Origin of the sequence: Delftia sp. RIT313 (assembly GCF_000632165.1) — a bacterium.
GTDB classification, from domain to species: Bacteria; Pseudomonadota; Gammaproteobacteria; order Burkholderiales; family Burkholderiaceae_C; genus Comamonas; species Comamonas acidovorans.
Window position 1 is genome coordinate 1 of record NZ_JFYT01000039.1, and the last position, 85,172, is coordinate 85,172.

At 67.9% G+C, this 85,172-nt stretch carries 76 protein-coding genes and 1 pseudogene; 36 read left to right on the forward strand and 41 right to left on the reverse strand.

What is annotated here, in order from left to right:
- Positions 1 to 33 precede the first annotated feature (33 nt).
- The gene (locus BW39_RS10125; protein WP_043821507.1) at positions 34 to 1,221 is read right to left on the reverse strand and encodes an IS481 family transposase; all 1,188 of its coding nucleotides are present in this window, start codon (positions 1,219 to 1,221) and stop codon (positions 34 to 36) included.
- A gap of 325 nt (positions 1,222 to 1,546) precedes the next feature.
- Here BW39_RS10125 and BW39_RS10130 point away from each other — a divergent pair, with 325 nt between their 5' ends.
- Genes BW39_RS10130 through BW39_RS10140 form a run of 3 tightly spaced genes read left to right on the forward strand, consistent with a single transcriptional unit; the run spans position 1,547 to position 3,719 of the window.
- Entirely contained in the window at positions 1,547 to 2,503 is a 957-nt protein-coding gene (locus BW39_RS10130; RefSeq protein WP_235264191.1) for a TlpA family protein disulfide reductase, read from the forward strand.
- Positions 2,500 to 3,306 (forward strand): thiol:disulfide interchange protein DsbG, encoded by an 807-nt coding sequence (dsbG, locus tag BW39_RS10135; protein WP_043821511.1) that lies wholly within the window; start codon positions 2,500 to 2,502, stop codon positions 3,304 to 3,306. The genes BW39_RS10130 and dsbG overlap by 4 nt, the downstream gene beginning before the upstream one ends.
- Positions 3,307 to 3,317: 11 nt before the next feature.
- The gene (locus BW39_RS10140) at positions 3,318 to 3,719 is read left to right on the forward strand and encodes a DsrE family protein (RefSeq protein WP_043821512.1); all 402 of its coding nucleotides are present in this window, start codon (positions 3,318 to 3,320) and stop codon (positions 3,717 to 3,719) included.
- Here BW39_RS10140 and BW39_RS10145 read toward each other — a convergent pair.
- Positions 3,704 to 4,168 (reverse strand): hypothetical protein, encoded by a 465-nt coding sequence (locus tag BW39_RS10145; protein ID WP_012206046.1) that lies wholly within the window; start codon positions 4,166 to 4,168, stop codon positions 3,704 to 3,706. The two genes, BW39_RS10140 and BW39_RS10145, sit on opposite strands and share 16 nt — an antisense overlap.
- Before the next feature lie 333 nt (positions 4,169 to 4,501).
- Between BW39_RS10145 and dsrO the strand changes: the two genes are divergently transcribed.
- The 3 genes from dsrO (at position 4,502) to BW39_RS10160 (ending at position 9,686) form a co-directional block, all read left to right on the forward strand.
- Entirely contained in the window at positions 4,502 to 5,347 is an 846-nt protein-coding gene (gene dsrO / locus BW39_RS10150) for a sulfate reduction electron transfer complex DsrMKJOP subunit DsrO (RefSeq protein ID WP_043821589.1), read from the forward strand.
- A gap of 16 nt (positions 5,348 to 5,363) precedes the next feature.
- Complete coding sequence (nrfD, locus tag BW39_RS10155; protein WP_043821514.1) at positions 5,364 to 6,407, forward strand: NrfD/PsrC family molybdoenzyme membrane anchor subunit; 1,044 nt, start codon at positions 5,364 to 5,366, stop codon at positions 6,405 to 6,407.
- A 78-nt stretch (positions 6,408 to 6,485) separates the two neighbouring features.
- Positions 6,486 to 9,686, forward strand: a complete 3,201-nt coding sequence (locus BW39_RS10160) for a tetrathionate reductase subunit A (protein WP_043821516.1) — start codon at positions 6,486 to 6,488, stop codon at positions 9,684 to 9,686.
- On the opposite strand, the gene BW39_RS10165 is transcribed toward BW39_RS10160, so the two are convergent.
- The 8 genes from BW39_RS10165 to BW39_RS10200 all read right to left on the reverse strand — a co-directional run bounded on the left by BW39_RS10165 (position 9,687) and on the right by BW39_RS10200 (position 17,188).
- The gene (locus BW39_RS10165) at positions 9,687 to 11,117 is read right to left on the reverse strand and encodes an efflux transporter outer membrane subunit (protein WP_043821518.1); all 1,431 of its coding nucleotides are present in this window, start codon (positions 11,115 to 11,117) and stop codon (positions 9,687 to 9,689) included. It abuts the gene before it with no gap.
- Positions 11,114 to 12,337 carry an HlyD family secretion protein gene (locus BW39_RS10170; protein ID WP_043821520.1) on the reverse strand — a complete coding sequence of 408 codons (1,224 nt, stop codon included), beginning with the start codon at positions 12,335 to 12,337 and terminating at the stop codon, positions 11,114 to 11,116. Before BW39_RS10170 ends, BW39_RS10165 begins: the two co-directional genes overlap by 4 nt.
- Before the next feature lie 29 nt (positions 12,338 to 12,366).
- Positions 12,367 to 14,142, reverse strand: a complete 1,776-nt coding sequence (locus tag BW39_RS10175) for an MFS transporter (protein WP_012206052.1) — start codon at positions 14,140 to 14,142, stop codon at positions 12,367 to 12,369.
- A 1-nt stretch (position 14,143) separates the two neighbouring features.
- Entirely contained in the window at positions 14,144 to 14,692 is a 549-nt protein-coding gene (locus BW39_RS10180; RefSeq protein ID WP_034394679.1) for a TetR/AcrR family transcriptional regulator, read from the reverse strand.
- A gap of 105 nt (positions 14,693 to 14,797) precedes the next feature.
- The gene (locus tag BW39_RS10185) at positions 14,798 to 15,715 is read right to left on the reverse strand and encodes a pseudouridine synthase (RefSeq protein ID WP_043821523.1); all 918 of its coding nucleotides are present in this window, start codon (positions 15,713 to 15,715) and stop codon (positions 14,798 to 14,800) included.
- Between the two features lie 12 nt (positions 15,716 to 15,727).
- Entirely contained in the window at positions 15,728 to 16,144 is a 417-nt protein-coding gene (locus BW39_RS10190) for a putative toxin-antitoxin system toxin component, PIN family (RefSeq protein ID WP_043821525.1), read from the reverse strand.
- Entirely contained in the window at positions 16,141 to 16,368 is a 228-nt protein-coding gene (locus BW39_RS10195; protein ID WP_012206056.1) for an AbrB/MazE/SpoVT family DNA-binding domain-containing protein, read from the reverse strand. Before BW39_RS10195 ends, BW39_RS10190 begins: the two co-directional genes overlap by 4 nt.
- Positions 16,369 to 16,432: 64 nt before the next feature.
- Positions 16,433 to 17,188, reverse strand: a complete 756-nt coding sequence (locus BW39_RS10200) for a GntR family transcriptional regulator (RefSeq protein ID WP_013802024.1) — start codon at positions 17,186 to 17,188, stop codon at positions 16,433 to 16,435.
- 138 nt (positions 17,189 to 17,326) lie between these two features.
- On the opposite strand from BW39_RS10200, the gene BW39_RS10205 reads away from it, so the two are divergent.
- From BW39_RS10205 to tsaA, 8 genes are all read left to right on the forward strand, one after another.
- Positions 17,327 to 18,121 carry an SDR family oxidoreductase gene (locus tag BW39_RS10205; protein ID WP_043821527.1) on the forward strand — a complete coding sequence of 265 codons (795 nt, stop codon included), beginning with the start codon at positions 17,327 to 17,329 and terminating at the stop codon, positions 18,119 to 18,121.
- A gap of 55 nt (positions 18,122 to 18,176) precedes the next feature.
- Positions 18,177 to 19,109: a 3-keto-5-aminohexanoate cleavage protein gene (locus BW39_RS10210; RefSeq protein WP_043821529.1), complete on the forward strand. Its 933-nt coding sequence runs from the start codon at positions 18,177 to 18,179 to the stop codon at positions 19,107 to 19,109.
- A 46-nt stretch (positions 19,110 to 19,155) separates the two neighbouring features.
- The gene (locus BW39_RS10215; RefSeq protein WP_013802021.1) at positions 19,156 to 20,034 is read left to right on the forward strand and encodes an SMP-30/gluconolactonase/LRE family protein; all 879 of its coding nucleotides are present in this window, start codon (positions 19,156 to 19,158) and stop codon (positions 20,032 to 20,034) included.
- 121 nt (positions 20,035 to 20,155) lie between these two features.
- Positions 20,156 to 21,475 (forward strand): MFS transporter, encoded by a 1,320-nt coding sequence (locus BW39_RS10220; protein WP_043821531.1) that lies wholly within the window; start codon positions 20,156 to 20,158, stop codon positions 21,473 to 21,475.
- 37 nt (positions 21,476 to 21,512) lie between these two features.
- Complete coding sequence (locus BW39_RS10225; RefSeq protein ID WP_043821532.1) at positions 21,513 to 22,859, forward strand: MFS transporter; 1,347 nt, start codon at positions 21,513 to 21,515, stop codon at positions 22,857 to 22,859.
- A 147-nt stretch (positions 22,860 to 23,006) separates the two neighbouring features.
- Positions 23,007 to 25,280: an AsmA family protein gene (locus BW39_RS10230; RefSeq protein WP_043821534.1), complete on the forward strand. Its 2,274-nt coding sequence runs from the start codon at positions 23,007 to 23,009 to the stop codon at positions 25,278 to 25,280.
- Between the two features lie 352 nt (positions 25,281 to 25,632).
- Positions 25,633 to 25,995 (forward strand): winged helix-turn-helix domain-containing protein, encoded by a 363-nt coding sequence (locus BW39_RS10235; protein WP_013802017.1) that lies wholly within the window; start codon positions 25,633 to 25,635, stop codon positions 25,993 to 25,995.
- Positions 25,992 to 26,492: a tRNA (N6-threonylcarbamoyladenosine(37)-N6)-methyltransferase TrmO gene (gene tsaA / locus BW39_RS10240; RefSeq protein WP_043821536.1), complete on the forward strand. Its 501-nt coding sequence runs from the start codon at positions 25,992 to 25,994 to the stop codon at positions 26,490 to 26,492. The genes BW39_RS10235 and tsaA overlap by 4 nt, the downstream gene beginning before the upstream one ends.
- Positions 26,493 to 26,521: 29 nt before the next feature.
- On the opposite strand, the gene BW39_RS10245 is transcribed toward tsaA, so the two are convergent.
- The 6 genes from BW39_RS10245 to BW39_RS10270 all read right to left on the reverse strand — a co-directional run bounded on the left by BW39_RS10245 (position 26,522) and on the right by BW39_RS10270 (position 35,197).
- A complete protein-coding gene (locus tag BW39_RS10245) occupies positions 26,522 to 29,908 on the reverse strand; it encodes an error-prone DNA polymerase (protein WP_043821537.1) in 3,387 nt (1,128 codons plus the stop codon).
- Positions 29,901 to 31,400, reverse strand: coding sequence for a Y-family DNA polymerase (locus tag BW39_RS10250; protein WP_043821539.1), 1,500 nt, complete (start codon positions 31,398 to 31,400; stop codon positions 29,901 to 29,903). The genes BW39_RS10245 and BW39_RS10250 overlap by 8 nt, the downstream gene beginning before the upstream one ends.
- A 6-nt stretch (positions 31,401 to 31,406) precedes the next feature.
- On the reverse strand, positions 31,407 to 32,291 hold the full coding sequence (gene imuA / locus BW39_RS10255; RefSeq protein ID WP_043821540.1) for a translesion DNA synthesis-associated protein ImuA: 885 nt from the start codon (positions 32,289 to 32,291) through the stop codon (positions 31,407 to 31,409).
- Positions 32,292 to 32,381: 90 nt separating this feature from the next.
- Entirely contained in the window at positions 32,382 to 33,746 is a 1,365-nt protein-coding gene (locus BW39_RS10260) for an HD-GYP domain-containing protein (protein ID WP_043821542.1), read from the reverse strand.
- A 102-nt stretch (positions 33,747 to 33,848) separates the two neighbouring features.
- On the reverse strand, positions 33,849 to 34,487 hold the full coding sequence (locus tag BW39_RS10265; protein ID WP_012206068.1) for a 3-oxoacid CoA-transferase subunit B: 639 nt from the start codon (positions 34,485 to 34,487) through the stop codon (positions 33,849 to 33,851).
- A 2-nt stretch (positions 34,488 to 34,489) separates the two neighbouring features.
- Entirely contained in the window at positions 34,490 to 35,197 is a 708-nt protein-coding gene (locus tag BW39_RS10270; RefSeq protein ID WP_013802011.1) for a CoA transferase subunit A, read from the reverse strand.
- Positions 35,198 to 35,270: 73 nt separating this feature from the next.
- Between BW39_RS10270 and BW39_RS10275 the strand changes: the two genes are divergently transcribed.
- Together BW39_RS10275 and BW39_RS10280 are read left to right on the forward strand one after the other, a co-directional pair.
- Positions 35,271 to 35,813 carry a PAS and helix-turn-helix domain-containing protein gene (locus tag BW39_RS10275; protein ID WP_012206070.1) on the forward strand — a complete coding sequence of 181 codons (543 nt, stop codon included), beginning with the start codon at positions 35,271 to 35,273 and terminating at the stop codon, positions 35,811 to 35,813.
- Positions 35,814 to 36,077: 264 nt separating this feature from the next.
- Positions 36,078 to 37,529, forward strand: coding sequence for a catalase (locus BW39_RS10280; RefSeq protein ID WP_043821544.1), 1,452 nt, complete (start codon positions 36,078 to 36,080; stop codon positions 37,527 to 37,529).
- A 66-nt stretch (positions 37,530 to 37,595) separates the two neighbouring features.
- On the opposite strand, the gene BW39_RS10285 is transcribed toward BW39_RS10280, so the two are convergent.
- Both BW39_RS10285 and BW39_RS10290 read right to left on the reverse strand, forming a co-directional pair.
- A complete protein-coding gene (locus BW39_RS10285; RefSeq protein ID WP_043821546.1) occupies positions 37,596 to 38,036 on the reverse strand; it encodes a nuclear transport factor 2 family protein in 441 nt (146 codons plus the stop codon).
- A gap of 47 nt (positions 38,037 to 38,083) precedes the next feature.
- A complete protein-coding gene (locus tag BW39_RS10290; RefSeq protein WP_043821547.1) occupies positions 38,084 to 40,105 on the reverse strand; it encodes an NADPH-dependent 2,4-dienoyl-CoA reductase in 2,022 nt (673 codons plus the stop codon).
- 161 nt (positions 40,106 to 40,266) lie between these two features.
- On the opposite strand from BW39_RS10290, the gene BW39_RS10295 reads away from it, so the two are divergent.
- Positions 40,267 to 40,806 carry a PadR family transcriptional regulator gene (locus tag BW39_RS10295; protein ID WP_016446262.1) on the forward strand — a complete coding sequence of 180 codons (540 nt, stop codon included), beginning with the start codon at positions 40,267 to 40,269 and terminating at the stop codon, positions 40,804 to 40,806.
- 57 nt (positions 40,807 to 40,863) lie between these two features.
- Here BW39_RS10295 and BW39_RS10300 read toward each other — a convergent pair whose 3' ends face one another.
- The 7 genes and pseudogenes from BW39_RS10300 to BW39_RS10330 form a co-directional block, all read right to left on the reverse strand.
- The gene (locus tag BW39_RS10300; RefSeq protein WP_013802006.1) at positions 40,864 to 41,787 is read right to left on the reverse strand and encodes an SMP-30/gluconolactonase/LRE family protein; all 924 of its coding nucleotides are present in this window, start codon (positions 41,785 to 41,787) and stop codon (positions 40,864 to 40,866) included.
- Between the two features lie 22 nt (positions 41,788 to 41,809).
- On the reverse strand, positions 41,810 to 42,709 hold the full coding sequence (locus BW39_RS10305) for an amidohydrolase family protein (RefSeq protein WP_043821548.1): 900 nt from the start codon (positions 42,707 to 42,709) through the stop codon (positions 41,810 to 41,812).
- A 4-nt stretch (positions 42,710 to 42,713) separates the two neighbouring features.
- Positions 42,714 to 43,670 (reverse strand): tripartite tricarboxylate transporter substrate binding protein, encoded by a 957-nt coding sequence (locus BW39_RS10310; protein WP_043821550.1) that lies wholly within the window; start codon positions 43,668 to 43,670, stop codon positions 42,714 to 42,716.
- Positions 43,671 to 43,768: 98 nt separating this feature from the next.
- Entirely contained in the window at positions 43,769 to 44,701 is a 933-nt protein-coding gene (locus tag BW39_RS10315) for an NAD(P)-dependent oxidoreductase (RefSeq protein WP_043821552.1), read from the reverse strand.
- Entirely contained in the window at positions 44,698 to 45,384 is a 687-nt protein-coding gene (locus BW39_RS10320) for a diguanylate cyclase (protein WP_013802002.1), read from the reverse strand. The genes BW39_RS10315 and BW39_RS10320 overlap by 4 nt, the downstream gene beginning before the upstream one ends.
- A gap of 55 nt (positions 45,385 to 45,439) precedes the next feature.
- Positions 45,440 to 45,640 (reverse strand): annotated as a pseudogene (locus tag BW39_RS10325) (tripartite tricarboxylate transporter substrate-binding protein); the annotation flags it as partial.
- Positions 45,641 to 45,736: 96 nt separating this feature from the next.
- On the reverse strand, positions 45,737 to 46,738 hold the full coding sequence (locus BW39_RS10330; protein ID WP_043821555.1) for a Bug family tripartite tricarboxylate transporter substrate binding protein: 1,002 nt from the start codon (positions 46,736 to 46,738) through the stop codon (positions 45,737 to 45,739).
- Between the two features lie 127 nt (positions 46,739 to 46,865).
- Here BW39_RS10330 and BW39_RS10335 point away from each other — a divergent pair, with 127 nt between their 5' ends.
- Positions 46,866 to 47,654, forward strand: coding sequence for an IclR family transcriptional regulator (locus BW39_RS10335; RefSeq protein ID WP_043821557.1), 789 nt, complete (start codon positions 46,866 to 46,868; stop codon positions 47,652 to 47,654).
- Between the two features lie 40 nt (positions 47,655 to 47,694).
- Here BW39_RS10335 and BW39_RS10340 read toward each other — a convergent pair whose 3' ends face one another.
- Positions 47,695 to 49,248 carry a YdgA family protein gene (locus tag BW39_RS10340; RefSeq protein ID WP_043821558.1) on the reverse strand — a complete coding sequence of 518 codons (1,554 nt, stop codon included), beginning with the start codon at positions 49,246 to 49,248 and terminating at the stop codon, positions 47,695 to 47,697.
- A gap of 15 nt (positions 49,249 to 49,263) precedes the next feature.
- On the opposite strand from BW39_RS10340, the gene BW39_RS30995 reads away from it, so the two are divergent.
- A complete protein-coding gene (locus BW39_RS30995) occupies positions 49,264 to 49,635 on the forward strand; it encodes a hypothetical protein (protein WP_152547224.1) in 372 nt (123 codons plus the stop codon).
- A gap of 6 nt (positions 49,636 to 49,641) precedes the next feature.
- Here the strand turns inward: BW39_RS30995 and BW39_RS10345 are convergent, their stop codons facing one another.
- Entirely contained in the window at positions 49,642 to 50,544 is a 903-nt protein-coding gene (locus BW39_RS10345; RefSeq protein WP_043821559.1) for an alpha/beta fold hydrolase, read from the reverse strand.
- Positions 50,545 to 50,677: 133 nt separating this feature from the next.
- Between BW39_RS10345 and BW39_RS10350 the strand changes: the two genes are divergently transcribed.
- Positions 50,678 to 51,604 carry a LysR family transcriptional regulator gene (locus tag BW39_RS10350; RefSeq protein ID WP_043821560.1) on the forward strand — a complete coding sequence of 309 codons (927 nt, stop codon included), beginning with the start codon at positions 50,678 to 50,680 and terminating at the stop codon, positions 51,602 to 51,604.
- A 120-nt stretch (positions 51,605 to 51,724) separates the two neighbouring features.
- Entirely contained in the window at positions 51,725 to 52,306 is a 582-nt protein-coding gene (locus BW39_RS10355; protein WP_013801997.1) for a peroxidase-related enzyme, read from the forward strand.
- Here BW39_RS10355 and BW39_RS10360 read toward each other — a convergent pair.
- On the reverse strand, positions 52,275 to 53,768 hold the full coding sequence (locus BW39_RS10360) for an aminotransferase-like domain-containing protein (protein WP_043821562.1): 1,494 nt from the start codon (positions 53,766 to 53,768) through the stop codon (positions 52,275 to 52,277). The genes BW39_RS10355 and BW39_RS10360 overlap by 32 nt on opposite strands.
- Positions 53,769 to 53,864: 96 nt before the next feature.
- Between BW39_RS10360 and BW39_RS10365 the strand changes: the two genes are divergently transcribed.
- The gene (locus BW39_RS10365; protein ID WP_043821564.1) at positions 53,865 to 54,659 is read left to right on the forward strand and encodes an arylamine N-acetyltransferase family protein; all 795 of its coding nucleotides are present in this window, start codon (positions 53,865 to 53,867) and stop codon (positions 54,657 to 54,659) included.
- Between the two features lie 4 nt (positions 54,660 to 54,663).
- Here BW39_RS10365 and BW39_RS10370 read toward each other — a convergent pair whose 3' ends face one another.
- Positions 54,664 to 55,668 carry a LacI family DNA-binding transcriptional regulator gene (locus tag BW39_RS10370; protein WP_043821566.1) on the reverse strand — a complete coding sequence of 335 codons (1,005 nt, stop codon included), beginning with the start codon at positions 55,666 to 55,668 and terminating at the stop codon, positions 54,664 to 54,666.
- Positions 55,669 to 55,897: 229 nt separating this feature from the next.
- On the opposite strand from BW39_RS10370, the gene BW39_RS10375 reads away from it, so the two are divergent.
- On the forward strand, positions 55,898 to 56,866 hold the full coding sequence (locus tag BW39_RS10375) for a Bug family tripartite tricarboxylate transporter substrate binding protein (RefSeq protein WP_013801994.1): 969 nt from the start codon (positions 55,898 to 55,900) through the stop codon (positions 56,864 to 56,866).
- Positions 56,867 to 56,909: 43 nt separating this feature from the next.
- Positions 56,910 to 58,067, forward strand: a complete 1,158-nt coding sequence (locus tag BW39_RS10380) for an L-talarate/galactarate dehydratase (RefSeq protein WP_034394774.1) — start codon at positions 56,910 to 56,912, stop codon at positions 58,065 to 58,067.
- 6 nt (positions 58,068 to 58,073) lie between these two features.
- Here the strand turns inward: BW39_RS10380 and BW39_RS10385 are convergent, their stop codons facing one another.
- The 3 genes from BW39_RS10385 to BW39_RS10395 are packed head-to-tail and all read right to left on the reverse strand — an operon-like array spanning position 58,074 to position 62,651.
- The gene (locus BW39_RS10385) at positions 58,074 to 59,420 is read right to left on the reverse strand and encodes a sigma-54-dependent transcriptional regulator (RefSeq protein ID WP_043821568.1); all 1,347 of its coding nucleotides are present in this window, start codon (positions 59,418 to 59,420) and stop codon (positions 58,074 to 58,076) included.
- Complete coding sequence (locus tag BW39_RS10390; protein WP_043821570.1) at positions 59,417 to 61,297, reverse strand: sensor histidine kinase; 1,881 nt, start codon at positions 61,295 to 61,297, stop codon at positions 59,417 to 59,419. Before BW39_RS10390 ends, BW39_RS10385 begins: the two co-directional genes overlap by 4 nt.
- A 46-nt stretch (positions 61,298 to 61,343) precedes the next feature.
- A complete protein-coding gene (locus BW39_RS10395; RefSeq protein WP_043821572.1) occupies positions 61,344 to 62,651 on the reverse strand; it encodes a dicarboxylate/amino acid:cation symporter in 1,308 nt (435 codons plus the stop codon).
- 888 nt (positions 62,652 to 63,539) lie between these two features.
- Here BW39_RS10395 and BW39_RS10400 point away from each other — a divergent pair.
- On the forward strand, positions 63,540 to 67,046 hold the full coding sequence (locus BW39_RS10400; protein ID WP_043821574.1) for a Dyp-type peroxidase: 3,507 nt from the start codon (positions 63,540 to 63,542) through the stop codon (positions 67,044 to 67,046).
- An 86-nt stretch (positions 67,047 to 67,132) separates the two neighbouring features.
- Positions 67,133 to 68,380 (forward strand): hypothetical protein, encoded by a 1,248-nt coding sequence (locus tag BW39_RS10405; RefSeq protein WP_152547225.1) that lies wholly within the window; start codon positions 67,133 to 67,135, stop codon positions 68,378 to 68,380.
- Positions 68,381 to 68,419: 39 nt separating this feature from the next.
- On the opposite strand, the gene BW39_RS10410 is transcribed toward BW39_RS10405, so the two are convergent.
- Complete coding sequence (locus BW39_RS10410; protein ID WP_013801987.1) at positions 68,420 to 69,994, reverse strand: methyl-accepting chemotaxis protein; 1,575 nt, start codon at positions 69,992 to 69,994, stop codon at positions 68,420 to 68,422.
- A gap of 259 nt (positions 69,995 to 70,253) precedes the next feature.
- Between BW39_RS10410 and BW39_RS10415 the strand changes: the two genes are divergently transcribed.
- The 5 genes from BW39_RS10415 (at position 70,254) to BW39_RS10430 (ending at position 73,794) form a co-directional block, all read left to right on the forward strand.
- Positions 70,254 to 71,237 (forward strand): MerR family transcriptional regulator, encoded by a 984-nt coding sequence (locus BW39_RS10415; RefSeq protein ID WP_052155311.1) that lies wholly within the window; start codon positions 70,254 to 70,256, stop codon positions 71,235 to 71,237.
- Positions 71,198 to 71,830, forward strand: coding sequence for a lipocalin family protein (locus BW39_RS10420; RefSeq protein ID WP_043821577.1), 633 nt, complete (start codon positions 71,198 to 71,200; stop codon positions 71,828 to 71,830). Before BW39_RS10415 ends, BW39_RS10420 begins: the two co-directional genes overlap by 40 nt.
- Positions 71,827 to 72,885 (forward strand): NAD(P)/FAD-dependent oxidoreductase, encoded by a 1,059-nt coding sequence (locus BW39_RS10425; RefSeq protein ID WP_043821578.1) that lies wholly within the window; start codon positions 71,827 to 71,829, stop codon positions 72,883 to 72,885. The genes BW39_RS10420 and BW39_RS10425 overlap by 4 nt, the downstream gene beginning before the upstream one ends.
- 20 nt (positions 72,886 to 72,905) lie before the next feature.
- A complete protein-coding gene (locus BW39_RS30265; RefSeq protein WP_081816178.1) occupies positions 72,906 to 73,085 on the forward strand; it encodes a DUF2256 domain-containing protein in 180 nt (59 codons plus the stop codon).
- Positions 73,086 to 73,185: 100 nt separating this feature from the next.
- Positions 73,186 to 73,794 carry a DUF4337 domain-containing protein gene (locus BW39_RS10430; RefSeq protein WP_012206105.1) on the forward strand — a complete coding sequence of 203 codons (609 nt, stop codon included), beginning with the start codon at positions 73,186 to 73,188 and terminating at the stop codon, positions 73,792 to 73,794.
- An 86-nt stretch (positions 73,795 to 73,880) separates the two neighbouring features.
- On the opposite strand, the gene BW39_RS10435 is transcribed toward BW39_RS10430, so the two are convergent.
- The gene (locus BW39_RS10435; protein WP_043821579.1) at positions 73,881 to 74,372 is read right to left on the reverse strand and encodes a hypothetical protein; all 492 of its coding nucleotides are present in this window, start codon (positions 74,370 to 74,372) and stop codon (positions 73,881 to 73,883) included.
- A gap of 136 nt (positions 74,373 to 74,508) precedes the next feature.
- Between BW39_RS10435 and BW39_RS10440 the strand changes: the two genes are divergently transcribed.
- From BW39_RS10440 to BW39_RS10455, 4 genes are all read left to right on the forward strand, one after another.
- Complete coding sequence (locus tag BW39_RS10440; protein WP_043821580.1) at positions 74,509 to 75,000, forward strand: helix-turn-helix domain-containing protein; 492 nt, start codon at positions 74,509 to 74,511, stop codon at positions 74,998 to 75,000.
- Positions 74,997 to 75,404 (forward strand): VOC family protein, encoded by a 408-nt coding sequence (locus BW39_RS10445; RefSeq protein ID WP_013801980.1) that lies wholly within the window; start codon positions 74,997 to 74,999, stop codon positions 75,402 to 75,404. Before BW39_RS10440 ends, BW39_RS10445 begins: the two co-directional genes overlap by 4 nt.
- A gap of 11 nt (positions 75,405 to 75,415) precedes the next feature.
- Positions 75,416 to 75,646 (forward strand): hypothetical protein, encoded by a 231-nt coding sequence (locus BW39_RS10450; RefSeq protein ID WP_043821581.1) that lies wholly within the window; start codon positions 75,416 to 75,418, stop codon positions 75,644 to 75,646.
- 149 nt (positions 75,647 to 75,795) lie between these two features.
- Positions 75,796 to 76,290 carry a MerR family transcriptional regulator gene (locus BW39_RS10455; protein ID WP_043821582.1) on the forward strand — a complete coding sequence of 165 codons (495 nt, stop codon included), beginning with the start codon at positions 75,796 to 75,798 and terminating at the stop codon, positions 76,288 to 76,290.
- Between the two features lie 25 nt (positions 76,291 to 76,315).
- Here BW39_RS10455 and BW39_RS10460 read toward each other — a convergent pair whose 3' ends face one another.
- The 7 genes from BW39_RS10460 to BW39_RS10490 all read right to left on the reverse strand — a co-directional run bounded on the left by BW39_RS10460 (position 76,316) and on the right by BW39_RS10490 (position 84,036).
- On the reverse strand, positions 76,316 to 77,011 hold the full coding sequence (locus BW39_RS10460; protein ID WP_043821583.1) for a type 1 glutamine amidotransferase domain-containing protein: 696 nt from the start codon (positions 77,009 to 77,011) through the stop codon (positions 76,316 to 76,318).
- A complete protein-coding gene (locus BW39_RS10465) occupies positions 77,008 to 77,934 on the reverse strand; it encodes an NAD-dependent epimerase/dehydratase family protein (protein ID WP_043821584.1) in 927 nt (308 codons plus the stop codon). The genes BW39_RS10460 and BW39_RS10465 overlap by 4 nt, the downstream gene beginning before the upstream one ends.
- A 352-nt stretch (positions 77,935 to 78,286) precedes the next feature.
- Positions 78,287 to 79,387, reverse strand: a complete 1,101-nt coding sequence (locus BW39_RS10470) for an alpha/beta hydrolase (RefSeq protein ID WP_081816179.1) — start codon at positions 79,385 to 79,387, stop codon at positions 78,287 to 78,289.
- 55 nt (positions 79,388 to 79,442) lie between these two features.
- The gene (locus BW39_RS10475) at positions 79,443 to 80,522 is read right to left on the reverse strand and encodes an alpha/beta hydrolase (protein WP_442854782.1); all 1,080 of its coding nucleotides are present in this window, start codon (positions 80,520 to 80,522) and stop codon (positions 79,443 to 79,445) included.
- The gene (locus tag BW39_RS10480) at positions 80,522 to 81,748 is read right to left on the reverse strand and encodes a (R)-mandelonitrile lyase (RefSeq protein WP_043821586.1); all 1,227 of its coding nucleotides are present in this window, start codon (positions 81,746 to 81,748) and stop codon (positions 80,522 to 80,524) included. The genes BW39_RS10475 and BW39_RS10480 overlap by 1 nt, the downstream gene beginning before the upstream one ends.
- Positions 81,745 to 83,175 (reverse strand): MFS transporter, encoded by a 1,431-nt coding sequence (locus tag BW39_RS10485; RefSeq protein ID WP_043821587.1) that lies wholly within the window; start codon positions 83,173 to 83,175, stop codon positions 81,745 to 81,747. The genes BW39_RS10480 and BW39_RS10485 overlap by 4 nt, the downstream gene beginning before the upstream one ends.
- A 9-nt stretch (positions 83,176 to 83,184) precedes the next feature.
- On the reverse strand, positions 83,185 to 84,036 hold the full coding sequence (locus BW39_RS10490) for an aldo/keto reductase (protein WP_043821588.1): 852 nt from the start codon (positions 84,034 to 84,036) through the stop codon (positions 83,185 to 83,187).
- A 125-nt stretch (positions 84,037 to 84,161) separates the two neighbouring features.
- Between BW39_RS10490 and BW39_RS10495 the strand changes: the two genes are divergently transcribed.
- Entirely contained in the window at positions 84,162 to 85,121 is a 960-nt protein-coding gene (locus tag BW39_RS10495; RefSeq protein WP_043821592.1) for a LysR family transcriptional regulator, read from the forward strand.
- The last annotated feature ends 51 nt before the right edge of the window (positions 85,122 to 85,172 follow it).

The following is an 85,172-nucleotide window of genomic DNA, read 5'->3' on the forward strand; positions in this document are numbered from 1 at the left end:
TGTACGTGTCAAGGACATGGGTAACAACTCAGCTCACAGACATGGGTAACACCTCAAGCTCACATAGTCCTTCTGGGGTCCTCGCACATCCTCTTCGTTGAAGCAGCCCAGTCGCACCGGCCCCAGATACACATCCCACTGGCCAGCGGCCACCTCCTGCATCCCGATCCACTGCCCCGCCAGCAGGTAGCCGATGTAGACCCGCAGCGCTCGCCAGTAAATCAGGCCGTTGTGGCTGACTCGAACTCGTTCCCAATGCTTCGGGTACTGCAGCTCGGGTAGCTTTGAGGGGTATGGCCTGGCCGAGTCGCTGTAGTGCTGGGCCGGCATGCTTTGCTGCAAGGCCTCATGCGGGCGCTGCTGGTTGTAGTGCTCCACAAAGGCATCGAGCTGCATCTGCAATGCCGCTTTGTCCGCCGCAGGCTCTTTGCCCAGGGCATGCTTGAGCGTGCGGTGCATCCGCTCGTGGCGACCGTTTTGCTGTGGCTTGCCCCTCTCGATGCGCTCCGGCCTGATGCCCAGCCTTATCCACCATATCGCCAGGCGTGACAGGCCCGCCACGCCAGTAGTCGCGAACGGCGGACCGTTGTCACTGCGTATGCGCTCGGGCAGTCCGTATTGCCGAAACACCTGTTCAAAGCTGCGTTTGGCATCCTCGTAGTTGGGGCTGTCGTAGACATGCACGGCCAGCAAATAGCGGCTGGCGTGGTCCATGATGGTCAATGGATAGCACCAGTGACCATCGGCTGTCTTGAACTGGCCTTTGTAGTCTGCACTCCACACCCCATTGGGCTGCTTGCTCGTTCGCAAGGGCTGGGCCGTAGGCACCGAGCGTCTGCGTACACGCCTGCTGCAAACAAGCCCCTCAGCCTTCAGCACGTTGTAGATGGTGGTTTTGCTGGGTGTCTCCTGTGGGCCCCAACGCTGCAGGAGCAAAGCGTGCAGCTTCTTGGGCCCCATCTGTGACCTTTGCTGCGTGCGCAGCTCAATGATGGCCCGGCGCTGTGCATAGCTGATCGCCTGATTGTTCCCGTGGGGCCTGCGACTGCGTTCTTGCAATCCATCCATGCCCAGTTGGCGGTAACGCTCAACCCACTTGTAGGCCGTCTTGCGGCTGATGCCGTAGCGCCTGCACAGCTCGCTCAGCGGCACGCCACTGCGCAGATGGTCGGCTATGAAGAGCAGTTTCTCGTCCATGGGTGCGCACTCCTTCCAGGGCATGGTGATCGCTCCTTGGCTGCTGTTGGCTACAGCTGCCAAGCTTGGATCTGTTACCCATGTCCTTGTACTGATGTGTCACCTATGAGTGTGAGTCGTACCCCCTCGATCGATGAGATGGATTTTCTTGCGATTGCAGAAAATCCTTTTCCTGCGAGCGCAAGAGGTGGCGCTGCCGCCCGGCAAGCCAGGTGAGGCCGTGACGCCATGAGGCCGTTAACCCCCCGTTAATTCCCCGCTGCCAGCATCCACGACCTGTCAGCCTGCATGGCTGAAACTCCCTTCCATGCATCTCCGGTCATCCCCTCTTCCTTCGTCCTTCCTGCCCTTGCTTGCTGGCCTGCTGCTGGCGCCTTCGCCTGTTCTTGCCGGACCGGCCGAGCCTGGCGGGTCGTCAGCGCTATCGGCGCTGGGCGCCTGGCTGCACCTGCCCGCCAGCCTGGCGCTGGGCCCGCTGGTCCTGCCGATGGGCGTGGTGGTGGCCATGCTGGCCTGGCTGCTGGCGCAGTGGCTGGCGCGCAGGAATGAAAGGCGCACCGGCCAGGCCGTGGATGCGCTGCTGTGGCAAAGCACCCTGGCCGGCCTGCTGGCGGCGCGCCTGGCCTATGTCGCGCAGTGGTGGACAGAGTACGCGCCGGCCCCCTGGGATTGGAGCGGGATGCCGGCCTTCGCAGGCCGTGTCGTCGATATCCGCGACGGGGGATGGAACCTCTGGGCCGGCCTGCTGGCCGCGCTGCTGTACATGCTGTGGCGCAGCCGCCGCTCCCCGGTGCTGCGCCGCGCCACAGGGCTGGCGCTGGGCGCGGGGGCGGCCCTGCTGGTGCTGGGCAGCCTGCTGCAGGCGCTGCCGTCCGCAGATGCACCGGCCCTGCCGGCCTTCACCCTGGTCAACGGGCAGGCGCAGCCGGTCTCGCTGCAGCAGCTGCAGCAATCCGACGGCAAACCCATGGTGATCAACCTCTGGGCCACCTGGTGCCCGCCCTGCCGGCGCGAGATGCCGGTGCTGGCCCAGGCCCAGCAGCAACGGCCCGATGTGCGCTTCATCTGGATCAACCAGGGCGAGTCAGCCGAGGCCGTGATGGGCTACCTGCGGCGCGAGCAGGCGACGGCCCCGCTGCCGCTGGCCCAGGTGCTGTTCGACCCGCAGCAGCAGGCCGGCCGGCACTGGCGCCAGCGGGGCCTGCCTTCCACCTATTTCTATGGCGCCGACGGCCGGCTGTGCGGCATGCGCATGGGCGAGCTGTCGCGCGCCAGCCTGGCCCAGCATCTGAAGGAATGTTCATGAGCGCTTCCCCCCTGTTTCCCCTGCCTGCAGTGGCAGGAGCCCTGGCCCTGTCGGCAGCCTTGGCCCTGCCGGCCGCGGCGTCCGAGCTGCCATCGGAGGAGTTTCTGGCCCAGCAGGGACTGACCCTGGTGGGACCGCTGCCGGCCGTGGGCGGACTCAAGGCCTGGGCCGCCTACCGCGACCGCCAGCCCGTGCCCATCTACCGCATGCCTGACGGCAAGCACTGGGTGCTGGGCACGGTGATCGACGCCCAGGGCCGCGACGTGAACGCCCAGGCCCTGCAGGCTGCCGTGCAAAAGCCCATGGGCGAGCAGCTGTGGAGCGATGTGCAGCGTGCCCAGTCCATACCGGATGGCCGCGCCGACGCGCCGCGTACGGTCTATGTGTTCACCGACCCCAACTGCCCCTATTGCAACCAGCTGTGGAACGATGCCCGGCCCTGGGTGGAGAGCGGCCAGGTGCAGTTGCGCCACATTCTGGTGGGCATCCTCAAGCCCAGCAGCGAGGGCAAGGCCGCCGCCTTGCTGACCGCGCGCCAGCCCGAGCAGGCCCTGGCCGAGCACGCACGCGCCTATGCCAAGGCCGGCCGCGCCAGCGCAGAGGGCGCGGGCGCCACGCCGCTGGCCCCGGTGCCGCAGGCCACGCGGCAGGTGCTGGCCAACCATGCCTCGCTGATGTCCACCTGGGGCCTGCGTGCCACGCCGGCCCTGGTCTGGAAGGATGACAAGGGAGTGGTGCAGGTACGCACCGGCCTGCCGCCGGGCCTGCTGGAAGAGGTCATGGGGCCGCGTGGCAGGAAATGACGAGGACGACCATGAGCACAAGCCGTTCTCCCGCCGCTTCCACCTCCTCCAGCGACTGGAGCGACCTGTTCCCCGCCCGGCCGGATGCGCCGCCGCTGCGCATCGTGCTGCATGCGCCCACGCCCGGCGCCCTGGCCCGTGCACGCAGCAATCTGGCCAACCTGCGCCAGGACCGGCCCGGTGCCGAGGTCCGCATCGTCATCAACGGCCCGGCCGTCGAGGCGCTGCTGGACGCCGCGCCGGGCACGCCGCAGCATCTGGATGCGGCCGCCCTGGCCCATGCGCTGGTCTGCCCGAACACGCTCAAGAAGCTCGGCCGCGAGGCGCCTGCCGGCATGCGCGTGCTGCCGCAGGGCGGCATCGAGTCACTGGCCCTGCTGCAGCAGTCGGCCTGGTGCTACGTGCGCTGCTGAGCGGCCTGCGCCAGCGAGGCCAGGCAGCGCGCCTGCCATTGGTACTCGGGCTCGAAGGACTCGCGGTCCGTGACGGCGCCGTGGCCGCCCTCGCCATAGACCATGGCGTAGGCCGCATAGTCGGCCGCCTGCAGCGCCCGGCCCGCCAGCCCATGGGCCGTGGCATAGGTGGCGGACACGGCGGCATGGCCGCAGCCGTCGAGGGAGCGTGATCCCTGGTGGTGGTTGGCCAGGCTGGCGGCCTCGCGGGCCAGGCGGTCCAGCTCCTGCCTGTCGATCTGGCCGTCCAGGTAGCGGCGAAGGCCTTGTGCGCAGCGGATGACGTCCGGGTCTTCCAGCAGGTGCGCGATGCGGTCCACGCAGGCCTGTGTGAATTGCAGCCTCAGGTGCTCGCCGGCTTCGGCGGCAAGGTCCAGTTCCGAAGCAAGGCTGTTCAGGGCATGGTTCATGGAGAACTCCTTGGCAGTGGCGACACAAGCAGCGTAGACCGGGGCCGCGCACGGAAACAAGAGGGTGATTTCCGATACGCGCCCCGCATTCCCGAGGAATGCAGTCACCCTGTTAACCCCGTCTTAATCCCTGCGCCACACGCTATGGACTGCCTTGGGCGCCTGTCCATGGCAGGCAGTCGGTGGCACTTTGCAAGCCCATTACTTGACTCACATCAAGCCGCCAAGGCCCTGAATTTCATATATTAAATTCAATATAAAAAGCATATTTTTAATGCTTTATTGAGTTTGAGCGACCACGATCCGTGGCCGCAGGACGATGAAAGACAGGCCATGCCAAAAACATCCCGCGCCGGCAGCGGCTGCAACGACTGCAGCTGCAAGCCCTCCTCCCAGGACATCCCCGCCCGCACCGTCCCCCATGCGCAGCCCGCCGCCGGCAAGCGCGGCTTCCTGCAGGATCTGCTGGCCGCCGCCATGGCGGCCGTGGCCCTGCCCGTGGCGGCGGCCACGCCCGGCACCCCAGGTTTTCAACCACCGCGCCGTCCCGGCGAGGCCGGCAGGCGCTACGGCATGCTGGTGGACCTGCGCCGCTGCATAGGCTGCCAAGCCTGCACGGTGAGCTGCTCCATGGAGAACCTGCCACCGCTGGGCCAGTTCCGCACCACGGTGCTGCAGTACGAGGTGCAGCACGCGGGCAACGAGGACCTGCCGCCGGCCATGCTCAACCTGCCGCGCCTGTGCAACCACTGCGACAACCCGCCCTGCGTGCCGGTCTGCCCGGTGCAGGCCACCTTCCAGCGCAGCGACGGCATCGTGCTGGTGGACAACGAGCGCTGCGTGGGCTGCGGCTACTGCGTGCAGGCCTGCCCCTATGACGCACGCTTCATCAACCACGAGACGCAGACCGCCGACAAGTGCACCTTCTGCGAGCACCGCCTGGAAGCCGGACTGCTGCCGGCCTGCGTGGAAAGCTGCGTGGGCGGCGCCCGCGTGATCGGCGACCTCAACGACGAGGGCAGCGAGATCCGCCAGCGCATGCGCGAGCACGCCAAGGACCTCAAGGTGCTCAAGCCCGCCATGGGCACGGACCCGCATGTGTACTACCTGGGATTGCCCGACGCCTTCGTCGACGGCGTGGACGGGCAGGCCAGCGTGCGGCTGGTCACTTCCCACTGAACGCAAGGAGCACCCCATGCACATCGTCGAACTCCTGACCCCCGCCTACGAATCGGCCTGGCTGCCCTGGGCCGTGCAGTACTTCTTCCTGGCCGGCATTGCCACGGGCGCCGCCCTGCTGGCCGCCGCCTGCGCCTGGGCGCCGCGCGCCAGCGCCATGGCGCGCCTGCTGCCGGCCGCCGTGCTGGTGCTGGCCGTCAGCGCCATCGCGGCGCCCGTGTCGCTGCTGGCCGACCTGCACCAGCCTGCGCGCTTCTGGCATTTCTATGCGCACTTCACGCCGTGGTCGTGGATGTCGGTGGGCGCCCTGCTGCTGCCGGTCTTCGTGGGACTGGCGCTGGCCTTCGTGCTGGCCTGGTGGCTGGGCCGGCCGCAGTGGCTGCGCTGGCTGGCGCCGCTGCTGGCCGTGTCTGCGCTGACCATCACCGCCTATACCGGCGCCGAGCTGATGGCCGTGCGCTCGCGCCCGCTGTGGAACACGCTGTGGGTGCCGCTGAACCTGGCACTCACGGGCTGGCTGGCCACGGTGGGCTGCATGCTGGTGACGGCGCGCTTTCTGCCCGCCCGCCACCGCCCCGATGCCGGCGCCCTGCAAGCCCTGCGCGTGCTGGGCCTGGCGCTGGCGCTGTGCCTGCTGGCCATGGTGGCGGTCTGGGCCGTTGCCGGCTGGCTGGGCCAGGGCCGCTCCTTCCAGGCGGCGCTGCAGCTGTGGCAGCAGTTTCCGGTCTGGCGCCTGAGCATGCTGGGCTCGGCCGTGGCCGGTGCCGCCCTGCTGTGGGCGCTGGTGCGGGGTGGGCAGCGCATGGCCTGCCCGCGCTACACGCTGGCCCTGGGGCTGGGCCTGGCCGCCGCGGCCTGGGCCTTCCGCTGGGCGCTGTTCATGGGCGTGCAGGGCGTGCCCAAGTACGGCGCGGGCCTGTACATCTACCACATGCCGCTGGGCGGCGACGGCCTGCTGGGCATGCTGGGCGTGGCCGGCCTGTGCATCGCGCTGGTGACGCTGGCCACCTGGGCGCTGGAGCTGTTTCCCGCGCGTTCGGCCACGGCCCGCGCCCTCTGACAACGCCGCCCTGACGACCCCTCACCCATTCACGGAGCGCGGCCCGCCACCGGCCGGCTGCGCCACAGAAAGCCTTTCATGACCGACAAGAAGAAACTCCCCCAAGCTCCCGAAGATTCCCTGGATGCCGAGGCCACACGCCGCCGCCTGCTGCTGCGCGGCGGACTCACCGCCGGTGGGCTGGCCGCCTTCGCGGCCGGCTACGGTGAAACACTGGCGCGCGGTGCCAAGGGCCTGGTCGCAGGCACCTCGGGCACGCCCACGGCCAGCGCCACGCGCGGCAATTCGCTGACGCCGGAGTTCCGCATCGACCCGGCCACGGGCGCGCTCGCCACCCAGCCCGGCCAGGTGGTCAGCCCGTCCAGCTGCCTGGGCTGCTGGACGCAGTGCGGCGTGCGCGTGCGTGTCGATACCGCCAGCAACCGCATCCTGCGCGTGGCAGGCAACCCCTACCACCCGCTGGCCACCACGCGCCCGGCCGCCATGGAAGAACCCGTGCGCGAGGTCTACGCCAAACTGGGCAAGGAGCTGGGCCTGGAAGGCCGGGCCACGGCCTGCGCGCGCGGCTCGTCCATGCTGGAGCACCAGAACGCGCCGCACCGCGTGCTCACCCCACTCAAGCGCGTGGGCCCGCGCGGCAGCGGCCGCTGGCAGAGCATTTCCTTCGAGCAGCTGGTGCAGGAAGTCTGCGAGGGCGGCGATCTGTTCGGCGAAGGCCAGGTCGAGGGCCTGCGCGCCATCTGGGACACCAGGACGCCGCTGGACGCCGACAACCCCGAGTTCGGCCCGCGCTCCAACCAGTTGCTGGTGACCGACGCCTCCAACGAAGGCCGCGCCCAGCTGCTGCGCCGCTTTGCGGGGCCGTCCTTCGGCACCGTGAACGTCAGCAACCACGGCGCCTACTGCGGCCAGAGCTTTCGCGTGGGCGCGGCAGCGGCCCTGGGCGACCTGCCCGGCATGCCGCACGGCAAGCCGGACTGGAGCCATGCCAGCTTCGGCCTGTTCATCGGCGCGGCGCCCGCGCAGTCCGGCAACCCCTTCCAGCGCCAGGGCCGCGAACTGGCCGAGGCCCGCTCGCGCGAGGACAACCGTTTCCGCTACGTGGTGGTCTCGCCCGTGCTGCCGACCTCGTCCAGCCTGGCTGCAGGCAGCGGCAACCGCTGGCTGGCCGTCAAGCCGGCCAGCGACCTGGCCCTGGCCATGGCGCTGATCCGCGTCATCCTGGACGAGGCACGCCATGACACGGGCTTTCTCGCCCAGCCCGGCCCGGCCGCCATGCAGGCGGCGGGCGAGGCGTCCTGGAGCAATGCCACGCACCTGCTGGTCAACGAGCCCGGCCACCCGCGCCATGGCAGCTTTCTGCGCGGCGCCGACCTGGGCTGGGCCCTGCCTGCGCCAGCCGAAGACGGCAAGCCGGCCCAGGATGTGTTCGTGGTGCAGCGTGCCGATGGCAGCCTGGCGCCGCACACCCAGGCCGAGCCTGCACAGCTGATGGTGCGCACCCGCGTGGCCGTGCCCGGCCTGAAGGCCGAAGGCGCAGACCAGGCCCCCGAGCTGTCGGTCTGCTCCTCGCTGGCCAAGCTGCATGAGCAGGCCAGCCTCAAGACACTGGACGAGTACGCGGCGCTGTGCGGCGTGGCGCGCGGCGAGATCGAGGCGCTGGCGCGCGAGTTCACCAGCCATGGCAAGCGCGCCGTGGCCGATGCGCATGGCGGCACCATGAGCGGCGCGGGCTTCTACACCGCCTACGCCATCAGCATGCTCAACACCCTGGTGGGCAACCTCAACGTGCAAGGCGGGCTGGTGCTGGATGCCGGCCCGTTCGGCCCCTTCGGCCCCGGCCCGCGCTACGACTTCGCCAACTTCGACGGCAAGGTCAAGCCGCGCGGCCTGGCGCTGTCACGCCACCGCCAGCCCTACGAGAAAAGCGCGGAATTCCAGCGCAAGCGCGGGGGCCAGCCCGAGGGCGCGAAGGACTACCCCGCCGCCCAGGCCCCGTGGTATCCGGCCGTGGGCGGCCTGTCCAGCGAGATGCTGGCCAGCGCGCTGGCCGGCTACCCCTACCGCGCCAAGGCCTGGATCAACCACATGAGCAACCCCGTCTACGGCATTGCGGGCTTTCGCAATGCGCTGGTGGACGATCTCAAGGACCCGAAGAAGCTGCCGCTGATCGTCTCCATCGACCCCTTCATCAACGAGACCAGCGCGCTGGCCGATTTCATCGTGCCCGATACCGTGACCTACGAGAGCTGGGGCATCTCGGCGCCCTGGGCCGACGTGGTGGCCAAAAGCTCCACCGTGCGCTGGCCCGTGGTGCAGCCCGCCGTGGCGCGCACGGCCGGCGGCCAGCCCGTGAACGTGGAGAGCTTCCTCTTCGCCGTGGCAGAACGGCTGGGCCTGCCGGGCTTTGGCGAGGCCGCCATCAAGGACGCCCAGGGCCAGCCCCATGCGCTGCGCTCGGCCGAGGACTTCTTCATCCACGCCCTGGCCAACGTGGCCTGGGCAGGCGGCAAGCCCGTGCCGGCGGCCAGCGATGACGACATCGCCATCACCGGCGTGGACAGGCTGGTGCCCGCGCTGCGCCAGCGCCTGAAGGACGATGAATGGCGTCAGGTGGCCATGCTGCTGACGCGCGGCGGGCGCTTCGACCGCATCGAGGACGCCTGGAAGGACGGCCACACCCGCAAGGCCCACGCGCCTGCCCTGCAAGTGTGGAGCGAGGAGCTGGCCCGCATGCGCCACGCCATGACGGGCGAGCGCTACAGCGGCTGCCCCACCTGGTATCCGGCGCGGCTGGCCGACGGCAGCGCCATGCGCACGCATTTCGGCGAGCAGCAATGGCCGCTGCTGCTGACCTCGTACAAGTCCAACCTGATGAGTTCCATGTCGATTGCCGTCTCGCGGCTGCGCCAGGTGCATCCGCACAACCCGGTGTCCCTGCACCGCGATGACGCCGAGCGGCTGGGCATCGCCAACGGCGACACGGTGCGCATCCGCACGCCGGGCGGCGCGGTGACGGCCGTGGCCATGGTGCGCGACGGCGTGATGCCGGGCACCGTGGCCATCGAGCACGGCTACGGCCACCGCGAGCTGGGCGCGGGCCGCCACAGCATCGACGGCCAGCCCATGCCGGTGAACGCCGAGCATGCCAATGGCGTGAACCTCAATGACCTGGGCTTTGCCGATCCCACGCGGCCCGGCTGCAAAAACGTGTGGGTGGACTGGGTGTCCGGCGCCACGGTGCGCCAGGGCCTGCCTGCGCGCATCGAGAAGGTCTGATCAGCGGGCGGAGCTGGCGACAGGTGCAGCGTCGGCCTGCCAGCCGCCCCCCAGCGCCTGGTACAGCGCAATGGCGTTTTCCAGCTGGCTCTGGCGCAGGCGTATGACTTCCTGCTGGGCCTGGAAGAGATTGCGCTGGGCGTCCAGCTCTTCCAGGTAGCTGGCGTAGCCGGCCTCGTAGCGGTCCTTGGCAAAGCCCAGGGAACGCTGCAGCACCGCCTCGCGCTCGCTGGCGTGCTGCCACTGCGACTGCAGGCGCTGGGTGCCGACCAGGGCGTTTTCCACATCGGCCAGGGCCTTGATCACCACGCCACGGTAGGCATAGGCGGCCTGGTCGCGCTGGGCGGTCACGGCGTCGAACTGCCCTTGCAGCCGGCCGCCCGTGAACAGCGGCGCCAGCACGCTGCCGCCCAGGGCCCAGACCGTGGCCGGGTGGTATTGCAGGGCGTTGACCAGCAGGCTGCCGGCACTGGCCGTCAGCGAGACCTGGGGCAGGAAGGCGGTGCGCTGCACGGCCAGGCTTTCGTCGGCGGCCGCCAGCTGCAGCTGCGCCCGTGCAATGTCGGGGCGGCGCTGCAGCAAGGCCGAAGGCAGGCCGGCCGCCGGCGCAGGCGGCGGTGCGCCCAGCGCAGCGGACTGGCCGTCGGTTGTTGCCATGAGCGCGGCTGCCTGCTCGTCACCCTCGCCGCCGGCCAGCAGCAGGAGCGCCGTGCGCTGGCGCGCCAGCGACAGCTCCAGCTGCTCCACGGCCTGCTGCACGGATTGCAGCTCGGCCTGGGCCTGGGTGAGCTGTAGCTGCGAGGTGTAGCCCACGCGCGCCTGATCGTCAGCCAGGCGCAGGGCCTGTTCGCGCGAGCGGGCCGTGGCCTGGGCCACTTGCAGCTGCGATTGCAGCGAGCGCAGGCCCACATAGGCCTGGGCCGTGGTGGCGGCCACGGCCAGGGCCACGGCGTCGCGGTCGGCCTCGCTGGCCTGCAGGCGCAGGGCAGCGGCCTTTTCCAGGTGGGCGATGCGGCCCCACAGATCAGGCTCCCAGCTGGCCTGCAGGCCGGGCTGAACCGAGCGCGTGTGCGCCAGGCCCCGCGCGCCCAGGCTGCGGCCTGTGGAGGCGCCGGCCGTGGCCGAGAGCTGGGGCAGGCCCGCAGCGCCTGCCACAACCAGGTTGGCCCGCGCCTCATCCACGCGCGACAGGGCCAGCAGCACATCGTTGTTGCGGGACTGGGCCAGTTCCACCCAGCGCGTGAGCAGCGGATCGCCAAAGGCCTGCCACCACGATGCCTGGACGGCGGCGGCCGGCTCCTGCCCTGCCCCGCTCCACTGGGCGGGCATGGGGGGCCGGGCCGCTTCAGGCGCGATGCTCAGCGGCGGCACGCTGCAGCCGGCCAGCGCGGCGGCGCAGGCGATGGCCATGGCCAGTGCGCGGGCGGTCATGGGCGGGCCTCCGGTTGGGGTGCGGGCTGCTGTGCGGGTTGCTGTGCGGGTTGGGGCTCAGGCTGCGCCGTATCCAGCCGCACCACCACCGACATGCCCGCGCGCAGCCGCGCGGCCAGCTCCTGGTCGGGATCGATTGCAATCTTGACCGGCAGGCGCTGCACGACCTTGGTGAAGTTGCCCGTGGCGTTGTCGGCCTTGAGCACGCTGAATTCCGAGCCAGTGGCAGGCGCGATCTCCAGCACGCGGCCCGTGAGGTGGGCGCCGCCCAGCGCATCGACGCTGAAGCGCACTGCCTGGCCTATGCGCACCTGGGCGGTCTGGGTTTCCTTGAAGTTGGCCACCACCCACAGCGTGTGCGGCACCACGTACATGAGCTGGGAGCCGGCCGTGACGTACTGGCCCCGGCGCACGCCCACCTCGCTGACCTGGCCATCGCCGGGCGCGTGCACCACGGTGTTGTCCAGGTTGATCTGGGCCTGGCGCAGCTGGGCCTCGGCCATCTGGACCTGGGCTTCGAGCGAGGCGCGGTTCACCGTCGTCGCCTTGATCTTCTGGGCGTTGATCTCGATGTCGGCCTGGGCCTTGGCCACGTTGGTGGACGCCAGGCGCGCGGTGGCACGCACCTTGTCACGCTCGTTGAGCGAGACGGAGCCGCGCTCGGACAGCGCCTGCACGCGCTGCAGCTCGGCTGCCGCGCGGTCGGATTCGGCCTGCGCCGCCGCCAGGCCGGCGCGGCTGGCGCCCAGCGTGGCGCGGTTCTGGGCCTGGGTCTGGTCGGCATTGGCCAGCTGTGCGCGGGCATTGGCCAGCTGGGCCTGGGCCTGGGCCTGGGCGGCTTCGTAGGTGCGTGCGTCGATGCGCACCAGGGGCTGGCCGGCCTTGACGTTCTCGTAGTCCTGCACCAGCACCTCGGTCACATAGCCGCTGACCTGGGGCGCGAGCACGGTGACGGCGCCGCGCACATAGGCGTTGTCGGTGCTGACCACGGTGCCCGCGAAGGGGAACAGGTTCCAGGCACGCAGCACCAGCAGCACGCCGGCCAGTGCGACCACCAGCATCACCAGCACGCTGCGCAGCGAGGGCTTGATGAGCTTGGGCGATGGCGATGGCGATGGCGATGGCGATGGCGAAGGCGAAGGCGAAGGCGCCGCAGCGGGAGCCGGCGCAGGCGAGGCAGAGGCGGCCGTGCCGCCATTGGAATTTTCGGAGTCACTCATGTTGTTGTCTTTTCTCTGGGCGAACGGTTTCAGGCGCGGGCGACGGGTTGGGTGGGCGGCTGGCCCGGCGCGTCCTGCGGCGCGGCGGCATCGGTGCCGCGCATGGCCGAGGCATCGGCAGCAGCGGCGCGCATGCGCTCCACGAAGGCGCGCTGGCGTGCGCGGCCGGCCAGGGCCAGCATCCACAGCAGGTAGAGCACGGCCACGCCGGCCGTGAGGGCGAACACGTCGTTGTAGGCGCGCACATTGGCCTCGCGGCGTGCGGCCTGCGCCAGCTGGGCCGTGCCCTGGGCCGCACGCAGGGCCGGGTCGGCAATGACGCGGGCCAGGCTTTGCTGCTGCAGGCGCAGGCGGTCGGCCACGATGGGGTCGGTGGGATCGACATCGGCCACGATGGCGGCCGAATACACCTGCTCGCGGTGCATCTGGTAGGTGCTCAGCAGGGCCGAGCCCATGAGCGCGCCCATGGCCTGCGTCATGGAGATGGTGACGATGGCCGTCAGCATGTAGTGCGCGCCGAACTTCAGGCCCTGCACCACGCCGATCAGCATCAGCGGCCCCATGAACAGGCCCGCGCCCACGGCCATGAGGAACTGGCTGCCGAAGAAGTCCTCGGGCCGGGCCAGGCTGGTGCGGCTGTGGTCCAGCCAGGCCGCCAGCGCGAACAGCACGATGGAGCCCACGATCTGCTTGCCCATGTTCTCCAGCCCGAAGGTCAGCGCCGACACGGCAATGCCTGCGATGGTGCCCAGCAGGATGACGATGAACAGCGGCTGCATCTGGTCCACCGTCATGCCCAGCATGCGCTGCATGCCGATCACGCCATAGGTCTGCTCGGTGGTCAGAAAGCGGAGCAGCAGCGCACCGATCACGAAGCGCACCGTGGGCGCCAGCACGAACCAGCGCGTCTGCAGCATGGGATTGCGGCGGTGGTGCTCGATGTACAGCGCCACGCTCAGCAGGACGATGGAGCCGATCAGCATCCAGGCCAGCCAGGGCGTGTCCAGCCACCAGTGGTTGTAGCCCTGCACCAGTACGGCGATCAGCAGGCCCACGCCGGGCACCATGAGGAAGAAGGTCAGGAAGTCCAGCCGCTCGAAGCTGCGGATGTGCACGCCCGGCGGCAGCTTGAGCACCACCACGCCCGCGAACGAAATCAGGGCCAGGCCGGCCTCGAACAGGTAGAGGTTGTGCCACTCGCTGTTGAACAGCAGGCCCGGCGACAGGATCCAGGCCAGCGGCGTGGCGATCTGCCCCAGGCCCACGCCGATCACCAGCATCTTGAGCACATGCTTGCGCGGCGCGGCCTGCAGCATGTAGAGCGTGCCCAGCGTGCTGCAGGTGGCGCCCGCCAGGCCGCTGGCCGCGCGCAGCATGAGCAGGCTGGTGTAGCTGCCCAGCACCAGGTGCAGCAGCGTCAGCAGCGCATACAGGCCCAGGCCGATCTCGGCGAACAGCCGCATGCCGAACTGCTGGCGGAATTTGTAGACCAGCAGGTTGGCCGTCATGTTGAGCATGACGTAGGCGCCGGTCAGCCAGGCGGCCTCGGAAGACGTCAGCCCCATCTGCCCCTGGATGGTGGGCAGGTTGGCCGTGAACAGTGCATTGCCCAGGCCGCCCGTCAGCGCCACCAGCACGGCGATCAGGCCATAGGCGGCGCGCACGGCCGGCTGGTGCAGCGGCATGGACGGCGAGCCCGGCAGGCTGGGCTTCTCATGCTCTTCCCAGTCCGGCGGGGGCTTGAGGTAGACGACGGGGGGCGACGGGGGCAGCACGGGCCCCGGTGGAGTGGGTGTGGTGGCCATGTCAGGCCTTCAGGCCTTGCCAGACGATCTGCAGCGCCTTGCGCGCCAGGGTGCGCCGCTGCTGCGGCGTCTCGCCGCGCAGCGAGGCGCCCAGCATGCCGAAGACCAGGGACAGCTCGGCCTGCGTCAGCGGCTGGCGGCAATGGCCACAGGCCACGGCCCGGTCCATGGCCGGCCGAAAGATCTGCCACATGGCAACGCGGGCCTGGGCGATGACCTCGTCGCCGCGCTCCACGGTGCGCCAGTAATCGGTGATGGGGGCCGAGACCGCAATGCGCTCGGCCAGGCGCGACAGCAGCTTGTAGAAGGCATCGTCATCCTCGGCCATGGCTTCGGCCGCGCTGCGCATGTTGTCCAGCGAACGCTCCAGCAGCGCCAGCATCAGCGCGCGCCGGTCAGGAAACTGGCGGTACAGCGTGGCGCGGCCGACCTCGGCGCGCTCGACCACCAGGTCCAGCGGCGCGGTCACGCCATGCTCGGAGAACACGGCATCGGCCGCGTCCAGCAGCTGGGCGCGGCGGATATCGGCACTGGGTCTTTTGGAAGTCATGCGGACAATTATCGGACAAAGTTGTCCGTTAAATGTCCGCAACCGGCCTATCCCATGGCGGGGCCATGGGCAAAAAACCAACGGTTTCCGGCAGTGGAAAAGCCTCTACAGGTCGGTCAGCGGCAGCAGCTGGCGGCGGCTGTCAAAGCGCCGCGACTGGCCGTCCAGAGGATCGGTGAAGGCCAGGCTGCGCGCCAGCAGCTGCAGCGGGCGCGAGTAGTCGCCCTCGGGCATGTCATGCACTTCGGGATAGAAGCCGTCGCCCCACAGCGGCAGGCCCAGGGCGGCCATGTGCACGCGCAGCTGGTGGCGCTTGCCGCTTTCCGGCTCCAGCCGGTAGCGCGCCCAGCGGCCGCGCTGCTCCAGCACCTGCATGCGGGTGCGGGTGTTGGGCGTGCCGGCCACCTCGTGCATGCGGAAGAAATGGCCGCTTTCCTCCATGCGGCTTTCATGCGTGCGCGGGAAAACCACGTCCTCGCGCCAGGGGGCCACGGCCTCGTAGGTCTTGTGGATGGCGCGGTCGCGGAACAGCGCCTGGTAGATGCCGCGCGTGGCGCGCTGCACCGAAAACACCACCAGCCCCGCCGTATCGCGGTCGATGCGGTGGATGGGCGACAGCTCGGGCAGGTCGAACTCGCGCTTGAGCCGCACCAGCAGCGTCTGCTGCAGGTACTTGCCGGCCGGCACCACGGGCAGGAAATGCGGCTTGTCGGCCACCAGCAGATGCGCGTCGCGGTGGAGGACCTCGGCCTCGAAGGGGATGGGCGGCTCGGCCTGCAGCTCGCGGTAGTAGTAGTAACGCAGGCCCGGCGCAAAGGCCGTGGCTGCATCGGCGGCGCGGCCATGCTCGTCCACCACCTCGCGCAGCGCCAGGCGCCGCAGCCAGTCTTCGCGCGCCACGGCCGGCAGGCGCTCGGCCAGAAAATCGATCAGCAACCCGCCGCCCTGGCTGGGCAGCACCACGCAGCTGGGGCTGACGCCGTCGCGTATGGGAAGAACCTTGGGGTCGTGGGCGTTGTGCATGGATTCCTGCCCTCAGCGCTTGTGCAGCGCTGCCCACTCATCGGGCGTCACGATCAGGCCGGGAAAACTGTCACGCAGCGCCAGAAGGTCGCCGTCGCCGGTGATGAGCGCCCGGGCCCGGCCCACATGCGCCAGCACCAGGAACACCTGGTCCTTGTCGTCCCGGCACAGCGGCAATGCAGGCCAGGGCTGCGGCAGTGTGACGACATCGGCCCAGGGCAGGAAATCCTCCAGCAAGGCCTGTTGCTCGGCCGTTGACAGCTTGAACTTCGGGTAGGCGAGCACACGCAGCAATTCGCTGGCCGTTTCCCTGCAGACCAGGGGCTTGAACTGCTGGTGCTGCCAGGCCCGGCGTATCCACGCAAGACGGCCGGACGTGAACAGCAATGCCGAGAGCACGACGTTGGTGTACAGGACGACACGCATCATTTGCGCGCCCAGGAGGTCGCCTCCTGCACATCCTCTTCGGTGATGCCCATCTGCTGCAGCTTGTCGCGGACGGCCTGTGCGCGCTGGACACGCTGCACGTGCACGGGCGTGAGCACGATGCGGCCGTTTTCCACGGCCACCTCGAAATACTCTGCGGCCTCCACCTCGGACACCACGGCCTTGGGCAGGGTGATCTGGTTCTTCGACGTCAATTTGGCAAGCATGGCCGGCTCCTGCAAATGAGAGAAAACACGGAAATCTTACTTCCTTACCTCATTCCTCTGCGTGTCACCGGGCTTCTTCATCTGGCGAGGCTGGCCCGCTCAGTCCACTCACGCCGTTCAACCCGCTGTCCGCCGTCACCAGCACGCCCGCCGAAACGATGTAATCGGCCGCGCTTTCGATGTCGCCGCGCAGCGCCTCCTTCGCGGCAGGCGCATCGCCGCGCCGCAGCGCCTCGACCAGGCGCGCGTGGTGGCCGACCGCCACCTGTTCGCTCACGCGGCGCGAGCCCGAGCGCATGTCGTGGTTGAGGATGGGGCCTATGCGCAGCCACAGCGCCTCGATCATCTGCAGCAGCATGGGCATGCCGGCCGCGCTGTAGACGGCGAAGTGGAAATCCTTGTTGAAGGCGATGAGCCGCGCGCCGTCCGGCGAGGCGCTGGCCATCTCGGCCGCAAAGCGGTCCTGCAGGGCGGCGATGCGCTCCAGCTCGGCGGCCGGCAGTTGCCGGGCCGCCTGCTCCGTGGCCAGGCCTTCGAGGTTGACGCGGATGCGCGTGATCTCGCGGAAGGCGCTTTCCGTCATCAACGGCACGCGCAGCGCGCGGTTGGGCGTGAGTTCCAGCGCCTGCTCGGCCACCAGCCGGTGCACGGCCTCGCGCACGGGCATGACGCTGACGCCCAGCGCGCTGGCCGTGGTGCGCAGCGATATCTGCTCGCCCGGAATCATCTGGCCCGTGATCAGCAATTCCCTGAGCTGTGCATAGACATCGCTGCTGAGGGTCTGCCGTTTGAGTGGGGTGACTAGTTCGTTGATGGCCATGGCGGCGATGGTAGCGCGGCGCCGCCGCTGTCATGCCGCATAGGGTATTCACCATATTTTATCTGTGATCACAGATACAAAATCCAAACCCAACCCGAATCCCTTTCACCTTTGTTTGAGATCCCAAGGAGTCCCCGCATGTGGAAAAACGATCTTCTGGCCGGCCAGCGCGTCCTGGTGACGGCGGGCGCCGCCGGAATCGGCCTGGAAATCAGCCGCGCCTTTGCCGAGGCCGGCGCGCGCGTCATGGTCTGTGACTTGGCCCAGGCCAGCCTGGATGCGCTGGCTGACGCCCTGCCCGGCGCCAGCGGCCGTCTTGCCGATGTGTCGGATGCCTTGCAGGTGCAGGCCCTGTTCAAGGCCGTGGACAACGAGTTGGGCGGCCTGGACATCCTCGTCAACAACGCCGGGGTGGCAGGCCCCACGGGCGCGGTGGAGACGCTGGACCTGGCCGACTGGCAGCGCACGCTGGATGTGAACATCACCGGCGCCTTCCTGTGCACGCGGCTGGCCGTGCCCCGGCTTCGGCAATCGGCACGCGAGGGCCGGCAGGCGGCCATCGTCAACCTGTCTTCGGCGGCAGGCCACCTGGGCATGCCGGGCCGCACGGCCTATTCGGCGTCCAAGTGGGCGGTGATCGGCCTGACCAAGTCGCTGGCGCTGGAGCTGGGCGCCGACGGCATCCGGGTGAACGCCATCCTGCCGGGCGCCGTGGACGGCCCGCGCATCCGCGACGTGATTGCCGCCAAGGCGCAGGCACGCGGCATGCCGCTGGAAGACGTCACGCGCAGCTACACGCACCAGGCCGCGCTGGGCCGCATGGCCACGGCGCGCGACATTGCCAACATGGCCGTGTTTGCCGCCAGCCCGCTGGCCGGCCATGTCACGGGCCAGGAGCTGGCCGTCGATGGCCTGACCCAGGCGCTGAGCTGAGCGCCCTCTCCTCCTCTCCTCTTCTCGCCTTTTTCACCGTTCGCAAGGACCTTCCATGGCCACCCGCACCAAAGCCATCATCACCTGCGCGCCCACGGGCGCCATCCACACGCCCAGCATGTCGCCCCACCTGCCGGTGACGGCCGAGCAGATTGCGCGCGCCGCCATCGATGCCGCCGAGGCCGGCGCCGCCATCGTGCACCTGCATGCCCGCGATCCCCGCGACGGGCGCCCTTCGCAGGACCCTGAGCTGTTCCGCCCCTTTCTCAAGGCGATCCGTGCCGAGAGCGATGCCATCGTCAACATCACCACGGGCGGCAGCCCGCACATGACGGTGCAAGAGCGCATGCGGCCCGTCACCGAGTTCCAGCCCGAGCTGGCCTCGCTGAACATGGGCTCGATGAACTTCGGCCTGTTCCCCATGCTGGAGCGCTTCAAGGACCTGGAGCACGCCTGGGAGCGCGAGCACCTGGAAAACAGCCGCAACCTGGTCTTCAAGAACACCTTTGCCGATATCGAAGGCATCCTGCGGCTGGGCCAGGCCCAGGGCACGCGCTTCGAGTTCGAGTGCTACGACATCAGCCACCTGCACAACCTGGCGCATTTCGTGGACCGGGGGCTGGTGCAGGGGCCCGTGTTCGTGCAGTCGGTGTTCGGCATCCTGGGCGGCATCGGCGGCCACCCGGAGGACCTGATGCACATGCGGCGCACGGCCGACCGCCTGCTGGGCAGCAACTACCAGTGGTCCATCCTGGGCGCCGGGCGCAACCAGCTGCCGCTGGCCACCATGGGCGCGGCCATGGGCTCGCATGTGCGCGTGGGGCTGGAAGACTCTCTGTGGATAGGCCCGGGCCAGCTGGCCACCTCCAGCGCCGAGCAGGTGCGCCGCATCCGCACCGTGCTCGAGGCCCTGAATGTCGACGTCGCCACGCCTGACGAGGCGCGCAGCATGCTGGGCCTCAAGGGTGCGGCCAACGTGGCCTTCTGAATCGCCTTCCCGGGCCAGCCCCCATGCCACCGAACAGGAGACTCCCATGCAGATCGATATCGTCGCCGACCTCAAGACCACGCTGGGCGAAGGCCCGCTGTGGGACGTCGGGCAGCAGCGCCTGTACTGGATAGACAGCTTCGACGGCCGCATCTTCCGCTGCACGGCCGACGGGCGGGAACTGCGCGCCTGGGAAGTCGGCCAGAAGATTGGCTCCATGGCACTGCGCCGCGACGGCCGCTCGGCCCTGGTGGCACTGCACGGCGGCGTGCACACGCTGGACCTGGAAAGCGGCGAGCTGGAGCTGGTCGTCGCCCCCGAGTCCCACCTTCCCGGCAACCGGCTCAACGACGGCAAGGTGGACCGGCAGGGCCGCTTCGTCTTCGGCTCCATGGACACCCTGGAGGAGCAGCCTTCGGCGCGGCTGTACCGGCTGGACACGGACCTGAGCCTGCATGTGCTGGACGAGGGCATCATCTGCTCGAACGGCCCGTGCTGGAGCCCGGACGGCACGACGCTCTATTTCTCGGACACGTGGAGCGGCGAGATCCGGGCCTACGACTACGACACGGCCACGGGCCATGCCAGCGGCCGCCGGACCTTCGCCCCGGTCGACACCAGCGGTGGCGGCGCGGCCGACGGGGCCACGGTCGATGCCGAAGGCTGCCTGTGGCAGGCCCTGGTGTACGCGGGCCAGCTGGTGCGCTACACGCCGGACGGCCGGGTGGACCGGGTGATAGAGATGCCGGTGCGCAAGGTGACCAGCGTGATGTTCGGCGGGCCCGGGCTCGACACGCTGTACGTCACCTCCATGGGCAAGCCGCCGTTGCCGCGTTTCCCGGGCGACGGCCAGTCCCGTGGCGCGCTGTTCTCCGTCAAGGGGCTGGGCGTGCGTGGCCTGCCCGAGCAGCGCTTCGGCGCCTGAGCGCGGAGCCGGGCATGCAGGCCCGGAGCCTTCGCACCGCAACGCCGCCCGCCCCGCGAAGCGGCGCCTTCATCCATACAACAATGAAACGGCACCCACCGCTGGTGCCCGGGAGACTGTCATGGCCCAGGCCCCGCGCGCTTCGCTGCGCCAGATCCACCGCTATTCATGGGTATCCCTGCTGGTCTGCTGGCTGATCTGGGTACTGAATGCCTACGACCGCGAGATCGTGCTGCGGCTGGGGCCGACCATCTCCCGGCACTTCGGCCTGTCGGCCGACGAATGGGGCACGGTGGCCACCATCGTGATGCTGGCCCTGGCCGTGCTGGACATTCCCGGGGCGATCTGGAGCGACCGCTACGGCGCGGGCTGGAAGCGCGCACGCTTTCAGGTGCCCCTGGTGCTGGGCTATACGGCGCTGTCGTTCGCCTCGGGCTTCAAGGCGCTGAGCGGCAGCCTGGGGGGCTTCGTGGCGCTGCGCGTCGGCGTCAACCTGGGCGCCGGCTGGGGCGAGCCCGTGGGCGTGAGCAACACCGCCGAGTGGTGGCCGGTGGAGCGGCGCGGCTTCGCGCTGGGCGCCCACCACACGGGCTATCCGGTGGGCGCCATGCTCAGCGGCCTGGTCGCCGGCTTTGTGCTGTACGCCTTCGGCGAGGAGAACTGGCGCTATGTGTTCTTTGTCGCGCTGGTCGTCGCCATCCCGCTGATGTGGTTCTGGGCGCGCTACTCCACGCCGCAGAAGATGGAACTGCTGTATGCCGACATCGCCGCCCGGGGCATGACCCCGCCGCAGGCCAGCGTGGCGGCGCAGGTGGAAAAAGGCCAGGCCTGGCGCACCCTGCGCAGCACGCTGGCCAACCGCAGCATCGCCCTGACGGCTGGAAACACCCTGCTCACGCAGGTGGTCTACATGGGCATCAACGTGGTGCTGCCCGCCTACCTCTACAACATCATGGGCCTGTCGCTGGCCGAATCGGCAGGCATGAGCGTGGTGTTCACGCTCACCGGCATCCTGGGCCAGCTGGTCTGGCCGGCCCTGTCGGACGTGATCGGGCGCCGCGTCACCCTGGTGATCTGCGGCCTGTGGATGGCCGCCAGCGTGGGCGCCTTCTACTTCGCCGACACCATGGCCCTGGTCGTGGTGATGCAGCTGCTGTTCGGCCTGGTCGCCAATGCGGTCTGGCCCATCTACTACGCGGTGGCCTCGGACTGCGCCCAGCCCGCGGCCACCTCCACGGCCAACGGAATCATCACCACCGCCATGTTCGTGGGCGGCGGCATCGCGCCCGTGCTGATGGGCAGCCTGATCGCCCTGGGCGGCGGCTGGACCAGCCCCGGCGGCTATGCCCTGTGCTTCCTGGTCATGGCCGGCTGCGCGCTGGGCGGCGTGGCCCTGCAGCTGGGCACGCGCGGCAACGCCGCCTCCACCGCCACCGCCTGACTCCGCTTTCCTCCACCCATCTTTCCAAGGATTTGCCATGGTCCATCACCCATCGCCCTCCCCTGTTCACGCGCCGCCCGCACGGCCGCAGCCTGCCGCCGGCGACAGGCAGTCGCTGCTCAACGCCCGCATCTTCCGCAGGCTGATGCCGCTGCTGGTGCTGTCCTATGTGATCAGCTTCATAGACCGCACCAACATTGCGCTGGCCAAGTCGCACATCGAGGTGGACCTGGGCATCTCGGCGGCCGCCTACGGCCTGGGCGCGGGGCTGTTCTTCCTGAGCTACGCCCTGCTGGAAGTGCCAAGCAACCTTGTCATGCACAGGGTGGGCGCGCGGTTCTGGATCACACGGATCATGGTGACCTGGGGCCTGCTGTCGGCCGGCATGGCCTTCATCACCGGAGAGACCTCGTTCTACGTGATGCGCGTGCTGCTGGGCGCGGCCGAGGCGGGGCTGTTCCCCGGCGTGATGCTCTACCTGACCTACTGGTTCGGCCGCGAGGAACGGGCCCGCGCCATCGGCTACTTCCTGCTGGGCGTGTGCATTGCCAACATCCTCAGCGGCCCCGTGGGCGGCGCGCTGCTGCAGATGGACGGCTTCCTGGGCTGGCATGGCTGGCAGTGGATGTTCGTGATCGAGGGCCTGCCCGCCGTGGCCCTGGCCTGGGTGGTCTGGAAGAAGCTGCCAGACGGCCCGGCCAGCGCGCCCTGGCTGACGGCCGCCGAATCGCGCGAGGTACTGCAACGCCTGCAGGCCGAGCAGGACCAGCAGGCCAGCGCCGGCCAGGTGGGCCACTCGCTCCGGGACTGCCTGCGCGACCGCCAGATCTGGCTGGCCATCCTTGTCTACTTCTGCCACCAAATCAGCATCTACACGGTGATCTTCTTCCTGCCGGGCATCATCGGCACCTACGGCCAGCTCTCGCCGCTGCAGATCGGCACGCTCAACTCCGTGCCCTGGATCGCAGCCGCCATCGGTGCGGCCTGGCTGCCGCGCTTTGCCACCCACCCGCAGCGCTGCCGGCGCATGCTGCTGGCGGGCCTGGCCACCATGGCCGCCGGCCTGCTGGTGGCCGCGCTGGCGGGCAAGGCCTCGCCCGCCCTGGGCCTGCTGGGTTTCAGCCTGACGGCGCTGATGTTCTTCGTGGTGCAGTCCGTGGTCTTCCTGTTTCCCGCCTCGCGGCTGGCGGGCGCGGGGCTGGCGGGCGGCATAGCCCTGGTCAATACCTGCGGCCTGGTGGGCGGCTTCATCGGCCCCACGGTGATGGGGATGATCGAACAGGCCACGGGCAGCACGCGCAACGGCCTGTTCATCATGGCGGGCCTGCTGGTGGTGGCCGCCCTGGCATCCACCCGGCTGCGCCAGGGCCAGGAGACGCCGTGATGACGGCCCCTTCCCCGCCGCAGGCCGCGCTGTAGGTCAATCTCCTGTATGCGGGCCTGCCGGCTGCCCGCCAGCGCGTCCCGGGCCTTGGCAAGCGTTTTCATGGCGATAGGATGGACCGAACCCCATTTAGCGGCCCCCTGCGCCATGACAGACACAGCGACCGACACAGCGAACCACAGCCCCGCCACACCAGCACCCCACCGCCCAGCCCGCCGCCGCTGGCTGCGCGCCCTTTTGTGGACGGTGTCGGCCCTGGTGCTGCTGCTCGCCGCGGTTGTGGTCCTGATCGCCACCTTCGACTGGAACCGGGCCAAGCCCTGGGTCAACGAGCGCGTCAGCGAAAGCACAGGCCGCCACTTCGCCATTGAAGGCGACCTGCGCCTGCGCTGGACCTGGCCCCAGCCCCTGGACCAGGGCTGGCGCCATTGGGTCCCGGGCGTGACCATCGAGGCCGAGCAACTGGCCCTGGGCCAGCCCGAAGGCTGGCAGGTCGAGCAGGAACCGGCCAAGGGCAGTGCCGAGCTGCCCGCCCTGCCTGCGCCGCCCGACCAGTTGAACAAGGGCCGCCTGCCCGAGGAGAAAGCCAAGGAACAGCCCAAGGGAAAGGCGAAGGACAAGGACGAAGGCAAGGACAAGGACTCGCAGGCCAGCCCTTCCGCGCCCAAGATCGACAGCGACAGCATCGTCCTGGCCGACGAGAAAATGGCCCCACCCCCGCGCGACGCCGACACCATGGCCACGGCCGCGCGCGCCACGGCCAGCCTGCGGCTGTGGCCGCTGCTGGGCCGGCATGTGCTGCTGGACCATCTGCAACTGGAAGGCCCTGACCTGGTCTTTGCCCGGCGCAAGGATGGCAGCAACAACTGGACCTTCAAGCGCCCCGAGCACACAGGGCCGCGCTGGCGTTTTCAGGTAGCGCAATTGAGCCTGCGCGGCGGCCTGGTGGGCTGGAGCGATGGCGTGCGCCAGATGGCGGTGCGCGCACGTCTGGACAGCCTTGTGCAGCCGCCCAGTCCAGACTTTCCGTATGGCATGCGCTTCGGCCTGACCGGGCGCATCGCCAAGGCCACGGTCGAGGCCCAGGGCCTCATCGGCCCCGTGCTGGACCTGCAAAGCGAACAGGCACGCTTTCCCGTGAAGCTGTGGGCCCATGCGGGCAGCCTGCGCGCCCGCGCCGAGGGCATTCTCGACAATCCCAGGGCGCTCAAGGGCATGGACCTGCAGGTGCGCCTGCGCGGCTCCAGCATGGCCGACCTGTTCCCGCTGACGGGTCTGTTGCTGCCGCGCACACCGCCCTTCGACACCAATGGCCATCTGGTCGGCAGCCTGGAGCCGGGGCGCGCCGTCTGGGACTACGAGGAATTCGATGGCCGCGTGGGCCAGAGCGACCTGCGCGGCACGCTGCACTACGCATCGGGCAAGCCGCGCCCCAAGCTCAGCGGCGATCTGGCCTCGCGTAAGCTGCGCCTGGCCGACCTGGGGCCGGTGGTGGGAGCACCGTCCACCAAGCAGGGCCAGAAGACCCGGCAGGCGGCCAGCGGCAAGGCCCTGCCCACGCAGCGCTTTGACACCAGCAAGTGGAATGCCATGGACATGGATGTGCGCTTCAAGAGCGACCGCATCGAGCGACCCCAGGCCCTGCCCATCGAGGACTTCAGCGTCCATGCCGTCATGGACAACGGCGTGCTGCGCCTGTCCCCGCTGCGCTTCGGCATGGCCAAGGGCCGGCTGGACATCGAGGCCGTGGTGGACAGCGGCGCCAAGCCGCCCAAGGCCAGCCTCCAGGGCAAGGTCCAGGGGCTGCAGCTGTCGGCCCTGTTCCCCGAGATCGAACTGATGAAGAAAAGCCTGGGCAGCATGGATGGCGCGCTGGGGCTGGAGGGCCGGGGCCAGTCCATTGCCGAATGGCTGGGCACCAGCTCGGGCGACATCCGCCTGTATGTGCGCGATGGCCGCTTCAGCAAGCAGCTCCTGGACCTGGCCGCGCTGAACCTGGGCAGCGTCATCGTCACCAAGCTGTTCGGCGCCGACAAGGAAGTGCAGCTCAACTGCGCCGTTGCCGACCTGACCGTGAAGCAGGGCATCGCGCGCACCCGCAACGTCAAGCTGGCCACGCCCGAGGCCATCATCGAGGCCACCGGACAGATCAGCCTGGCGCAGGAGACCATGGACCTGCGCATCGTGCCCGAGTCGCTGAAGTGGAAGTTCTTCTCGCTGCGCACGCCGCTGTACGTGCGCGGCAGTTTCGCCCAGCCTAAGGTAGGGGTGGAGCCCGGCCCGCTGCTGCTGCGCGCGGGCGCGGCCGTGGCCGCCGCCGTGGTGGCGCCAGCGGCCCTGGCCCTGGTGCCGCTGACGGTGCCGGCCGCCGAGGAAGATGCGCAATGCCAGCGCCTGCTGGCAGAAAGCAGCAAGAAGTAAACGCGTGGCCAGGATGCGCGGCAAGCGCCGCGCTGCATTGGCGCAAAAAGGCTAGCAAACCCGGTGGCAATGTGACGAAATAGCGCCGCAGCACACAGGCATCGAGACGCGGCGCCGGCAGGTCAAGAGCCTCGCCAATGCACTCGCAGACGATGCGCAGGCAGCGGGCGCCCTGGCGGCAGCGACGGCGCGCCGGCCCCGACGGCCCGTGTGCAGGAACGCCCTGCCAGAGCACCTCTTCGCTGTAGCGATCCATGCATTGCGTATTTCCCCTTAGCCCCTGTGACGGCGCAAGCCGTTGATTTCGCTTAACCTTGACGTTCGCTTTTCTCCTGTGCCAAGTCCTTTCCCCATGTCCTCCAAAGTCCAGTTCCGCCTGCGCGTATACAACGACAGCACCATTGCCATCGGTCCCGGCAAGGTGCAGTTGCTCGAAGCCATTGCCGAGGCGGGCTCCATCTCGGCTGCAGCGCGATCGCTGGGCATGTCCTACCGGCGCGCCTGGGTGCTGGTCGACGAGATGAACCGCGCGCTGCAGACGCCGGCCGTCAACACCAGCGCCGGCGGCGCCCATGGCGGCGGCGCCTCGCTCACCTCCACGGGCGAAGCCATCGTCAGGCATTACCGCTCCATAGAGACCACGGCGCGCATGGCGGCGGCGGCCGATATCGCCGCGCTGACACGCCTGCTCAATCCCCAGGGAACGAGCGCATGAGCGCGACCGGCTCCACGGCGCAGGCCGTCGCCTGCCGCCCCATCGGCCATGTGCGCAGCCGCTTCACCGACCCGGTGGGCATGCCCATACAGACGGCGGGCGCGGCCGACGAGGCCGGCCGCGTGGAGCTGCTGCCCGAGTTCGAGGCCGGGCTGCGCGACATCGAAGGCTTTGACTACCTGATCCTCATCACCCACCTGCACCAGGCCGTGGAAAAGCTGGAAGTCGTGCCCTTCATGGACGACAGCAGCCACGGCGTGTTCGCCACGCGCGCCCCGGCGCGGCCCAACCGGCTGGGCCTGTCCATCGTGCGCCTGGTGCGGCGCGAAGGACTGCTGCTGCATTTCCTGGGCAACGACATGCTGGACGGCACGCCTGTGCTCGACATCAAGCCCTACGTGCCCAGGCTGGATGTGCGCCAGACCGAGCGCATAGGCTGGTTCGGCAAGCGTATCGACCAGATGCCCGACATCCGCGCGGACGACCGTATGGCCTGAGCCTGCTTCGGCAGCAACGGCAACAGCCCTCAGTGGAAATTGCGGCTTGCCACGCCGGCGCCGCCCAGGCGGCCCAGCCAGCGGCTCATGTCGCGGGCGCGGTGCACGATGAGATGGCGCACGGCGGGCACCTCCTGGCTGGCCTGCTCTGCAGGCGCTGGCTCGCCGCAGTCCTTGCCGCCGCCCCAATCCGAGCTGCTTTGCCAGATGCCCTCCACCGCCAGCAGGCGCGCGCCCAGCAAGGGCTCGCCCCAGCGCGTGACGGTATCGGGCCAGACCACCAGGTTGACCGTGCCCGTCTCGTCCTCCAGCGTGATGAAGACCGTACCCTTGGCCGTGGGCGGGCGCTGGCGCACGGTGACGATGCCGCAGGCCCGCACGCGCATGCCCGCCAGCGTGTCGCGCAACTCCAGCGCCGTGCGCAGCCCGTGGCGGCGCAGGCGGTCACGCAGCAGGGCCAGCGGATGGCGGCGCAGGCTCAGGCCCGTGGCCGCGTAGTCGAACAGGATTTCCTCGCCCTCGGGCGCGGCGGCCAGTTGCACGGGCGCCTCATGCACGGGCACGCCCGCGAACAGCGGCGGCTGCACCTGCAGGGCCGCCGCATCCCACATCTGCTGGCGGCGGTGGCCTGACAGGCCCTGCAGCGCATCGGCCGCAGCCAGGGCCTGCAGCTCGGCGCGCTGCAGCCGGGCGCGCAGGGCCAGGTCCTCGGTGCTCCTGAACGGCGCCTGCGCGCGGACCTGCGCCACGCGCTCGCCCGAAGTCTTTGGCAACTGCGCCACCATGCACAGTCCCAGGCGCACGGCCGGCTGCGGCAGCTCGACGCCGGCAATGCGCTCGTGCGGCGCCTCCAGCGTGCAATCCCAGTCGCTGTGGCGCACATCGACGGGCAGCACGCGCACGCCGTGGCGGCGCGCGTCCTGGATCAGTTGCGAGGGGGTGTAGAAGCCCATGGGCTGGGCATTGAGCAGGGCCATCAGGAAACAGGCCGGCTCATGGCGCTTGAGCCAGGCGCTGGCATAGGCCAGCATGGCGAAGCTGTAGGCATGGCTTTCTGGGAAGCCGTATTCGCCAAAGCCCAGCATCTGGCGGAAGATGGCCTGGGCAAAATCAGCGCTGTAGCCGTTGGCCAGCATGCCGTCGATCAATGGGCGCTCGAAGCGGTGCACGCCCCCCTTGCGCCGCCAGGCGGCCATGGAGCGGCGCAGCTCGTCGGCATCGCCCGCCGAGAAATCTGCCGCGATCATGGCGATCTGCATCACCTGCTCCTGGAAGATGGGCACGCCCAGCGTGCGCTTGAGCGCCTTCTCGAGCGCGGGCTTTTCCAGGACCAGCTCGCCACCCTGCCGCCGACGCTCGCGCGCCTGCAGATAGGGATGGACCATGCCGCCCTGTATGGGGCCGGGCCGCACGATGGCGACCTCGACCACCAGGTCGTAGAACACGCGCGGCCGCAGCCGGGGCAGCATGCTCATCTGGGCGCGGCTCTCGATCTGGAAGGTGCCCACGGTGTCGGCGCGGCAGATCATGTCGTAGGTGGCGGCGTCCTCCTTGGGAATGTCGGCCAGCTCCCAGCGCGGGCCGCGCAGCGCGGCGCGCGCGTGCAGGCTGCCGCGCAGCACGGTGAGCATGCCCAGGGCCAGCACATCGACCTTGAGCAGATTCATGGTGTCCAGATCGTCCTTGTCCCACTGGATGACCGAGCGGCCCTCCATGGCGGCCGGCTCCACGGGCACCAGCCGCGTCAGCGGCCCGTCGGTCAGCACAAAGCCGCCCACGTGCTGGCTCAGGTGGCGCGGGCTGTCGCGCAGCTGCAAGGCCAGCTCCAGCCACAGCCGCGCACGCTGGGGCGACAGTTGCGGGCAGTCGTCGCCCAGCCGCTCGCGCAGCCGGGCCAGGCGCAGCAGCTTGGAGCGCACCCAGCCCAGGGCGGGGTCATCGGGTTCGGGCTCCGGCTCGGCCGCTTCGTCCTCGGCATCGCTGAACCAGTGGTGCTGCCGGGCCATGGCGTCGATCAGCGCCGCATCCACGCCCAGGGCCTTGCCCGCGTCGCGCAGTGCGCCACGCGTGCGCCAGCAGCTGACCACGGCCGTCAGCGCCGCACGGCCGCGGCCGTATTTTTCGTAGATGTACTGGATGACGGTCTCGCGCCGCGCGTGCTCGAAGTCCACGTCGATATCTGGGGGCTCGCTGCGCTCGCGGCTGATGAAGCGCGCCATCAGCAGCGTGGTCTTGTTCGGGTCCACGGCCGTGATGCCCAGGCAATAGCAGACGGCCGAGTTCGCGGCCGAACCGCGCCCCTGGCACAGGATGCCTTCGCTGCGCGCATAGCGCACGATGTCGTGCACGGTGAGAAAGTACATCTCGTAGCGGCATTCGGCGATCAGCTCCAGCTCATCCTTCAACTGCTTGGCGACCGATTCGGGAATGCCTTGCGGATAGCGCCCCGCCGCTCCCTGCCAGGTATGCCAGGCCAGGGTCTGGCGCGCGTCCATGCCGGGCAGCACGGTTTCCTGCGGATAGTGGTAGCGGATCTCACTGAGCTTGAAATCGCAGCGCGCGGCAATCTGCAGGGTTGCATCCAGCATGGCACGTGGATAGATGCCGCCCAGCCGCAAGCGCGAGCGCAGATGCCGCTCGGCATTGGGGTGCAGCTCGAAGCCGCACTCGGCCACCGTGCAGCCCAGGCGCAGCGCCGTCACCAGGTCCTGCAGCGGCTTGCGCGAGCGCGCATGCATGTGCACGTCGCCGCAGGCCACGCAGGACAGGCCCAGCAACCCTGCCACGTCCTGCAGGCTTTGCAGCCACAGGCTGTCGTCGGGCGCCAGCAGCAGCTCCACGCCCAGCCAGCAGCCCGGCCCCAGCTGCGCCACGGCGGCCTGCACGGCCTCGGCCATGGCGGGCACATCGCCGGGCAACAGCTGCGCACGCTGCGGCACAACGATGCATTCGCAGCCTTCACGCAGCAGATGCCAGGGGCTGTCGGCATCGACCAGGTACCGGCCCTTTTCGGCACGGGCGCGCGCCGCGCTGATGAACTCGCAGAGGTTGCCCCAGCCGTTCAGATCGCGCGCCAGCGCCACCACGCGCAGCGGCCCCCAGGCGAATTCGCTGCCATGGATCAGGGCCATCTCGCAGTCGCGCGCGGCCTCGAAGGCCCGCACGGCGCCGGCCACCGAGCATTCGTCGGTCAGGGCCAGCGCCTGGTAGCCCAGGGCCTTGGCGCGCTGCACCAGTTGGGCGGGCGAAGAGGCGCCGCGCAGAAAGCTGAAGTTCGACAGGCAGTGCAGCTCCGCATAGCCGGGCAGGCCCGGGCCCGATGCCATGCCGGACACCGGCCCGGCGACCTGGGGCGGAGGCTGCAGCCGCTGCAGCTGCGGGGGCGGCGGCTCCAGCAGGATGTCCTGTTCAGCCATAGATGCCTTGCGCAAACCAGGCGGCGGGCGACAGCAGGGCCGGCATGCCTGGCAGCCGCTCCGATGCAGGCGTGCGCTCGCGGTAGATCCAGACATGGCCGACAGCCGCGTTGCTGGCCACGAAATAGTCACGCACGGCCAGCGCCGCATCGGCCTGCGGCTCTCCCCACCAGCCGGCCTCCAGCCGATAGGGGCCGGCCAGCAATTGCAGCGGCCCCTGCCAGCAAGGGCGGCTGCCCTGCAGGAGCAGCGGCTGGGGCGGATCAAGCAGCCAGGGCGGCAGCAGGCCCTGCCAGGGGTTGGCCGCCTTGCGCGCGTGCGCGGGCCGCCGCGGGGCCTGCGGGGTCTGCAAGGCCTCGCAGGCCGGGGTCCAGCGCTGCATGGCCTCGGGCCGGTGGTCCGATTGCAGCTGCGCCACCCGCACGCCCTGCGCACCACGGCGGGCCGAGACGCGCTCCACCCATTCATGCCAGGCCATGCCGCTGGCTGCGTCTGCCGCGCCTGCCGCCTCGCCCAGCGGCGCCGGGCCGGGCGTGGCCGGTGGCAGGCAACTGCCGGCATCGGCCGCGAAAGGCGCGGTGTCCAGCGCCACCAGCTCCAGCATGTCCGCAGGCGCGCGCCAGGGCGTGCGGGCCAGGCGTTCGCGCAGCAGGCGCTCCATGTGCTCCAGCGCCTGGGCGGGGCGGGCCGTGCGGATGTCCAGCGCTTCCCAGGCCGGCAGCTCCGTGCCGTCCACGCGCCGCAGATCATGGTGCCAGCGCAGTTGCAGGCCCAGCACGCCCTGGTGGCGGGCCTGCAGCCAGGCCTGCAGCGCACGCAGCAGGGGCCGGGCGGCCTGCAGCAGGGCCTGGGCGTCGCTGGCCGGATAGCCCAGGTCGGCGCGCAATGCAAAGTGCTCGGGCAGCTCCAGCCAGTCCAGCGCATGGGGGCTGCTGCCATAGGCCTGGTCCAGCGCCAGCAGGCCCGGCAGCCCGATGCGCCGCGCCAGGCCCGCGCGCGGCAGGGCGCGCAGCTCGCCCCAGCGGCGGCAGCCCATGCGCTCCAGGGCCGGCGCATGCGGCTCCAGTGCGGGCAGTGTCCAGATGGGCAGTGCGTCGGCAGACGGCCAGGGCTGGCGCGAATCCGTGCCCTGCATGCGCCAGCGCAGACGCGCCAGCGCCTGCCATGCCGTGGCGCCCCGGGCCCAGGACGGCATCCGGGGGCCGCCCGCCTGGCCGTCCTCGGGCTGCTGTTCTCGCAGCGCGCGCAGCAGGCCCAGCAGCATGGCCTGGCGACCGCCCCACAGGCGCTCCACGCTGCCCACCTCCATCAACGCCACAGCCTGCCCTGCCCCGTACCAGAGGGCCACGCGCGGCGTCCAGCGCAGGGCCCACCAGGCCTGCTGCGCGCAGGCACTGCGTTCGCCATCACTGTCGCCGTTGCCCTGGCCATCGCCCTGCGCGACATGCAGCGGCCAGGCAATCCAGTGCAGTGCTTGATTCGGCTGTGCCATGGCATCTCACCCCAGGGTGTGCGCTGCCGCCTGCAGGGCGGGCGCCTCGGCGGGCAGCAGTTGCCCGTGTCCATGAAGCCAGCGCTGCGCCTCGTCCGCCTGCCGGGTGCGCCGCTGGGCCTGGGCCTGCAGCACGTCCTGCCAGGCCCAGTGGTGCAGGGGCAGCTTCAAGGGATGCTCCAGCGCAGGCCCCCGGCGCTTGAGCAACTGCACGCGCAGGCAGGCTGGCGTGCCGCCTTCGCCCGGCTCCCCCAACTCTGTCTCCACGCGCAGCCGCAGCGGCGCGGGCGAGGCCACCGTCTGCAGGGCGGCCGAGGCCTCGCGCCACAGCCACAGAATGCGCCCCTGCGCAGCGGCCGCCCATTGCAGCCGGCGCAGCGTGGCCATGGGCAGACCGGCTGGCAGCCAGGCCAGCACGGCCAGCACGTCGCGGCAGCGCAGTGCCTGCTCACAGACCCAGGCCAGCCCTGCCCCATCGCCTGCCGGGTGGGCGCCGGGGTGGGCGCCCGGGTGGGTGTCGGCCTCCACGCAGCACAGCCGGTGCGCCGCCACGCCCGCAGCTTCCAGTCCCGGTGCAAAAGGCCTGCAAGGCGGTGCCACCAGCACCACCTGGCCCGCGCTGCGCTGCATCAGGGCCGCCAGGCCCGGCAGCAGCAGCGGCCACTCGGCATGGCCATGCGCGGGTTGCAGCAGCTCGACCATGGCGCCCAGCGGCCAGCCCCCGCCCGGCAATTGCGCATCCAGCAGCGCATGGCCCGAAGGCTGGACTCGCTGCTGCAGCGCCTGCTGCCAGCCATCGCCACGCCACACGCCCTGCAACTGAGGCAGCACACGCGCCGCGCCCGCCATGGGGGCGGGCTGCGCAGTTTGGGAGGCGTGGGGCGTGGTCATGGGGGAAATCTCAAATACTGTATGAATATACAGCACTCTTGATTTCCAAGAAATCCACGGATGTAAAAAAGCCGGGCAAGCCCGGCTGTCTCAGTGCGCTGGCGCTCTCGCTGCGCCGCCCGCTGGGGTTGTGGCGTCGATCTGCATGCAGGCTTCGCACCACTGCGCGACCGCTGTGTCCACGGCGTGGGTGCGGGCATTGATGGCGGGCCAGCGGCGCAGGCAGGCGTTGACGATGGCCTGCAGTTGCCACAGCGCCTCGCGGCTGAGCAGGGCCAGCTCGCTCATGCCCTGCACATCGTCCTTGAGGTAGGCCAGCAGGTCGGTTTGCTGGCTGGGATGCAGGCCGGCCTCGGCCAGCTGCTTTTGCAGGCCGCCGATGCTGGAGTCGATGTAGACAGCCGCCTGGTGGTCGGGCATGGCCTGCCAGCGCTCGGGGAAGGCCTGGCTGAACGTGTCCCACATCTGAAAGGCGGCCGACAGCGCTGCCACGCTGTGCGTGACCTCGGCCTGCAGCGGCGGCAGCGGCGTGCCCGGCGAGATCTCGTCGTACAGCAGCGGCAGCAGGATGCCGACCAGATCGGCCGGATAGCGGCGGTGGGTCATGCGCAGCATCAGCGACAGGCGCTGGCCGGGCAGGTCCTGGAATTTGTCGAAGAAGGCCGAGACCACCTCGGCCAGCAACAGGATACGGCCCATTTTGGAGATGGCTTCGCCATGCACGCCGCGCGGATAGCCCGTGCCGTCCATGCGCTCGTGGTGCTCGAGCACGGCCATTTCCACGTCCTGCGAATACGCGCCCGCGCCCCGCATGATGAGCATGCCCGTGACCGAGTGCGCCACCAGGTGCTTGCGCTCGGCGCCCGTGAGCCGGTAGTTGGGGTCGGTCCAGGCCGGGTCCATGTAGAGCATGCCCACGTCGTGCAGCAGGGCCGCCGTGGCCAGCGGGCCGCATTCACGCTCGCTCCATTCGCTTTGCAGCGCCAGGTAGATGGCCACCAGCATCATCTGCAGGCTGTGGGCGAACAGCTCGGGCCGCTGCTCGCGCATGACCGTGAGCTTGAAGGCGATCTGCGGCGGCAGCACCATCAGGCGCAGCGGTGCCAGCAGCCGGTCCGTGCCGCCCAGCGACTGCACCAGGCGGCGCATCAGGTCCACGGTCTCGCACTGCACCATGGCCTGGGCTTCGATGGCCAGCACGTCCACGCGGTTGTCCACGCCCAGGTGCTTGTCGATGGGGTCGCGCAGCTTGTGCTTGACCAGGCGCTCGTACATGTTGCCGTCGATGCGCGCACCCTTGTCCACGAGCTTGACGCCCTTGTCGTTGAAGATGGGCTCGCCGGTGACCACGTTGCAATGCTCGGCCATGTCGGTGACGGCGCGCAGGAAATGCACGCCCTCGTCCTTCCATCCCTGCGCTGTCGGTGGATTGCGCACGGCCGCGACATCCGTCATAGAGGCTCCCATTGGCTCGAAATCTGAAATATAAGCAAAAGAGCCCGCGCAAGGCGGGCTCTCGTTGCGCAGGCCTGCCAAGGCAGGCCGTGCACGGCAACATCAGCGAATCAGCGTCACGCCGGTCTTGGACTGGATGTCCTCGAAGCTCACTTCGGGGGCCAGTTCCACGAGCTTCAAGCCCTGCGGCGTCACGTCCATCACTCCCAGGTCGGTGATGATACGGTCCACCACGCCCACGCCGGTCAAAGGCAGGGTGCAGGCGGGAAGAATTTTGAGGTCGGTCGTGCCGTCCTTCTTCTTTGCCACATGTTCCATGAGCACGATGACGCGCTTGACGCCCGCCACCAGGTCCATGGCGCCGCCCATGCCCTTGACCATCTTGCCGGGAATCATCCAGTTGGCCAGGTCGCCCTTCTCGGACACCTGCATGGCGCCCAGGATGGACAGGTTGATCTTGCCGCCACGGATCATGGCGAACGACTGGTCGCTGCCGAAGATGGACGAGCCGGCAATCGTCGTCACGGTCTGCTTGCCGGCATTGATCAGGTCGGCGTCCACGGCATCCTCGGTCGGGAAGGGGCCGATGCCCAGCATGCCGTTCTCGGACTGCAGCCACACTTCCTTGTCACCCGTGTGGTTGGCCACCAGGGTGGGAATGCCGATGCCCAGGTTGACGTAGAAGCCGTCTTCGAGTTCTTGGGCCGCGCGGGCGGCCATCTGGTCTTGGGTCCACGGCATGGTCAGGCTCCTTGTTTTTCTGTGATGGTGCGCTTTTCGATGCGCTTTTCGGGATTCGGGTTGTGCACGATGCGGTGCACGTAGATGCCGGGCAGGTGGATGTCGTCCGGTGCGATCTCGCCGACCTCGACCACCTCTTCCACTTCCACGATGCAGACCTTGCCGGCCGTGGCGGCGGCAGGGTTGAAGTTGCGCGCCGTCAGGCGGAACTGCAGGTTGCCGCTCTTGTCGGCACGGTGGGCCTTGACCAGGGAGACATCGGGCACGAGCGAGCGCTCCATCACATAGGTCTCGCCGTCGAACTCGCGCAGCTCCTTGCCCTCGGCCACCATGGTGCCCACGCCGGTCTTGGTGAAGAAGGCCGGAATGCCGGCGCCACCGGCACGCAGCTTCTCGGCCAGCGTGCCCTGGGGCGTGAATTCCAGCTCCAGCTCGCCGGCCAGGTACTGGCGCTCGAACTCCTTGTTCTCGCCCACATACGACGAGATCATCTTCTTGATCTGGCGCGTCTCCAGCAGCTTGCCGAGGCCAAAGCCGTCCACGCCCGCGTTGTTGGAAATCACCGTCAGGCCCTTGGCGCCGCTGTCACGCAGCGCGTCGATCAGGGCCTCGGGAATGCCGCACAGGCCGAAGCCGCCTACAGCCAGCAATTGCCCGTCGGCCACGACGCCCTGGAGCGCCTGCTCCGCGGAGGGGTAGAGCTTTTTCACACATGTCTCCTTCAGATTGGATGCGCTACGATACTACGTACTTGCATAGGTAGTTTTTCGTAAAGATTTGCCCATGGATATAGATTACCGGCTGGCGTTCGAAGCCGCCCCCGTCGGCCTCGTGATCTCGCGCAATCGCACCATGATCGACTGCAACCGCCAGGTCTGCGAGATGTTCGAGGCCTCGCGCGAGGTGCTGATCGGCCAGACCTTCCAGATCCTCTACCCCAGCGCCGACGAGTACGAGCGGCTGGGCGCGCGCATCGCGCCCATTCTCAACGCCCGGGGTTTCTACTCGGACAACCGCATCATGAAGCGCGCCAACGGCGAAACGTTCTGGTGCCATGTCACGGGCCGCACGCTGGACCGCAGCGACCCGCATGCATCGGGCATCTGGAGCTTCGAGGACCTCAGCGCCCACCGTCCTGTCAAGGCCGAGCTCACGGGGCGCGAGCGCGAGGTGGCCGCCCGCCTGCTGGAGGGGCTGACCTCCAAGGAAATCGGCCGCGCCCTGGCCATCAGCCACCGCACGGTGGAGATCTACCGCGCACGGCTGATGCGCAAGTACGGCGCCTCCACGGCCGCCGATCTGGTCCACAAGCTGGTCTCGGGCTGACAGGGCGACGGCCTACACGGGCCGTATCCGCCCACGCAACACAATGCCTTGGCAAAAAGCATGCCCGGCATGGCGCATGCGGGAGGCGGTGAAATTTTTTGGCTATGGCGCAGTTGAGATTTGCCAATCGCCAAAGCCTTGCCGCATCCATAGAACGAAACAACAATAAAAGCAATTCGATAGCACGCAGCTATTGATTTTCCAAGCGCCGCGCTGCCTGCGTGCAAGCCGGCGCCGCTACCACCCCTCGATCAAGGAGAGACCATGACCCACAAGCTCACCACCGCCGCAGGCGCCCCGGTTGCCAACAACCAGGACTCGCTCACGGCCGGCCCGCGTGGCCCGATGCTGCTGCAGGACCTGTGGCATCTGGAAAAAATGGCCCACTTCAACCGCGAAGTGATTCCCGAGCGCCGCATGCATGCCAAGGGCTCGGGCGCCTTCGGCACCTTCACCGTGACGGGTGACATCACGCGCTACACCCGCGCCAAGGTGTTCTCCGACATCGGCAAGCAGACCGAAGTGTTCGCGCGCTTTTCCACCGTGGCCGGCGAACGCGGCGCGGCCGATGCCGAGCGCGATATCCGCGGCTTCGCCGTCAAGCTCTATACCGAGGAAGGCAACTGGGACCTGGTGGGCAACAACACGCCGGTGTTCTTCTTCCGCGACCCGCTCAAGTTCCCCGACCTGAACAAGGCCGTCAAGCGCGATCCCTACACCAACCTGCGCTCGCCCGAGAACAACTGGGACTTCTGGACCGGCCTGCCCGAGGCCCTGCACCAGATCACCATCGTCATGAGCGACCGGGGCATTCCGCGCGGCTACCGCCACATGCACGGCTTCGGCTCGCACACCTACAGCTTCATCAACGCCAGCAACGAGCGCCACTGGGTCAAGTTCCACTGGGTCTGCCAGCAGGGCATCGAGAACTTCGGCGATGCCGAGGCCGCCGCCGTGGTCGCCTCCGACCGTGAAAGCAGCCAGCGCGACCTGCTCGAAGCCATCGAGCGCGGCGAGTTCCCGCGCTGGAAGCTGTGCGTGCAGATCATGCCCGAGCATGAAGCCGAGACCTACCGCTTCCACCCCTTCGACCTGACCAAGGTCTGGAGCAAGAAGGACTACCCGCTGATCGAAGTGGGCGTGATGGAGCTCAACCGCAACCCGCGCAACTACCACGCCGATGTGGAGCAGGCCTCGTTCACGCCGGCCAACCTGGTGCCGGGCATCGGCCCCTCGCCCGACCGCATGCTGCAGTCGCGCCTGTTCTCGTATGGCGATGCCGCGCGCTACCGCCTGGGTGTGAACCACCACCAGATCCCCGTGAACGCGCCGCGCTGCCCCTACCACGCCTACCACCGTGACGGCGCCATGCGCGTGGACGGCAACTACGGCGGCACCATCGCCTACGAGCCCAACACCAAGGGCGAGTGGCAGGAGCAGCCCGCCTTCGCCGAGCCGCCGCTGGCCCTGCACGGCGCGGCCGACCGCTGGAACTACCGCGAGGACGATGCCGACTACTTCACCCAGCCCGGCGACCTGTTCCGCCTGCTCACGCCCGATGCGCAGCAGCGCCTGTTCGAGAACACGGCGCGCAACATCGCCGGCGTGTCCGACCACATCGTGCAAAAGCACATAGCGCACTGCACCCAGGCTGACCCCGCCTACGGCAAGGGCGTGGCCGATGCCATCGCCCGCCAGAAGGCCGGCACGCTCTGACCGGCTGACGCCCACGGCAAAACGCCCCCGAAACTTCGGGGGCGTTTTTCATGGCGCGCCCTGCCCTCAGGCCACGGCCTTGAAGGCGGGAAGCTTGTCGCCCAGCCGCTTGCCCATCTCCATGCCCAGGGCCTGCAGGCCGCTCATGGGGCGCACCATGACTTCGAATTCCCGGATCAGCCCCTGCTCGTCGAAGCGGATGAAGTCGATGCCCTTGAGGTTCTTGCCGCCCACGCTGGCGCTGAACTCCAGCACCACGTCCAGGCCGTCATCGCTGGCCATCTGGCGGTGGTAGGTGAAGTTCTCGAACACCTGGACCACGGTGGAGAGCGCCAGCATCAGCGCGGGTGCCGAGGCATAGGGCGTGTTCGCCATGGGCGAGCGGAACACTGCATCGGGATGGACGATGGTGTGCAGCTCGCCCAGGTCGCTGGCGGCAACCATGCGATGCCACAGCTCCAGGGAGCGGGCGACTGCGGGATGGGTGTTCTTCGGGGGCTGGGACATGCTTGTCTCCTGGTGGTTGAGGTGGAAAACGGAATCGGGCGGCGCCCTCAAAGGCTGGCCGCCAGCGTGGTGCCTTGCACGATGGCGCGCTTGGCGTCGAGTTCGGCCGCCACGTCGGCGCCGCCGATCAGGTGCACGCTGCAGCCCGCCGCGCTCAGGGCCGCATGCAGCTCGCGCTGCGGCTCCTGGCCCGCGCAGAGCACGACGTTGTCCACCTCCAGCAGTTGCGGCTGGCCGTCCACGGTGATGTGCAGCCCGGCGTCGTCGATGCGCTCATAGGCCACGCCCGAGCCCATGGCCACGCTGCGTGCCTTCAGCGAGGTGCGGTGTATCCAGCCCGTGGTCTTGCCCAGTTGGTCGCCCACCTTGGTGGACTTGCGCTGCAGCAGGTGCACGCGGCGCGGCGAGGGCTCGGCCTGCGGCTGCGCCAGGCCGCCGGCCTGGGCGTAGTCCGTGTCTATGCCCCACTCCGCATAGAACTTGCGGGGCGCCAAGGCGCCGCTGTCGCCGGCATGGGTCAGGTACTCGGCCACATCGAAACCTATGCCGCCCGCGCCGATGATGGCCACGCGCTCGCCCACGGGCCTGTCGCCCTGCAGCACGTCCAGGTAGCCGAGCACCTTGGGATGGTCCACGCCGTCGATGGCGGGAACGCGCGGCCGTATGCCCGTGGCCAGCACGATCTCGTCATAGCCGCCCTCGATGAGCTGGGCGGCCTCCACGCGGTGGCCCAGCCGCAGCGCCACGCCGCCCAGCTCCAGCTGGCGGCGGAAGTAGCGCAGCGTCTCGTGGAACTCCTCCTTGCCGGGCACCTTCTTGGCAATGTTGAACTGCCCGCCGATCTCGCTGGCCGCATCAAACAGCGTCACCGCATGGCCGCGCTGCGCGGCGGTGACGGCGAAGCTCAGGCCCGCCGGGCCGGCGCCCACCACGGCGATGCGCTTGGCGGCGGGCGCGGGCGCAATCACCAGCTCGGTCTCATGGCAGGCGCGCGGGTTGACTAGGCAGGAGGTGATCTTGCCGCCAAAGGTATGGTCCAGGCAGGCCTGGTTGCAGGCAATGCAGGTGTTGATCTCGTCGGCCCGGCCCTGGCGCGCCTTGCGCACGAAGTCGCCATCGGCCAGCAGCGGCCGGGCCATGGACACCATGTCGGCATAGCCCTCGGCCAGCAGGCGCTCGGCCACTTCGGGCGTGTTGATGCGGTTGGAGGTGATCAGCGGGATGCCCACCTGCCCCATCACGCGCTGCGTGACCCAGGCATAGGCGGCGCGCGGCACCTTGGTGGCAATGGTGGGAATGCGCGCCTCGTGCCAGCCTATGCCCGTGTTCAGCAGCGTGGCGCCTGCGGCCTCGATGGCCTGGGCCAGCGCGATCACTTCCTCCAGCGTGGAGCCGCCTTCCACCAGGTCCAGCATGGACAGGCGGTAGATGATGATGAAGTCCCGCCCCACGCGCTGGCGCGTGCGCCGCACGATCTCCACCGCAAAGCGCATGCGGCCCGCGTAGCTGCCGCCCCATTCGTCATCGCGGTGGTTGGTGCGTGCGGCGATGAACTCGTTGATCAGATAGCCCTCCGAGCCCATGATCTCCACGCCGTCGTAGCCCGCATGGCGGGCCAGGGCTGCGCAGCGCACGAAGTCCTCGATGGTCTGCTCCACCTCGTCGCCCGTCAGCGCATGCGGCACGAAGGGGTTGATGGGCGCCTGCAGCGCGCTGGGCGCCACCAGCCCGGGCTGGTAGGCATAGCGGCCGAAGTGCAGGATCTGCATGGCGATCTTGCCGCCCTCGGCATGGACGGCCTGCGTGACGATGCGGTGCTGGTCCGCCTCGTGCTCATTGACCATCATGGCGCCGCCCTTCATGGGACGGCCGCGCTCATTGGGGGCGATGCCGCCCGTGACGATCAAGCCCACCTCGCCGCGCGCCCGCTCGGCGTAGAAGGCGGCCATGCGCTCGAAGCCGTTGGGCGCCTCTTCCAGGCCCACGTGCATGGAGCCCATGAGCACGCGGTTTCTGAGCGTGGTGAAGCCCAGGTCCAGTTCGGCATTCAGGTGGGGATAGTGGGTCATGCCTGTCTCGCTTTTATGCAACTGATTGCATGAATGTAGTCAGCCTCCTTTATTTATGCAACTGGTTGCGCAAAAAATTGCAGAAATGACTGCAGCGCTTGGCTGCACCTCCATGCAGGCCCGTAAGATGGCGCCCAGCTCCAGCGCCTTTCTTGTTGCCGATGTCCCTGCCACACGCCCTTCTCACCGCCTTGGTCGAGCACCCCTGCTCGGGCTCGGAACTTGCCGAGCGCTTCGACCGCTCCATCGGCTATTTCTGGAACGCCACGCACCAGCAGATCTACCGCGAACTCGCCCGGCTGGAAGAGGCGCAATGGATCGAGGCCCTGCCCGCCGAATCCGGCCGGGGCCGCAAGCGCCAGTACCGCATCCTGCCCACGGGCCGCAAGGAGCTCAAGCGCTGGGTGGCCGAGCAGGAAGACCCCAAGCCGCTGCGCGAGGAATGGATGGTCCGCCTGCGTGCCGAGGCGGTGGTGGGCCCCTGCGGACTGCAGGACGAAGTGCAGCGGCTGCTGGCACTGCACCAGGCGCAGCTGGACGTCTACCAGCGGCTGGAGCAGCGCGACTTCCTGGACAAGCCGCCCACGCGCGAGCGGCGGCTGCAGCACCTGGTGCTCAAGGCCGGCATACAGCAGGAGCAGCTGTGGATAGGCCTGCTGCAGGAAGCCCGGGAGATCCTGGACATGCCGGCCAGGCCCTGAGCAACGGTTGCGAAGACTGAGACGGCTGAGACGGCTGAGACGGTCGCGACGGCCGCCTCAGCCCTTGTTCAAGCCGTGCAGCGCCAGCCCCGGCGCCTCCAGCCGGGCACGCAGAATGCGCCCGTGCGTGGAGTCCGTCACATACAGCGTGCGGCGGTCCGCGCCGCCAAAGGCCAGGTTGGTGAGCGAGCTTCCCGGCACGCCACGCAGCACCTGCACGGGCTCGGCACGGTGGTTGAGCACCCACACCAGGCCCAGGCCCGGGTTGGCCACCAGCAGCCGGCCCTGGTCATCCACGGCCAGCCCGTCGGGGCCGCTGGGGCCGTAGGAGGTGAAGAACTGCCCCACCTTGGCCACGCTGCCATCGGGCAGCAGGGGCACGCGCCAGACGCAGTTGCCGCGCGTCACGGCCAGGTAGAGCACGCGGCCATCGGGCGACAGCGCCACGCCGTTGGGGCTGGGCACGTTGGCCAGCAGCAGGTCCAGCCGGCCGTCCGGCCGCAGGCGGTACAGGCGGCCGCTGGGATCGTGCAGGCCACTCTGGCCCTGGTCGGTGAAGTAGAGGTTGCCTTCGGCATCGAAGACCAGGTCGTTCACGCCCTTGAAGCGCTCGCTGTTGCGCCTCTGCAGATAGGGGCTGATGCGCCCCGTGGCCACATCCAGGCGCATCAGGCCGTTCTTGTAGTCGGTGATCAGCAGCGTGCGCTCGTCAAGGAACTTCATGCCGTTGGGCTCGCCGTCGTACTCGGCAACCAACGTCCAGGCGCCTTGCGGATCGACGCGGAACACGCGGCCCCAGGGAATGTCGGCCACGTACAGATGGCCGGCCGCGTCGAACACCGGCCCTTCGAGGAAGGAGTCGGTCACGGCGCCGCTGCGGTTGGCATCGGCCCAGTCGCTGCGCTCGGGGCGGCGCAGGGCGTCGGGCATGGTGGTGAACGATTCGAGTTCGCAGACCTGGGGGGCTTGCAGCAGGAACATGGTGTCTGTCTTTCTTGGAGTGTCAGGCCGCGCCGTCGAAGCCATACAGCCTTGCGGGGTTGTCCACCAGGATGCGGTCCATGGCCTCGTCCGTGCCGGCCCATGCCTGCAGCAGGTCCACCAGGTCGGCGTCATTGACGGAGCCCGGCGCCTCGGTGGTGTGCGGCCAATCGCTGCCCCAGACCAGGCGCTCGGGTGCGGCGCGCACCAGGTCGCGGCCCAGCGGCAGCGTGTCGGCATAGGAAGGGCCGCCCACCGATGAACGCATATAGGCGCCGGAGAGCTTGACCCAGGTGTTGCCACCATCGAGCAGCCGGCGCAGCGCGGCATGGGCCGCGCCCTCCACGCCCTCCATGCCTTGAGCCGGGTCGATGCGGCCCAGGTGGTCCACGACCAGGGGCACGGGCAGCGCGCCCAGCACTGGCGCCAGCGCCACCAGCTGTTCGGGCTGCACAAAAATCTGCACATGCCAGCCCAGCCGTGCAACCCGGTGCGCCAGCGTGACCAGCATGTGGGCCGTGGTCTCGCCCCAGGACTGCGGCGAGACAAAGTTCACGCGCAGCCCGCAGACGCGGTGCGCGGCCAGCCGGTCCAGCTCGGCATCGGCCACGTCGTGGGCGACCACGGCCACGCCGCGCGCCACATCGCCCAGGCGCTCCAGCGCATCCAGCGTGCAGGCGTTGTCCGTGCCATAGGTCGAGGGCGTGACCACCACGGCGCGCGAAGTGCCCAGGCGCTGCTGCAGTTGACGGTACATGGCCACGTCGGCCTGCGGCGGCGTGCGCGGCCAGTGCGGCGACGGTGCAAAGCGCGCATCGAAGATGTGCATGTGACTGTCGCAGGCCAGCGGCGGCAGCGTGCGGAAAGGCCGGTTCGTGCCGGCCGAATGTGCAACGGCGATGGTCGATGCGTTCATGGCCATGCGCTCAGTCCAGCACGATGGCGCCCTTGCGCACCACCTCGCCCCACTTGGCGTCTTCCTTCCGGAGGAAGGCCGCGAACTCGGCCGGCGTCGATGCCATGGGCTGGGCGCCCAGATCGCTCAGGCGCTGGCGCACCTCGGCTTCCTGCAGCACCTCGGACAGCGCCTGGTGCAGGCGCGCGGCCACGGGCTCGGGCGTGCCCGTAGGCAGGAAGATGCCGTTCCACTCATAGGCCTCGTAGCCGGGAATCACGGTCTCGGACACGGTGGGCACATCGGGCAGGCGGGCCGAGCGCTGGGGCGCCGCCACGGCCAGGGCGCGCAGCTTGCCACCCGTGACCAGCGGATAGGTGGCCGCCATGGTGCCGAACATGAAGTCCACCTGCCCGCCCATCACATCGGCAATGGCCGGCCCGCCGCTCTTGTAGGGCACATGGACCATGTCCAGATCCAGCCGCTGGCGGAACAGCTCGGCCGCCAGGCGCTGCACCGTGCCGCTGCCGCCCGAGGCGAAGTTGATCTTGCCCGGCTGCCCCTTGGCCCTGGCCGCCAGGTCGGCCACGCTGCGCACGGGCGAATCGGCCTTCACCACGACCACATTGGGCATGAGCAGCACCAGCGACAGCGGCTGCAGCGCGCTGCGCGCATAGGGCAGCTTGGCAAACAGATGCGGGTTGATGGAAAACGGCGTGGCGTCGTAGAGCACCGTGTAGCCATCGGCGCGCGCCTTGGCCACCTGGCTGGCACCAATCGTGCCGCTGGCCCCGGGCCGGTTGTCCACGATGATGCTGGTGCCCAGCCGCGCGCCCATGCGCGTGGCCAGCAGGCGCGCGGCCGCGTCGGCGACGCCGCCGGGCGCATAGGGCACGACCAGGGTGATGGGACGCTCGGGAAAGGCGGCCTGGGCCACGGCGGCGGCCAGGGCGCAGGCCGCGATCAGGGTTCCGGCAAGGAATTTCATGGCTTGTCTCCAGATTTTTTTGGGGGGTGGCGGCCGAATCAATCCGCCTTCAGGTTCAGTTCGCGGGCGATCTGCGCATAGGACGCCCCTGCCCTGGCTCAGGCGCCGGCCGCCGCAGGCACGCGGGCCAGCACCTCCAGCACATTGCGGGCCGCGCCCACGCCCATGTTCACGTAGGCATCGCCGGTCACGCCGCCGATATGGGGGCTGAGCACGAAGTTCCTTTCGCCCTGGAACGGGTGGCCGGCCACCATGGGCTCCACCGCAAAGCTGTCCAGCCCTGCAGCCGCCACCTGGCCCGAGCGCACGGCGGCCAGCAGCGCGGCCTCGTCGATCAGGCCACCGCGTGCGGTGTTGACCACGATCACGCCGCGCTTGCAGGCCGCCAGCGTGGAGGCGCCGAGCATGCCCCGGTTTTCCTCGGTCAGCGGGCAGTGCAGCGAAATCGCGTCGGACTCGCGCCAGATGGTTTCCAGGTCCACGGGCTGCACGTAGGCGGGCAGGTTCTTTGCGAAGGGATCGAAGCCGATCACGCGCATGCCCAGCGCATCGGCCATGCGCGCAAAGCGCAGGCCGATGGCGCCCAGGCCCACCAGGCCCACGGTGCGTCCGCCCAGCTCCAGGCTCTTGTGCGTGGCCTTGTCCCAGTGGCCTGCGTGCATGCGTGCATCCAGCGCCACCACCGACTTGGCGCAGGCCAGCAGCAGGGCCAGTGCCTGCTCGGCCACGGCCGCCGCATTGGCGCCAGCGGCGGCCACCACGGCAATGCCGCGTTCGGCGGCGGCCACCTTGTCGATGGTGTCCGTGCCGCTGCCGTGCTTGGAGATCACGCGCAGCGAGGGCGCCGCGTCCATCACGGCCGCGCCCACCTTGCCGTAGCGCACGATGATGGCCACGGGATCATGGGCACGGCACAGCGCGACCAGGTCCTCTTCGGTGGGCGTCTTGCCCGCATAGACGATGTCGTGCTGCGCCAGCAGGTCCAGCGCCTGTTGCGCCAGATCGGCGCCGGTGACGATGATGGTGCTCACAGCGATTCCCCTTCCTTGAGCACGCCGGCCGCGCGCAGGGCCACGGGCAGCCATTTCGATGCGGTGTCGCCGCGCGCAATGGCCTCGATGCGGGCGGCCTCGTCGGCCACCTTCTTCACGGCCAGCTCCAGCATGGCGGGGGCCTTGGCGCGCTCGATGACGACCACGCCATCGGCATCGCCCACCACCAGGTCGCCCGGGTGAACCGTCGTGCCACCAGCGGAGATGGCGTGGTTGATGCGGCCCGGTACGAACTTGGTCGGGCCTGCGGGATTGAAGCCTGCGCTGAACACGGGGAAGTCCAGCTCCAGCAGCTCCAGGCGGTCGCGGATGGCGCCGTCCACGATGACGCCGGCCAGACCCAGCTTCTTGCAGGCGCTGAGCATCAGCGTGCCCATGAGCGCCGCCGTCTGGTCGCCCTTGCCGTCGATGACCAGCACATCGCCGGGCCGGGCCAGCGCGATGGCGGCGTGGATCATGAGGTTGTCGCCGGGGCGCACCTCGACGGTGAAGGCCGGGCCGGCCACCTTCATGCCCTGGTGCACGGGCGCCACGCGCGCATGCATGGTGCCGCGGCGGCCCGCCACGTCGGCCAGGATGGCGGCCTGAAAGCCGGCTGCGCGTTGCACGACCTGGGCGTCCACGCGCTCTATGTCACGGATGATTTCTGGGAGTTGGCTCATGATGGTCCAGTGAGATGGGGGGAAGAAAAACAGGAAGGTGCGCGCGTCAGTCGGCCTTGATGCCGGCCTCGGCCATGGTGGGCACGTCAGGCAGGGCCTTCAGGCGCGCCGCCGAGGTCACGGCCAGCGCGGGCGTGTCGCCCTTGTAGGGCACGTGGATGAAGCGCACGCCGCCCTTTCTTTGCAGCAGTTCGCCCTGCATCTGCAAGACGGTTCCGCTGCCGCCCGAGGCAAAGGCCAGGCGGACGGGCACGGCAAGGCTGTCGCAGTCCATGGCGAGATCTCGATGGAAGAAAGGAAGGGAGGTGGGAGCGAGAAGGAAGCGAAAGGGCTGGCGCCCCTGCCCCCGGGCTCAGTCCAGGCTGGCGCCCGAGTCCTTGACGATGCGTGCCCAGCGCGGCACCTCGGCACGCAGCAGCGCGGCGAACTTCTCGGACGAGCCGCCCAGCACCTCGCCGCCTTCGGAGCGCAGCTTCTCGGCCACCTCGGGCACCAGCAGCGCGTCGTTGATGGCCTTGTTCAACTGCTGCACGATGGCCTGGGGCGTCCCGGCCGGGGCCAGCACGCCGAACCAGGTGACGGCCTCGAAGTCCTTGTAGCCCGACTCGGCCAGCGTGGGCGTCTGCGGCAGCTGGTCGGAGCGCTTGAGCGAGGTCACCATCACCGCGCGCAGCTTGCCGTTGCGCACCTGGCCCAGCAGCGTGGGCACGGCGGACATGTAGAAATCGATCTGCCCGCCCACCAGGTCGGTCATGGCCTGGGCCGCGCCCTTGTAAGGCACATGGCGCAGCTTGATGCCGGCTGCGTTCTCGGCCAGTTCGCCGGCCAGGTGCGCCACCGTGCCGTTGCCCGAGTAGCCCAGCGTGAGGCCGTCGGGCTTGGCCTTTGCGGCCTTCACCAGGTCGTCAAAGGTCTTGTAGGGCGAGTTGGCGGGCGCGGCCATGACGATGGGCGCGGAAGACACCAGCGCCACGGGCACCAGGTCCTTCAGCGGGTCATAGGGCAGCTTGGCGTACAGCGAGGGGTTGATGGCCAGGTTGCTGGTCTGGCCCATGACCAGGGTATGGCCGTCCGGCGCGGCCTTGGCCACGGCATCCACGCCCACGTTGCCGCCGGCGCCGGGCCGGTTGTCCACCACCACGGTCCACTTGTTGTGGTCCGCCAGCCGCTGGGCCACGGTGCGCGCGATCATGTCCGTGCCCCCACCGGGCGGAAACGGCACCACCAGGCGGATGGGCTTGCGGGGATAGGTGTCCTGGGCCTGGGCAGCGCCCATGGGCACGATGGCGGCAACGCCGACCAGGGCGGCAAGAAGGCGTGCGTTGAGGCAACGCGAAAGCGAGGGAATCGGCATGGCGGTTTGTCTCCGTTTGTTGTGTCCAACGCCCGCATGGCTGCGGTGCGTGGGACGAACTTTATGAAAACGTTTCAACCCATACAATGCCGTTTCATACAGCGCAACCAATTGCATGCCTTGCACCATGAACAAGCCCCCCAGCACCCCTTCCCCGGCGCAGCCATCCGATGACAAGGCCAGCCCGGCCAAGGACGGCGGCGTCATCGCCGTCACGCGTGCCTTGCAGCTGCTTGGCGCCTTCGCCCTCGGGGAGTCGCACCTGTCCCTGGCGGAACTGAGCCGGCGCTGCACGCTGCACAAGACCACGGTGCTGCGGCTGGCGCGCACGCTGGCGCAGTCGGGCTTCATGGTGCAAAGGGACGATGGGGACTGGCGCCTGGGCCCGGCCGCAGGCTGGCTGGGTGCGCGCTACCAGGCGGGCTTCGATGTGCAGAACGTGCTGGAGCCCGCGCTGCGCGCGCTCACGCAGGCCAGCGGCGAGAGCGCGGCCTTCTATGTGCGCGAGGGCAATGTGCGCACCTGCCTCGTGCGCGTGGAAGGGCCGCAGGCGCTGCGCCACCATGCACGCATGGGCGAGGGGCTGCCGCTGGACCAGGGCTCGCCGGGGCGCGTGATCCTGGCCTTTTCAGGCGAGCCGGGGCCGGTGTACGAGCAGATCCGCCAGCGCGGCTACCACTGGTCCATCGGCGAGCGCGAACAGGGCGTGGCCACGGTGTCGGCGCCGGTGTTCGGCATGCACTGGCGGCTGATGGGGTCGGTGTGCATCTCGGGGCCGGCATCGCGCCTGCCCGAGTCCCGGCTGGAAGCCATGGCGCAGACCGTGGTGGCGGCGGCCAACCAGCTGTCCTATGCGCTGGCGGGCAGCGCCAGCACACAGGCCCCTGTGGTGCGAGCCAGCCAGTGGCACCCCTGAGACCCCCTTCCGGGGCGACGCCCGGAAGGTGGATGGCCGCTTACTGCAGCGCGCCCATGGGCAGGGCGATGGGCTTGCCGTTGAGCGTGACCTGGCCGGCCTGCATCTTGAGCGCGCTGACCAGCTTGTCGCCTTCCAGGCGGGCATAGCCCGTGGCCTGGGCCATGCCCAGCATGCCTTCCACATCCTCGGCCGAGACATCGGGCTTGCCCGATGCCTTGAGCAGCGGCTCCAGCCAGGCCTTGGGCAGGCTGGCATTGGCCTGCAGTGCCGAGGTCTTGAGCAGCGCCGGCATCCAGCCGGCCTGGGCGACCTGCTCCTGCGTGGGCGCGCTTTGCACTTCGGCGCCGTACTCCAGGTGGCCGGTCTGGCCCTGGTAGGTGGCCTGCAGCTTCATGGAGTAGGCCGGCAGGGCCGCCACCAGGCGCGGGGCGTTCTGCATCAGCACGCCCATGCCCTGCTCTTCCAGCGATTCCAGCGCCTTGGCCAGACCCTCCTTGCGGTAGCCCTCGACCATGACGCGCTGGAAGCCGCGCAGGGCCTCGATGTCCAGGCGCTGGATCTTTTCCTCGTAGCCCACGGACTCGAAATCGATGGGGCCGATGCGGCCCGTGCCCTTGACCTGGGTGGTCATGCCCAGCGTGGTCTTGTCGGACTCGATGACCGAGCTGCCGTCCACGTTCTTGAGGTCCAGCAGCGTCTTGGCCTCGCCGCCTTCGGCGGGCGTGCTGCTCATGCCGAAGCGGGCGATGCGCACGCTGGCCTTGCCGGGGCCCAGGCCCCACAGGCCGTCGATGACCTTGTTCTCGAAGCTGCTCTCCAGGCCCGTGAGCATGATGCTGGTGCGCTCCACGGGCACTGCGGCCGGCTGGGTGGGGAGGGCCTCGTCGTTGTCGGATTCCTCCTCCTCGCCCTCTTCCTCTTCCACGCCCATGGACTTGTCGCGGCTGGGCAGGCCCAGCAGGGCCACCTCGGGCCAGCGCCAGGTGCCCTTGACGCTGCCACCGCCCAGGGCCGTGTCCAGCACCATTTCCTGCCAGCGCATGGTGACTTCCTGGTCGCCCAGCTCGCCGGCGGGCAGCAGCAGGCGCACATCCTGGCCGCCCGTGAAGTGGTGCACGCTGGTCAGCGTGGGGGCTGCGGCCTTGGCCAGCATCTGCGTGCTCTTTTCGTCCAGGCCGTCGAGCGCAAAGCGCGTCTCGGAAACCGCTGCCGCCAGTCGGCCACCGGCCAGCGGGCCGTGGCGCACCGTGGTGTCCACCACCAGGCGCACGGGCTTGGACGCAGCGACCGGTTCTGCGGCGGCGGGCGCTTCAGCTGTGTCGGCTGCTTTTGCCGCGTCAGCCGTTTCAGCCGCCTCGGCTGCCTGAGCTTCCGCCGCAGGCCACTGCAGCACCAGCTTGGCCTGGGAGGAGAGGAATCCCTTGTGGTACTCGTCGGTCACGACGACTTTCTCGCCCAGCACCTTGCGCAATTCGGCCACGGCCTCCTTGTAGCCGGCCTCGGCCCGCTGGCCGGTATACCAGGTGGTTCCTCCATAGCCCACGACGGCCAATGCCACGGCAGCGGCCACTACGGTTTTCTTGTTGCTCATTGTGAATATCCCGTGATGAATAAGACCCTCCCCCTCGGGCGGGCCGCGCGACTGTATCAGTTCGGCGTTTCACCACAGATCGGCAATGGGCTGCGCATTGACGCAGCCATGCCTCCTGTCGCAGGCACGCATGGACGCAGGCCCTTGCCCAGGGCTTGCCAGGCCTTGCCTGCAGCGGTTTTCAAGATCTGCGCCCCCGGCATTGCCCGCGCAAGACAGGCACCCGGATTTTTCAATTGCTTACCATTGCCGCACATGATTGGCATGCCAATTGAATTCAGAGGAAAACGCTATGGCGTCATGCATATGGCGTCACGGATATGGCGTGAATGCACCTTTCCCCTCTTTGCCGGCTTGCCCGAATGCCGTATCGAGTGCCTCCAATGACGGCACTCACCCGGCCTGCAGCAGAAATGGCAGGGCCGCGTCCAGCAGCGCATCGGGCGCCTCCTCGGCGATGTAGTGCCCGCAGGCCAGCGGCCGGCCCCGCACATCGTCGGCCACGAGCTGCCACTCGCGCAGCGGATCGAAGCAGCGGTGCACCACGCCCTCCTCGCCCCAGAGCACCAGCAGCGGCATGGACAGCCTGCGCCCGAGTTGGCGGTCTTCGCGGTCATGCTCCAGGTCGATGCCGGCCGAGGCGCGGTAGTCCTCGCACATGCCGTGCGCGCTGCCCGGCAGCGCCAAGCAGCGCTGGTACTCGGCCAGCGCCCGGGGATCGAAGGGCGCCAGGCCGGCGCTGCGCCGGCCCATGATCTCGCGCACATAGGCGGCGGGGTCGGCCTCGATCAGGCGCTCGGGCAGCGGCGCGGGCTGGATCAGGAAGAACCAGTGCCAGTAGGCGCGCGCAAAGGCCTCGCCGGTCTGCTCGTACATGGCCAGCGTGGGCGCAATGTCCAGCAGCACCAGGCGCTGCACGCTGGCGGGATAGTCCATGGCCAGCCGGTGCGCCACGCGCGCGCCCCGGTCATGCGCCAGCACGCTGAAATGCTCATGGCCCAGCCGGGCCATCAGCCGCAGCAGGTCGCGGGCCATGGTGCGCTTGCTGTAGTTCACATGCTCGGGGTCGCCGGCCGGGCGCGAGGAGTCGCCATAGCCGCGCAGGTCGGCCAGCACCACGGTGAACTGCTGCGCCAGCCGGGGCGCGACGCGGTGCCAGATGGCGCTGGTCTGCGGGTGGCCGTGCACCAGCAGCAGGGCCGGCCCCTGGCCGCCCACCCAGGCGTTGATCTCCACCCCGTCATCGACCGTGATGCGCTGCTGGCGCAGGCCCGGCATCCATGGATCTGTGTGCATCCCGGAGATTCCTTCTACGTTGTTCATGACTGTCAGCCTGCCATGCTAATCAGTAAACCAGGCTGCATAAATAGCAAAATACTGCATTGATCCATCAGTTCAATTTACGAATCAATCATCCACCGCATCCACCATGGACGGCTTTTCCGACCTGCGTTTCTTCTCGCTGCTGATCCGCGAAGGCAGCCTGGCCGCTGCGGCCCAGCAGATGGGCGTGACACCGCCCGCCGTCAGCCGCCGCCTGTCCCTGCTGGAGCGGCGCCTGGGCGTGCGCCTGCTGCAGCGCACGACACGGCGCATCCACCTGACGCCCGAGGGCGAAGCCTACCTGCTGGACGGCGCGCGCATCCTGGCCGACCTGGAGGCGCTGGAGCGCAGCATCTCGGGCACGCGCGCCACGGCGCGCGGCCCGCTGTCCATTGCCTGCACGCTGGGCTTTGGCCGCCAGCGGCTGGCGCCCGCGCTGTCGGCCTTTGCGCGCGCCTATCCCGAGGTGCAGGTGCAGCTGCACCTGACGGACAGGCCCGTCAACCTGGTCGAGCAGGGCTTTGACGCCGTGGTGCGCTTCGGCGCCCTGCCCGACTCCGCCCTCACCGCCCGCCTGCTGCTGCCCAACCGCCGCGTGCTGTGCGCCGCGCCCTCCTACCTGGATGCCCATGGCGAGCCGCGCCAGCCTGCGGACCTGCAGGCCCACCGCTGCATCGTGATCCGCGAGAGCGACGAAACCTATGGCAGCTGGCGCCTGAGCCGGCGCACGCGCCAGGGCCTGAGCGAGCACAACATCAAGGTCAACGGCGTGATGAGCACCAACGACGGCGCAGCGGCCCTGACCTGGGCACTGGACGGCCACGGCATCCTGCAGCGCTCGCTCTGGGACGTGGCCGCGCCGCTGGCCGCAGGCGCGCTGCGCGAGGTCCTGCCCCAATGGCAGCTGCCTGCGGCCGACATCTACCTGGTGCACGCCACGCGCAGCGAGATGTCGGCCAGAATCCGCGCGCTCACCGGCTTTCTGGGCGACTGGTTTGCACATCGGCCTGAGCCGAACATGGCGCCCGCCTGAGCCCGGGCGCAATCTGCAACCTCGGCGGCAGGCAGGCTGTCATGCGCGTTCACCCCGCGCAGCGCAGGCCATGCGAACATGGCCCGCAACGACAACCACCACACCCAGGAGACAAGACACATGGCCACCGCCCGCTACCCCCAGCCCGAACTGTCCAGCCTGCCCGAGGACATCCGCACCCGCATCCTTGAAGTGCAGGAAAAGGCAGGCTTCATTCCCAACGTCTTTCTGGCCTTTGCGCGCCGCCCGGCCGAATGGCGCGCCTTCTTCGCCTACCACGATGCCCTCATGCTCAAGGAAGAAGGCAGCCTGACCAAGGGCGAGCGCGAGATGATCGTCACCACCACCAGCGCGGCCAACCAGTGCCTGTACTGCGTGGTGGCCCACGGCGCCATCCTGCGCATCTACGAAAAGCAGCCCTATGTGGCCGACCAGGTGGCCGTCAACTACCGCAAGGCCGACATCAGCGCCCGCCAGCGCGCCATGCTGGACTTCGCCATGAAGGTCTGCGAACGCAGCCATGAAATCTGCGAGGCCGACTTCGAGGCGCTGTACCCGCATGGCTTCGACGACGAGGACATCTGGGACATCGCCGCCATCACCGCCTTCTTCGGCCTGTCCAACCGCATGGCCAGCTTTGCCGGCATGCAGCCCAATCCCGAGTTCTTCCTCATGGGGCGCGTGCCGCGCGAGAAGAAGTAGGCTGGCCGACCTGTGCCCCCTGGCGCGCCGCAGCACCCTCGACCAAACCCCGGCATATCTCCCCCACCTGCCCCACGGCCCCCAGCAGGCGCGGCGTGGGCTCGTTGGCGCAGTTCAGGCGCAGGTGGTTGGGCAGGTCCGAGCGCGATGAGAACAGCGGGCCGGGGCTGACGCCAATGCCCAGCTCCAGCGCGCGGCGGTGCACCTCCAGTGCATTCACCTGGCGCGGCAACTCCACCCACAGCAGAAAGCCCGCGCGCGGGGCCGAGACGCGGGTGCCGGGCGGAAAGCTGGCCTCGACCCTGGCCGTGACGGCCTGCACCCCGGCCTGCACGCGGGACTTGAGACGGCGCAGGTGCCGGTCGTAGTCGCCGCTGGCCAGCACCTCGCTCACGGCAGCCTCCAGCAGCGGCGCACCGGCCCAGTCGCCCGCCAGGCGCACCTGCAGCACCTGGGCATGGAAGCGGCCTGCCGCAATCCAGCCCACGCGCCAGCCCGGCGCCAGGGTCTTGGACACCGAGCCGCAATACAGCACGTTGCCGCTGCCGTCGAAGGCCTTGCAGGCCGGCGGGCGCTGGCCGTCGCCCGCAAGGTCGCCATAGACATCGTCTTCGATCAAGGGAATGCCCGCCCGCTCCAGCAGCGCCACCAGGGCCTGCTTGCGCTCCACCGGCATGCTGGCGCCCAGCGGGTTCTGCACGGTGGGCGATGCCAGCACGGCAGCCGGCCGGTGGCGGGCAATGGCCTCGGCCAGCGGCTCCAGCAGCAGGCCTTCGCGGGGATCGGTGGCAATCTCCAGCGCCTTCAGGCCCAGGTCCTCCAGCAGCAGCAGGCTGCCGAAATAGGCGGGCCGCTCCACGGCCACGACATCGCCGGGCTTGCACACGGCGCGCAGCGCCAGCCGCACGGCCTGGGTGGCGCCGGCCGTCAAAACAAGGTCATCCGGGCCGAAGCGCGCACCCCATTGCGCGGCCCGGGCCGCGATCTGGCCGCGCAGGTCGGCGCGGCCCGGCGGCATACTGTAGGTCTGCCCGTGCGCGTCCAGGCGGCGCCCGGCGGTCTGCAGCGCGCGCTGCAGCCGGGCCGTGGGCAGCCAGGCCGGATCGGGCAATGCCGCACCCAGCGGGATCAGGCGCGTGTCGGGGCTGCTGAACAGCGAGCGCGCCAGAGCCGACAGGGTCACGGGCACGGGACGCGACGACGGGCGGGACGCCTGCAGCGCCGCGCCGCCGGTTGCCTGCCGCACAAAGTAGCCCGAGCGCGGGCGCGCGACGATCAGGCCCTCGGCCTCCAGGCAGCGCAGCGCCTCCAGTGCGGTGGGCAGGCTGACCTGTTCGCGCTCGGCCAGGCTGCGGGCGGAGATCAGCCTGTCGCCGGGGCGCAGTGCGCCGCAGGCCAGCGTCTGGCGCAGGGCCTGGGCAATGCGGCGGTACTGGGGCAAGGGTTCGTTGGTGGTGGGCATGCCAATCTGTACAGGTCAGTTTTCTTGGATTCTGCTTATACAGGCATTGATGGTCCCGATTTATCGTTGCAGCCATCAAGCAACCCGAGGAAACCCATGCAAGCCAGCAATTTCGATGTCCAGGCCTATTTCCGCCGCATCGGCTTCAGTGCCGGTGACTCCGCCCAGGCCGATACCGCCACCTTGCATGCGCTGATGCGCCACCAGTTGTTCGCGGTGCCTTTTGAGAACCTCGACGTGCAGGCCGGCAAGATCGTCTCTCTGGTGCCCGAAGACATTGCGGGCAAGATCCTCGGCGGCGCCCGGGGCGGCTACTGCTACGAGGTGAACGGCCTGTTCGCCATGGCACTGCAGGCCCTGGGCATTGCCTACCGCTTTGTGGCGGCGCGGCCCATGTTCTACCCTGCCCGCCGGCCCCGCACCCACATGGCCCTGGTGGCCGAGGTCGAGGGACGGCGCTGGCTGTGCGACCTGGGCTTTGGCAGCTACGGCATACGCGCCCCCATGGCCCTGGACGAGCTGGATACCGAGGTCCGCCAGGACGGCGACACCTTCCGCCTGAGCCTGGACGACCAGGGCGAATACCTGCTGCAGGCCCGCGTGGATGGTGAATGGGCCAACCAGTACGCCTTCAATCTGTCGCCCCAGGAATGGGTGGATTTCGCCCCCGCCAACTACCTGAACTCCACGCACCCGGACGCCATCTTCGTGCAAAAGCGGGTGGTGGTGCTGCACCAGCCGGCCGGCCGCATGATCCTGGTGGGCGACGCGCTCAAGACCATCACCGCCAGCGGCACCGAGACCAGGCAGCTGGCGCCTGATGAAATCCAGCACGCGCTGGGCAGCCTGTTCGGGCTGGCGACCGAGCGCCAGGCGGCTGCCGTGGGCTGACCCTCTAAGCTCGGCGGGTCGAATCCCGCTCGATCAGCTCGAACCCCAGGTCGAACGCCGAGCGCCCGGCACTGTGGCCCTTGCAGCGTGCCAGCACGAGTTCGGCGGCCAGACGGCCTATGCCCGGCCCGTCCACATGCACGGTGGTCAGCGACGGCAGCAGGTGGGCCGCGAAATCGGCATTGCCGAAGCCTGAGACGGCCAGGTCCACGGGCACGCGCAGGCCGCGCGCCTGGGCTTCCACCAAAATGCCGTGGGCCAGCATGTCCGAGCTGCAGACCACGGCCTGCAGATCGGGCTGCTGCGCCAGCAACTGGCCCAGCGCCTGCCGGCCCAGCTCCAGGCTGCCGGGCGCGGACACGGTGACCGTGGGCACCTCGCGGCCCCAGGCTGCGAGAAAGCCCTCGCGCCGCTGCTGGGCCCGGTGGTCGCTGCCCGTGGCCATGCCCACGCGCTGCAGGCCGCGCGAAAGGAAATAGCCGGCCAGCGCGCTGCCCACCTTGAGGTGGGAAAAGCCCACCACCATGTCCAGCGGCCGGTCGCTGAAGTCCCAGGTTTCCACCACGGGAATGCCGGTCCTGCGCAGCCGCTCGCGCGCCTTGTCGGACTGCACCAGGCCCATCATCACAATGCCGTCGGGCTGGCGCCCGATCATGGCGTTGAGCACCTCCGCCTCGCGCTGCTCGTCGTAGAAGGTCTGTCCCAGCAGCAGCTGGTAGCCCTCTTGGGCCAGCGTTGCCGTCAGGGACTGCACCGTAGGCAGGAATTGCGACACCGACAGCGCAGGCACCACACCGGCCACCATGCGGCTGCGCCTGGACTTGAGCCCGCCGGCCAGCAGATTGGGGATATAGCCCGTGGCCTCCACGGCCTGGCGCACGCGCTCGCGCGTCTTCTCCGAAACGATGGAAGGATTGCCCAGGGCGCGCGAGGCCGTGATCAGCGAGACGCCGGCCGCCTCGGCCACGTCGTGCAGCGTGGCGGGCCTGGGTGGTGTGGGTGTGTTCATGGGCAAGCGCGATCGCGGGCTGGTATCGGGGACGGGCCTGAAGATAGCAGACCGCCCTCCACGCACGGGCGCCAAGCCTGCCCTGCATCGCAGAAATCGTGATTGACAGCCAAAATGACAACGATATCATTTTGCTGAAAGCGCAAATCCTTGCATCTACAAAATGGCATCGGCGCTTTTTCATTTCCCCGGAAATGACAACGATGTCATTCACAAATCAGGAGACAAGATGAACCACATTCTTCGTGCCATGGCGCTGGCCCTGGCCGCGCTCACCGCCTTTTCTGCATCGGCCCAGGCCTGGCCCGACAGGCCCGTCACCCTGGTCGTGCCCTTCCCCGCCGGCGGCTCCACCGACCAGGTCGCGCGCGCCGTGGCGCCCAGGCTGGGCGAGAAGCTCAGGCAGTCCTTCGTGGTGGAGAACAAGGCCGGCGCCACGGGCACCATCGGCGCGGCCTTCGTGCAGCGCGCGGCGGCGGACGGGCAGACCTTTCTCGTCACCTCGCTGGGCCCGCTGGTCATCGTGCCCCACCTGATCAAGAACCTGCCCTACGACGCCCTCAAGGACTTCGACCTGATCACCGTGGCCGTGCAGTCGCCCAACGTGCTGGTCGTGCCTGCCGCCTCGCCGCACAAAAGCGTGGCCGACGTGGTCGCCCACCTCAAGGCCCATCCGGGCAAGATGAGCTTTGCCTCGGCCGGCCACGGCTCCAGCGACCACCTGACGGCCGAACTGTTCTGGCAGCAAACGGGCACCCAGGGCGTGCACATCCCCTACAAGGGCGGCGCACCGGCCCATGCCGACCTGATCGGCGGCCAGGTCGATGCCTCGTTCCAGAACATCAATGCCGTGATCCAGCACATCCGGGCCGGCAAGATGCGCGCCCTGGCCGTGACCAGCCCGCGCCGCTCGCCCGTGCTGCCGGACCTGCCCACGCTGGCCGAGGCCGGGGTGAAGAACGTGGAGGTCGCCTCCTGGCAGGCCATCGTCGCGCCCAAGGGCCTGCCGCCTGCGCTGCGCGACAAGGCCCATGCGGCCTTTGTCGAAGCGCTCAACGATCCCCGGGTGCGCGAGCAGTTCGTCTCCATCGGCTACGAGATGGTGGCCGGCACGCCCCAGCAGTTCGCCGAATTCCAGCGCCAGGAATACGCGCGCTGGAAGACGGTCATCGAGGCCGGAAAGATCAGCATCGACTGATGCCTGCCCCTGTCCTTTTTCCAACCACCGCACTCCCGCAGCCATGACTTCTTCCGCGCTCTCCGAAACCACCAGCCAGGACCGCATCCAGTGGATACGCCTGTCGTCCTGCTACCTCCCCCTGGCCCGGCCCATCAGCGATGCCAAGGTGCTCACGGGCCGCCAAAAGCCCATGACCGAGGTCGCCATGCTATTCGCCGAGATCCAGACCCGCGACGGCCACCGGGGCCTGGGCCTGAGCTACGCCAAGCGCGCAGGCGGCCCGGGCCAGTTCGCCCATGCCAGCGAGATCGCACCCCAACTGCTGGGCGAAGACCCCAGCGACATCGCACGGCTGTGGACGCGCATGTGCTGGGCCGGCGCCTCCGTGGGCCGCAGCGGGCTGGCCGTGCAGGCCATCGCGGCCTTCGACGTGGCGCTCTACGACATCAAGGCGCGCCGCGCAGGCCTGCCGCTGTCCAAGCTGCTGGGCTCGCAGCGCGAATCCGTGCGCTGCTACAACACCTCGGGCGGCTTTCTGCACACGCCGCTGGATGAGCTCAAGCGCAACGCCAGCGCCTCGCTGGAGCGCGGCATTGGCGGCATCAAGCTCAAGGTGGGCCAGCCCGACTGCGCGCTGGACATACGGCGTGTGGAGGCCATGCGCGCCCACCTGGGCGATGCCGCGCCCATCATGGTCGATGCCAACCAGCAATGGGACCGCCCCACGGCTCAGCGCATGTGCCGTGTCTTCGAGGAATTCAACCTGGTCTGGATCGAGGAGCCGCTGGACGCCTACGACCACGAAGGCCACGCCGCGCTGGCCGCGCGCTTCGACACGCCGATCGCCACCGGCGAGATGCTGACCAGCGCCGCCGAGCACGGCGATCTCATACGCCACCGCAGCGCCGACTTCCTCATGCCCGACGCGCCGCGCGTGGGCGGCATCACGCCCTTCCTGCAGATCGCGGCCCAGGCCGAACTGGCCCACCTGAGCCTGGCGCCCCACTTCGCCATGGAGCTGCACGTGCACCTGGCCGCCACCTGCGCCAACGAGCCCTGGGTGGAACACTTCGACTGGCTGGAGCCGCTGTTCAACGAACGCCTGGACATCGCCGATGGCCGCATGCTCGTGCCCACGCGCCCCGGCCTGGGACTGAGCCTGAGCGAGCAGGCGCGACGCTGGACGCGCGAAAGCGTGGAGTTCGGGGAGCGGGGTTGAGGGTGCCTACCCATCCAGCCCGTACTTGCGGATCTTGTCGTGCAGCGTGGTCTTGGGCATGGACAGGGCTTCGGCCGTGCGCGCCAGGCTGCCGGCGTGGCGGCGCAGGGCGTCGGCGATGAGGGCGCGCTCGAAGGCCTCGACAGCGGCGGACAGCGGCCGGGGCGCGGCGTCCTGCGCGGTGGTGCCGGCCGGCTGGCCGAAGGGGGGCGAGCCGGTCTCGATGCCCAGCACCGTGCGCTCGGCCACGTTGCGCAGCTCGCGCACGTTGCCGGGCCAGTCATAGCCCAGCAACTGCTGCACGCGCGCCGTGGTCAGCTCGGGCACGGGCCGCTGGTGGCGCGCCGCGCCCTGCAGCGCGAAGTGCTCGAACAGCAGCGGCACGTCCTCGCGCCGCTCGCGCAGCGGCGGCAGCGAGACGGTGGCCACGTTCAGGCGGTAGTAGAGGTCGGCGCGGAACAGCCCTTGCCGGCTCAACTCCAGCAGATCCACCTTGGTGGCCGCGATCACGCGGCAGTCGATGGGGATCAGGGTGTTGGAGCCCAGGCGCTCCAGCACACGCTCCTGCAGCACGCGCAGCAGCTTGATCTGCATGGGCAGGGGCATGCTCTCGATCTCGTCCAGGAACAGCGTGCCGCCGCTGGCGTGCTCCAGCTTGCCGATGCGCTTCTTGCCCGCGCCGGTATAGGCGCCGGCCTCGCTGCCGAACATTTCGCTGTCGAACAGCGTGTCGGGCAGGCCGCCGCAGTTGACGGCCACGAAGTTGCCCTCGCGCCGCGCGCTGGCTTCGTGCAGGCAGCGCGCCACCAGTTCCTTGCCCGTGCCGGTCTCGCCCTGGATCAGCACATCGGCCGCGCTCTGCGCCAGCCCCGTGAGCATCTGGCGCAGCTGCCGCATGTTGGGCGCCCGGCCTATCAGCCGGTGCTCCAGGCTGTCGCGCTGGTCCAACTGCTGGCGCAGCGCCCGCACTTCCAGCACCAGGCGGCGGCGCTCCAGGGCGCGGCGCACGGCGCCGACCAGGGTTTCGGGGGCGAAGGGTTTCTGGATGAAGTCCTGGGCGCCGTCCTTCATGGCCTGCACGGCCATGGAGATGTCGCCGTGGCCGGTGATCAGCACCACGGGCAGTTCCGGGTCCATGGCCACCAGCTCGCGCAGGAAGGCCATGCCGTCCATGCGCGGCAGGCGGATGTCGCTGACCACGATGCCCGCGAAGTCGCGCGACAGGCGCCGGCGCGCCTGCTCGGCGCTGCCCACGCTTTCGCAGGCGATGCCTTCGAGCTGCAGCGCCTGCTCGCAGCCGAGCACGATGTCGGGGTCGTCCTCGATGATCAGGACTTTGAGGGCGTCGGTCATGGTGTGTCGGCAGAAGGTGTGGAGGGTGCCAGGGCCAGGCTCAGCGTGAAGACGGCGCCGCCGCCCGGATGGTTGCTGCCCGTCAGCGTGCCGCCGCATTCACGCACGATGCCGGCCGACAGCGCCAGCCCCAGGCCCAGGCCCACGCCCTCTTCCTTGGTGGTGAAGAACGGCTGGAACAGATGGGCCTGCGCCGCTTCGCTCAGGCCCGGGCCGTGGTCGCGCACGGTGACCTGGGCGCGGCCATCGGCCACGGCGCAGGCCAGCTCCAGGCAGGGCGCGGGCTGGCCGCGCATGGCGTCCAGGGAGTTGTTGATCAGGTTGATCAGCACCTGCTCGATGCGGTTGCGGTCGCACCAGGCCACGGCCTCGGGCACGCCGTCATCGCGCAGGATGCGGGCGCCGGTCTCGGTCACGCGCGACTCCAGCACGGCCAGCGCATTGTCCAGCGCATGCGCCAGCGGCACGGCCTGGCTGGCGCCGCTGGACTTGCGCGCGAAGTTGCGCAGCTGGCCGGTGATGCGGCCCATGCGGTCGGCCAGCTGCGCCATGCGCTCCAGGTTCACGCGCGTGGTTTCGGTATCGCCGCGCTCCAGAAAGCGCTGGCTGTTGCCGGCCAGGGTGCGCAGCGCCGTCAGCGGCTGATTGAGTTCATGGGCGACGCCCGTGGACAGCTGGCCTATCACGGCCAGCTTGCCGGCCTGCACCAGCTCGTCCTGGGCGGCACGCAGCGTGGCCTCGGCGTGGGTGCGCTCGGCCACCTCGGCCTGCAGCGCCTCGTTGGCAGCCGACAGGTCGGCCGTGCGCTGCTCCACCTTGCGCTCGAGCTCGTCGTGCGCGGCCTGCAGCGCCTCGCGCGCGGCCAGCCGGTCGCGCAGGTGGCGGCGGCGCTCGTTGACCATCATGGCCAGCAGCAGCACAAAGGCCGCGCCCACGGCCGCGGCCAGCGCGCGGCTCTGGGCCAGCTGGTCGACCTGCTCCAGGTGCGAGAGCACGGTGATCGTCCAGGGCGTGCCCGGCAGCTGGCGCGACTGGGCCAGGAAGCGGCCGCTGACCGGGTAGACCGAGCCTGGCGATTCCTCGCCATGGCGGGCAATGCGCACCAGGCGCGCGCCCTGGCCCAGGTCGCGCAGCACCTGCAGGCCCAGCGGCTCCAGCGCGCGGCGGTTGTACTGGCGCGTGTGGTCGAAGGCGGCGCGCGTGCCTTCGTCCAGCGTGCGCAGGGTGGTGAATTTCCAGTCGGAGACCGTGCCCAGGATGACGACGCCGTTCTCGTCGCCCACCAGCACGGGCGCCTCCACCGTGGACCACGATTGCTCCAGCTGGTCCAGGCTGACCTTGACCACGGCCACGCCCAGCGTGTGGGTGTCGTCGCCCAGGGTGGAGGCCAGGTAGTAGCCGGGCTCGCCGCGCGTGGTGCCTATGCCGAAGAAGCGCGCGCTGCCCGTGGCCATGGCCGTGCGGTAGTAGGGGCGAAAGCTCAGGTCCTCGCCCATGTAGCTGTCGGTGCGCCGCCAGTTGCTGGAGGCCACGACGTGGCCGCGCGCATCGACCAGGTAGGCGGTCAGCGTGCCCGCGCGGTCGTTGAGCTGCTCCAGGTAGGCGTTGACGCGGTTGGTGAGCTGCTCGTCGCCGGGCTCGGCCAGCAGCCTTTGCACATTGCCTTCCAGCGCCAGCACGTCGGGCAGGAAGGCGTATTTGCCGATCTCGCGCTGCAGGCTGGCGCCGTACAGCTCCAGCCGGTGCATGCCCGTGGCACGCAGATCGGCGATGCCCAGCCGCTGGGCCAGCAGGTACGCACCCCAGCCGCTCAGCCCGCTCAGGGCAAGCCACAGCAAAAGCAGGATGAGCTGGCGCAGGGGGCGGCGGGCGGGCATGGTGAAGGCACCGATGTTATCAGTGCCCCCCCGCGCCGCCTGGGCCTCAGGCCGAGACAGCGGGCCGCCCTTGCTCGGAATGGTCCGTGGGCAGCAGGGACTCGTCGTCATCCGTGGCCGCGGTCGGATCGACGGCGCCTTCCCACTTGGCCACCACGGCCGTGGCGATCGCATTGCCCAGCACATTGGTCAGGGTGCGGCCCATGTCCAGGAAGTGGTCGATGCCCAGGATCAGCAGGATGCCCGCCTCGGGCAGGCCGAACATGGGCAGCACGGCGGCCACCACCACCAGCGATGCGCGCGGCACGCCGGCAATGCCCTTGCTGGAGACCATCAGCACCAGCAGCATGGTGATCTGGGCCGTCAGCGTCATGTCGATGCCGTAGGCCTGGGCGATGAAGATGGCCAGGAAGGTGGTGTAGACCATCGAGCCGTCCAGGTTGAACGAGTAGCCCAGCGGCAGCACGAAGCCGATGATGCGCGGCTTGATGCCGAACTTCTCCAGCTGCTCCATCAGCTTGGGATAGGTCGATTCGCTGCTGGCCGTGGAAAAGCCCACCAGCAGCGGGCCGCGGATCAGGTTCAGCAGGCGGAAGATGTCACGGCCCAGCACGCAGTAGCCGGCCACAATCAGCAGCACCCACAGCGTGGCCAGGGCCAGGTAGAAGCACAGCATGAACTTGCCGAACACCGACAGCATGCCCAGGCCATGGATGGTGATGGTGCCGGCCACGGCGCCGAACACGCCCACGGGGGCGAAGCGCATCACGTAATCGGTGACCTTGAGCATGATGTGGACCACTTCGTCCATCAGGCCCACCATGGAGCGCGCGGCCTGGTTGTGCAGGTTGCCCAGCGCAATGCCGAAGAACAGCGCGAACACCAGGATCTGCAGCACCTCGTTGGTCGCCATGGCCTCGAAGATGTTCTTGGGGAACACGTGGGCGATGAAGTCCTTGAGGTTCAGCGCCGAGGTCTTGAGGTTCAGGCCCTCGGCCGACGACGGCAGGGCCACGCTCAGGCCATGGCCGGGCTGCAGCACGTTCGCATAGATCAGGCCGATGGCCAGCGAGCAGAACGAGGCCACGATGAACCAGCCCAGCGCGCGGCCGCCGATGCGGCCCACGGCCTTGGCGTCGCCCATGTTGGCCAGGCCCGACACCAGGGTGGCGAACACCAGGGGCGCGATGATCATCTTGATCATGCGCAGGAAGACATCGGTGAGGATGCCGAAGTAGCTGGCGATTTCCTTGGCGGCCTCGGGCGTGGGTGCGTAGCTGTTGCAGGCATAGCCCACCAGCACGCCGAGGACCATGGCCACGAGCACCATGGTGGTCAAGCGGTTGAATTTCATGCGGATTTTTTCGTTGGACGTATTTCGGTCTTGCAAGCGAGCCCGGCCACCACGGCTGCCGGCCACGGGCCGGCTGCCACAGCGAAGACGGGCTTGTCTCCCTGCATACACAACCACGATGCACGTGGCCTGCGCCTGACAGTGCACAGACCGTGCCAGCCGCATCCGGCCCCTGCACCCCGCGCTAACTGCTTGATTCGCCTATATCGACCTTACTTTTATGCATAAGGTGGCACGGAAATCCGAACGATGGAACGCCTGCATCATTCGGAAAACCGGATGGCCGGGCCTGCCGCCTCCGACCTGCCTGTGCGCCCTGTCCACGCCTCTTTTTTTTTGGGGTGGCGCTGGGCCGTGGACCTGACGAGCACCGTCGCCATTGGAAAACCCTGACTCCGGGAAATGCGGGCTTGTCGATCGAATCGCCAATCGAGCCGTTGCGATAGGGATGGATATCCAATTGATTCATTGCGGGTCTGGCATTGGCGACATCGCTTGAAATCGCTCTTAATCGCTCGTAATCGCTCGTAATCGCGAGAGCACGCAAGAATCCCGATAACGATATGGCAATATCAAATAACCAAGATGTCCAGGGTATTTATGGATGGATCACCCGGGCGTGACAAACCGAATCATTCGTTGTAATGAAGCAGGCGTCTGCGCGTATAGCACAAGGCGAACAAATATCGCTCTACCCGAGTAAACAAGAAGAATTTATATTCAGTTGGAAAATTTTTTACATTTGGTTTAACTTGCGATCCGGTTCGGGACGTGGGGGTATTGAGCGGCATCCATCGCCGCCTGCTCCGCAGTCTTGTTGCCGGAGTACCGCTTTGAACAGTCTTTACGAGCGTTGCTTCTTTTCAATCCCCATCGCAAGGAAGTCGCATGTTTGCCAACGTCGTCAAGGGTGCTCAACGCGGCCTGTTGCTGCGGGCCTTATTCGGCCAGGTTCTCACCATCACGCTGCGGGACCATGGACCTGCCAGCCAGCAGGCGGTGCTGGATGTGGTGCGCAAGCTGGCCCAGGCCAGCGAGGCTGCGCCCCAGCCCTCGGGGCTGGTGGCTGCATTTGCGCCGCAGTTGTGGGGCCGCTGGCAGAACCGCGAGATTCCGGTCAGCCGCAAGGTGCTCGACCATTCGCCCAAATTGCGCAATACCGGCGGAGATGTGCTGCTTTTCCTCAAGGCGCCCGATGCAGAGACTGCGCGCCGCCTGGTGAGCGAATGCATGTCCGCGCTGGAAGCACTGGCCAGCCACATCGACGTAGTGGAGGCCGGCAAACGAGAGGATGGCCGCGTCATCGGCGGCCGCTATCTGGACGGCATCACCAATCCCAACGATCCCATCAGTCTGGCCGCGGATATTTTGCTGGGCGATGCGTATGCGGGCGCCTCATTCGCCTTCACCCAGAAATTCCTGTTTGATTGGCGCGCCATTGCCGCCATGTCGCCGGACAGCGAAGACGCCATGATCGGCCGCGATACGGATGGAGCCATCTTGCCGCAGGCGCCTGGAGACGCGCATATCCACCGCGCCCATGTGCGTGATGCCAATGGCGACAACCGCAAGCTGCTGCGCCAGGCGCTGCCATTTGGCGAGCAGGCCGGTCACGCGGCGCGAGAGACGGGGCTGATGTTCGTGGCCTTCTGCAACGAGCAGGAGCGTTTCGAGAAAATCCTGCACCACCTGATGGGTGACATGCCCGATCGTCCCGTCGATCGGCTGATGAGCGTGGTGCAGGGCGTGGCGGGCGCCTACTGGTATGTGCCGGCGGCTGCAGAGCTGGACGTGGCCCAAGTGGCCAGCGTGGCCGATACCGAGGAAGACCCGCACTGGGACGTGCGCAGCCCCAACGGCTACATGTTCTACAACTCGCAGGACTACCTGCACCAGATGGCCGAGGGCGGCTATGCGCCCGGTGACCCGCCCGGCCCCCGCCTGCTGGCTTTGCTGGGGCGCACCTTCTCGCACTGGAGCGACGGCTGGCTGCGCCGCCAGCCCTTTCCGCGCCTGCCGCACCTGTCCACGCTGACGACACCGGACGAAGCGCCGGTGCTGCAGGGCTCGGCCCTGCTGCGCAAGGGGCTGGCCAACCAGAAGACGCTGGCCGACCTGCTCTCGGCCCCGCACTCGCGGCTGGCGCGGGACAACCAGCTGCTGCGCATCTACCCCGAAGAGTTGCTGGTGGGCATCATTCCCGACTTCACGCTCGGGCGCGGCAAGGAAGTGGTGCCCTACCTGAGCGAGCAGGAGACCATTGCAGCCTGGCTCAAGGGCGAGCTCAACGAATGGTCGGCCATGGGCCATGTGGTGCCGCACTACCAGCGCCTGGTCGATCTGGGCCTGGGCGGCCTGCTGGCGCAGCTGCAGCAAAAGCAGGCACAGCCCGGCCTGGCGGCGGCGCAGCAGGAGTTCTATCAGGGGGCGATCTGGTCGCTGCAAGGCGTGCAGCGCTACCTGCTCAACTGGGCCGAGCATGCCGAGCAGACCGTGGCCCGCGCCACCACGCCGCAGGACGCACAGAACATGCGCGACGTGGCCGCCCGCCTGCGCCACCTGAGCAGCGAGCCGCCGCGTGATTTCCATGACGGCGTGCAGCTGATCTTTTCCTTTCACTGCTGCCTGCACCTGCTGGGCGAGCTGACGGCCCTGGGGCGGCTGGACCAGATCCTGTGGCCGCTGCTCCAAAAGCATCCGCTGGACGAGGCCCGTGCGCAGGAGATCATCGACTGCCTGTGGCTGAAGATGGGCGAGAACGCCTTCGTGAACCGGGCCAACATCACCGACTACGTCAACTACGGCACCACGGCCGTGTGCGGGCTGGGCGGCAACTTCCCGCAGGGCGGCGGCATCAACCAGTGGGTGCAGCAGATCACCGTGGGCGGCTATGTGGCCAATGACGATGCCCAGCCCACCGGCGGCGTCAACCCGGTGACCATGCTGTGCCTGAAGGCGGCGCGCCGCATACCGGTGAACGCGCCCACGCTCTCGCTGCGGGTCTACAAGGACATGCCCCAGGAGGTGCTGGACGCGGCGGCCCAGTCGCTGCTGGCAGGCGGTGCCCACCCCATCCTCTACCAGGATGACAAGCTGTGCGAAGCGCTGCGCCGCTCGGGCAAGGACGTGTCGCTGCGCTGGTCGCGCGACTACGCCGCCGACGGCTGCTACGAGCCGATGCTGGCAGGTGCCACAGAGTTCGCGTTTGCCAACGTCACGCCCATGACGGCGCTGGAGCAGGCGCTGAACCAGGGCGCCACCTATGGCGCGGCCGGGCCGATCTACCTGCGCGGCCTGAAGCAGACGTTCCGCTCCCCGCCCGCACATGAGATAGACAGCTTCGAACAGCTGCAGTCGCAGTTCCTGCGCCAACTGGAATGGCTGGTGATCCAGACCTACAACGTCATCCTCGGTGCCTACGGCAATCTGGGCGACATCTGCCCCAGCCCCCTGCTGTCCACGCTGATCGACGGCTGTGTCGAGTCCGGCCGCGACCTGACCAACGCCGGGGCGCGCTTTCACATGATTGCGCCGCTGTGCGTGGGCGTCTCCAACACCATCGATTCCCTCTATGCGATCAAGAAGCTGGTGTACGACCGCGAGACGGCGATTGCCACGCTCCCCGAGCTGGTGGACTGCTTGATCAACGACTGGGGCTACACCCCGGTCGAGCCCTACCAGAACGCGTTGATGGGGCCTGCGGCGGCCGGCGAGCGCGCACGCCGCTACCAGGAATGGCGCGACATCGCCCTGCAGCTGCCCAAATGGGGTAGCGGCCACAAGGACGTGGATGAACTGGGCAATTGGGTGATGGACCACCTGATCCGCCTGTGCGTGGACGTGATCCGCCAACCCCATCCCGCGCTGCAGCCGGTGCTGGACGGCATTGCCAAGACCTATGGCGCGTTCGAATTCGTCGTCACCCCGGGCATCGGCACCTTCGAGGGCTACGTAGGCGATGGCGCGCCCTGCGGCGCCACGGCCGATGGCCGCCGCAACGGCATGCCCATTGCGTCCGACCTGTCGCCCGTGCCGGCGCCGCAGGACCTGGCGGCGGCACCGGCCTTCCGCAACATCTACCAATCGCTGGAAAGCTGGCGCAACGAGGCCATTGACTACGGGCTCTCCAACGCCTCCCCGGTGGACATGAACATCTCCGAGAACTTCCCGCTGGAGGACCTGAAGCGCTTCCTGCGCGTCTACGCCGACGGCGGCACGGGCTCCAACCTGATCACGCTGACCTGTGCCGACCTGGCCACCTACCAGGCCGCAAGCAAGGACCCGGAACGCTACGACCTGCTGCGCGTGCGCATGGGTGGCTGGACCGAGTTCTACGCCGTTATGTTCCCCATGCACCAGGAGCAGCACCAGCGCCGCCAGTACTTCACGCCCTGATCGGCCGGCCCGCGCACCTTCAACCCACCGCCCACCCACTTCACCGCGCATTCACAACGCACAGCGCGGGCCACCTGAAAACCACCATGATGCTGCGTGTCCTTTTATTGCTGCTGTGCGCGCTGTGCCTCAACCGCGCCGCCCTGGCGGCCTCTCCAGCCCTCAATCCGAACGACTGGAACCTTGTCCTGGTGCCCGGCTTTGAAAGCCAGGCCGCCGAAGGCAACAACCTCTCGCCCACGGGCCTCAACCACGCGCTGCGCTTTGGCCAGTTGCTCAACGGCTTGCTGTCAGGCAAGGCGGGGCAGGTGCGCCAGGTGTATGCATTCACCTATGCGGGCTCGCCCAGCATGGTGCCGCTGCAAACCATCGAGCCCTATGCGCTGCTGAACAACTTCGGGGTGAGCTCTCAGAAACTCAGCCAGGGCGATGCCAGCGTCTACAACTCCCCGGCGTACTTCGTGCAGCAGTTGCTGGGCAACCAGCCGCGTGGCACCTATGTGATGGCCATGCCGCCCGAGATGATCCAGGCCATGGCAGGCAGCCTCAGCAACGATGCGCTGGCACTAAACGGCACCCACCAGTACGTGGTGCTGTCGGGCCAGAGCCAGCCGTTTGCCTTGGGCATCTACAGCGACGGCATTGCCGATGACCCGCAGTTCCCCAGGCTGCCCCTGCCCCCCCGCGCCGCCTGTGCCCAGCCGCCGGTCACCATCCAGGCCAGGGCACCGGGCGGCTGGCAGCCTTACATCGAACAAAAGGTGTACCTGGTGCGCCACGTGGAAGCACACCCCAGCGGCAACTTCGAAAACGGCAACTACGTGTGCCAGGGGCAGTGGCGCGCGCTGGGCGCCAACGCCCGGCTCAGCGACATCATGAAGCGCAAGCCGGACCACATCTTCACGTCCGACCCCGACAACATCATCGGCTGCAACGGAACATGCTCGTACATCCGCCCCTCGCTGACCGTCGCGCCGTTCGCCATCGAGCACGGCCTGCCCCTGACGCTGGCCGAGTTCCAATGGAACGATGCCATCGACCTGGCACAGGCGCTTTTCAACCGTGCCTCCCCCTACTTCAGCCGTGCGGCGCAGGGCGGCACGGTTCTGGTGGGCTGGGAACACGCCCATATCGAAAAGGCCGTGCAATACCTGCTGACCGGCATGTACCGCAACCCGGCCGCCGCAGCGCAAGTGCCGCCCTGGAGCTTTGACGACTACGACAGCGTGTGGGAACTGTCCACCGACAGGCAAGGCAACCTGACCTTCCGCAACACCTGCGAGGCCATTCCCACCACCGCCTTGCCCAGCACCTGCCCGGCGTTTTTCCAATAGGCAGCAGGGCCGGGAGCAACTGCGCTGCCCGCTGGTGCCTCAACCCTGCGTCTGGGGCCCCAGGCGAAAAACGCTCACGGACTGCACAAGGTCATGCGCCTGCTGGCGCAGGCTCGTGGCTGCCGCCGCCATTTCCTCCACCAGGGCCGCGTTTTGCTGCGTCGCCTGGTCCATCTGCATGACCGCCTCGCCCACCTGCGCAACGCCGCTGCGTTGTTCGGCGGAAGCCGCGCTGATCTCGCCCATGAGGTCGGTGACGCTGCGTATGCTCGTCACCACTTCAGCCATGGTGCCGCCCGCACGGTCGGCCAGCACAGAGCCCTGTTCGACCCGCTCGACGCTGTCGGAGATCAGGGCCTTGATCTCCTTGGCCGCCGCCGCGCTGCGGCCGGCCAGGCTGCGGACCTCGGAGGCCACCACAGCAAAGCCACGGCCCTGTTCTCCGGCACGCGCAGCCTCCACCGCAGCGTTCAGCGCCAGGATGTTGGTCTGGAACGCGATGCCGTCGATGACGTTGATGATGTCGGCGATGCGGCGCGAACTTTCACTGATGCCCTTCATCGTGTCCACGACCTGGGTGACCACCTCGCCCGCCTGCCCGGCCACGCCGCTGGCCCGCTGCGCGAGCGCGTTGGCCTTGCCCGCGCCATCCGCGTTCTGGGTCACGGTGGCTCCGAGCTGCTCCATCGAGGCCGCCGTCTGTTCAAGCGCGCTGGCCTGGCTCTCGGTCCGCGAGGACAGGTCGGTGTTGCCCTGGGCAATCTGCGTGCTTGCACTTGCCACGGATTCGCTGCCGCTGCGCACGACGGCCACGACCTGCGATAGCGCATCACTCATCTCGCCGAGGCTGCGCAGCAGGGTCCCCACTTCATCGTGGGTGGTGGCCTCCACCCGTTGCGTCAGATCCCCGCATGCCACCGCACGTGCCACCTGGATGGCCCGGCCGATGGGGCCGGTGATGGAGCGCGTGACCCAAGTGCCCAGCAAGGCGGCCAGCACGACGGCCACCAGCGCGCCGCCCAGCTCGAACGCCAGCGTCATTGCCGCCAGCGACTCGGTGCGCGTCAGGCGCTCGGCCATGAGCTGCTCCTCCTCTCGCACCAGGTCCGCCTGCAGTGCGCGCAGCCCATCCATGGCCGCCTTCTCGCGCCCCAGGGAGAACTCGCGAACCAGATCCTCGACGGTCGCCGTGCCGTCCTGAACTTGCCGCCGCAGCGCCTGCAGCGGCTGCACCGCCTGAACGAATTCACGATGGCGCAGCCGGATTCCGTCGAGCCGGCGCTGCTGGGCGGGGTTGTCCTCGGTCAGGCGTACGGCCTCCTGCCAGGAGGCCTCGAACTCCTTGAGTCCTTCATCCCAGGGGGCAAGAAAACGGGAGTCACCCGACAGGAGATAGCCCCGCGAGGCCGTCTCCATGTTGACCATGCCCGTGAGCATGCGCTGTCCCTGGGACATGACCTTGAAGGTGTGCTCGTTCCATTGCTGGGCCTCCTTGAGCCGGGACTGGCTGCTCACGGCCAGCGCGATGACAAGAAGAAAAATGGCGATGACGCATGCGAAGGCAGCTGCGAGACGGCGGGCCAGTGGCCAGTTGGACAAATTCATGATGATCATCGGTACGAACTGCGTGGCCGGAAAGACTGCACAAGGGCGCGGCGATCATGGTGTGAAGCCTCGCCTGCGCCTGGGGCCGTCATCTCCTGGCCGGGATCTACAAAGCACTCGCGCCAGCGGCTGCCGGGTGGCGGCCAGCGGGCCTGCGCTTTGTTTCTCTATGTAATATATTGGACAAAACATATTTTTGTCCTAGACAATTCACAAAATCCCTCAAAACATCCCGGCCATGACCGGACGTTTTGTCCCCTTCAGATCAATGACGCCACTTTCTGACCCCCTGCCTTTGGCGCCTGGCCCCGGGCTGCCCATCTCGGCCGTCGAACGCGAGACCGGACTTGCCAAGGACACCCTGCGTGTCTGGGAAAGACGCTACGGCTTTCCAAGGCCTGAACGGGATTCGGCAGGCGATCGCCGCTACCCGGCAGACCAGGTTCGACAACTGACCCTGATCCGGCGGCTCATGGATACGGGGCTGCGTCCCAGCAAGCTGATGGGCGTGGATCTGGACGGCCTGCAGACGCTGCTGGCCCGCGCCGACACCTCGCCGGGCAAGGATTTGTCCAGGACAAATTCAGAGAATGCAGCGGACTCTGACCGCTTCGCACCCATGCTCAACGCCATTGCCGCCCATGATCCCGCCCAGCTCAGGCATTGCCTGAGCCTGGCCCAGTCGCGCATGGGCCTGGCCGGTTTCGTGACCACGCTCGTGGCCCCGCTGACCACGGCGGTCGGCGAATTCTGGGCACAGGGGCGTTTTGAAGTGTTCGAAGAGCACCTGTACACCGAGGTGCTCACCGGCGTCCTGAGGCAGGCGATCGCCTCGCTCGCCCCCCCTTCCCCGCCGTCCGCGCCCAAGGTGTTGCTGACCACGCTCCCGCAGGAGATGCATGGACTTGGGCTGCTCATGGTCGAAGCCCTGCTGGCCCTGGAAGGCTGCAACTGCGTGTCGCTGGGCACCCAGACGCCCATCGGCGACGTGGCACAGGCCGCGCGGGCGCATCGCGCCGACATCGTGGGGCTGAGCTTCAGCAGCGCACACAACGGAGCGATGGCGCAGGCTTGCCTGGGCGAGCTGCGCAGCCACCTGCCGCCGTCCATCGAGTTGTGGGCCGGTGGGGCATGCCCGGCGCTTTACTCCAGCCCGGTCGCAGGCATCACGCCGGTGCGCCATCTCACGGATCTGCAACCGCTGGTCGCCCGATGGCGGCAGACGACAAGAACATCAAGGACATACGCATGAACTTTCCCGCCCCCCGCCCTGTCTTCACCGCCAGGCGGCGCACCCTGCTGGCAGCGGCCCTTGGCGCCGGCCTGCTGGCCAGCGGTTGCGCCAGCATGCGCCCGCCCGGCTCGGTCACGCCCGTCTCACCGTTCGATCTGCAGCGCTACCAGGGCCTGTGGTACGAACTGGCACGGCTGGACCATGGTTTCGAGCGGGGCATGACCGATGTGACCGCCGAGTACACGCCGCAGGCAGACGGCAGCGTGAAGGTGGTGAACCGGGGGTTTTCCGTGCCCCGGGGCCAGTGGCAGCGCGCCGTCGGCAAGGCCTTGTTCACGGGCAAGCCGGACACGGCTTCGCTCAAGGTCTCCTTCTTCGGCCCGTTCTACGGCGGCTACCATGTGGCCGCCCTGGACCCTGACTACCGCTGGGCGCTGGTCCTCGGGCCGGACACGCAGTACTGCTGGATACTGGCCAGAGAGCCGAAACTGCCCCCGCAGACGCTGCAATCCATCGTCGCCAAGGCCGCGGAATTGGGCGTCGATACCGGCGCGCTGATCTGGGTCAGCCATGAGCGCCACCAGGAAGCGCACAGCCAGGAGGCCTTGTGAACGGCGCGCCCCCCGTCGCGGTGATCGGCGCGGGAATGGCGGGTTTGGCATGTGCACAGCTGCTGGCCGAGGCTGGCTGCCGCGTGGATATCTTCGAGAAAAGCCGAGGCCCATCCGGGCGCATGAGCACGCGGCGCGCGCAGGATCCGCAGGGTGCGTGGCAGTGCGATCACGGCGCTCCATCGTTTGCGGCCCAGGACCCGGAGTTTGTGCAGGAGGTGCGCCAGTGGGAGCAGCACGGCGTTGTCGCCGCCTGGCGTCCGCGCGCAGTGCGCCTGCAGGGCACACACGTGGTGCCAGCAGAGTCAGCCCCCGACCGCTGGGTGGGCGTGCCGCGCATGACCTCTCCCGCAGCGTTTCTTGTCCAGCGGCTTGCACAACAGGGGCATGGCGCACAGCTGCACCTGCAAGCCACGGTTCAGCAGTTGCAGTACGAATCTGCCTGCTGGACTGTGCACTGTGCCGAACACGGGCAGATCGGATCGGAATACTGCGCCCTGATTTTGGCAGTGCCTGCACCGCAGGCGGCAGCCTTGCTGGAGCCGGTCTCGCCCTATGCGGCGGCACTGGCTGCCAGCGCGCGCATGCAGCCTTGCTGGGTGGCCATGCTGCGCACCGACGCCCCCCTGCCGCTGGACTGGGATGCGGCAGAAATCACGGATGGCCCCCTGTGCTGGGTGGCACGCGACAGCGCCAAGCCAGGACGACAGGGGCCGCAAGTGCTGCAAGGACCTCAGACCTGGGTGCTGCATGCCAGTGCACGGTGGAGCCAGGATCACATCGAGTCGGACGCCGAATCCGTGGCCCGGCAACTGCTGCAGGCATTCGGGGCCCTGGCCGGGCCACTGCCCCACCCTTTGCCAGGCGGCCTGCGCATCACTGCCCACCGCTGGCGCTATGCGCTGCCGGCGCCGCACCTGGTCAACCGCTGCTGGTGGGACGCGCCTGCGGGCCTGGGCCTGTGTGGCGACTGGATGTGCGGCGCAGGCGTCGAAGGCGCCTGGCTCAGCGGACGGGCGCTGGCCCGGCGCGCCCTGGCCACGCTGACGCGCTGAACCACAGGAACGCCCGCGCCATGCACAAGAAGCCCCACCTGCCCTCCAAGCTGTGTGCGTGCTGCGGTCTTGCGTTCACATGGCACAAAAAATGGGCACGTGATTGGGACGAGGTCAAATACTGCTCGCAGCGCTGCCGCACCGCGCGACTGCCGCCTGATCCCACTCCCCCATCTGCAGGCCGCCAGCCAAGGCGCTGACCTCCAAGCGGGCCATGCGCCCCGCACATCCTGGAGCCCTGGATTGCCGCCAGGCCGGCCCCATAATGCGCCACCCCATTGCATCAAGGAATTGGCACCTATGTCTTCCGGCGGCTTTCACGTCCACGGCCCACACGATCACGAACTCGAACATGCTGCCCAGGGCGAGCATGGCCAAACCGCCCACCACGGCATCGGCGGCGGCAGCCTGACCAACCAAATCGCCATGTGCACGGCAGTCATCGCCACGGTGGGCGCCATCTTCGCGTACATGGGCGGCGCCACCCAGGCCAATGCCGGGCTGTACAAGAACGACGCAGCCATCAAGAAGACCGAAGCGGCCAACCAGTGGGCCTTCTTCCAGGCCAAGAGCACCAAGCAATCGCTGTCCGAGTTCGCGCGTGATCTGGCGACCACGGAGGACAGGCGGGCCGCCTACCAGGCCAAGGTGGAGCGCTACGAAAAGGAAAAGGACGACATCAAGCGCGATGCCGACCGCCTGGAAGCCGAGGCCCGGCAATGGGACGAGAAGTCAGAGATGCAGATGCACCTGCATCACCGCTGGGCGCAGGCCACCACCGCGCTGCAGGTCGCCATTGCCCTTGCAGCCATCGCGCTGCTGACCAAGAAGAAATGGCTGGAATACGCCATGCTCGGCGTGGCAGCGCTAGGCCTTGGCGTGGGCGGGCTGGCCATGCTGCACATCTAGAGCGTGTGGCAAAGCCGCAAAGCCGCATATCCGCCTTGGAAGGCAGCTGTGAAACAGCCCCCTGATTCCCCGGCCTTGCCCGCGGCTCAGTCCTCGCTGGGACGGGGGTAGCCGGCCTCTGCCCAGGCTTGCGCAGACGTCCGGGTGAGCTGATGGTCCGGCCTGACTCCCACCTTGGCCAGCTCGCTGCCGTCGGCGGCAGTGGCGGTGAGCGTGGCGCTGGGATTGTCTTCATCGGGCTCGATATCCAGAGAGACGGTCACGCGTGACCCGCTCACCATGATCTGCACATCCTTGTGCAACTGCGCGGCCAGATGCTGCTCATGCCGGCGCATCACCTCGTGCGCCGTCTTCACCAGCGTGTTGAAGGCGGAAACGTCCAGCGGCTTGGGATTTTTCTTGTCGCGGCCCATGGTCCACGGGCCGACCAGGCTTGGCTCCACCTGGCCGTCCTGGGTCATGGCAACGGCCCAGCCATCGTCGTCTTCATTCTTGATGACGCGGGCCTCCCAGCCGTTGTGATGCCAAAGGCGGTCTTCGAAGATTGAGACGACTTCTTGTTCGAGTTCTGCGGACATGTCCAGACCCTTCCCTTGTGGAAACTATCGAGCCCGAAATTCTACTGTCCATCCATACAGTTCGCGCGCAGGGGTCTATTCCCAAACCGTGGACTCCCAAGAGACGAAAATGCTTCCCGATGGCACCGGAGACGGCATGAACAACGACCTTGCACACCAGGATCCTGAACTGTTGCGCCGGCTGCTGCGCGCGAAGGACAGCATTGACGCCGCATCGCACGAGGCCTGGCCTGTCGGGCGACTGGCGCAGGTCAGTGGCGTGTCCGAAGCGCACTTCGCCCGGTCGTTCAAGCAGGCCTTCGGCAGTCCGCCGCACCGGTACTTGCTCACGCGGCGCATCGAGCGGGCAATGACGCTGCTGCGCGAAACCGATCTGGCCATTACCGACATCGCCTTTGATACAGGCTGGGCAAGCCTGGGCACCTTCGGGCGCACCTTCCGCGATATCACAGGCGACAGTCCCAGCGCAGTCCGGGTGCGCGCCCGGGCGACGATGCACGAGCTGGGCCGCGTGCCCGCCTGCATCGTCAGCGCCGCGCACCGCCCCGACCTCACGACCGCAGTTTCGGAGAAGCGACGCCGGGCAACAAGCGATACAAACGAACCCGAACAACAGGAGATCCCATGATTCAAGGCGTTGAAGTGGTTGGTTTGTATGTGCGCGATCAAGACGAAGCACTCGCGTTCTATGTCGACAAACTCGGGTTCCGCGTCCACACGGACGTGGCAAACGGCGACTATCGCTGGCTCACGGTGCAGCACCCGGAACAGCCGTCGTTCCAGCTCGGCCTGTTCACACCCGGCCCTCCCGTGCTCGACGCAGCAACGGCGCAGGCAGTGCGCGCGATTGTGGCCAAAGGCGCCATGCCGCCCCTCGTACTGACCGTGGATGACTGCCGCGCGGCCTACGACCGAATGCTCGCAAGCGGAGTGGAATTCACGCAGGAACCCGTGGCACGGTACGGCACCGTGGACGCAGGCTTCCGCGATCCGTCGGGGAACGGGTGGAAGATGATCCAGGCGCGCCGCTAAGGGAGGCCGCCTTGAACTGGAACTACCGGATCCGGCAGATCCACCGCTGGCTGTCCGTCGCCTTCACGGTAACCGTCATCGCCAACTTCATTGTCCGGGCGCAGGGGGAACCTGCCTCCTGGGTCAGCTACTCGCCGCTGCCCCCGCTCTTTCTCTTGCTGTTGAGCGGTCTGTACCTCTTCGTGCTGCCGTACGTCTGCATGCGACGCAGTGGAACAAGGAAGCCAGGCGATGCGAGGTAGCTGTCTTGGCCCTTGAATGGCCGCCAGCACGCATTCTTCGACAAGGGCACGTCGCGCTCGCCGCAAATTGCCGCTGGAGCGAAGGGCTTGCGAGTACGATAAGCTTCAAGTCTTGTTGAAGGTCAAGGACCCCTTGCCGAAGGTTGCGCATGAACATTGGTGAACTGAGCAAACGCACAGGCCTGTCCACATCACGCATTCGTTTTTATGAGCAAAGCGGCCTGCTGCAAGCGGCTGAGCGTGGCTTGAATGGCTACCGCAGCTATCCGCCTGAGATGGTGCAGATGCTGGAGCTGATTGCGATGGCGCAGGGCGTGGGCTTTAGCCTCGATGAAATTCGTGCACTCTTGCCGCCCGGCCTGCAAGGCTGGGACCATGAGGCCGTCGTGGGCGCGCTGCGCCAAAAAATTGCCGATATCAAAGCCATGGAGAAAAAGCTGCAGACCAGCAAAAAGCAGTTGCAGGCTTTGTTGACCGATATTGAAGCGCGGCCAGACAACATGGATTGCCACGACAACGCACGCCGCGTGCTCTCACATGTACTGGCCCAGCAATCCGAATCCCTGGCCTCTGAAGCAGCGGCCGAAGAAAAAATGGGCAAGCTCATGCGCACAGGACACAGGAAGCGGGCAAGCGTGGCATAGGCCTGCGGCAGTTTGGAACGCGGCCCTAGCGCCTTGCCAAAGCCTGCACCACCTGCTTTGCAGTCGCTTTGGCCGACCCCGGGTTTTGCCCGGTGATGAGGCGGCCATCGGCCACCACATACGAGATAAAAGGCAGCAAGGCTTTTTGATAGCGCGCACCACGCATCTTCATTTCCTGCTCGGCGTTGTAGGGCATGGACCGGGCCACTCCGGCCAGGATTTCTTCCGTCCATGAAAAACCCGTGACCCGTTTGCCCGCGACCAGCAAAGAGCCGTCGCTGAGCTGCGTATTGAGCAGGCCGCAGTAGCCGTGGCAAACCGATGCAACGATGCCACTTCGCTCCCAGATGCTACGTGTGATGCGCTGCAGCCCCGCACTATCGGGAAAATCCCACATCACCGCATGCCCTCCAGTGAAGTAGATGGCATCGAAATCGTTCGCGACGATATCGGCAGGTGCCGCAGTGTCCGCCAGCAGGGCCATGCGCGCGGGATCATCGAGCCAGGCTTTGGCCGAAGCATCGAAGAGCGGCCATTGGAGTGCACGCGGCTCCAGCGGTACGGCGCCACCCAGCGGGCTCACCAGTTGCTGCGGGTACCCTTGCGCAGCAAACACATCCCAGGCATGGGTCAGCTCCGACAGCCACAGCCCTGTGGCGTGCGCAGGGTCGTCGTAATGAGCGACATTGGTGACGACATGCAAAACACGTGGCTTACTCATGAAGACTCCTGCGCGATTTGCTTGAGGCCCTGTGCGTAGCTGGTGACAGCAAAGTCGGGAAAGCGGCGCTTGAACTTGGACGAATCAAACACATTGTCGTGTGCGTAGCGTGGCAGCAGTTCACGCAGTTCGCGCACAGGCTTGGAGACCCAACCAGCAACCACCATGGCCAGGTGGCTCAGTACCTTGTAGCGCGGCTCAACCCCAAAGGTTGCAGCCGCCAGGTTCACAAAGGCCTGATAGGTCAGCCGCTCGTCCCAGCAGGGCAGATGCCATGTCTGGCCATACGCATCTTGCGCATTGCCAATGGCTGCCATGGCGCGGCTTGCATCGGGCGTCCAGATCAGGGTGCGCAGCTTGTCGTCACGGACCGGCACTTTGGCCTTCTGGCCCGCCTTGAGCGGGCCGATCACCAGGGTATTGGTGATGCTTTGGGTTTTGCCGGGGCCGTAGAACTCTGGCGCGCGGGCAATGGCGACGGGGATATCGCCGCGCTGCATCTCGGCCAGCACCATCTCGGCCATCAAGGCGCGCACGCGCCCCTTGCGGCCCACCGGGGCAAAGGCGGTTTCCTCGGTCTGCCGCTGCGCGGTTTGCGGATACATGTAGGTGTTGTCGAAATAGACAAATTTGGCCCCCGCTGCCCGCGTGGCATCGAGCGCGTTGCGCAGCATGGCAGGAAACTGCCCCTCCCATAACTCGGTGTCTGGTGGCAGGCCAGCGGTGAAGTACACGACCTCGCTGCCACGCACGGCCTCCAGGGTTTGCGCGGAATTCATCAGGTCGGCAGACACCAGCTCGTCCGTATCGTTCACCTTGCGCGGCTTGCGGCTGACCAGGCGCAGGTTCTGCGTGTAGTTGCGCTGGAGCTCGCGCGCCAGCTCCACAGCGATCTGGCCATTGGCGCCCAAAATGGTTTGCATATCGATCCTTGCAGCATCTTGTGTGATGTGAGGACAAGGAGCTTAAGCTTCAACTTGAGTTGAAGGTCAAGCGGCAAACTACAGATCCCTGATACCAGGTCGAAGACAAACCCGACGGCTTGCTGGCTGTCTGCAAAACCCCGGCATCTCCATCATGCCGGGGAGCCTGGGGCCTGGACACTGCGACCTGCTTTGGTGCACCTGGTGAAGGCCCGGTTCGGGCCGGCAGCGCCTGTGCACAAGCCGCGAGAACGGACCTCCAGCAGCCGCCAGGCTGCATTGGCGTTCACTGTCATTGGACTCAGCCGCTTTCACACGCCCGTGTTGCCTCGGAGTGTTTCACCCCGCCCTGTCAAATGCTCTTCCCGTAGAACGGGACCAGCTTGGCCACCACGGCCTCAACGTACTCAGGGACCCAATAGGTTTCAATGTGGGTTGCGCCCTGGATCTTGAACAGCTCCTTGTCCTTGGCACCGCTGGCCTTGGCGAACGCCTCCTCGGTCATGTAGAGGCTGTCCGCCTTGCTGCCGGCAATCATCAACAAGGGTTGCTCGATCAGTTCGATCTGGTCAGTGGCGTCCCAGCGCATCAGGTCAAGCAGGCTGCTCGTCGTGTACTTGAAGGTCGAGCCGGGATGGGCATGCGTGCGCCAGTAGTACTCATAGCCCTGTCGGTACATCTCGAAGGGCAGCGCTGCGATCTGCTCGTCCGTCATGTCCGCGTCGCCCGAGTAGAGGACCTTGCCACCGGCCACCTGCTGAGCACGGGCATCCGAGGCCTGCTTCAGGCGCTGCTGGATCGTGGATAGCTGCGAATCTGCGAAACCGTTGCGGCGGACCCTGCCGGAGTTGAACATGCTCAGCGTTGCGACGGACTTGAAGCGCTTGTCCGTCTTCGCCGCTGCCAGCGAATAGCCGCCGCCACCGCAGATGCCGAGGAGGCCGAGACGATCCGCGTCGACGCCCGCGTAGGTGGTGATGAAGTCCGCCATGCCATGAATGTCCTCGATGCGGTTCATCGGCGTGTCCACTGAACGGGGCAGGCCACCGCTGCCGCCTTGATAGGCTGCATCGGCCGTGATCGCCACGTAGCCGTGCTCGGCCAAGCGTTGGGCATACAGACCGGCGGTCTGTTCTTTCACACCACCGTTGGGGTGTGCAACGACGACAGCGGGGTACTTCCTTGCCGGGTCGAAGTTCGCCGGCGTATAGACATTGGCCACGATGTCCAAGCCGCCGAGTTTGTACTTCACCGGGTGGATGTTCACCTTGCCAGGCAGGTTCTGCGTGATGGCGTCGCCATAGACGAGCGTGAAGGGGTTCTTCTTGTAATCGGCCGCTGTTGACGGCGAGGGAAGGGCCATGGCTGTAACTCCGAGGGCTGCTGCAGAAATTGCGATGGCCGAAGTGCCCAGGAACTCGCGGCGCTTCGTGTCAATGGATACGTGGGTCATGGGTCGTCCGATCTACTGAGACATCTGTGCGGTTCTTGCAAACCAGGCGAAAGGGTCAATCGAGCCTCTTCCTGGTGAGGAAGGAAGACACCAGGTCCGCGATCTGGACGTTGTTCAGGTCGGACATGATGAAGTGGGTGTTCCCGCGTATGCCCATCTCAGGCAGATGCACGAGCTGTGCATCTCCGCCGTGCCTGTTGACGGCGTCCACCCAAAGGCGAGCCATGGCGAGCCGGACGCGCCAGTTGTCCTGACCGCGCTCGGTGGTGGGCTCAGTGGGGAAGTTGTCGCCGTAGTAAATGACGATGGGGATTCGGGTGAGCTTTTGGAAGTCTTGTGCCGATACAGCCTCCGGCGCCAGGGTTCCCGCAGCGCTGGGCATGGCGGCCGGCAGTTCTCCCGGCGGGAAGATGAAGCCGCTGCCCGGCTCGAACGCCACGACGCCCTTGACGTTGGCGCTCTTGATGGCTGTCAGCCAGCCAGGTCCGCCGCCCTGCGAGTGCGTGAAGAGGATGGCCGGGCCTGTCTTTGTGAAGAGCGCAGCCATCGCCTCGGCGATCACGTTGGCGTCATAGGCACCGGTGTTCGGCGTCACCGAGCGCAGGAACTGGTTCAGTGTCTCCGGCTGGCGGTCGAACTGCACGTTGTCGAAATAGCTCGGCCACTTGCCAAAACGGAACTGGTCGAAGAACAGCTGGTCGTAGGGCGTCGGCTCGGTCGTCGTGGCGACGGTGCTGTTGCCGGCCCTGCCTCGGCGCGGCTGATCGACAAGGTAGACCGGGAAGCCGCGGCGCAGGAACAGGTTCTGGAAGCCCTCGCGGCCATCCGACGTCGTTTCCCAGCTCCGAGCCGACTGGAAGGCGCCGTGCAGCATCACGATGGGCAAAGGCCTCGGATTCTGCGGGACCTGATAGAAGGCGTAGAGGTGATCGCCGTGGAAGCTTTGCCCTGCGCTTGTCGGCTTGTCGTTGTCGTAGACGCCGGGCACCGTCTTCACAACGCCACCTACCGCGAAGCTGCCCTGGCGCTGAATGACCAGGGGCCTCGACGAACTGTCCGAATGAGAGGCGCAACCTGCCAGCGATACAGCCAAGACAAGTGCTCCTGCGCGGAAGAGGCGGGTGATGCTCATCATCAGCCTTTCGATGCAGCGTCGAGGACCTGCACGAGTGCGTCATTGGCGCGGGCTGCCACCTCGGGGCCGACCTCTTGCGCAAGCGCTTGGCTCAGCTGCCGCAGTTGCGATGCGGTCAGACCCACGCGCAGGCTGGCTCGCATGTGGGACCGCAGCTGGTTCTCTGCACCCGGTGTCGCAGCCAGCGCTCCGACCGTGGCCAGCTCGCGGCTGCGCCAATCGAGGTTGTCGCGCTCGAAAATGTCGCCAAACAGGTGCGCCTGCAGAAACTGATTGATGATCGGCGCGAACTCGAACACCGGGCCCTGGACCGGTCCACCTGAAATCTCGGTCTGATTGGCCTGGCCGGCCAGCACCAACTCACGGCCGGTGGACACGGCTCGGCTGGGGTCGTGACCCGGAGCGTCCTGCACGCCGCGCTGCTTGCGCAGCTCGACGACCTTGAGCAGTTCGCCGAGCGCATTGAGACTTCTGGGGAAGCCCGCGTAGGCATAGAGCTGCACCAGGACCTCCTTGGCCTCGCTGACTGTCATGCCCGCGTCCAGCCCCTGGTTCAGTGCCATGCCCAGCCGGGGCATGTCACTGATTGCCGTGAAGGCGGCGATGAGCGGAATGATGCGTTGCCTGGGGCTCAGCGAATCGGACGCAGGCTGCACGACCCTCTGTGGCTCCTGTGGCTCCTGTGGCTTCTGCGGCTGCTGTGCCCTCTGGCCGGTCATCGCGGAAAGGCCTGCGCTCACCACGGCGGCCTGGTAGTCCTGCTCGCAGAGTTTGTCCTGCCAGGCCACGGAGCTGCCGTTTTCTTTCTCGGCGATGGCGATGTGGGTCATGGAGCCTGACGGCCCGGCGCCATGCCAGTGGCGCACGTTGGGCGGGATGGTCACGACATCGCCAGGGCGAATGATGAGCGCCGGCTGGCCTTGTTGTTGCACAAGGCCCTGTCCCTCGGTGACGATCAGCGTCTGACCGAGCGGATGGGTATGCCAGGCCGTCCGCGCACGGGCCGTGAACGTGACGGTCGCTCCACCGGCCGTTGCGGGAAGTGGCGCCTGAAAGGGTGAGCTGATGCGGACGTCGCCGGTGAACGTCTCGGCCGAACCAACGGTGACCTGCTGCGCAGACGCGGGGCGAACTTCGACGACGGGCGGCATTGCGCCAGGACCGGCTGACTGCGCCGCAGCGGCTGTCACCGCACCGCTCAGGGCCATTGAAAGCAGTGATTTCACGAGAGCGCCTCCTGTTGTTTCGCCTGATGGCGGCGGTGCGGCTTGACGATAAAGAACCACGAGACGATCAGCGCCAGGCCGAGCAGCAGAGCGGCCACGTCCATGACGGCAGCAATGCGATGCGCGAGGGCAGCACTGTCTTGTTGCTCGATGGACGAACCAGCGCTGGCGAAGACAAGAACCAGCAGTCCAAGCCCCAGTGCTCCCCCCAACTGGTGAGCCACGTTGACCAGGCCGGAGGCAGCACCCGCGTCCTCACGCGCCACTCCCGCCACACCGGCCGCGGTCAGCGGCGCCAGCAACAAGCCCTGGCCCAGTCCGATCAGGACCATGGGCGGGGCGATGCCGGTCCAATAGCTCGATAGCGCATGCGCTTGGCCCAACCAGGCGAGGCCCACCACTCCGAGCAGCAGGCCGGCGAGAAGCAGCGTCTCGTTGCCGAAGCGGCGGGCCAGCCCGGGCACGGCCATGGCCGAGGCAAAGTTGGGCAGCGTCACGGGCAGGAAGGCAATGCCCGCTTGCATGGGCCGCAGATGCAGCACGCCCTGCAGGAACTGCGTACAGAAGAACCAGAAGCCAACGGCGCCGCCCAGGAAGAGCATGCGCGTGATGTACGCACCGGCTCGCTGCGGGCTGGTGAGCAGGCGCATCGGCAGGATGGGTTGCCGGACCCGGCGCTCAATGCCGATGAAGAGCAGGATCATCAGCATGCCCCCGACCAGGGCCCCCTGTGCGAGGCCATCGTGCCAGCCAGCTTCGGCTGCTCGAACCAGGCCGTAGACCAGCGCCGTCATCCCTATGGTCGAGCTGATGGCGCCGCCCACGTCGAACTGGCCTTCCTGCTTCTGGGTCTCGGCAATGTGGCCACGCGCAGCGACGATCAACAGCAACCCTATCGGCAGGTTGATGAAAAAGCCTGCGCGCCAGGACACCAAATCAGCGAACAGGCCGCCCAGGACCAGGCCCAGGGTTGCGCCGACACCGGCCGCCGCCGCGTACAGCGAGAGCGCACGGGTGCGGCCTGGCCCCTCCGCGAAATGCGTGGACAGCAGTGCGAGCGTGGACGGTGCAAGGACGGCGGCGCCTACACCTTGAATTGCGCGGGAGGCCAGCAACCAGCTTGCGCCAGGCGCCAGGCCGATGGAGACGGAGGCGAGTGTGAACAGCGCCAGCCCCAGGATGAACATCCGCCGGCGGCCCAGGATGTCGCCAGCGCGGGCACCCAGGAGCAGCAAGCCACCGAAAGCCAGCGTATAGGCATTGGTCACCCATGACAGTTGCGCCGAAGTGAAGCCCAGGCTTGCCTGGATGCGGGGCAGACCCGTGATGACGATGGAAATGTCCACGACGATCATCAGGTAGCTGGCAACGATGATGGCCAGGACCTTGTTCTCGTTGCGGATGGGGCAGGATTGCGCGGCGTTCATCGCGGTCACTCAGATGTCCAGCCTGCGCTCGGACATCCACTTGACGATGGCCGGGTCGCGGTGAGAGAAAAAGCTGCTCGTGTTGGTGTCGAGCGTGGCGATGATTGCCATGTGGGCGTCGCTGAGTGCGAAGTCGAAGATGGCGATGTTCTCTGCCATGCGCTCCTTGCGGACCGACTTGGCGAGCGCGACGATCCCGCGCTGTACCAGCCAGCGCAGCACCACCTGGCCGACCGACTTGCCGTAGTGCCGGGCGATGCCGATCAGCACTTCGTTCTGGAAGAGGCCATTGCGGCCTTCGGCAAACGGAGCCCAGGCCTCGGCCTGCACACCCATCTGTCTCATGAACGGCACGGCTTCCAACTGCTGCTGGAAGGGATTCACTTCGACTTGGTTGACCGCCGGTGCGATCTCGTTGAACGCCTTGATGTCCATCAGGCGGTCCGGTTGGAAGTTGCTGACGCCGATGGCGCGCAGCTTGCCCGCGCGGTAGGCGTCCTCCATCGCGCGCCACGAACCGTGGACGTCGCCGAAGGGCTGGTGAATCAGGTACAGGTCGAGATAGCTGAGCTGCAGCCGACGCAGGGACTTGTCGATGGCTTGCTGCGTGCGCTCGTAGCCGGTCTCCTGCACCCAGAGCTTGCTGGTGACGAAGAGCTGGTCACGCGGCACGCCACTGGAGCGCAATCCCTTGCCGACCGCTTCTTCGTTCATGTAGGAGGCTGCGGTATCGATCAGCCGGTAGCCGGCTTCGATGGCGTCGACGACGCTGCGCTGGCACTCATTGGCATCGGCGATCTGGAAGACGCCATACCCGACCATGGGCATGTGAAGACCGTTGTTCAGAACGACGTGTTGCATGAGCTTTGCCTTGTAGAGGTTCGATGGCACGAACTTTAGGCAAGGGACTGGCATCTGAATAGATGCATTTGAGTTGTTGAATTAGCATCAATTCAATGACAATGAAAGCCGCGAGGAGGCCACTCATGGCGATCAACGAGCTTCGATCCATCACGACCTTTATCAAGGCAGCGGAACTTGGCAGCCTGCGCAAAGCCGCAGCAGACCTTGGCATCAGTCCCCAGGCGGCGAGCAAGGCATTGGCCCAGCTGGAAGCCCATCTGGACGTGCGCCTGTTCCATCGGACAACGCGTGTGATGTCGCTGACCGATGCAGGACAGCGGCTGTTCGAAGACGTGCGGCCGGCCGTGACGGGAATGCACAGAGCGCTGCAGTCCGCCAAGTCGGCACGGGATGAATTTGCGGGCCCGCTGCGCATCACGGGCCCTCGCACCACGTTCCAGCCGATTCTTTGGCGCCTGGTCGACGAGTTTTGCGATATGCATCCAGGGATCCAGCCCGACGTCCTGCTGGACGACCGTATCGGCAACTGGGTGGAGGATCGCGTGGACGTGGGCTTTCGCCTCGGCCCGTCGCCCCATGAGGGCGTGATTGCACGACGGCTGTTCCCGGTTCAGTTACCCATCTGCGGTGCGCCTTCTTACTTCGCGAAGCACGGTGTGCCCGAATCGTTGGCTGACCTGGCCACACACCGCTGCAGCGCCTATCGGCATCCGAGCACGGGGAAAGTGCTGCCGTGGCGGGTGAAGATCGACGGCCAGGCCGCCGACCAGCCAGTCGCCCCGACGATCTGCAGCAACGACGAGCTGTTTGAGCTGCAAGCCGTCTTGGCCGGCAAGGTGCTGGCCCAGCTCGCGGGCGTCACCGCGGCACCGTTTATCCGCTCCGGCAAGCTGATCCCGATCCTCGTGGACCACATGCCGGACTACGCCAGCTACTTCGTCTACTTCGGAAGCAGGTCGTCCCAGCCAGTACGAGCCCGTGCATTCATCGATTTGGCCGTTCAACGTCTGGTGGACAGCCCGGAGTACGTACTCAACCCCAGCGAGCTCCTGGGCAAAGTCGGGCGACCAGGCCGCGCTTGATGCGGCGCAAGCAACATCAGCCATGGCCCCGAACGCACGGCGCCCCCTCCC

Bases quoted from the DNA above. Each gene is read 5' to 3' on its own strand.
- BW39_RS10210 (WP_043821529.1), top strand. From the start codon at position 18,177: ATGGCCACCCGCACCAAAGCCATCATCACCTGCGCGCCCACGGGCGCC.
- BW39_RS10170 (WP_043821520.1), bottom strand. From the start codon at position 12,337: ATGAGTGACTCCGAAAATTCCAATGGCGGCACGGCCGCCTCTGCCTCG.
- BW39_RS10260 (WP_043821542.1), bottom strand. From the start codon at position 33,746: ATGACGGATGTCGCGGCCGTGCGCAATCCACCGACAGCGCAGGGATGG.
- BW39_RS10485 (WP_043821587.1), bottom strand. From the start codon at position 83,175: ATGAACGCCGCGCAATCCTGCCCCATCCGCAACGAGAACAAGGTCCTG.
- BW39_RS10460 (WP_043821583.1), bottom strand. From the start codon at position 77,011: ATGAGTAAGCCACGTGTTTTGCATGTCGTCACCAATGTCGCTCATTAC.
- BW39_RS10290 (WP_043821547.1), bottom strand. From the start codon at position 40,105: ATGACCCACTATCCCCACCTGAATGCCGAACTGGACCTGGGCTTCACC.
- BW39_RS10430 (WP_012206105.1), top strand. From the start codon at position 73,186: ATGTCTTCCGGCGGCTTTCACGTCCACGGCCCACACGATCACGAACTC.
- BW39_RS10405 (WP_152547225.1), top strand. From the start codon at position 67,133: ATGATGCTGCGTGTCCTTTTATTGCTGCTGTGCGCGCTGTGCCTCAAC.
- BW39_RS10165 (WP_043821518.1), bottom strand. From the start codon at position 11,117: ATGACCGCCCGCGCACTGGCCATGGCCATCGCCTGCGCCGCCGCGCTG.
- BW39_RS10435 (WP_043821579.1), bottom strand. From the start codon at position 74,372: ATGTCCGCAGAACTCGAACAAGAAGTCGTCTCAATCTTCGAAGACCGC.
- BW39_RS10185 (WP_043821523.1), bottom strand. From the start codon at position 15,715: ATGCACAACGCCCACGACCCCAAGGTTCTTCCCATACGCGACGGCGTC.
- BW39_RS10125 (WP_043821507.1), bottom strand. From the start codon at position 1,221: ATGCCCTGGAAGGAGTGCGCACCCATGGACGAGAAACTGCTCTTCATA.
- BW39_RS10475 (WP_442854782.1), bottom strand. From the start codon at position 80,522: ATGATGAGCATCACCCGCCTCTTCCGCGCAGGAGCACTTGTCTTGGCT.
- BW39_RS10365 (WP_043821564.1), top strand. From the start codon at position 53,865: ATGCAAGCCAGCAATTTCGATGTCCAGGCCTATTTCCGCCGCATCGGC.
- BW39_RS10205 (WP_043821527.1), top strand. From the start codon at position 17,327: ATGTGGAAAAACGATCTTCTGGCCGGCCAGCGCGTCCTGGTGACGGCG.
- BW39_RS10440 (WP_043821580.1), top strand. From the start codon at position 74,509: ATGAACAACGACCTTGCACACCAGGATCCTGAACTGTTGCGCCGGCTG.
- BW39_RS30265 (WP_081816178.1), top strand. From the start codon at position 72,906: ATGCACAAGAAGCCCCACCTGCCCTCCAAGCTGTGTGCGTGCTGCGGT.
- BW39_RS10350 (WP_043821560.1), top strand. From the start codon at position 50,678: ATGGACGGCTTTTCCGACCTGCGTTTCTTCTCGCTGCTGATCCGCGAA.
- BW39_RS30995 (WP_152547224.1), top strand. From the start codon at position 49,264: ATGAATAAGACCCTCCCCCTCGGGCGGGCCGCGCGACTGTATCAGTTC.
- BW39_RS10390 (WP_043821570.1), bottom strand. From the start codon at position 61,297: ATGCCCGCCCGCCGCCCCCTGCGCCAGCTCATCCTGCTTTTGCTGTGG.
- BW39_RS10385 (WP_043821568.1), bottom strand. From the start codon at position 59,420: ATGACCGACGCCCTCAAAGTCCTGATCATCGAGGACGACCCCGACATC.
- BW39_RS10225 (WP_043821532.1), top strand. From the start codon at position 21,513: ATGGTCCATCACCCATCGCCCTCCCCTGTTCACGCGCCGCCCGCACGG.
- BW39_RS10310 (WP_043821550.1), bottom strand. From the start codon at position 43,670: ATGAAATTCCTTGCCGGAACCCTGATCGCGGCCTGCGCCCTGGCCGCC.
- dsrO (WP_043821589.1), top strand. From the start codon at position 4,502: ATGCCAAAAACATCCCGCGCCGGCAGCGGCTGCAACGACTGCAGCTGC.
- BW39_RS10465 (WP_043821584.1), bottom strand. From the start codon at position 77,934: ATGCAAACCATTTTGGGCGCCAATGGCCAGATCGCTGTGGAGCTGGCG.
- BW39_RS10275 (WP_012206070.1), top strand. From the start codon at position 35,271: ATGGATATAGATTACCGGCTGGCGTTCGAAGCCGCCCCCGTCGGCCTC.
- BW39_RS10220 (WP_043821531.1), top strand. From the start codon at position 20,156: ATGGCCCAGGCCCCGCGCGCTTCGCTGCGCCAGATCCACCGCTATTCA.
- BW39_RS10360 (WP_043821562.1), bottom strand. From the start codon at position 53,768: ATGCCCACCACCAACGAACCCTTGCCCCAGTACCGCCGCATTGCCCAG.
- dsbG (WP_043821511.1), top strand. From the start codon at position 2,500: ATGAGCGCTTCCCCCCTGTTTCCCCTGCCTGCAGTGGCAGGAGCCCTG.
- BW39_RS10345 (WP_043821559.1), bottom strand. From the start codon at position 50,544: ATGCACACAGATCCATGGATGCCGGGCCTGCGCCAGCAGCGCATCACG.
- BW39_RS10330 (WP_043821555.1), bottom strand. From the start codon at position 46,738: ATGCCGATTCCCTCGCTTTCGCGTTGCCTCAACGCACGCCTTCTTGCC.
- BW39_RS10160 (WP_043821516.1), top strand. From the start codon at position 6,486: ATGACCGACAAGAAGAAACTCCCCCAAGCTCCCGAAGATTCCCTGGAT.
- BW39_RS10265 (WP_012206068.1), bottom strand. From the start codon at position 34,487: ATGCCGTGGACCCAAGACCAGATGGCCGCCCGCGCGGCCCAAGAACTC.
- nrfD (WP_043821514.1), top strand. From the start codon at position 5,364: ATGCACATCGTCGAACTCCTGACCCCCGCCTACGAATCGGCCTGGCTG.
- BW39_RS10300 (WP_013802006.1), bottom strand. From the start codon at position 41,787: ATGTTCCTGCTGCAAGCCCCCCAGGTCTGCGAACTCGAATCGTTCACC.
- BW39_RS10375 (WP_013801994.1), top strand. From the start codon at position 55,898: ATGAACCACATTCTTCGTGCCATGGCGCTGGCCCTGGCCGCGCTCACC.
- BW39_RS10470 (WP_081816179.1), bottom strand. From the start codon at position 79,387: ATGACCCACGTATCCATTGACACGAAGCGCCGCGAGTTCCTGGGCACT.
- BW39_RS10295 (WP_016446262.1), top strand. From the start codon at position 40,267: ATGTCCCTGCCACACGCCCTTCTCACCGCCTTGGTCGAGCACCCCTGC.
- BW39_RS10140 (WP_043821512.1), top strand. From the start codon at position 3,318: ATGAGCACAAGCCGTTCTCCCGCCGCTTCCACCTCCTCCAGCGACTGG.
- BW39_RS10285 (WP_043821546.1), bottom strand. From the start codon at position 38,036: ATGTCCCAGCCCCCGAAGAACACCCATCCCGCAGTCGCCCGCTCCCTG.
- BW39_RS10410 (WP_013801987.1), bottom strand. From the start codon at position 69,994: ATGATCATCATGAATTTGTCCAACTGGCCACTGGCCCGCCGTCTCGCA.
- BW39_RS10320 (WP_013802002.1), bottom strand. From the start codon at position 45,384: ATGAGCCAACTCCCAGAAATCATCCGTGACATAGAGCGCGTGGACGCC.
- BW39_RS10180 (WP_034394679.1), bottom strand. From the start codon at position 14,692: ATGACTTCCAAAAGACCCAGTGCCGATATCCGCCGCGCCCAGCTGCTG.
- BW39_RS10495 (WP_043821592.1), top strand. From the start codon at position 84,162: ATGGCGATCAACGAGCTTCGATCCATCACGACCTTTATCAAGGCAGCG.
- BW39_RS10455 (WP_043821582.1), top strand. From the start codon at position 75,796: ATGAACATTGGTGAACTGAGCAAACGCACAGGCCTGTCCACATCACGC.
- BW39_RS10235 (WP_013802017.1), top strand. From the start codon at position 25,633: ATGTCCTCCAAAGTCCAGTTCCGCCTGCGCGTATACAACGACAGCACC.
- BW39_RS10250 (WP_043821539.1), bottom strand. From the start codon at position 31,400: ATGGCACAGCCGAATCAAGCACTGCACTGGATTGCCTGGCCGCTGCAT.
- BW39_RS10335 (WP_043821557.1), top strand. From the start codon at position 46,866: ATGAACAAGCCCCCCAGCACCCCTTCCCCGGCGCAGCCATCCGATGAC.
- BW39_RS10280 (WP_043821544.1), top strand. From the start codon at position 36,078: ATGACCCACAAGCTCACCACCGCCGCAGGCGCCCCGGTTGCCAACAAC.
- BW39_RS10370 (WP_043821566.1), bottom strand. From the start codon at position 55,668: ATGAACACACCCACACCACCCAGGCCCGCCACGCTGCACGACGTGGCC.
- BW39_RS10190 (WP_043821525.1), bottom strand. From the start codon at position 16,144: ATGATGCGTGTCGTCCTGTACACCAACGTCGTGCTCTCGGCATTGCTG.
- BW39_RS10175 (WP_012206052.1), bottom strand. From the start codon at position 14,142: ATGGCCACCACACCCACTCCACCGGGGCCCGTGCTGCCCCCGTCGCCC.
- BW39_RS10245 (WP_043821537.1), bottom strand. From the start codon at position 29,908: ATGGCTGAACAGGACATCCTGCTGGAGCCGCCGCCCCCGCAGCTGCAG.
- BW39_RS10445 (WP_013801980.1), top strand. From the start codon at position 74,997: ATGATTCAAGGCGTTGAAGTGGTTGGTTTGTATGTGCGCGATCAAGAC.
- BW39_RS10490 (WP_043821588.1), bottom strand. From the start codon at position 84,036: ATGCAACACGTCGTTCTGAACAACGGTCTTCACATGCCCATGGTCGGG.
- BW39_RS10420 (WP_043821577.1), top strand. From the start codon at position 71,198: ATGGCGGCAGACGACAAGAACATCAAGGACATACGCATGAACTTTCCC.
- BW39_RS10380 (WP_034394774.1), top strand. From the start codon at position 56,910: ATGACTTCTTCCGCGCTCTCCGAAACCACCAGCCAGGACCGCATCCAG.
- BW39_RS10415 (WP_052155311.1), top strand. From the start codon at position 70,254: ATGACGCCACTTTCTGACCCCCTGCCTTTGGCGCCTGGCCCCGGGCTG.
- BW39_RS10200 (WP_013802024.1), bottom strand. From the start codon at position 17,188: ATGGCCATCAACGAACTAGTCACCCCACTCAAACGGCAGACCCTCAGC.
- BW39_RS10305 (WP_043821548.1), bottom strand. From the start codon at position 42,709: ATGGCCATGAACGCATCGACCATCGCCGTTGCACATTCGGCCGGCACG.
- BW39_RS10340 (WP_043821558.1), bottom strand. From the start codon at position 49,248: ATGAGCAACAAGAAAACCGTAGTGGCCGCTGCCGTGGCATTGGCCGTC.
- BW39_RS10195 (WP_012206056.1), bottom strand. From the start codon at position 16,368: ATGCTTGCCAAATTGACGTCGAAGAACCAGATCACCCTGCCCAAGGCC.
- BW39_RS10145 (WP_012206046.1), bottom strand. From the start codon at position 4,168: ATGAACCATGCCCTGAACAGCCTTGCTTCGGAACTGGACCTTGCCGCC.
- BW39_RS10395 (WP_043821572.1), bottom strand. From the start codon at position 62,651: ATGAAATTCAACCGCTTGACCACCATGGTGCTCGTGGCCATGGTCCTC.
- BW39_RS10355 (WP_013801997.1), top strand. From the start codon at position 51,725: ATGGCCACCGCCCGCTACCCCCAGCCCGAACTGTCCAGCCTGCCCGAG.
- tsaA (WP_043821536.1), top strand. From the start codon at position 25,992: ATGAGCGCGACCGGCTCCACGGCGCAGGCCGTCGCCTGCCGCCCCATC.
- BW39_RS10215 (WP_013802021.1), top strand. From the start codon at position 19,156: ATGCAGATCGATATCGTCGCCGACCTCAAGACCACGCTGGGCGAAGGC.
- BW39_RS10400 (WP_043821574.1), top strand. From the start codon at position 63,540: ATGTTTGCCAACGTCGTCAAGGGTGCTCAACGCGGCCTGTTGCTGCGG.
- BW39_RS10230 (WP_043821534.1), top strand. From the start codon at position 23,007: ATGACAGACACAGCGACCGACACAGCGAACCACAGCCCCGCCACACCA.
- imuA (WP_043821540.1), bottom strand. From the start codon at position 32,291: ATGACCACGCCCCACGCCTCCCAAACTGCGCAGCCCGCCCCCATGGCG.